Here is a 109604-nt window from a genome sequence, read left to right on the forward strand (position 1 = left end):
CCGCTTCGGCAACAACCTGCCGCCGGCCTTCCGCCAGGCCTTGGCGCAACTGGGATGAGTCAGATGGAAAAACCGCCCGTCGATCCACAAAACCCGTGGCTGGAGCTGCGTCGTCTGACCCCGGCACGCATTGCCCTCGGCCGCACCGGCACCAGCCTGCCCACCAGCGCGCAACTGGATTTCCAGTACGCCCACGCGCAAGCAAGGGACGCCGTGCATTTGCCGTTCGATCACGCCGGGCTCAGCGCCCAACTGACCGAGCGCCAGCGTGACAATCTGCTGCTGCACAGCGCGGCGGCAGATCGCAACAGCTACCTGCAACGCCCGGACCTGGGGCGCAAGTTGAGCGATCAATCGGCGCAGGTCCTGCACGAATACGCCCAGGCGCATCCGGGCAGCGTGGATCTGGTGATTGTGGTGGCGGATGGTCTCTCGGCGCTGGCGGTGCATCGGCATACCCTGCCATTTCTCACCCGCCTGGAAGAACAAATGAGCGCCGACGAATGGTCAATAGCACCTGTAGTGCTGGTGGAACAGGGTCGAGTGGCGATTGGCGATGAAATCGGCCAGTTGCTGGGCGCCAAAATGGTCGTGATGCTGATTGGAGAGCGTCCGGGCCTCAGTTCGCCGGACAGCCTGGGTTTATATTTCACCTACAATCCAAAGGTCGGCCTCACGGATGCGTACCGCAATTGCATCTCCAATGTGCGGCTGGAAGGGCTCAGCTACGGCATGGCGGCGCATCGCTTGCTGTACCTGATGCGCGAAGCCTGTCGGCGACAGCTGTCGGGCGTCAATCTGAAGGACGAAGCGCAGATCCAGACGCTGGAATCGGAAGCCGGTGCAGACATGAAGAGTAATTTCCTACTCGATCCGCCCCCAGCCTGAACCGTTTCCGCATTGCCTTTCTGCGCGGGTTTGAGGCAGGATCGATGCACGGCCGCCCGGGTTTCCCATCGCCGTCAGAGCACGTGAAGACAGCCACTTGAAGGACGAGACCTACCATGCGGATTATCCAAGCGACCCTCGAACACCTGGATTTGCTGACCCCGTTGTTCGTTAAGTACCGCGAGTTCTACGGCTCCCTGCCCTATCCGGACTCGTCCCGGGCCTTTCTCGAAAAGCGCCTGCGACGCAAGGAGTCGGTGATCTACCTGGCCCTGGCCGATGACGACGACAAGAAGCTCATGGGCTTCTGCCAGCTCTACCCGAGCTTTTCCTCCCTGTCGCTCAAGCGCGTGTGGATCCTCAACGACATCTACGTCGCCGAAGACGCCCGCCGCCAGCTGGTGGCCGACAACCTGATCCGCACCGCGAAGAAAATGGCCAAGGAAACCCAGGCCGTGCGCATGCGCGTCTCCACCAGTGCCGACAACGAAGTGGCGCAGAAAACCTACGAATCCATCGGGTTCAAGGAAGACACCGAGTTCAAGAACTACGTGCTGCCAATTAGCGACGAGCTCTGATCGCGGGGTGTCCTGCGGGGAGGGAGCAGACTCCCTCCCCAAAATGAATGCCAACCCGACATTTATTCACACCGACATCCCCCGCTACAAAACCAACGCGCTTTTCACCTCTCAGACCGTATAATCCCGAGCTTTCCGGCTTGTAAGAAAAACTACACCCGCTTGTAGGCTTACACGAAGTCATCCGCACAGGCCTGCCGAGTCAGGCCGTCACCACAGGTGCCTCCATGGATTTCAACCCGCTCGACCTTGTCCTGCATCTCGACGTTTACCTCGACCTGCTGGTGAATAATTACGGGCCATGGATCTACGCCATCCTGTTTCTGGTGATCTTCTGCGAGACCGGTCTGGTGGTGATGCCATTCCTGCCGGGTGATTCCCTGCTGTTCATCGCCGGCGCAGTGGCTGCAGGCGGCGGCATGGACCCGGTCTTGCTGGGCGGCCTGCTGATGCTCGCGGCGATCCTCGGCGACAGCACCAACTACGTGATTGGACGAACGGCGGGCGAGAAGCTGTTCAGCAATCCGAACTCGAAGATCTTCCGCCGCGATTACCTGCAACAGACCCACGACTTCTACGACAAGCACGGCGGCAAAACCGTGACCCTGGCGCGCTTCCTGCCGATCATCCGCACCTTTGCACCGTTCGTCGCCGGTGTCGCCAAGATGCCTTACCCGCGCTTCTTCGGTTTCAGCGTGTTCGGCACCGTGCTGTGGGTCGGCGGTCTGGTAACGCTGGGTTACTTCTTCGGCAACGTGCCGTTCATCAAGAAGAACCTGTCGCTGCTGGTGGTCGGCATCATTCTGCTGTCGCTGATTCCGATGATCATCGGCGTGGTTCGCAGCCGCTTCGGTGGCACCAAAGCCCAATCGCACTAAGCCGATGTGGTCGCTGAGCGCCTGGCGACGCCGGCGCATTCTGGCGAAGCACCCGATTGCCGACGATATGTGGCAGCGGGTGCGTCATCACCTGAGTTTTCTCGATGGCATCAGTGCCGCCGAAGACCAGTGGCTTCGCGAAGCCTGCGTGCTGTTCCTCGAAGACAAACACCTGACCGCCCTGCCTGGCGTCGAGCTGCATCAGGAGCAACGCCTGCTGCTCGCCGCCCAGGCGCAATTGCCGCTTTTGCATCTGGGCGATCTGAACTGGTATCAGGGTTTTCACGAAATCGTCCTCTACCCCGACGACTTCCTCAGCCCCCAGCGCCATCGTGATGCCAGCGGCGTCGAACATGAGTGGGACGGCGAACACAGCGGCGAAGCCTGGCAGCAAGGGCCGATAATTCTCGCCTGGCCCGGCGTGATGGCCAGTGGTGGCTGGGAAGGCTACAACCTGGTGATCCACGAACTGGCGCACAAACTCGACATGCTCAACGGCGACGCCAACGGCCTGCCACCTTTGCACGCCGACATGCGGGTCAGCGACTGGGCCGAGGTAATGCAAGCGGCGTACGACAACCTCAATCGCCAGCTCGACCTCCATCCCGACGCCGAAACCGCCATCGACCCCTACGCCGCCGAGAACCCGGCCGAGTTCTTCGCGGTCACCAGCGAGTACTTCTTCAGCGCTCCGGATCTGCTGCACGACGCTTATCCACAGGTGTATGCGCAGTTGCAGCTATTTTACCGCCAGGACCCGTTGGCGCGCCTGAAGCAACTTCAGGCCACCGACCCGGTCTATCAGGCTCACGAGTAAAGGTCTGCACGACTTCCGGTACGTGGCGTCCACGGCAGAATATGCCTATAATCGCCGCCACTTTTTGGTCAATCCGGCCAAGTGTTTTGGTCTACTAACGGGGGCAACGCCCAATGAGCTACAGCAAGATTCCGGCTGGCAAAGACCTGCCGAACGACATCTACGTCGCGATCGAGATCCCGGCCAACCACGCGCCGATCAAATACGAAATCGACAAAGACAGCGATTGCCTGTTCGTTGACCGTTTCATGGCCACCCCGATGTTCTACCCGGCCAACTACGGTTACATCCCGAACACCCTGGCTGACGACGGTGATCCCCTGGACGTGCTGGTAGTGACCCCTTACCCGGTTGCTCCAGGTTCGGTGATCCGCGCGCGTCCGGTCGGCATCCTGAACATGACCGACGACGGCGGCGGCGATGCCAAAGTCATCGCAGTCCCTCACGACAAGCTGTCCCAGCTGTACGTGGACGTGAAGGAATACACCGACCTGCCAGCGCTGCTGATCCAGCAGATCGAGCACTTCTTCGCGAACTACAAAGATCTCGAAAAAGGCAAATGGGTGAAAATCGAAGGTTGGGACGGCGCTGACGCTGCCCGCGCCGCGATCACCAAGTCGGTTGCCGCCTACAAAGGCTAAGCCTCACGACCTGCGACACGCTTGAAGAAAACCCCGGTTGATCCGGGGTTTTTTGTGCCTGCTCGCCAGGTTCTTAAACAGCTTGTTTATAGCGACCTACAGAAAAGTTTTAGTGCGTGTAATTTCCCACAAGCACGTCTTACATCCCGTCGCAAAATTTGCCCCGATTTTGAACGCAAGGTTTATTCAAACCGCTCTAGGCCGGCCGTAGACTCGTGTTTATGAGAAAGAACACTAGCGGTCCAAGATTCAAGGCACTCCTGGAAGCTGCGAACATCACCACCACGGGATTCGCAAAGTTCTGGGGCACGGAAGCCCAAAACGTTCATAACTGGTACACCCGGGGCGTACCCGCGTACCGCATGGAAGAGGTCGCGCGCCTGCTGTCCGTCAACAGCCAATGGCTGAAGACCGGCGAAGGCCCGAAAGACGCCCCGCACCTGCACACGGACTCGGGCGACATCCTCGATGCCCATGCCATTCGCGGCGTGTACACGGTGCTCGAAACCAACGACATCGAACTGCCGCTCTACAAGGAAACCCCGACCGCCCCCGGCTCCGGCAAGACCCACGTCATCAAGGACCCGGAACAAACCATCCGCCTGCCCCGCAGCCACCTCGAAGCCCTGGAAATCCGTCATGCCGACGCCATCTGCACCCACATGATCGGCAACAGCATGGCCGAGAAAATCGAAGACGGCTCCACCCTCGCCATCGACCGCGGCCTCACCCAGGTGGTGGACGGCGAAATCTACGCCATCGAACACGACGGCATGCTGCGCATCAAATACCTGCACCGCATGCCGGGCAACGCCCTGCGCCTGCGCAGCCACAACAGCGCGGAATACCCGGACGAGATCTTCCGCGCGGCGCAGATCGAGGAGCAGAGGATTCATGTGCTGGGGTGGGTGTTCTGGTGGTCGACGCTGGGCAAGCGGCGGCCGGTGGTGCCGTTTCTCTGATCCTCCACCACTCCTGGCTCCAGTACAGAACGCTGTGGGAGCAGGCTTGGTCCGGGCGGGGATCTGACGAAGGGGCCCGGATACCCGGTACAAATCTCTGCTTCCTGCCGCAGAAATCGCTCTATTCCGCACTTGAGGCTGGGAATCCCCAACAAAACTCAGTATCCTGCGCCCCACATTCGCGCATCGACCCGCCAAGCGGCCCAGATGACGCCTGACGCGGCAGACCACTGTCTGACCAAGTCCCACAGCCGGACGCAAGATCCGGATGTAAGTTTTGAAGGCTGGCGCGGTTTACCAAAAATAAACCAAGCCAGTCCCCGAGAAGCCGGCCACAAGCCGGCTTTTTAATGCCTGAAAGAAAACCAAACCTACCGTCCAGAAATCTTCCTTGTTACCGTAGCGGCAAAACTCGTCACGGTGTTCCAACATGGACTCCTCCAAAATCCGAAATGATGACGGTCAGAAGCCGCACTTCTCTGATCCGGATCAGTTACTGCTCGAAGCAGAGTTACGTTGCAAGGAGGATGTGGCGCTTATCGCCGCAGTCAACGAACGTCTTGTCACCCCTCAGCGAGTCAAGATAAGTCTGGATGACTTGTAACGTCGAATCCCGTCGAGCCGTAGTTTCGGGAGATTTGATCCCTCAATCGGGCAATAGGCTGCTGCCCAACTCAATTGTGCAACAGCCCGTTGCACAATCCCCTCACGGATAGCTGAACGACTTCACCAACGTCAACTCCCCCACCGCCCGCATCGGCACGATGAAAGTCTCCATCTTCTCGTTAGGCGTCCCCTCCTCCGTAATCACCGTCACCTGCGCCGTAGTCAGCGGCTGCACCGCTTCTTCCCCACCCTCATCATCCCCGCGATAGCCACCGCCAAAATAATTCACATACACCAGATACTGCCCCTTGATCGGTGCAGGCATGGCGAAGATTTCCGGGCCGTAACCGGTGGTTACGTCCACATCCAAAGCCGCGCCGTTGGGAGCGACGCGGTCGCCGTACCAGATGTGTGCGCCGTCAGGTGTGATCAGGTGCAGATCGAGATCGGTGCCATCACTGTCCCACGCCAGCAATACCCGCAGCTTGGCCGGGGTGGCGCCGCCGCTGGTGTTGAGAAACTGTGTGCGATGCCGTTGCTGGCCGTCCGGGCTGCGGACTTCGACGCTGTTGCTGCCGTTGGGAAACGAGAATGGGCGGTCGAAGCGGCCGCTGTCGTCGATTTTCAGCGGCATGCTGACACCGTTGACGATCAGGCGGCCGGGCTCTTTGTTTTTCGGTGTGGCTTTGATTTCGCCGCTGATGCGGGCGGTGTTGGCCTGGCCGAGCGGGGTGTTCACCGAGGAGGCCGGGTAGTTGACGGTCTGACGGAAGCTCTCGCCCTCGCCTTCGGGTGCGCCGCTGCGCCAGCCGCCGACCGGGGTGTCGAGTTTTACGCCGTCCGCGGCGATCACCGGCGATACAGCGGCAAAGACGCAGAGCAACAGCAAGACCTGTGGATAACGGAGTGTCATGGTCTATTCCAGCAAAAGGTGACGGGCGAGCCCTTCGATATAGGTTTCATCCTGGCCGTTGGGGTGTGCTTCAAAGGCCAGGTGCAGGTATTCGTGAGTCAGGTCGAGGCGGTCCTGCAAGGACAGCACGCCGCGCACGTAGATGCGCTGGCGTTCGCGATCGACGAAGGGGCGGCCGAAGGCGAGTTTGCAGACGGCGAAAGTGCTGACTTCGTTGTAGCCGGTTTCGCTTTCCAGCCTAGGACGCCAGCCGCGCCGCTGTTTTTGTAGCCAGTCCTGCGCGGCTGGCAGTGCTTCGCAGGACGCCACCGGGTTGTCCCAGCGACTGAGGCTCGCGCGCGGATAGGCGTGCAGCAAAATAGCGTCGTAACGCTGGCCGGCATTGGCTTGCTCGACGGCTTGCTGCCAGGCCAGTTTGTCCGGGCCGGGTTGGTCGGAGTGATAGGTGACGGTGCTGCCGGCCAATACCAGGTCCGCCGTCCACGCGGCGATGTTGCGGGATTCGGCGGAAGCAGGACGTGGAGCGACGCGCTGACGTGTGCTGCTGTCGTCGATGCTCAAACATTCGCCATTGCGCGTGGCGTTTTGCAGCAGATACGTGCGGATCGCCACGGCCAATGCTTTGGCGGCTTCGGGGGGTTCGGGCCTGGCTTCACGCTCCAGCACACGGGCGACATACTCTTCGCGATCCAGCCGGGCGACCAGTTTGTCGTTGAGCAGAAACAGTTCGCCGTCGCTGTGGATATCCAGCGCATTGCCGTTGGCGAATTCGACGCGGTAATCACCCTGCAACGGGCCCGCAGTCACCGCCCGATCACCGGCCAGAACCCGGGTAACGGGATAACGCGAAAACAGACCGACCTCAACACATCGCCCCGCGTCCGCCGGCCAGGAAGCAGGCAACACCGTCGCCAACGCAGCACCGTAATGCCGCAAAACCATCTGACTGGTGCCACGACCACCGGCCCAGATCGGCGAACCATCCGCCGTCCACCCAGCGAATCCGCCTTGGCGTGATTGAGGGTCCTGATCGCCGAGCCAGCTCCAGGTTTTCACCCGCAAGCGCCCGCCGAGTTCACCGACGACATTGCCGTCCGCCGCGTTCAACACTACATCGAGCAGCACGCGGCGCATCTGATCCTGAGCCGGCAACAAAGCCAAAACGCCCAGTAACTCCGCGACAGGAACCCTCGTGGCCGGTTGCACGGAAGACAACTTCAGCAACCACGACGGCGCCTGTCGCGCCTGCCAATAGGTTTTCCAATCGCCAGCGGTTATACCCAACCGCGCCGGCTCGAAATACAGCCCGCAGGACTTCACCAGCGCCTGATCACGCTCAATCTTCCCGCCCGCAGTACAGCAATAAACCTCTTCCTTCGACTGCCCGCGACATTCATACGCCGGTTCCCGCGCACCGGTATCCACCAGCCACGCGTAAACGAACACCTTCCACAAACTGCCCAGCGGCGTATCCAGCGAAGAAGGCAACGGCTCGCGAGCGGTCAGTTGCGTGGTGTTCAGCGACAGCAACTCGCCCTTGTACGCCACGCGCAACAGTTCATCCTGCGCCGTCGCCAGCGCAGGAATCACACACATCAGCAGCCAGACCAGCGGCCGGGTCATGTCAGTTGACCGTGACCTGACCGAGGGCGGCTTTCGCCTCCCGGGCCTGATGTTGCGGCGCGTAGACCTGAGTGAAACGCACCGGCGGCAGGTTGAACTGGCCCTTCTGCGAGAAGCGCACCAGATGCCGCAGACGCAATTCACCGCTCAGCGCATCCACCGGCACCGCGTAGGCCAGTTGGCCCGGTTCGAAACGTGCCTTCTCCAATGCGGTCGGCTCGGTGCCGTCCTTGCCCTGCAACTTGATGCCCCACGTGGTGCGCTCGACATCCGCGCCCGGCGGCAGCGGCACTTCGAGCATGCCGTAGCGCAGCGGTTTTGGTGCCTTGCTGGTGAGGATCACTTCGTCCAGATACAGGCTGTCGCTGGACAACGGTTTGCTGCCGACCGGCTCCAGTTTGAAGGTGAACGCTTCATCACCCGGCACCAGACGCGACAGGCGACGAGTGATGGTCACCGCCATCGGATCAATTGCCGGTTGCTGGGTCTGGAAGCTCAGCGCCGCACGCAACGGACGCTCCTGAGTGCCCGACACCGACAACACGCTCGGCACCGGCGCAGCACCCTGCCACGTCCAGTACATCTCGCCGGTCGCGCCGTAGTTTTTCTTCCAGCCATCGCCCGGTGCCAGCGCGATGGTCGGCGAGGCCTGAGCGATGCTGCGTTGCAGCCAGGTCAGCGCCAGCGCACGTTCGAGCGTCGATTGCTGCGGCAACAGACGTTGCAGCAACGCCGTCGCACGAGCCTGATCGAACGGTTGCAACGACAGGTTCAGCGCTTCGGCAAACGGTTGAGAGCTGACGGCCAAACGCTGTTGCGCAGCGCCCAACTGACGATTGAACGCGTCCGGCAAAGCGACTTTCGACTGCGTGGCCAGCGATGCGGTCAACACCCGCGCCGCCGCCAGACCGAGCGCCGAATCCGGATCGCTCATCACCAGGCTGTCTTCGCCATCGTCCATCAGGGTTTCGGCATTGCCTTCCCCGGCCTTGGCCAGATCCTCCATCAAACCGCTGAGCAACGTGTTGACCGGCAGATGCATCTGCTTGGCGAACGACAGGATCAGCGCCCGTTGCAGCAATGGCGTGTTCGGTGCCTGCTTGGCGTAGACCTCCAGCACCCGCTGCCAGTGCTCCGGCGGCAGGGTCAGATCCAGCACCTGACTGGCGTTCCAGTCGGCGTAATAGGCGTAAGCGGTGAGGAACGCATCCGGCTCGCCGTCGAAGCCCCACCAGGTGAAGCTCGCCGACGGCCCGGCCATTTGCACCAGACGCAGACGGCTGTTCTGCATGATCAGGCGCAAGCGGTCGCGGATCTGCGGGCTCGACGCCAGCGACGGATAGGCGATGCTCAGGGGCAGCAAGCGACTGGCGGTCTGCTCGACGCCTCCGTACGGATAGCTGAGCAGATCGTCGAGGGCCGAACGGAACAGCGCTTGCGGGCTGTCATCCAGACGCAGGCGAATGTCGGTGGCGTCTGCCGGCAGGCTCAGCGGCGTGTCGCCGCTGGCCACGTCGAGGCTCTGGGTCTGCGTCACTTGCCAGCCTTCACCGGTCGCGGTCAGGCGCACAGCCAGGGCGTCGGCGGTTTTGCCGTCCTGCACCAGCTCGGCCGTCCACTCGCCGGTGGCCAAGGCGAACGCTGGCAGCGGCAGGTAGTTGATGCCGTTGTTGAGGGTCACCGGCAAACGCTGTTCGGCGCCGGCGTAGTGCGTCACCAGTTCAGCCTTGACCGGTTTCTCGGCCTGGCTGAAGGCGAATACGCCGAGTTGCGGCTGATCGCCCTTGCGGAATTTGCTCGGCCCGCTCCACTTCAGGTACAGCGGTTTTTCCGAGCGCACGAACTGCTTCTTCTGCCCGACCCGACCGTCATCGGCAATCGCCCGCGCGGTGATGCGCCAGCGGGTCAGCGAGTCCGGCATCTTGAAGGTGAAACGGGTCTTGCCCTCGGCATCGGTCAGCAACTCTGGCTGCCACGCGGCGGTGTCGACGTCTTCGCGGCGCGGCCGCTCCAGCACTTTCACCCCGCGTTCGCTGCGGTTGGCCTTGCCCGGTGCACCGGGGCTGCCCGGTAACGCCACGTCGTAGCTGATGAACGACAGGCTGGCGCTGGTGCGCACGTTGTTGCGGCGCGGGTGGTAGAAGAACTGGTCGATGGTCGGCGCGACTTCCGGTTGCAGCGCGTAGACCATTTCATCCACGACGCTGACCGTCAGGTGCGCCGGCACCGCTTTGCCGGCGAACTGTGTGGTCAGATCGACCGTCACGGTATCGCCCGGTTGATAGGTGTCTTTGTCGGTCTTGATCGCCACGTCGATCTGCGGCGCGACAACCTTGATCCCGGCGTTCTGGAAGCTGTACTGACCGCCCTTGGTGTAGAGCACCGAGAATGTCAGGTTCGGCGCGAAATTGTCCTTCACCGGGATGCGTGCGCGGTATTGGGTGTCGCTGAGTTTTTCCAGTTTCAGCCAGTCGCCGCCCTTGGCCAGCAGCGCAGTGGCTTCGACCTTGTCGCGCTCCAGCGACAGCAGTGCATCGCTGACTGGTTCGGGGAAAGTGATCAGCGCCAGCGCTTCGTCGCCGGCCTTGTACTCGGGTTTGTCGAGGACGATTTCCACGGTGCCCGGCACTGCCTTGACGCCGTCGCCAGTGACCGAATGACCGGTCGCACCAAGCACTCGGCCGTGCTGATCTTTCAGCGACAGGTTGTAGGTGCCCGGACGCTCGAAGGCCACGCTGAAGCCTTTGTCCTTCGCCGCCAGTTTGCCTTCGCCGGTGGTCTGGTCTTCGAGTCGAACCCAACTGTAGCTGCTCGGCACAACGGCCTGCGCCTGTTGGCTGCCGCCCTCGTTGGCGTAGCTGAACGCGACCTTGTCACCGACCGCGCTGAAGCGCTGCGGCGCGCTCAGACGGAAGCTGGCAGCGCCCCGGTCGATGAGAATTTCCTTGGTGGTCTTGACCCGATACGCAGCGCCATCACTGGCAAACACGGTGAGCATGTAGCGGCTCGGCTTGTCGGCGGCCGGCAGGTCGAGGGTCGCGTTGCCCTTGCTGTCGGTGGTCAGTTCGGTGCTGGTCAGTTCCACAGGGAATTGCCCGAGGTATTGCAGTTCGTTGTCGACCATCGACAGTTGCTGGGCGCGCAGACTCAGGGTCAGTCTGGCGTTGGCCACTGGTTTGCCGTCCGGGTACAGCAGCACCAGGCTGCCCTTCACCGGTTCGCCGGTGCGGTAATCCTGCTTGGCCGGGTTCAGCGAGATTTCGAAGTGTGGCTTGATGTACTCCGCCACACGGAACGCGCTGCTGTAAGCCTGATCCTTGTAATTGAAACGCAGCTCATAACCACCGGCCACCGCGTTGTCCGGCAACTGGAAACGGCCCTGGGTGCCGGCCTTCGAATCGAGCTTCAGATCAAGTCGCTGCAGCTCGGTACCGGTCGCATCAAGCACGCTGACATTGACGTCCGCCGCGCCCGGCAATACCGAATCTCGCGCGTTCTTGAATTCGCGGCCGACGATTTTCAGCGACACCCAATCACCCGGACGATACAGCGGCCGGTCGGTGAAGGCGTAGAGTTTGGTGTCGTAGATTTCGCTGTCGTAATAGAAGTTTTCCGAGACGAATACGCCGCCCTCTTCGTCTTCGCCAATGACGAACGAACGCTCCGGGCTGACGTGTTTCAGGCGCAGCAGACCATCGGTATCGGTGGCGCCACTGCTCATCACGCCGAGGCCGTCGGTCCACAGCACATTGACCTTCGGCACCGAGCTGCCTTCGTGTTTGCGCGCAGCCCACACCAGCAATTCATCACCGGCAATCTTGCTCACCGCCACGGTGTTGGAAACGAAAACCATGGTGGTCGCGCGGTACTTGCCGATCAGCGCTTCGACCAAATACAGGCCCGGCTTCAGGTTGCCCAACGGGATGTAGACGTTACCCGGCGCGACGCTGACAAACTCGCTGGAAGACCCGGCCAGATTGACCCCGGCCGGCGGCTGAATCGGCTTGGCTTGCCACAGCGGATAACGGAACTGACTGACCACCGGCAGGCCTGGAATCAGGGCGAATTGCGGCTGCGCGTCGTAAGGCGTCGGCGCGGCGATGGCGTTGCCCATCTTCAGTTCCGGCACTTCCTCGGTGACTTGCTGGCGCGACTCATAGGAGAACGCACGCTGCATCACCCGACGGGATTTGCGGTACCAGTTGTCCCACAGGTACGCGAGGGTGTTCGACAGGCCTTCGCCCTTGAACTGGCCGTCACTGACCACGCGGTGCAGGTTCTTCTGGCGCTTGAGGAAGTCCAGCGGCTTGTCGATCTTGTACACGCGAATGTCGGCGCCGCCGTACGGTTCCATGCGGAAACGACGGTAGTCACGGCCCGGTGCTTCGAGGCGAACCACCGCCTGTTCGTCGCTTGCAAAACTGCTGTCGGCCAGCAGGAAAAAGCTTTCACCGGACACCGGCGTGTAGCCGCTTGGCTCCACGGTGTCTTCGGCATTCACGGCCGAAAATGGCAGGGCTAACAGCAACAGAAAAGGCAGTAAACGCAGCATGCGGGCACCGGTCATTGGGAGAGAAAGTTCAGTCGATAGACGCCGATGAAGTTGGGGTTGGCTGCGTCGGGTATCCATCGGGTGTCCTTCCATGTCATGAGTTGCTGCAGGCTTGCCGAACGCATGCCGTTGTCAGTGGGGGTGGTCGTGCCGGTGTGATAGGCGATGTAGCGGCCCATCCAGATCATCAGGTGCTGGTCGTCGCCCTGATCGAAAAACATCAGATCGCCGGGCCGTGCCTGAGACACGTCGCGTCCGATCAGATGGCTGTTGAACTGAATCAGTTTGATCGCGTTGACGTACGGCCCGACCTTGCCGCCGCCCTGCTGCCACTGCTGGGCGAGCTTGCGCTGATCGGCGCTCAGGTCCAGCTCCGGCGGCAGGTAGCGATTGGACACGCCATTGCTGCGCAGCCATTTATCGTCGTGGACTTTCAGCGCTTCGTTGGCGGCGAAACGCACCAGCCCGGCGCAGTCCTGCTGGTACCAGCGCGGGCTCGGGCCTTTGCTCAACTGTTCCTGAGCGATGCGCACGAACCAGGCGCGAAAGACCTGGGACTGCTGCGGATCGAGGGCCGGCGCCTCAACGGCTCGGGCGCCGGCGCTGAGCAACAGCGCCAGCAAGCCAAGGCTGCGAATCAGTCCAGTCACAGCGCTTTCCACTCCAGCGGCAGCCATTGCCAGTGACCGTCGGGCTCGCTGCCTTCGGGCAGGGTCAGGGCGTATTTGCCCATGCCGCCGAGGGTGCGCAGTTTCGGGATCAGGTAGGTTTGCGCGGCGTTGTAGAACACCGGTTCCATGTCCTGCGGCAGGCTGTCGAGGGTTTCCTGCTGGATCAATTGCGCCATCGAATCCGGGCCGAAGTAGACCGGCATCAGCACGTCTTTCGGCAGTACGTCGGCCATCGGCGGGAAGCGTTTGTCGAGGGTACCGAGAGCCTTGTCGACCAGTTTGTCGTCGAGGGAAAACAACAGCGTCGAACCGTGGCGCGCCAGGCTGACTTTCATGAAGGCACGACCGGTGATCGCGTCCGGATCTTCTGCATCCTTGGCCGCGTACGGGCCGAAGTTGGAGCTGACCTGACGCTGCCAGAGATGGCTCTGGCCTTCCTGTTTCTCGACCACCGGGAACGCGTGCTCGTCGACCTTGCCTTCGTAGGCGCCGACCATCGAATCGAACAGCGTGCCGATATCCGCGTCGAGTTTGCCGTTGTCTTCGTCGTTCAGACTGGCCACCAGCAGTGGCGTGTACAGCCGCGAATCGGCGTACCAGCAAAGGCCCGCCGCGCCGGCCACGTGTTCGGTGAGTTTCTGCGCCACGGCTTCTTCGGCGCCGAGTTTCACCAGCAACGGTTTCTGCGGCTCGGCGGCCACCGGCAGGGTCACGCAGGCACTGGCGCCCAGCGGCATGGCTTGCCAGACCGGTTTGAAATCGAAGTCCGGTTGGTTCTCCAGCTCGTCCATGGCGAGATAGCTGTGCCAGCCCTTGTCGTCCATGTCGAAGCGCAGGCCGGCGAAATTCGGAATGAAACGCTGATAACCCATGGCCAGGACGCTGGAATTGACCGACAGACGCTGTTTGGTTTCAGGTGTTTTGGCCGTGAGCCCGAACGCTTCGGGGAACAGTTTTTCACCGTTGAGCAGCGCCGCCAGCGCTTGCGGCGAGACGTGACCGGACTCTTCGGAAGCGCCACTTTCCGGGTCGTAGAATTTGGTCGGGTTGGACAGCACTACCAGTTTGTCGCCACGGGAGGCGAACAACAGGGATTTACCGGCGTTGTAGGTCAGTTGATAGAGCGGCACTTCATCGCCGCTGACTTTCAGGGTGCTGAACACGCTCAGTTGCGAATCATCCAGCGCGACTTTCGCCAGCGGCTCCAGCACTTTGGCCAGCCCGCCGCGATCCATCACCAACAGAAAATCCTTCAGCCGACCATCGGCGCCACGCCACAACGCCACGTCTGCCGGTTGATCGAAAAGCTGTTCGATCAGGCTGTCCTGCAGCTTCAGGTCATGCTCGTAGATGATCCGCCGCAGACTGCCGATCAACCCGAGGCGATCGGCGTGGGTTTCGTAATAGAAGACGAAATCCTCGGTCAGCGTGGCCTTGAGGAACGGCACCGTCAGCAGGTCCTTGGGCAACTGGCTCAGGGAGCGGGTTTCGAGCAGCGCGTCCGGGCGGCTCAGGCCGAGCTTGTCGCTGGCCAGTTCCGCCGGCGGCGCCTTCGGCTTGTGCATCAGCCAGCCGAGCCCGCCCGCCACGCCGGCCACCAGGCACAGCCCGACCGCCAGCAACGGCCAGCGCCGGGAAGGTTTGGCGGCGGGCGCATCGGTAGCCGGGGTCGCAGTGTTATCGCTCATCTTCTCGCTCATGTTCCCAAAGCTCGGCAGTTCATCCGTGGTGCGGGATGCTTAATAGTTGAAAGTCTTGACCAGCAGCAGATCACCGATGGCCCGCAGGGGCACGATGAACGTTTCGCGTTTTTCGTCGACGGTGTTTTCGTTGAGCACCAGCGTGATTTGCGAGGTGATGACCTCGTTCTGGTTGCTGGTCTCCTCGAAGTTATAGCCGCCGTTACCGAAGTTGCCCCAATAGTTGACGTAAACCAGATAGGTGCCGTGCAGCGGCGCGGTCATGGTGAACATTTCCGGGCCGGGGCCATCGACGCCATCCGGATCAAGACCACCGCCGTTGCTCATCGCCGGACGCGCCCAGAAGGCGTGCTGGCCGTCAGGCGTAATGACGTGCAGGTCGAGTTCGGCTTCAGGGTCGTCCCAACCGAGCACCACGCGGATCCGCGCCGGCGTGCGCAAATTGTTGGCTTCGTAGAATTGAACGCGCTTGAGCGACTGGCCGTCGGCGCTGATCACTTCGACGCTGTTGGAACCGGCGCCAAACGCATACGGCCGGGCGAAACGCCCATCGTCGTCGGTGTACAGATTCAGAGGATTGCCATTCACCGCCAGGCTGTGCGGCGGACGCAAATGCCCGATCGCCTTGAGCTGGCCCTGGATCATCGTGCGATTGCGCTGGATGCCGCGATCAATGGGCGGCGTGGGATAGGCGACCTGCGGGTTTTCCGTGCGATCGAGCAGCCCGTGATAGCGCCAGCCACCCACCGGCTCCGACAACTCCGCGCTCGGCGCCGCCAGCAGCGCGGGCGCGCAGGCCAACCCGATCAGCAGCAAAAGAAATGAACGCATGTGATGCCTCCTGCCATGCCTGACGAAACCTTGCACCCGATCCTCGGTACTTCACAGCGCTGAAAACTGCGTTTCGTCTGAAAGACCCGTGACTGTCGGGTCGTAGAAGGCGCGAAGGTTAGCGATTCGGCAGTTTTTTAACAATCGGATACATGTGGATTTGCGGTGGGAATCACGGCGTCCAGTGGACGATGAGCCGAATAGGCGTCATATTCGGCTCACAAAATGAGCCGAATACCGTTTCTATTCGGCTCACGCACTCAGGAACGGCATTTCATGGCAACTCACTGGATCTGGCAGCAGCCCGATTGGCCCGACTTCAACTGGCAGGCAGCGCGTCTCACTGCGCTGTTGCGCGAATGCGTTCAGGCGCAGGGACAATTGATGGGCATGGCGGGATCAGTGGGCAATTCACTGAGCGCTCAGACTGAGCTGGACGCGTTGCTGCAGAACATCGTGACCTCCTCGGCCATCGAGGGTGAGCAGTTGAATGTCGGATCCGTGCGATCTTCACTGGCTCGGCGCCTGGGGCTGGAATCACCGGATGGCGACAAAGTCAGCAAGCGCAGCGAGGGGCTCGCGCAACTGATGCTCGATGCTACTCAACGTTTTGCCGAACCGCTGACGCTGGAACGATTGCTGGAATGGCACTCATGGCTGTTTCCAGAACAGGAAAGTGGTTTCCTTTCGCGAGCAATCAATGTCGGCGCTCTACGCGGCGATGAGCCAATGCAGGTGGTTTCCGGGCGAATCGACCGCCCGACCGTGCATTTCGAGGCGCCACCGCGACAAGGGCTTGAGCGACAACTCGACAGTTTTCTCAAATGGTTTGACGCCAGTCAGCATCAGGCAGGCCTCGATCCTTTACTGCGAGCCGGTATCGCGCACTTCTGGTTCGTCACTTTGCACCCGTTCGATGACGGCAACGGCCGTCTTACCCGCACGCTCACCGATCTGGCACTGGCTCAGGGCGAAGCGCAGGCGATTCGTTTTTATGCGATGTCCGCCAGCATTCTCGATGATCGTGCGGGCTATTACCGGATTCTCGAATCCAGCCAGAAAGACACAATGGACATCACCGACTGGCTCGCATGGTTCCTGCAAACCTTGCTGCGCAGCCTGCAACAGGCCATTGCGCGGATTGAAGGCGTTCTGGGCAAGTCACGCTTCTGGCAAACGCATCGGGAATCCGAGCTGTCGGTGGAGCAGATCAAAGTGCTCAACCGCCTGCTCGACGGTGGTGAACGCGGTTTCGAGCACCGTATCAGTGCGGCGCAGTATCAGGCCGTGGCAAAAGTCTCCAAGGCGACGGCGACCCGACATCTGGCGGATCTGATGGAAAAGGGATGTCTCGAACGCTTGCCCGGCGGTGGGCGCAGCACGCGCTATCAGATCAGTTTTCCAGGCAAATCCGCGGGCTAATCCAGGCGCCGCTCATTTGCCCATACCCCCCCTATCTGCTAGTGTCGCGCCGGTTTAACGTCAACCGGAATTAGCCGCCATGGCCCGCAAAAAAGCTGCACTGGATTTCGAACAGTCCCTCGCCGACCTGCAAACGCTGGTGGAGCGTCTGGAGAACGGTGAATTGTCGCTGGAAGACTCGCTGACCGCTTTCGAGCAGGGCATCGGCCTGACCCGTGACTGCCAGGCGGCGCTGGCCCAGGCCGAGCAGAAGGTTCAGGTATTGCTGGAGCGCGATGGCGAACTCGCCGAGGAACCCTTCGACGCGGATCAGCCAGAATGATTGCAGCGTATTCGGCCACCAGCCAGGCGCGCGTTAACGCGGCACTGGAAACCCTGTTCAACGCCCCGCTGCCAGAACTGGCGCGCCTCTATGAAGCCATGCGCTACAGCGTGATGAACGGCGGCAAACGCGTGCGTCCGCTGCTGGCCTACGCGGCATGCGAAGCCCTCGGCGGCAAGGCCGAACAGGCCAACGGCGCGGCGTGTGCGGTTGAGCTGATCCATGCGTATTCGCTGGTGCACGACGATTTGCCGGCGATGGACGACGACGATCTGCGTCGCGGCCAGCCAACCACCCACAAGAAATTCGACGAAGCCTGCGCAATCCTCGCCGGTGACGGCTTGCAGAGCCTGGCGTTCAGCGCCCTGCTCGACCCGCGTCTGAGCGACCTGAGCGCGGGTATCCGCCTGCAACAGGTCACGGCGCTGGCGCACGCAGCAGGCCCGGCCGGCATGGTCGGCGGTCAGGCCATCGACCTTGGCTCGGTCGGTCTGAAGCTCGATCAGAAAGCCCTCGAACAGATGCACCGGCACAAGACCGGCGCACTGATCGAAGTCAGCGTCAAGCTCGGCGCCCTTGCCAGCGGCCGTGCCGAGAAAGATGAACTCAAGGCCCTGCAGACTTATGCACAGGCCATCGGCCTGGCATTCCAGGTGCAGGACGACATCCTCGACGTCGAAAGCGATACCGAAACCCTCGGCAAACGCCAGGGCGCCGACATCGCCCGCGACAAGCCGACCTACCCGGCCCTGCTCGGTCTGGACGCGGCCAAGGCTTACGCGCTGGAACTGCGCGATCAGGCCCTGCACGCGCTGCGACCGTTTGACGCGGCTGCCGAGCCGTTGCGCGATCTGGCCCGGTATATCGTCGACCGGCGCAACTGAAGGCTTATCTGCCAAAAAAGACCAACGCGTGGGCAGGGGGCGATGCATCAGGTAAACTGCCGCATCTTTTATACCTATAACGATTCGCCTGATGCCCACGACGTTTCATGAGATTCCCCGCAAGCGCCCGACCACGCCCCTGCTCGACCGCGCTAACACGCCGGACGGCCTGCGCCGGTTAGGCGAAGCCGAGCTGGAAACCCTGGCTGATGAGTTGCGCCTGGAATTGCTCTACACGGTCGGCCAGACCGGTGGGCATTTCGGTGCCGGGCTGGGCGTCATCGAGCTGACTATCGCGTTGCATTACGTTTTCGACACCCCGGACGACCGGCTGGTGTGGGACGTCGGTCATCAGGCCTATCCGCACAAGATCCTCACCGGTCGGCGCGAGCGCATGGAATCTTTGCGCCAGAAGGACGGCATCGCGGCCTTCCCGCGCCGCTCCGAGAGCGAGTACGACACGTTCGGCGTGGGTCATTCCAGCACCTCGATCAGCGCCGCGCTGGGCATGGCCATCGCCGCCCGCCTGCAGAACAGCGATCGCAAGGCGATTGCCGTGATCGGTGACGGCGCACTGACCGCCGGCATGGCGTTCGAGGCACTGAACCACGCGCCGGAAGTCGACGCCAACATGCTGGTGATCCTCAACGACAACGACATGTCGATCTCGCGCAACGTCGGCGGGCTGTCGAACTATCTGGCGAAGATCCTTTCCAGCCGCACCTACGCGAGCATGCGTGAAGGCAGCAAAAAAGTGCTGTCGCGCCTGCCTGGCGCCTGGGAAATCGCCCGCCGCACTGAAGAATATGCCAAAGGCATGCTGGTCCCCGGCACCCTGTTCGAGGAGCTGGGCTGGAACTACATCGGCCCGATCGATGGCCACGACCTGCCGACCCTGATCGCCACGCTGCGCAACATGCGCGATCTGAAAGGCCCGCAGTTCCTGCACATCGTCACCAAGAAAGGCAAAGGCTTCGCCCCGGCGGAAGTCGACCCGATCGGTTACCACGCCATCACCAAGCTCGAACCGCTGGGCGCCCCGGCCGCTGCGCCGAAGAAGGCTGGCGGGCCGAAGTATTCCGGTGTGTTCGGTGAATGGCTGTGCGACATGGCCGCTGCCGACCCGCGCCTGGTGGGTATCACCCCGGCGATGAAGGAAGGCTCGGATCTGGTGGCGTTCAGCGAGCGTTTCCCGCTGCGCTACTTCGACGTGGCAATTGCCGAGCAACACGCCGTGACCCTCGCGGCCGGCATGGCCTGCGAAGGCGCAAAACCGGTGGTGGCGATCTACTCAACGTTCCTGCAACGCGGTTACGACCAGTTGGTGCATGACGTCGCGGTACAGAACCTCGACGTGCTGTTCGCCATCGACCGCGCCGGTCTGGTGGGCGAAGACGGCCCGACCCACGCCGGCAGCTTCGACCTGTCGTTCCTGCGCTGCATTCCGGGCATGGTGATCATGACCCCGAGCGATGAAAACGAACTGCGCAAGATGCTCACCACCGGTCACCTGTACAACGGCCCGGCGGCGGTGCGTTACCCACGCGGTACCGGCCCGAACGCGATCATCGAGAAAGTTCTCGAACCGATCGAGATCGGCAAGGGTGTGGTCCGTCGTCAGGGCAGCAAGGTCGCCCTGCTGGTGTTCGGCGTGCAAATGGCCGAAGCCCTGAAAGTCGCCGAGACGCTGGACGCGACCGTGGTCGACATGCGTTTCGTCAAACCGATGGACGAAGCGCTGGTGCGCGAGATCGCCAACAGCCACGACCTGCTGGTGACCATCGAAGAGAACGCAATCATGGGCGGCGCCGGTGGCGCGGTCAGCGAATTCCTCGCCCGCGAGAACATCCTCAAGTCGGTGCTGCACCTGGGCTTGCCGGATGTTTACGTCGAGCACGCCAAACCGGCGCAGATGCTGGCCGAGTGCGGGCTGGATGAGGCCGGGATCGAAGCGGCGGTGCGTGAGCGCCTGGAACTGCTGAACAAGTAAGCACACCGTCCCTGTGGGAGCGGGCTTGCCCGCGATGGCTTCGGCACATCCAACATCAATGTTGACTGTGCCGACCTCATCGCGGGCAAGCCCGCTCCCACAGTGCTTTGTGTTGCCAGAAATTTTGTGTACACCCGAAAGACCTACGGACTGCCGATGAACCTCTCGCGCCTCGCCCTGCCCCTCCTGCTGCTGCCCTCCGCCAATTCCCTTGCCGACAATTTCGAACGCGATCAGGCCCTGAAACTGCCGGACATGCTGATCAGCGCCAACCGCCAGGTCGAAGCACGCAACGACAGCAGCGCCGCCAACACCGTGTTCACCCGCGAAGACATCGAACGCCTGCAACCGCGCAGCGTCACCGATCTGCTGCAACGGGTGCCGGGTGTGCAAGTGGCGCAAACCGGCGGACGCGGGAGTCTTCCGGGGATCTACATTCGCGGCACGCAATCGGCGCAGAGCCTGGTGTTGGTCGACGGTCAGCGCATCGGCAACTCGACGTCCGGCGACAGCAATCTGCAACACCTCAACATCGAGCAGATCGAGCGCGTGGAAGTGCTGCGCGGTTCGCGTTCGGTGATTTATGGCAGCGATGCGATTGGCGGGGTGATCCAGATCTTCACCCGGCGCGGTGGCGATCAGGGCTTGCAGCCTCGGATGCATGTCGGATTCGGCAGCAATCAGACCTGGGAACGCAGCGTCGGCCTATCCGGCGGTGACGAGAAAACCCGTTTCAACCTCGGCGCCAGCCTCGATGAAACCGCCGGCCTCGACCGCACCCACGAGTCGTATCCCAGCGACAGCGATCATGACGCCTACCGCAACAAATCCATCAGTCTGAGCCTCAGCCATGCGCTGAGCGATGACATCGAAGTCGGCGCCAATCTGCTGGATAACCGTGGCAAAAGCGAGTTCGACAACCCGTTCGGGCGCTTTGACCCGGTGACCTTCGACTCCCTCCAGCAGCAACCGTACAGCGATTTCACCGTCAGCAGTTTCAGCAGTTACATCGACGCGCGGATCAACGAGCGCTGGAAGTCGCGCCTGGAACTCGGCCACAGCGAAAATCGCGAGAAGTCCTTCGACAAGCTCAGCGACGAACGCTCGGTGTTCAACACCTACCGGGATTCGGTGACCTGGCAGAACGACCTGACGCTGGATGCGCGCAATAGCCTGATCCTTGGCGGCGACTGGTACGAGGACCGGATCAACAGCAGCACCGCGTTCGACGAAGACAGCCGCTGGAACCGCGCTGCGTTTATCCAGCATCGTTATCAGGCCGACAGCTTCTCCACCGAACTGGGCCTGCGTCGCGATGACAACCAGCAATTTGGCGGCCAGAACAGTTGGAGCGGCACGCTGACGTTGCCGGTCAACCCGGACAACGATCTGCTGCTCAGCTACAGCGAAGGCTTCCGCGCGCCGACCTTCAACGATCTGTATTACCCGGATTTCAGCAACCCCGACCTGAAACCGGAAACCTCGAAAAGCTACGAGCTGCAATGGCGCAGCCAGTTGAGCGACAGCACTCGCCTCGAAGCCTCGCTGTACCGGACCGATCTGGAAGACGCGATCATCTTCGGCAGCAACTCACGCCCGGAAAACGTCGCCTCGGCGCGGATCAACGGCTTCGAAGCAGCGCTGAAGCAGGAGCTGTTCGGCTGGCAGAGCAACCTCGGCGTAGCGATCATCGATCCCCGCGACCGCGACACCGGCCACACCCTGGCACGTCGTGCACGTCGCACCTTGAGCTGGGATCTGGACCGACAGTTCGATCGCCTTGGCCTCGGCGCCAGTTGGCAGGCCGTCAGCAGCAGTTACGACGATCTGAACAATCAGCAACCATTGGGTGGTTATGCACTGCTCGGACTGCGCAGCAGCTGGGCGCTGAACCGTGAGATCAAGCTGGATTTCAAGGTCGATAACCTGCTGGACAAGGGTTACAGCCGAGCGCTGTACAGCCACGACGGCAGTCAGTATGGCTATCGCGAAGAAGGTCGGACGTTCATGTTCGGGGTGACCTGGACGCCGCAGCTCTGATCCAGAACTTCCGCTGATCTGACGGACCTCATCGCGAGCAAGCTCGCTCCCACAGGTTCAGCGTGATCCCTGTGGGAGCGAGCTTGCTCGCGAAATAGACGCCGAGGTCTCAGCGGTCGGGCGCAATCAGCTGGCAGAGCTTGGCAGTCGCCTCGATCATCTGCCCGCTCGGGCGCTCCAGGCCTTTATCGGTGACCAGCAGCAATTGCCCGTGCTTGACCGCTGCCACCTGCGGCCACGCGCTCCACGCATCCAGTTGCGGCTGATCGCCGGCCAGAATCACTTCGGGATCACGCTGTAAAACCGCTTCGATGCTCACCTGCGGCGCCGGCAGCCTCAGGTCGGCAAACACATTGCGCGCGCCGCACACCTCAAGCGCATCGCTGATGATCTGCCCGCCACCGACGGTGTACAGCGGCTTGTCCCAGACCTGATAGAACACCCGCAGCGGCGTTTCCCGCCGGTAACGCTGGCGTAGCTTATCTAGGTTTTGTCGCAACTCGCTGGCCCGTTCGATTCCACGCTCAGGACGACCAAGCTGTGCCGCGATGGCTTCAATCTGCGCGGTCAGCTGTTCGAGGCTGTGGGGCTCGGCAACGAAAGTCAGGATGTTCAAGCGCTTGAGCTGGTCGCGCTGGGCCGGGCCGACACTGCCGGGCCATAACAGCAACAAATCGGGTTTGAGGCTCAGCAGCCGTTCCATGTCGAGCTGGCCGTAGCGGCCCACCGAAGGCACATCCTTGATCGCGGATGGCCGCTCACCGGCATCCAGCACACCGACCAGCAAATCCGCCGAATCCAGCTCGACAACGATTTCAGACAAAGATGGCGCGAGGCTGACCACCCGCAGGGCGGCCAGCGTTTCACCGCTGACGGCCAGCAGCAGAACCGCCAGCCAGAAACGACGCATCAAGCGAGTTGACGCGGGATACGGTAGAGGTAGAACAGCACCGCCGTGGACAGTGCCAGCAACATCAGCGGCACCGCTTCAAGGCCGACGAACACCGCCAGCGCGCCAATCCATGCCGGCAGCGCCGCGACCACGAATGCACTGCGAAGGCAGGCCGCCAGGGCGATCCAGGCAGCAGGTTCTTCAGGGGTATCGAGGGCTTTTTGCGTGGCGATCAACGCATGTTTGTAGCGCCCGAAAAACTTCAGGCTGACAAACATCGAGGCCACGCCAGCGATAAACAAAGGCATCGCCAGCACCGGCAGAATCGCCTCGCCCTGGCCGAACACACCGTTGATCACGAACAGCGGCACCAGCGCCAGCGCCAGGTATTTCCACCAGGCGATCGACAGACGGCGCCGCACTTGCCCGCGGGTCACGCCCGGTCTACCTCGCCCTGATGCTCGTTGCCCATCATGTGGTCGAGCTTGCTGGCCTTGGTTGCCAGATAGAGTTTGTTGTGCGGGTTGTGGCCGGTGTGCAGCGGCACGCGCTCGGCGACGACGATGCCCATGTCGGTCAAGGCTTTGACCTTGCGCGGGTTGTTGGTCATCAGGCGCAGGGATTTGACGCCCAGATGTTCGAGCATCGGCAGGCACATGGCGTAGTCACGCTGGTCGGCGGCAAAGCCCAGACGCTCGTTGGCTTCAACGGTATCGGCACCGCCATCCTGCAATTCGTAGGCACGGATCTTGTTCAAAAGACCGATGCCGCGCCCTTCCTGACGCAGGTACAGCAACACGCCACGGCCTTCGCGAGCGATGGCCTTGAGGGCGCCTTCGAGTTGCGAACCGCAGTCGCAACGCTGGCTGAACAAGGCATCGCCGGTCAGGCATTCGGAGTGCATACGGCCGAGTACCGGGGCACCGTCGGCAATCTCACCCAGGCTCAGCACGACGTGCTCGCGGCCGGTGGCTTCATCGAGAAAACCGTGCATGGTGAATTGCGCAAAAGGCGTTGGCAGCTTGGAAGCGGCGACAAAAACGACAGGCACCGGTGTGCTCCTGATCTGAAAAGTCCGAGATTCGCTGGGCGGCATTGTAACAGCAGGTTCCCGCAGGCGCTTAGGCTGAATTATCGAGGATAACTATCAAAAAGTTTGATAACAGGCCCGCCCTTATCGCGCTCATTCGAAGGGATACGGCTGTTTCCAGCGCTCGAAGATCGGCTTCAACTCGCCGCTTTTCACCAGTTGTTCCATGCGCTGGTCGTAGATCGACATCAGTGCGCGGGCTTGCGGGGTGTCGGCGAATCCGAGGTACAGCGGCAATTCAGCCAGATGCGAGTAACGGTACTGCGACGGATCGGCGGCGTTTCTCACCACCGCTTCGATTTCCGTCAGCGCATCGATGTAGTAATCCGCCCGCCCCTGTTTGAGCATCGACAGGATGCCGGTGCGGCGCTCGATCTGGTTGAAGCGTTTGACGTTCGGCAAATAGGTTTCGTAGCGATAGCCGCGCACCCAGGCCAGTCGGTATTTGCCCAGCGTCGCCTGGGTCGGCGATGGATTGCTGGCAAGACCCAGCGCGTAGATGTGGTCGGAATCGAAATTCCATTTCGGGTACAGCACCTGCTCGGCTTCACCGCGGTAGGAGCCGACCAGTGCGTCGGCTTCCTTCAACTGCACCAGCCCCACCGAGCGGGTGTAGGGCACGGTGCGAATATCCAGGGTGACGCCGGCCGGCTCGAAGACTTTGCGCAACACGTCCCAGCCCAGGCCATGGCCGTCGGCGGCGGTGTAGTCTTCCCACTCTTCGCTGGCCAGGTGAATGACCGACGGCGGCGCGTCCTGTGCCTGGGCCATGGCGCCAAGCAAGGTCAAAAACACTATCGCCAACCAGCGTCGAGTCATCCCTGTGTCCCTCATCCACGCCTGGAAATCAGGCGAAAATCCACACCAGTCCCTGCATCGCCAGCCAGGCGAATACGCCGGCCAGCACGTCGTCGAGCATGATGCCGACGCCGCCGTGAACATGCCGGTCGATCCAGCGGATCGGCCACGGCTTGAGAATGTCGAAGAAGCGGAACACCAAAAACCCGGCGAGCAACCAGTACCAGCCTTCCGGCACCAGCCACAGGGTGATCCACATCCCGACCATTTCGTCCCAGACGATGCCTTCGTGGTCGTGTACCCGCAGATCGTCGGCCACTTTGCCGCACAGCCAGAAGCCGAACAGCATGGTGATCCCGAGCATCAGCCAGTAACCCCAGTCGGGCAGCATCTGCCACAACGGAATAAAGGGTAGCGCAACTAACGAGCCCCAGGTGCCCGGGGCCTTGGGCAAGGTGCCCGAGCCGAAGCCGAACGCGAGGAAATGCCAGGGATTGCGCCAGACCGACGGCGGAACGAATTCGGCCGGAACCTGTTTCGGGTGATCTGTCACGGTGACTCCTGAAAATGTTGGTAACCCCGGATTTGCGGGGTGATATCATGCCCGTCGCGATCCAGCAGCACCACGCCCTGCCCCGGCGTCACGCGGCCGATCACATGGACCGGCCAGCCATCGGCGAGCAACGCCGGCAACTCGACGGACGGCAGGGTGAAGGCCAGCACGTAATCATCGCCACCGCTCAACGCCGCACGTTCGGCGCCGCGTTGACCGAGAAACGCCACCAGCGCATCCGACAACGGAACACGCTCGCGTTCGACTTCAAGACGAACCTTCGAAGCCAGTGCAATGTGACCACAGTCGGCGAGCAAGCCATCGGAGATGTCCAGCGCCGAGGTGGCCTTGCCACGCAGGGCCTGACCGAGGGCAAGTTGCGGTTGTGGCGACCAATAATGATCGAGCAGCGGCTGGGCGATATGGGGTTCGGCGTCACGCTGACCCAGCACCAGCGGCAAAGCGCCGGCGGCATTGCCCAGTTCGCCGCCGACACACAGCAGATCGCCCGGCTGCGCGCCGCTGCGGGTCAGCGCTTTGCCGGCCGGGACGCGGCCGAACACGGTGACGGTCAGGCTCAACGGCCCGCGCGTGGTATCGCCGCCGACCAGTGCCACGCCGCAGCCCTGCGCCATTCGGTTCAAACCGCGGGCATAGGCTTGCAGCCAATCGGCGGTCACCGTCGGCAAGGTCAAGGCAAGGGTAAAGGCAACGGGCGTGGCGCCCATGGCAGCGAGGTCGCTGACCGCCACGGCCAGCGAGCGCTGACCGAGCAGAAACGGATCGCAGGGATCGGCGAAATGCACGCCGGCCACCAGCGTATCGGTGGAAACCGCCAGCTGTTCCCCGGAAGGAACCGCCAGCAAGGCGCAGTCGTCGCCGATCCCCAGTGCAACGCCTTCGCCGCCCTGCGCACAAGGCGCGGCGGCGAAGAAATTGCGGATCAGCTCAAACTCGCCCATGGCCGAGAAAAAGTATTCAAGCGCGGATCAGCGCTTGAACGCCTTCACTTCAGCTTCACGCAGGCGCGGAGCCAGCTTGTCGAGCACGCCGTTGACGAACTTGTGGCCGTCGGTCGAACCGAACACCTTGGCCAGTTCGATACCTTCGTTGATCACAACGCGGTACGGCACATCGACGCGCTTGAGCAGTTCCCAGGTGGACAGGCGCAGAACCGCCAGTTCAACCGGGTCCAGCTCTTCGATCGCCAGGTCCAGGCAAGGCGTGAGCGCGTTGTCGATTTCGGTCTTGAACTGCGGAACCCCGTGCAGGATTTCGCGGAAGTAAGCACCGTCGACATCGGTGAAATCGTTATCGACCCGGAACTGCGCTTCGATCTCGTTCAACGACTGCCGAGCCATGTGCCATTGATACAGGGCCTGGGTCGCGAGCTGACGGGCTTCGCGGCGCTTGGCGCTTTTCGATGGTTTGCCGGCATCCGCAGGTTTCGGATCGCGCGGGTTGAAACGATCGCTTTCGTCGCTAATCACTTGGCCTCCAACTGCGCCAGCAGGCTGACCATTTCCAGAGCGGACAGGGCAGCTTCAGCACCTTTGTTGCCGGCCTTGGTGCCGGAACGTTCGATGGCTTGCTCGATGGAATCAACGGTCAGGACGCCGAAAGCGACCGGTACGCCGAACTCCATGGACACCTGGGCCAGGCCCTTGGTGCATTCGCCAGCCACGTATTCGAAGTGCGGAGTGCCGCCACGAATGACCGCGCCCAGGGCGATGATTGCTGCGAACTCGCCTTTCTGGGCGACTTTCTGCGCAACCAGCGGGATTTCGAAGGCGCCAGGTGCGCGGATGATGGTGATGTCGCTTTCGCTCACGCCGTGGCGAACCAGGGCATCAACTGCACCGCTGACCAGGCTTTCAACCACGAAGCTGTTGAAGCGGCCCACTACCAAAGCGTAGCGGCCTTTAGGGGCGATGAAGGTACCTTCGATGGTCTTCAGGGTCATTCGTCAGATCTCTTAAAGAGCCGGGACGCGTCTGTTTCGCGTCCCTCAGTGATTTATTTGCCGCGAATACGGGGCCGGAAACAACCGGTCATTATTCGGAGGGCACGTATTCTACAACTTCCAGATCGAAACCGGATATCGCATTGAACTTCATCGGCGCAGACATCAAGCGCATTTTGCGCACGCCGAGGTCACGCAGGATCTGCGAACCGGCACCGACGATGCTGTAGGTGGTCGGTTTTTTCACCGCCGCCTGATCGCCGGTTTCGCGGATGTGCGCCAGCAACACGTCGCCGTCCAGTGGATGACCGAGCAGCAACACCACACCGCTGCCGGCCTCGGCCACCGCAGCCATGGCGGCGCGCAGGCTCCAGCGACCCGGTTGCTTGACCATCAGCAGGTCGCGCAGCGGGTCCATGTTGTGTACGCGAACCAGGGTCGGTTCTTCGGCGCAAACGGTGCCCAGGGTCAGTGCCATGTGCACGTCGCCTTCCACGGAATCACGATAGGTCACCAGGTTGAATTGGCCCAGTTCGCTGTCCAGTGGCTGCTCGGCAATCCGCTGAACGGTACGTTCGTGGATCATCCGGTAGTGAATCAGGTCGGCGATGGTGCCGATCTTGATGTCGTGTTCAGCCGCGAAGGCTTCCAGTTCGGCGCGACGGGACATGGTGCCGTCGTCGTTCATCACTTCGCAGATCACGCCGCTCGGCTCGAAACCGGCCATGCGCGCCAGGTCGCAGGCGGCTTCAGTGTGACCGGCGCGGGCCAGGGTGCCACCGGCCTGGGCCATCAGCGGGAAGATGTGGCCCGGGCTGACGATGTCTTCGGCTTTCGCGTCCTTCGCAGCGGCCGCTTGCACGGTGCGTGCGCGGTCGGCGGCGGAGATGCCGGTGGTCACGCCTTCGGCGGCTTCGATCGAGACGGTGAACTTGGTGCCGAAGCCGGAGCCGTTACGCGGCGCCATCAGCGGCAGCTTCAGGGTTTCGCAGCGCTCGCGGCTCATCGGCATGCAGATCAGGCCACGGGCGTGCTTGGCCATGAAGTTAATGTGCTCGGCCTTGCAGCATTCGGCGGCCATGATCAGGTCGCCTTCGTTCTCGCGGTCTTCGTCATCCATGAGGATGACCATCTTGCCTTGGCGGATGTCTTCAACCAGTTCTTCGATGCTATTGAGCGCCACAAGGCACCCCCTTCAGTCAGGATTTGAGGTAGCCGTTGGCGGCCAGAAAGCTTTCAGTGATGCCACCGGACGTTGGCTCTGCAGCCTTGTCGCCCAACAGCAGACGCTCCAGATAACGCGCCAGCAAGTCGACTTCCAGGTTCACCCGGCGACCTGGCTTGTACGACGCCATGATGGTTTCGCTCAGGGTGTGCGGGATGATCGTCAGCAGGAATTCGGCGCCATCGACCGCGTTCACGGTCAGGCTGGTGCCGTCGACGGTGATCGAGCCTTTGTGGGCGATGTATTTGGCCAGCTCTTTCGGCGCGCGGATGCGAAATTCCACGGCGCGGGCATTGTCGCTGCGCGAGACCACTTCGCCGACACCGTCGACGTGACCGCTGACCAGATGGCCGCCGAGACGGGTGGTCGGGGTCAGGGCTTTTTCCAGGTTGACCGGGCTGCCGCTTTTCAGGTCATTCATGGCGGTGCAGTCGAGGGTTTCGCGACTGACGTCGGCGGCGAAGCCGTTGCCCGGCAGCTCAACCGCGGTCAGGCACACGCCGTTGACCGCGATGCTGTCGCCGAGTTTGACGTCGCTCAGGTCGAGCTTGCCGGTTTCGACATGCACCCGCACATCACCGCCCTTTGGGGTCAGTGCGCGGATACTGCCGATGGATTCGATGATGCCGGTAAACATGGGGTTCTCCTTGAGAACGAAGCCAGCGCTAACACGATGGCCGGGAATTATACGCTCGCCGATGGGACAGGGATTGCAGTGACTCGCCAGTCATCGCCAACCGCGCGAATTTCAGTGATTTTCAGCTCCGGCGCTTCCTTCATGTAGGTCAGCGGCCAGTCCAGCAGCGGACGCGCCGTGGAGCCGAGGAACTTGCCGGCGATGAAGATCACGAACTCGTCGACCAGACCGAGCTGGGCAAACGCGCCGGCCAGTCGCGGACCGGCCTCGACCAGCACTTCATTGACGCCACGGTTGGCCAGTTCGATCAGCAATTGATGCAGATCGACCTGACCGTCATCACCCGGCACGATCAGACACTCCGGACCGTGAGCGTACTGTTCTTCGATGGCCACGCAGGTGGCGACCAGCGCCGGACCGGCCTTGAAGAACGGTGCATCCAGCGGCACTCGCAGACGTCCGTCGATCAGCACCCGCAGCGGCGGACGGCTCAGGGCCAGTGCGGTTTGTTCGGCATCCAGCCCCAGCTCTTCGGCGCGAACGGTCAGGCGTGCGCCATCGGCCAGCACCGTGTCGGCGCCGGTCAGCACTACGCTGGCCTGGGCGCGCAGGCGCTGTACCGCAGAACGCGCAGCAGGGCCGGTGATCCATTGGCTCTCGCCGCTTTCCATCGCCGTGCGGCCGTCGAGGCTCATGGCCAACTTGACCCGCACGAACGGCAAGCCGTGTTCCATGCGTTTCAGAAAACCTTGATTGAGCTTGCGGGCTTCGGCTTCCAGCACGCCGCTTTCGGTGGCGATGCCGGCATCGCTCAAGCGCTGCAGACCGCGTCCGGCGACTTGTGGATTCGGGTCACGCATTGCCGCGACCACCCGGCCAACACCGGCATTCACCAGCGCATCGGCGCACGGCGGTGTGCGGCCGTGGTGGCTGCAAGGTTCGAGGGTCACGTAAGCCGTGGCGCCCCGGGCCCGTTCACCGGCGGCGCGCAGGGCGTGGACTTCGGCATGGGGTTCGCCGGCGCGCTCATGCCAGCCTTCGCCGACAACCTGCCCGTCGCGCACGATCACGCAGCCGACCCGTGGATTGGGGTGCGTCGTGTAATGCCCCTTGCGTGCCAGCTCCAGGGCCCGGGCCATGAAACGGGCGTCGAGAATGGCCTGCTCGGCGGCGGTGGTCATTCTTTCACCGGTTCGCGGGCGAGGCGGTCGATCTCTTCGCGGAACTCGTTGAGGTCCTGGAAGCGGCGGTACACGGAAGCGAAACGGATGTAGGCGACTTCATCGAGCTTTTGCAGCTCGGCCATCACCAGTTCGCCGACCACGAGGGACTTGACCTCGCGCTCGCCGGTGGCGCGCAGCTTGTGTTTGATATGGACCAGCGAGGATTCGAGGCGCTCGACGCTCACCGGACGTTTCTCCAGGGCGCGTTGCATGCCGGCGCGGAGTTTTTCTTCGTCGAACGGTTGGCGGCTGCCGTCGGTTTTGATCAGGCGCGGCAACACCAGTTCGGCCGTCTCGAACGTCGTGAAACGTTCGCCGCAGGCCAGGCATTCACGCCGGCGGCGCACCTGTTCGCCCTCGGCGACCAGACGCGAGTCGATGACCTTGGTGTCGTTGGCACCGCAGAAGGGACAGTGCATGGTGGCTGGCAACAAAAAAAGGGAGGGCCATGGTAGCGCATCCCGGTGGCAAGACAAGCCATAGGCTTTGCGGTATACAGACTGCCATGATCGTTTGATCCATGGATTTCATTTTGCTGGAGCCGCCAATGTCCCTACGACCGCTCGTTTTGCTCAGTGTTTTCAGCCTGCTGGTGGCCTGTGGCAGCGACGCGCCCAAGCCTCAGCCGCCCACGCCGGGCCCGGCGCCGCAACAGGCGCAGAAAAAAGCCCGGGAAGCCGCCGACCTCGGCCCGCTGCCCGCGTATCAACGGGAACTGAGCGGCACCCTGCAAGGCGTGCCGGCGGGCGCCGAAGTCGAACTGGCGCTGCTGGTGATCGACGAAAAGGATCGCCCGCAACAATTGCTCGCCAGTTCCAGCCTGATCGGCAACAACCAGATTCTGCCGTTCCATTTGCGCTTCAACCCCGACGCTTTCCCGGTGGGCGCGCGGGTTGAATTGCGCGGTCGCGCCAGCCAGTCCGGCCAGTTGATCCTGCACCTGCCGTCGCAGACCATCACTCAGCCGACCACCCAGGCGCTGGGCCAGCTGCAATTTGTCAAAGCCCCATGAATGCACCGTCAGACCTGCAACAGTCGCTGGGCGAACTGCTTGGCGACGCGCGACTGAAAGCCTGTGCGTTGCCGGACACCGATTTACAGCTGTGGCTGATCGATGGCGACAACATGGCCCGCGAATTCAGCCAGGAAGAAACCCAACGAATCCTGCATGAACCGCCGTACTGGAGCTTCTGCTGGGCCAGCGGTCTGGCGGTGGCGCGCTATCTGGCGGAGTTTCCCGAGTGGGTTCGGGGCAAGCGGGTGCTGGATTTCGGCGCCGGCTCCGGGATCGCCGGCATCGCGGCGGTGAAGGCCGGGGCGCTGGAGGTGGTGGCCTGCGACCTCGACCCGCTGGCGATTGCCGCCTGTCGGGCGAATGCCGAACTCAATGATGTGCAGATGAGCTATTCCACGGACTTCTTCGCCGAGGCGGATCGCTTCGATCTGATCCTGGTGGCCGACGTTCTCTATGACCGGGAAAACCTGCCGCTGCTCGACGCTTTCCTGAGCCGTGGCCGCGAAGCGCTGGTGGCGGATTCCCGGGTTCGGGATTTCCGTCATCCGTTGTACCGGCGCATCGAAATGCTTGAAGCCATGACCCTGCCGGATCTGGCCGAGCCCGAAGAGTTTCGCCATGTCAGCCTCTACCATGCGGCCCGCGCCTGACCGTATAGTTGCCCCATTCACGCTTTTACGAGATACCCCATGAGTCAGCAAACGCTGTACATCTTCGACGCCACGACGGCCGACTTCGACCAGTCGGTGATCGAGGCTTCCTTTCAAAAACCGGTGCTGGTGGATTTCTGGGCCGAATGGTGTGCGCCGTGCAAGGCGCTGATGCCGATGCTGCAAGGCATCGCCGAGAGCTATCAGGGCGAGTTGCTGCTGGCCAAGGTCAATTGCGATATCGAGCAGGACATCGTCGCCCGCTTCGGCATCCGCAGCCTGCCGACCGTGGTGCTGTTCAAGGACGGTCAACCGGTGGACGGCTTTGCCGGTGCGCAACCGGAATCCGCCGTGCGCGCCCTGCTCGAACCGCATGTGCAGATGCCGGCGCCGTCCGCTGCCGATCCGTTCGAACAGGCTCAGACACTGTTTGACGAGGGCCGCTATGCCGACGCGGAAGCGACACTGGTTACGCTGTTGGGCGTAGACAATACAAACGCCAAGGCGCTGATCCTCTACGCTCGCTGCCTGACCGAACGCGGTGAGCTGGGCGAAGCGCAAACCGTGCTCGACGCGGTCAAGAGCGACGAGCACAAGGCTGCATTGGCCGGCGCCAAGGCACAGATCAAGTTCCTCGGCCTGGCCCGTGACCTGCCGGACGCCGCAGACCTTAAGAGCCGTCTGGCGCAAAACCCGCAGGACGATGAAGCGGTGTATCAACTGGCGATCCAGCAACTGGCCCGTCAGCAATACGAAGCGGCGCTGGACGCGCTGCTCAAGCTGTTCATCCGCAACCGCAGCTATGGCGAAGGCCTGCCGCACAAGACCTTGCTGCAGGTGTTCGAACTGCTGGGCAACGATCACCCGCTGGTGACCGCTTACCGGCGCAAGGTGTTTGCGGCGCTGTACTAAACCCTTACTCGATCCAGCTGTAGAGCGGCGTATCCCCGCCGCTCGCCACCTTCACATCGGGTGAATGACGCAGGCGCACCAGCAAGCGCTTGCCCGCCGCCGCGCTGCCAGTCAGCCCTTCAAGTTGATCCAGCAAATCCGGCCCACTGAGCTGCCCGGCCTTGCGCAACAGATCCCTGGCGAGCTGCCACAACGCGTCATCCTGATTGACCGGTTTCGCCACAGGCGCCGCTGCTGCTTGCGGCTGGGCGGCCTGAACCTGCACGCCAAACGGCGCCCCGAGCCGCGCCCAGTCGCTTTCATCCAGTTCCAGGGTCAAATCCACCGGCAACTCGCCGACGGTTCCGCGTATCCGCAACATAAGCTTCGCTCCCGCACATTTCTGACCTGCATGCTCCCATGGGACTTGTGTAACGCCAAGCGGGCGGGCAAACTCTGCGCACTTTCGTTATAAGATTACATAACAAACTCTTCACTTTACTTCCCGGAGACCGCCATGCGTCGTCTGCTGCTCGCTTTGCCGTTTGCCCTGTTGCCGCTGGCCATCGCCCATGCTGCCGATGAGCATGATCACGACCATGAGCACGGCAGCCTCGGTGCTCACGAACATGGCGTTGGACGTCTGAACGCCGCCCTCGACGGCCAGACCCTGGAGCTGGAGCTGGAAAGCCCGGCGATGAACCTGGTGGGTTTCGAACACGTCGCCACCAGCGATGCCGACAAGGCCAAGGTTGCAGCCGCTCGTGCGCAGCTCGAAAAACCATTGGCGCTGTTCAGCCTGCCGGCCGCCGCCGGTTGCAAGGTCACCAGCCAGGAACTGGAAAGCCCGCTGTTCGGCGACAAGCCGGATGCCGACGACCACGACGAAGAGGAAGCCGGCAAGGACGGTCACGAGCATCATCACGACCACAGTGAAATCCACGCCCACTACCAGTTCAGCTGTGCGGCGCCGGGCGCCTTGAAAACCCTGGATCTGGCGAACCTGTTCAATACCTTCCCGGCCACCCAGAAAATTCAGGTACAACTGATCAGCCCGAGCGGCCAGCAAGGCACGGAAGTGACGGCCAAGGCCGCCGCCCTGAAGTTCTGACACGAAACGGCGCCATGACCCAAGCACTCATCGAACTGTCCGACCTGGGCTTCAACTGGCCCGGTCACCCGCCGCTGCTGGACATCCCGGCGTTTCGTCTGGAAGCCGGCGAAACCCTGTTCCTCAAGGGCCCCAGCGGCAGCGGCAAGACCACTCTGCTCGGCCTGCTCGGCGGGGTGCAGAAACCCGGTCGCGGCAGCATTCGCCTGCTCGGCCAGGAGCTGACCGAACTGGGTGCCGGCGCCCGTGATCGCTTTCGCGTCGATCACACCGGCTACATTTTCCAGCAGTTCAACCTGCTGCCGTTTCTCTCGGTGCGCGAGAACGTCGAGCTGCCCTGCCACTTTTCGAAGCTGCGTGCAGAACGTGCGAGGCAGCGTCATGGCAGTGTCGATCAGGCCGCCGCCACCCTGCTCGCCCATTTGGGTTTGAAGGACGAAAGCATCCTGAGTCGTCGCGCCGATTCGCTGTCGATCGGTCAGCAACAGCGGGTCGCCGCGGCCCGTGCGTTGATCGGCCAGCCGGAGCTGGTGATCGCCGACGAACCGACCTCGGCACTGGATTACGACGCCCGGGAAAACTTCATTCGCCTGCTGTTCGCCGAGTGCCGCGAAGCCGGGTCGAGCCTGTTGTTCGTCAGCCACGACCAGAGCCTGGCGCCGCTGTTCGACCGTCACCTGTCCCTGGCCGAACTCAATCGCGCCGCCACGTCTGCCGAGGTCTGAGATGTATCTGTTCCGTCTGGCCATGGCCAGCCTCGCCAACCGGCGTTTCACTGCCCTGCTCACTGCTTTCGCCATCGCGCTTTCCGTCTGCCTGCTGCTGGCGGTTGAGCGGGTGCGCACCGAAGCCAAGGCCAGTTTTGCCAGCACCATCAGCGGCACCGACCTGATCGTCGGCGCCCGTTCCGGTTCGGTGAACCTGCTGCTGTATTCGGTGTTCCGCATCGGCAACGCCACCAACAACATCCGTTGGGACAGCTTCGAACACTTCGCCAGCAACCCGAAGGTGAAGTGGGCGATCCCGATGTCCCTCGGCGATTCCCATCGCGGCTACCGGGTGATGGGCACCACCGAAGCCTATTTCGAGCATTACCAGTACGGTCGCCAGCAGCATCTCGAACTGGCCGACGGCCGCGCCTTCGCCACCGATCCGTTCGAAGTGGTGCTCGGTGCCGAAGTGGCCGAGGCGCTGCATTACAAACTCGGCGACAAACTGGTGCTGGCTCACGGCGTGGCGGCGATCAGTCTGGTCAAGCACGACGACAAACCATTCACCGTGGTCGGGATTCTCAAGCGCACCGGCACCCCGGTGGACCGCACGCTGCACATCAGCCTCGGCGGCATGGAGGCGATCCACATCGACTGGCACAACGGTGTGCCGGCCCGTGGCAACGGCCGGATCAGCGCCGACCAGGCACGCAACATGGACCTGACGCCGCAAGCGATCACCGCGTTCATGCTCGGCCTCAACAGCAAGATTTCGACTTTCGCATTGCAACGGGAGATCAACGAATTCCGCGGCGAGCCGATGCTGGCGATCCTGCCGGGCGTGGCCTTGCAGGAGTTGTGGAGCCTGATGAGCACCGCTGAAAAAGCGCTGTTCGTGGTCTCACTGTTCGTGGTGCTGACCGGGTTGATCGGCATGCTCACGGCGATTCTCACCAGCCTCAACGAACGCCGCCGCGAGATGGCGATCCTGCGTTCGGTGGGCGCGCGGCCGTGGCACATCGCGAGCCTGCTGGTGCTGGAAGCGTTTGCTCTGGCGCTGACGGGGGTGATCGCCGGGCTGGCGTTGCTGTACCTCGGCATCGCCGCCGCTCAGGGTTATGTGCAGGCCAATTACGGGCTGTATCTGCCGCTGGCGTGGCCAAGCGAGTATGAATGGACGCTGCTCGGTGGCATTCTGGCTGCCGCGCTGCTGATGGGCAGCGTGCCGGCCTGGCGCGCGTATCGCCAATCCTTGGCCGATGGCCTGTCGATCCGTTTATGAGGATGTTCACCATGCCCCGCGCCGTGCTTGCGCTGCTGTTGCTGGTCGCCCTGCCCGTATGGGCGGCGGCACCAAAAGACCTGACCTGGTCGGAGATGATCCCGCCGGACGCGGCGCCCGAAGTGCCGAACATGACGCCGCTGCATGACCTGTCGAAGATGAGCGATGCGCTGTCGGCCGAATCGGCGCCGGCAGCCAAGCAGGACATGCCCAATGCCCCCGTGGTGCAAAGCCTCGACGGTCAGAACATTCGTCTGCCGGGCTACATCGTGCCGCTGGAAGTCAGCGAAGAAGGTCGCACCACGGACTTCCTGCTGGTGCCGTATTTCGGCGCCTGCATCCATGTGCCGCCACCGCCGTCGAACCAGATCGTGCACGTGAAAAGCGAACTCGGCGTGAAGCTCGACGAGCTGTATCAGCCGTACTGGGTGGAGGGACCGTTGCAGGTCAAGCAGTCCACCAGCGAACTGGCCGATGCCGGGTATCAGATGGAAGCGGACAAGATTTATGTGTACGAGCTGCCGGAGTAAATCTGCTGGTTCTTCATTGCTTGTCAGGGCCCTATCGCTGGCAAGCCAGCTCCCACAGGTTTTGTTGGTGATCACAAAATTTGTTAACGACTCGATCACTGTGGGAGCTGGCTTGCCAGCGATGAGGCCATGAAAGTTCCACAAAAATCCGGGGCATCACTGTTTCATTGAGCTGAGTCAAAAGACCGTATCAGACGGATTCGTACCATAGGACATCAAACATTTTTAACGTCCTTTGGGAGCTTCCATGAACAAGTCCTTGCTCAGCGCCTCGCTGTTTGCCCTCGCGCTCGCAGCCCCGCTCGCCCACGCCCACGAAGCCGGCGACATCATCGTTCGTGCCGGTGCGATCACCGTCAACCCGAAGGCCGACAGCTCCAGCGTCAAGGTCGATCAGGGTCCGCTGAGCGGCACCAACCTGGGCGGCAAGGCGACCATGAGCAGCGACACCCAACTGGGTCTGAACTTCGCCTATATGCTGACCAACAACATCGGTATCGAGCTGCTGGCCGCCTCGCCGTTCGAGCATGACGTGAAGATCAAGGGCACTGCCCTGCCAGCGGCCAACGGCAAGCTCGGCACCCTGAAACACCTGCCGCCGACCCTGAGCGTCGTCTACTACCCGCTGGACGCCAAGTCGGCCTTCCAGCCGTACATCGGCGGCGGCATCAACTACACCTGGATCTACGACGAGCACGTCGGCAGCGAAGCCCAGTCCAACGGCTTCAGCAACTTCAAGGCGAAAAATTCCTGGGGCCTGGCCTGGCAGGTTGGCGCCGACTACATGCTGACCGACAACATCATGCTCAACGCCCAGGTGCGCTACATCGACATCGACACCCGCGCCACCGTCGAGAACAACGCCGTGGCTCCGGGCACTCGCGCAAAAGTGAATGTCGATGTCGATCCATTTGTGTACATGGTCGGTCTGGGCTACAAGTTCTAAGCGAGCAATCAAAGAACGTTCACGTGGTGGTGAATGAGGCTTGGTGGCGGGCAGACTCAGAACTGACGGCGATGTTACGCCATCGACCGGGGAGCAAGCTCCCTCGCTACAGGAAACAGGTTTGAAACCCGAATTCCGGCCGTGAAAAAGGCGCCTGTCAAAAGGCGCCTTTTTCATGTCTGCAAGAAGCTCAGCGCCCCAGCAAACGGGCCAGGCCGACGTTCATCGGGGTTGGCGTCGGGCACTTGAACCGCTCAAGCAACCGGCGGTTGTTTGCCCGCGAATGGCGGATGTCACCGGAGCGCGCCGGGCCATAGCTGACGGGCGGCAACTCGCCGACCACCGCTTCGAGCGCGGCCAGCATCTGCTTGAGATTGGTCGCCTGATTCCAGCCGACGTTCACCGCTCCGGCGTCCACTTGCGGCTTCTCGATCGCCTGCACCAGCACGTCGACCAGGTCTTCGACGTACATGAAATCCCGGGTCTGCTCGCCATCGCCGAACACGGTGATCGGCAGGCCTTTCTGCGCGCGTTCGCTGAAGATGCTGATCACCCCGGAGTACGGCGAGGACGGATCCTGACGCGGGCCGAAGATGTTGAAGAAACGGAATATCGCCGGTTCCAGACCGTGCTGGCGGCGGTAGAAATCGAAGTACTGCTCGCCGGCCAGTTTGTCCGACGCATAAGGCGTCAACGGCGCCTTGGGCGTGTCTTCGTCAATCGACTCGCCTTCGCCATTGTTGCCGTAGACGGCTGCGCTGGAGGCGTACAGCACACGTTTGACGCCAGCCTCGCGCATCGCTTCGCAGACGTTCAGCGTGCCGATGAAATTGCTTTGGTGAGTTTTCACCGGATCGTCCACCGACGCCTGCACCGAAGCCACGGCGGCCAAGTGCGCGACCGCGCTGCAACCCTGCATCGCTTGCGCGACCAGAGCGGCGTCGGCCACATCGCCGACGATCAGTTCGACCTTGGGATTGTCCAGCGGCAGATTGCTGCGCTTGCCGGTCGACAGATCATCGAGGATCCGCACCGAATGGCCGTTGGCGAGCAACGCGTCAGTCAGGTGCGAGCCGATGAAACCGGCGCCGCCGGTAATGAGAACAGGGCCTTCAGCCATGACGATAAAACCTATCCAGTAAGCCCGGGAGCGCGGCACGCCAGGCGCGCGGCTTGATCCCGAAGGTGTGCAGAATTTTCTTGCAGGCGAGCACCGCGTGTTGCGGTTCTTCGGCGGCATCCGGCCGCGCGGCGTGGGCCTGGGCGGTCGGCGCTTCGATGGCCAGCGGGTGCAGGCCGCGCGCTTCGGTGAGAATCGCCTGGCCCAGCGCCAGCGGCGTGGTCGCCTCGTGGCCGGCGTAGTGGTAAGTGCCCCACAGCGGCGCGGCGCAATCGAGTTGTTTGAGCACCGAGATGATCACCCGCGCCGCATCGTCGACCGGGGTCGGATTGCCACGGCGGTCATCGGCCAGCAGCAATTCTTCCGGTTGTTCGGCACGGGCCAGGAAGCGCCCGAGGGTGCCTTCCGGGCTGTCGTCGAGCAGCCAGCCAAAGCGCAACAGCACGTGTTGCGGGCAAGTGGCACGTACGCTCTGCTCGATCCGCCACAAGGCCTGACCGCGCAGGCCCAACGGCACTGGCTCGTCCTTTTCGCTGTAGGCGGTGGCGCGGGAACCGTCGAACACCCGATAACTGGACGGCTGCACCAGCACGATGTTGTGGTGCTGGCACAGTTCGGCCAGTCGCTCGATGGCGCGTTCTTGCCCGGCCAGACGGCTTTCGCTGACGGTCTCGGCCTGGAACCAGTCGAAATAGTAGGCAAGATTGATCAATGCATCGGGACGGGTGTCGTCGAGCAATTGGGTCAGGCTCGCGGCATCCCAGCCGTCTTCGGGCGGGCGGGGGGCGAGGAAACCGATGTCTTCCTCTGCACCGAGGCGAATCAGCGCCTGCCCAAGGGCATTTCCGCCGCCCAGTAACATAAGGCGCATTCGCATAGAGTCAGCAGGCCCAGTCTGATTGGAACGATGGCTTTGGCGACGATGCCCGTGGCAGCGTCGTCGATAATTGCCGGAATCGTTGCATTTTGCGGGTTTAGTGCGCAACCGTCACCCGTAAAGTGTAGATGCCAGGGATTTGTGCCACAGGTTCTGTGCTCACTGCGGTCCTGTGGGAGCGGGCTTGCCCGCGATGGGGCCTTGGAAATCACTGAAGATCCCCAGTGGTACTTGCATCTTCAGGCGCCCACCCGCATAACCATAGCCATGAATCTGCCCCTCCCCAAGGACGCGGCCCTGGCAGGCTTCCACCCCGCCGTCAGCGCCTGGTTCAGCAGCACATTCCCGACGGTGACCGCCGCCCAGGCCCGCGCATGGCCGTTGATCCGCCAGCGCCGCTCGACGCTGATCGCCGCGCCCACCGGCTCCGGCAAGACCCTCACCGCGTTCCTCGCGGTGCTCGACGAGCTGGTCCACCGTGGCCTGGAAATCCCGGACGGTCTGCCGGACGAAACCCTGGTGGTCTACGTTTCGCCGCTCAAGGCGCTGTCCAACGACATCCGCATCAACCTGCAGAATCCGCTGGCGGGGATTACCGACCAGTTACGCCAAATGGACCTGCCGGCGCTGGAAATCACCACCGCCGTGCGCACCGGCGACACCCCGCAGAAAGACCGCGCCGCCATGCGCAAGAGCGCACCGCATATTCTGGTGACCACCCCGGAATCGCTCTACGTGCTGCTCGGCTCGGAATCCGGGCGAAAAATGCTCGGCACCACGCGCACGGTGATCGTCGACGAGATCCACGCCATCGCCGCCGGCAAACGCGGCAGTCACCTGGCCTTGAGCCTCGAACGCTTGCAGGCGCTGTGTCCTGAACCACTGACCCGCATCGGTCTGTCGGCCACGCAGAAACCGATCGATGCGGTCGCGCGGTTTCTGGTCGGCCATGAGCGCCCGTGCGAAATCATCGACATCGGCCACGCGCGCCCACGGGATCTGGGCATCGAAGTGCCGCCGGTGCCGTTGTCGGCAGTGATGGCCAATGACGTATGGGAACTGGTCTACGACCGCCTCGCCACACTGGCCCGGGAACACCGCACCACGCTGATTTTCGTCAACACTCGACGTCTGGCCGAACGCCTGAGTCGCCACCTGAGCGAACGCCTCGGCAAACACGCGGTGGCCGCGCACCACGGCAGTCTGGCCAAGGAGTTTCGCCTCGACGCCGAGCAGCGGCTCAAACGTGGCGAGCTGCAAGTGCTGATCGCCACCGCGTCACTGGAACTGGGGATCGACATCGGCGAAGTCGACCTTGTCTGTCAGATAGCATCACCGCGTTCGATTGCCGGTTTTCTGCAACGGGTCGGTCGTTCCGGACACCAGGTCGGCGGCACGCCCAAGGGGCGCCTGTTCGCCACCTCCCGCGACGACCTGATCGAATGCGCCGCCCTGCTCGACTGCGTGCGCCGGGGTGAACTCGATATGCTGCACATCCCCCAAGCGCCGCTGGATGTGCTGGCGCAGCAGATCATCGCCGAGGTCAGTTGCCAGGAATGGGCCGAAGACGATTTGCTCGCGCTGTTCCGCCGGGCCGAGCCCTACGCCCGCCTCGACGAAACACATTATCAGGCGCTGCTGGGCATGCTCGCAGAAGGCTACAACGGCCGTCAGGGCATCCGCAGCGCTTATCTGCACCGCGACGCCGTGAGCCGGACCCTGCGCGGGCGACGCGGTGCACGGCTGACCGCCGTCACCAGCGGCGGCACCATCCCCGACAACGCCGACTACAGCGTATTGCTCGAACCCCAGGGCCTGAACATCGGCAGCGTCAACGAAGACTTCGCCGTGGAAAGTATCGCCGGCGACGTGTTTCAGCTCGGCAACGCCTCCTACCGCATCCTGCGGGTAGAAACCGGCAAGGTACGGGTCGAGGACGCCCAGGGTCAGCCGCCGACCATCCCGTTCTGGCTCGGCGAAGCACCGGGACGCAGCGATGAGTTGTCTGCGGCCGTGGCGCGCCTGCACGCGCAGCTCGATCAATTGCTCAGCGCCAGCCCCGGCAACTTGCAACCGCCCCTCGACTGGCTGAGCGACACCCTCGGCCTGAACCTGGCCAGCGCCGAACAGCTGGTGGATTACCTGGCCCGCGCCCGCCTCGCCCTCGGCGCCTTGCCGTCGCGGGACACGCTGCTGATGGAGCGGTTTTTCGACGAGTCCGGCGGCACCCAGCTGATCATTCATTCGCCGTTCGGCAGCCGAATCAATCGCGCCTGGGGCCTGGCCCTGCGCAAGCGTTTCTGCCGCACCTTCAACTTCGAATTGCAGGCCGCCGCCAGCGAGGACGCGATCGTGCTGTCGCTGTCCACCAGCCACAGTTTCGAACTCGATGAAGTCTGGCGTTACCTGCACAGCAACAGCGCCGAGCACATCCTGATTCAAGCGGTGCTGGATGCGCCGCTGTTCGGTGTGCGCTGGCGCTGGAATGCCGGCGTGGCACTGGCCTTGCCGCGCTACACCGGCGGGCGCAAGGTCGCGCCGCAATTGCAGCGGATGAAAAGCGAAGACCTGATCGCCAGCGTGTTTCCCGATCAGATCGCCTGCCTGGAAAATCTCGCCGGCGAACGGGAAATTCCCGAGCATCCGCTAGTGGAACAGACCCTCGACGATTGCCTGCACGAGGCGATGGACAGTGAAGGCTGGCTCGAACTCCTGCGGCGCATGGAGCGCGGCGAAGTGCGCCTGATCGCCCGTGACCTGCCGGCGCCCTCGCCGCTGGCGGCGGAAATCCTCAGCGCCCGCCCCTATACCTTTCTCGACGATGCGCCGCTGGAGGAACGTCGCACCCAGGCCGTGCTCAACCGCCGCTGGAGCGACCCGCAATCCACCGATGACCTCGGTGCGCTGGACGCCGATGCGATCAACGCCGTGCGCGAAGAGGCCTGGCCGATGCCGAACAGCGCCGATGAGATGCATGAAGCGCTGATGAGCCTGGCCTGCATCAGCGACGGCGAAGTCGAGGCCAATCCGCAGTGGCGCGATTGGCTGAATGCCTTGGCCGAAACCGGGCGAGCCTGCCGATTGCAGATCGATCCCGAGCACTCACTGTGGCTGGCGCGGGAACGCCTGACCTGTCTGCAAGCGCTTTATCCACAGGCGCAGTCGGCACTGCCCGCGTTACCCGGTTTCGACGAAACATGGGCAGCCGATGACGCACTGATCGAAGTGATCCGCGCGCGGCTCGGCGCATTCGGTCCGCAACCGCTGGTGGCGATTGCCGAACCGCTGGCCCTGATGCCGGCCTCTGTTCATCAAGCCCTCGCTCATCTGGAGCGCGAGGGGTATGTGCTGCGCGGCCAGTTCACGCCGGGGTCGACTGTCGAGGAATGGTGCGAACGCCATCTGCTGGCGCGAATTCATCGCTATACGGTCAAGCGTCTGCGCCGTGAAATCGAGCCGGTGGCGTTGCAGGATTTCATGCGGTTTCTGTTCGACTGGCAGCACTTGTCCCCGTTCACCCGTGGTCAGGGCAGCGGTGTGTTGCCGGCGATTGTCGGTCAGTTCGAAGGCTACCCGGCTGCCGCTTCGGCGTGGGACAGCGACCTCCTTCCCGCGCGGCTCAAGGACTATTCACCGAGCTGGCTGGACGATCTGTGCCGCAGCGGAAAACTCGTGTGGACGCGACTCAGCGCCCGACAAAACATCAGCGGAACGGCATTGCGCAGCACGCCGATCGTGTTGCTGCCGCGCAGTCAGGTCGGCTTATGGAGTGCACTGGCCGAGCAGACGCCGGTCAGTGAACTGTCGCCCAAGACCCGCAAGGTTTTCGACGCACTGAGCCAGCACGGCGCGCTGTTTTTCGATGAGCTGATTCATGAAGCGCACCTGCTGCGCACCGAGCTGGAAATCGCCTTGCAGGAACTGGTCGGCGCCGGACTGGTGAATGCCGACAGCTTCGCCGGATTGCGAGCGCTGATCACCCCGGCGAGCAAGCGCCAGCAACGCAGCAGTCGGCGCGGGCGCGGAGCGTTTGTCGGTGGCATGGACGATGCCGGGCGCTGGGCGTTATTGCGTCGCGGGCCGGTTGAGGAAAACCGTCAAACGCCGTCGCCCGAAACCCTCGAACACGTCGCCATGACCTTGTTGCGCCGCTATGGCGTGGTGTTCTGGCGCCTGCTGGAACGCGAGGCCGATTGGCTGCCGAGTTGGCGCGAACTATTGCGCACATTCCATCGACTGGAAGCACGGGGCGAGATTCGTGGCGGGCGGTTTGTCAGCGGTCTGGCGGGCGAACAATTCGCCCTGCCCGAGGCGATTCCGCTGTTGCGCGAAGTCCGCCGTCGCCCCCATGACGGCAGCCTGATCGCGGTGTGCGGCGTCGACCCGCTGAACCTCGCCGGCACCTTGTTACCCGGGGCGAAAGTGCCGGCGCTGGCGAGCAATCGACTGGTGTATCGCGACGGATTGCCGGCCGCTGCCGAGATTGCCGGCAAGCAACAATTCTGGGTGGAGCTGGATCAGGTTTCCATGGAGCAGGTGCGCAGTAAACTGATCCGGCATTGATGCCGCCAGGCCTGGCCCCATCGCGGGCAAGCCCGCTCCCACAGTAATTGGGCGGTGCCTGCTATTTCGGCATCACACAGAGCCCTGTGGGAGCGGGCTTGGTCCGGGCGGCGATCCGACGAAGAGGCCGGCACATGCACGACAAGAACTTCTATTGAGTCGGCGATTGCTCCGGCAACACCACCGACGAATGCACCGACGCCACCTCTTCTTCCTGGCGCTTGGGCAACAAAACCTGCTGTGGATAAGTCTGCGCGAAATGCACCCACGGGCTGTTATCCACAAGCTTTTTCAGGCGCTGGTTGAACGCACGGCTCACCGCATATTGCCCGCCCGACACCGTGCGAAATTGCGCGGTCAGCACCACGCCGTTCAGGTCCATCCTGTCCACACCAAATACATCCAGCGGCCCTTGCAGGTTGTACTTGAGGAACGGGTCTTCGCGGATCGAATCCCCCGCCTCGCGAATCAGTTCGATGGCCTTGTCGACATCGGTGTCGTAGGTGAACTGCACCGAGAAAAACGCGAACGCAAACTGCCGCGACTGGTTGGTCACAGCCTTGATCTGACCGAACGGCACCGAGTGCACGAAGCCCTTGCCGTCGCGCAGGCGCAGGGTGCGAATGGTCAGGCCTTCGACCGTGCCGGCGTGCCCGGAATCGAGCACCACCCAATCGCCGATCGACAGGGTGTCTTCGATGATGATGAACAACCCGGTGATCACGTCCTGCACCAGTTGCTGCGAGCCGAAACCGATGGCCAGGCCGACCACCCCGGCACCGGCCAGCAGCGGTGCGACGTTGATCCCGAGATTGGCCATGGTGGTGATCGCGCAGATCACCACCAGGATGATTTTGATCGCGTTGCGCAACAGCGGCAGGATGGTTTTCACCCGGGTGCTGGGCTGGCGCGCCGAGCGTTTGCTGACCGGCGGTTTCAGTGCCTCCTGAATCGCCGTGTCGAGCACCACCCACAGCAGCCACGTCACGAGGAAGATCAGGCCGATGCTGCTCAGGGCATTGCTGATCGCCCGACCGACCGTGCTGCTCTGCGCGAAGTCGAGCAGCGACACGCCCCAGATTCGTCCGAGAATGTCGATGAACGCAATCGCGATGACGATCCGCAGCAACGCGTGTAACAGGCTGAGAAAGCGTTCCTTGTAGGCACTGCTGCGCTGGATCGCCTCGGCCCTGCGCGACTTGAACAGGTGTTGCAGCACGGTGCTCAGAAACACCGTGCCGATCAACAGCACCGTGGTGAACAACGCGCAGCGCAGGGCTTTCTGGTTGTCCTCGCCGATGCCGATCAGATTGACCGCCGAGACCAGCACCATCAGCACGATCGGCCAGTACCAGAGCCCGGAGAAAATCCGCAGCGACTCCTGCAGCGACGGCTGTTTCAACCGCTGGGCCAGCGGGCGATTGCGGATCAGATGTGCCACCGGCCGGCGCAGGCGAATCACCAGCAGGCCGAAGATGATCGACGCCAGCAGACCGGTGAACACCGCGATGCTGCTGGTGATATTGCCGCCCAGTTGCCGGGCGATCTGCGGGCTGGTCAGGGCGTCACTCAACGCGGCGAGAAAGCCGATCAGGAACAGCGGTTTCGGGCAGTAGTCGCGGATGATCTGCACGGCGCGGCGCTTGTGGCCGACGTTGAACATCACCACCACGCACAACAGCATCGACGTGGAAAATATCCCGCTGCTCGTGGCGTAGGCAAAACACAGCGCCAGCGCCCGGCCGACCGAGGCCGACAGAAAATGGCTGACGTACAGGGTCAGCGGCAGGCAGATCAGCGCGGGCAGCGTGTAGGGCAACAGGTAACCGAGCAGGTCCTGACTGCGCTGGCGAGTGCGCAGCCAGCGCCCTTCGCGCAGACGTTTGCCCATTACGCTGCCGAGCACCGTCAACACGGCAAACGTGCCCAGCCACACGCCGGAGAGCATCAGGAAATCCCCCGCCACGCTCCAGCCGGAGCGATTCGAAGGTTGATTGACCAGCCTGTCGACTTCATCCGCCGCCCGGTCGGCGCGCAGGCGCCAGGCGTCGACCAGATGCTCGTTCAGATCGAGTTTGTCCTGTACGTCGTCGATGCCGGAACTGATGGCGCCGAGCAGACCGCCCTGCACGATGGGCTCCGGTTTGGCCGGCTCTTCACTGGCCGCCGGAACGCCCGGCAGGCTGGCGGCTTGCACTGCATTGCCGCTGAACAACAGCAATGCCCCCAATAGAATCGCGATCCTGAACCTGGTCAAAACGCAGAGCTCCCTTGGTTGAACCTGTAAGGAACTGATCGGTTTTGGCTTGGCAAGTTCGGTTTTGATCGTTCCCACGCCCACTCCCCCTCACTGATCGTTCCCACGCTCTGCGTGGGAATGCCTCCCTGGACGCTCTGCGTCCGCTCTTTGAGACGCGGAGCGTCTCTGGCTGCATTCCCACGCAGAGCGTGGGAACGATCACCTTACGATCAGCGTAAGGGCTGATATTTGCGTGGCACGCAAATATCAAATGCCCACCCCTGTATTTTTCCACCCCCACCAAACCCCGAAACTGCGTTCCATTCAATCCCCCACCGGAGTGCCGTCATGCCCATTGCCCTGCTCGCGCTGACCCTCAGCGCTTTCGCCATCGGGACGACCGAGTTCGTCATCGTTGGTCTGCTTCCCACCATCGGCGCCGATCTCGGCGTCAGCCTGCCGTCCGCCGGTCTGCTGGTCAGTCTGTATGCCCTGGGCGTAGCCATCGGTGCACCCGTGCTGACCGCCCTCACCGGCAAAGTCCCGCGCAAACTGTTGCTGCTGTCGCTGATGGTGCTGTTCACCCTCGGCAACCTGCTGGCCTGGCTGGCGCCAAGTTATGAATCGCTGGTGCTGGCGCGGATCGTCACGGGTCTGGCCCATGGCGTGTTCTTCTCCATCGGTTCGACCATCGCCACCAGCCTGGTGCCCAAGGAAAAAGCCGCCAGTGCCATTGCGATCATGTTCACCGGCCTGACCGTGGCACTTGTCACTGGCGTGCCGCTGGGCACGTTCATCGGTCAGCATTTCGGCTGGCGTGAAACCTTCCTCGCGGTGTCGGCACTCGGCGTGATCGCGTTCATCGGCAGCCTGCTTTACGTGCCGAACAACATTGCCCACAGCAAACCGGCTTCGCTGTTGCAGCAATTGCAGGTGCTCAAGCAACCGCGTCTGCTGCTGGTGTACGCCATGACGGCCATCGGTTACGGCGGCTCGTTCATCGCCTTCACATTCCTGGCACCGATCCTTCAGGACATCTCCAGCTTCAGCGCCGGCACCGTCAGCCTGGTGTTGCTGGTGTACGGCGTGTCGGTGGCCGTCGGCAACATCTGGGGCGGCAAACTGGCGGACAAACGCGGGCCGATCAGCGCGCTGAAAATCATCTTCGCCCTGCTCGCCGCCGTGTTGTTCGTGCTCACCTTCACCGCTGGCAACCCATGGCTGGCGCTGGCCACCGTGCTGGTCTGGGGCGCAGTCGCCTTCGGCAACGTGCCGGGCTTGCAGGTGTATGTGGTGCGTCAGGCTGAACATCACACACCGCACGCCGTGGACGTCGCATCGGGCCTGAACATTGCCGCGTTCAACCTCGGGATTGCCGGTGGCGCGTGGGGTGGCGGTTTGATCGTCGAGCACATCGGCCTGATTCACACTGCATGGATCGGCGGACTGGTGGTGCTGGTGGCGCTGGCCCTGACGGCATGGAGCGGTCGCCTCGATCGCCTGGGCCCGGTGTACGCCGAACCCGCCGAAGGCTCCGCCCGAATCGTCACCGGGCACTGATCCGGCGCAGCCCGACCGTCCGTAATCCCGTCGAAACTTTCCCGAACCGCCCGCAGTCATCCACAGACAGAGGCCGTACGGGGACTTTCGACGGGAGGGCGGCATGGCAACGATTCATATCGGTATTTCAGGCTGGCGTTACGCCCCGTGGCGCGGGGACTTTTACCCGAAGGGGCTGGCGCAGAAACGCGAATTGCAGTTCGCCTCACGGGCGGTCAACAGCATCGAAATCAACGGATCGTTCTACGCCCTGCAACGGCCCGAACGCTATGCCCAGTGGTATGCCGAAACGCCGGATGACTTCGTGTTCAGCATCAAGGCGCCCCGCTTCATCACCCACATCCGCCGCCTGCGCGATATCGAAAAACCCCTGGCCAATTTCTTCGCCTCCGGGGTACTGGAGCTGAAGGAAAAATTCGGCCCAGTCCTCTGGCAATTCCCGCCCAACTTCACGTTCGACCCCGAGCGTTTCGAAGCCTTTCTCGATCAGTTGCCCCACGACACCCAGGCCGCCGCCGACCTCGCTCGCCAGCACGACTCACACCTGCACGGCCACGCGAGCATGAAGGCCTACGGCAAAAAACCGCTGCGCCATGCCGTGGAAATCCGCAACGACAGTTTCATCGACCCCGACTTCGTGCGCCTGCTCAAACGCTACAACACCGCGCTGGTGATCGCCGACACCGCCGGGAAATGGCCGTACCGCGAAGACCTGACCAGCGATTTCGTCTACCTGCGCCTGCACGGTGCCGAGGAGCTTTACGCCAGTGGCTACACCCGCGCCGCCCTGCAACGCTGGGCCGAACGGATTGACGACTGGCACCATGGCCGACAACCGGGCGACGCCCATTTGATCGCGCCGCGCCTGAAGCCTCGGGCGCGCAAATCCCGCGAGGTATTCTGCTACTTCGACAATGACATCAAGGTCCGCGCGCCTTTCGATGCCCGCAGCCTGTTGCAGCGTTTCGACCTGGATAAAAACCTCGAAACCATGCCCGGTGAGCCGGCCGCCGATGGGGTACTCGCATGAGCATTTCCGAGCCGGTCGGCTTTACCGACGAACAGACCACGGTCATCACCACGGTGCGCCGTTTCACCGTGCTGACGGTCAACACCCACAAGGGCTTCACCGCACTGAATCGGCGTTTCATCCTGCCGGAATTGCGTGAAGCGGTGCGCAGCGTGTCCGCCGACGTGGTGTTTCTTCAGGAAGTCCACGGCACCCACGAGCACCATCCCAAACGTTACGACAACTGGCCGACGATGCCGCAGTACGAGTTTCTCGCCGACAGCCTCTGGCCGCAGTTCGCCTACGGACGCAATGCGGTGTACCCGGACGGCGATCACGGCAATGCAGTGCTGTCGAAATTCCAGATCGTGCGCCATGACAACCTCGACGTTTCGATCAGCGGCCACGAAAACCGCGGCCTGCTGCACTGCGTGCTGCGCCTGCCGGGAGACGACCGTGAAGTGCATGCGATCTGCGTCCATCTGGGCCTGCGCGAAAGCCATCGCAACGATCAACTGGGCCTGCTGCGAGAACGCCTTTGCGGGCTGCCCAGTGACGCGCCGGTGATCGTCGCCGGCGATTTCAACGACTGGCGCCAGCGCGCCGATGCGTTGCTTGAACCCTGTGGCCTGCGTGAAGTGTTTGCAGCGCATCACGGCAAACCGGCGCGCAGCTTTCCCGCGCGCATGCCGCTGCTGCGCCTGGACCGCATCTACGTACGCAACCTCAAGGCCAGTCAGCCAAAAGTGCTGGCGAACCGTCCCTGGTCACACCTTTCCGACCACGCACCGCTATCGGTGGAGATTGAACTATGAGCAGTGCACCGTTGGAGAAATCCGCTGTGGAGCCGGTCAGCATCACCACCCCGCCCGTGCGCGAGCCGGGCACCGTCGATGTCGAATACCGCTGGCAGGGCAACAACCGGCTCGAGCTGCTGGAAAATGGCGAGGAATATTTCCCCCGGGTGTTCGAAGCGATGCGCGCGGCGAAAAGCGAAATCCTGCTGGAGACCTTCATCGTCTTCGAAGACAAGGTCGGCAAGGAATTGCAGGAGATCCTGATCGATGCCGCCCGGCGTGGCGTGCGCACCACCGTCAGCCTCGACGGCTTCGGTTGCGGCGAACTGAGCACCGGTTATCTGACCGCGCTGAGCGATGCCGGCGTGCATTTGCAAATCTTCGATCCGGCCCCCAAACGCCTGGGCATTCGCACCAACTGGTTCCGCCGTTTGCACCGCAAGATCGTGGTGGTCGACGGGCTGATCGCGTTCATCGGCGGGATCAATTTTTCCGGCGATCACCTGGCCGATTTCGGCCCCGAAGCGAAGCAGGATTATTCGGTGGAAGTTCAGGGCCCGGCCGTGGCCGACATCCATCATTTCGCCCTGCTGCAAAGCGGCCGCCCGGGACGCGCAAGGTTCTGGTGGCAACGGCGCCGGCAGCGTCGCGCCGAGATGGCGTTCGATGATCACGACGGTCAGGTGCGCCTGGTGTTCCGCGACAACGACCGGCACAACACCGATATCGAAGACGTTTATTTGCAGGTGCTGCGCCGCGCCCAACGGCGGGTGGTGATCGCCAACGCCTACTTTTTTCCCGGCTATCGCCTGCTGCGCGAAATTCGCAACGCGGCCCGGCGCGGGGTCGAGGTGCGGCTGATTCTGCAGGGGCAGCCGGACATGCTGGTGGCCAAACTCGCCGCGCGCATGACCTACGACTACCTGCTCAAGGCCGGGGTGCAGATTCACGAATATTGCGAGCGGCCACTGCACGGCAAGGTGGCGCTGGTGGACGAGGAATGGAGCACCGTCGGCTCAAGCAATCTCGACCCGTTGAGCCTGTCGCTGAACCTGGAAGCCAACGTGCTGATTCGCGACCGCGACTTCAATCGTCACTTGTTCGAACGCCTCGAAGATCTGAGCCACAACCATTGCAAGGCGATGGACGCCGCGAAGTCGCCGCGCGGGCGGATCTGGCACATGACCGTGGGCTTTCTGGTGTTTCACTTCCTGCGGCATTTCCCGGCGATGGCCGGCTGGCTGCCGGCGCACAAGCCACGGCTCAAACCCTTTACCCATGCCGCCGGGAGCGATCCTTCATGAGCCATTCCGAAGCCCACGCGGCGGTGCATCCGACACCGGCGAGCAAGTCTCGCTGGAGCCGCTGGAAACGACCGCTGACCCTGCTGTTCTTTCTCGCACTGATCGTTTTGCTGACGATGTTCGCCAGTCGTATCGAATGGGCCGAAGTGCTGCAAACCCTCGCCGATTTCAAGGTACGCACGCTGATCATCGCCTCCAGCCTGACCCTGCTGAGCTTTCTGGTATACGCCAGTTTCGACCTGATCGGCCGCACCTACATCCGCCAGGACCTGACCTGGAAACAGATCCTGCCGGTGGGCGTCATCAGCTACGCGTTCAATCTCAACTTGAGCGCGTGGGTCGGCGGGATCGCCATGCGCTATCGCCTGTATTCGCGGCTCGGGGTGAGCAAAAGCAACATCGCCAAGATCCTCGGCCTGAGCCTGGCGACCAACTGGTTCGGCTACATGACCATCGCCGGCGTGGTGTTCAGCAGCGGGCTGGTCACCATGCCGCCAGGCTGGAAAGTCAGCAGCGATGCGTTGCAGGGCATTGGCGTGTTGCTGCTGTTGGTGAGTGTCGGTTATCTGGTCGCCTGCCAGTTTTCCCGGCGTCGCGAGTGGTCGATTCGCGGAGTGGAAATCAACCTGCCGTCGCTGCGTATGGCGATCCTGCAATTGCTGCTCGGGGCGTTGAACTGGTCGCTGATGGCGGCGGTGATTTTCACCTTGCTGCCGAGCAAGCTCGACTACCCGCTGGTGCTCGGGGTGTTGTTGATCAGCGCGATTGCCGGCGTCATCACCCACATTCCCGCCGGGCTCGGCGTGCTGGAAGCGGTGTTCGTGGCGCTGCTGCAACACGAGGCTTCCCGGGGCAGTCTGGTGGCGGGGCTGCTGGCGTATCGGGCGATCTATTTTTTGCTGCCGCTGTTGATCACGGTGGTGATGTATCTGGTGGTGGAAGCCAAAGCCAAGGCGTTGCGGATCGAGAAGAAACCCAAATGATCCTCATCGCCTGACAGCACGACTTCGCGAGCAAGCTCGCTCCCACAGGAGTACGCATTCCATTGGTGGGAGCGAGCTTGCTCGCGAAAGCGCCGGCAAGGCCGAAGCAGACTCATGTCGACTGAATGATGCTCAACCGCTCACCCACCACCATCTCGGTGATCCAGTCGACCAGGATCGAGGTGTAGGCCTGCTGCGAGGTCGGGTCGCTCAGGGCGTGGTCGGCGCCGTCGATGATGCGGTGGGTCAGCGAATGGGTCTGTTGGCATGCGGCGCGGTAACTCATGATGGTCGCGTGGGGCACGTAGTCATCGGTTTCCGATTGCACCAGCAGCACGTCACCGGTGAATTGCGAGCAGGCGTGCAAGGCGCGGTTGCTGTCGGCGCGCACCAGAGTGCCGCGATAATCGCGCAGGTCGGCCTTGTCCAGATCGCGTTTGGGCGTGTGCCATTGTTCGTCGCGGTACAGCGCCGGCACCCGCAACGCCAGCCAGCGCACCGGGCGCAGCGAGGTCAGGATCGAGGCGAGATAACCGCCATAGCTGGTGCCCACCACCGCAATGGCCGAGGTGTCCAGCGCCGGATGGGCGAGCAGCCGGTCGTAGGCCGCCAGCAAGTCACGCAGGTTGTCTTCGCGGGTGACCCGGCTCAGCGGTATGCCGGTGCCGCCGGTGTGCCCGCGCAGGTCAAACGTCAGGCACACGCAACCCAGGCCGGCGATACCTTTGGCCCGCTCCAGATCCCGCTCCTGACTGCCGCCCCAGCCGTGCACGAACAACACGCCGGGGACTTTCGATTTGGGGCTGAGGAACGTCCCGCTCATCTGTTCATCATCAATGTCGATTTGAATGCTTTCACTTCTAGCCGTCATAGGATTTGACCGTTACGTATTTGAGGAGAAAGTCGCTGTTCTCGGCCGGCCCGCGATACACCTCGATGGCATCCGCCGGCAGGGACTTATCGGTATAGGTTTCCACCGACGACACGCGGATCGCGCGCATCGAAGGATCGTTGACGAAGCTTTGCAACGCCGCGACTTCCGCGCTGCTGGCGCCGCCCATGCGCCAGGACTGTTCGAGCACGCCACTGCGGGATCGGCCTTCGCTGTCCAGGCCCTGGGCGATGTCGTAATTGCGCCGCGAGGCATAGAAGCGCGGATAGGCTTCGTCCGCCGCCCGGTCGAACACCTGCGCCTGCTGGATCGCCAGACGCACGTCGTCGGGCAGATCCAGCGCCAGCAGATCCTCGTAACCGCCCTGCACCACCAGCAGGTTCGAGCCGCCGTAGACGTCTTCGCCGTGGGCGTCCTTGGTCAAGTATTGATCACCGCAGTAACTCAGCACCCGATCGCCGATGAACGACTGGCCGACGCTGTGGGTAACCACCTGACTCAAGTCCTGCTCCAGCACCACGCCATCGCTGAACAGTTCTCCGGCCTCGGGTCGGGCGAGAATTTCGTCGAATGCATCGAGGCTCTTGATCACTTCCTGCCCACGCCCGGCACAGGCGTGAATCGGCTTGATCCGGATCGGTCCGCTGTACAACAGATGTTCGGCGGCGGGCCTGGCATCTTCCAGCGCGAAGACGCTGAGCCCGTCCAGCACCACGGTGCGCACTCGTTCGGAAAACAGCGGCGACCAGCCTTGCGGCGCATGAGCCTGATGGCTGCGCAAACCGTGGCTGATGGCTTTGGTGCAGATGAAATCGTGCTCGACGAAACCGCCCCACAGATCGGCCGGGCCGCTCACACCCAGTTCGCGGGCCGCCGCGCCGACGAGGGTCTGGGTCGGCAGCAGGTAAATATCCCGGCCGCGATGTTTTTCGGCGTCGTAACTGCCGCCGAACTTGAGGCCGAGGATCTGCGCCAGCCATCGCGCGAGGGCTTTGTTGGTCTGCACTTCATGTTGTGGCGCGCCGGGTCGAACCGAGTGGGCGACGACCACTTTCCTACGGGATGTCGCGGTCATGCGTCCCCCTTCCAGCGGCGAGATGAATGTAGGTCAGAGGGTGCAGAGATCAGGCCAAACGGTGGTGGATAGAAAAAGTGCTTGGCATCAGTAGATTAAGGGATAGGTGATGGCATCACGCCCGTCGCGTTTTGCACGACGGGCTTCAATTGGACGGCATATTGCACGATGGCTCAAGGCGCTGCTTTCGCCGCTGCTTTGGCTTCTGCTGCTTTGGCCGCCGCCGCTTTGGCTGCAGCCGCCGCTTTGACGACCGCTGGGTCTTCGATGGAATAGCCAATGGTCTGAACCCGGTTGGAAGTTCCCGAGCCAAATACCGCAACCATCTCATAATCACCCGCCGTTCTGGCTCCGCTACCTACGGTGAAGCACGTGTTGTTCGGCGTCGACTTGCCATCATTTTTCTTGATCTCAGACTCACCCAGCACTTGCGGAGCACCGGCTGCTCTCTTACGGTAAAACTGTGCATTGATTGAAGTAACTGTCGCCGGATGATTCAGGCAGTATTCGGCGGCTGTCAGACTGGGAGCAAATTCGCCCCTTTCATTCACCGGAGAGACAAACGACAGGACCTGCTGGCTTTGCAACTCCTTCGCCCTCGCCGCTTTCAGCGCATCTTCGGCCAATTGATAATCCGACGTTCTGAGCCCGTTCAGAGCACCTTTCTTGCTTAGATTCTGGATGGCTTCCTCCGCCGTTCCCAGCAGCCGGCGCTTTTCCCAAAGCGAGGCATCACCCCCCTTGACCACCGTGAAGCTCAGCCAGGTCTTGTCGGTGAATACATTGCTCCCTGCTGACGTATCGACCACTTTTTGATTGAGATGTCTGATTTTACTCAGGTCGATCGGGCTCAACGCCTTGCCGTCCGGGGTGTCCGTCAGTCCGCGACGCAAGGCGACCGGAATCAGCAGCGCCGCATCACCCAGCCAGGCTACCGGATTGGCGGTGGTCCCCCCATGGGTCAGATAACCGAAGCAATTGCCCAGAGAACAGCGCTCCTGATTGATCAATACATAGTTGCCGGGTGACAGTGCGATATAGCTGCCTTGCTGACCAATTTGCCCGGTATCTCCCACCAGATCGAAGTCGATCTGCATCACCACATCGTCCTTGTTAAGACTCAACAGACTTTTGGCGACTTCTTTGGCGAACTTTATTTCTGCGGCAGTAACCGGATTCTCAAGAGACAGGGTCTGGCTGGCAGAGGTGATGAAATCCAGGAACGCCGCCGAGTTTTCATTCTCCCCCTGATCGTATTCAAGAATGGTCAGACGGACGTTGATGTGGTCAGAGTCGAGTTTTTTCGGACCGTACAGAAGCTTACTGAGAAACGGCGTCCCCGATTGGTCGGCCACGCCCAGATAGGGGCCAAGGACCTTGCTCACAGTGTCGTCCTTGGTGCCAGCATTCACCTCTGTGAACTCGGCCACGATCACTACCTCATTGACCCCGTCAAAATCACGCAGGTATTTGAAATAGCCGTCAGTCAGATAAATGGCAAAAACATCATCCTGCCCGAGCGCCCCACTGGCAGCCTTTCTGATCGCGGGATCACGTGCAGTTGTATCGTAAATACTGGTCAGTTCCCGCGACTCGCCATTACCCGAATTCGCTCCACCCTTTTCACGATACAGGTGCGCCGTTCCTGTCGGCACAGCGCACCCGGTCATGAGGGCCATAAATGCAGCAAACAACGCTGCCGATCTGAAAGCCTTGGCAAAGGTGATGACCGGCATGATTTCGTCCTTGATCGCGTCTGGGGGAATTGACGATATAGTCAATTTGCCACTATCAGCGTAGTCAGACACTACCAGTCGTCAACCGGGTCGGGAATCAAGCCGACACAGATCAAACCGCTGCGGTGTTTGCTATTGCCCTGGCTTCGCTTAGTACCCGCTTGACCTTTTGTTCATTGGAGCCGAATCCCCAAGCTGATCCCGTTTTTTCATACGGCAAGTCAGGGCATCGGCGTATCAATCTTGCCAACCATGTCGGCGTTTGCGCGTAATCAATCCGGTTGGAAAACAGTTTGCTGATCAATAACGTCAGCAACTTGGGATCGGTTTCATGTTCGATCAACAGTTCTATGATCTGTGCGCGTAATTGCTGACCCGCATGGCTTGGCGTGCGTCGGTCATCTCCGGTGCTGGCGTACACCATTGTGGAACGCGCTTGAGAGTCGCTCGACGTCAGGATTTTCTTTACCAGTTCAATCAGTCCCGGCCACTCACAAGATGCACAAGCGGCTTCATACACAAAACTTTCAACCACATTAGCTGCCCCTGCAGCATCCTGTGGCATTTGCTCAAGCACTTGCATTAACAAGGGCTGCAGGATGATGAACCGGGACACATCCAAAAAGTTGTCATGCGCTATCGAAACCTCAAAGCCGCTCAGCGCTTCAATCATCACTTCGTCCGACAGAATGCGGGTGACGACTCGCTGGGCGAGCGATGCGAAATCTTCTTTGAAAAACGCCAGACATACACCGACATCCGCGCTGTGTAAATCGGGCGACTCGATCAACTCCCATGCGGCATCCTGATCGCCACCTCGGGCCAGAGCATGCAGGCAGATATGGCGCAGAGTCGTGTCCTGATCATGTTTAATGATCATTCGCATGGCTTCGATTACGGCGCTGACGGGTTCGCCCTCAGCGGTTTCCATACCTCTCGCCAGTGAAATGAGCGCCGACAAACCAAATACGCGCGATTCGAGAATCGTTGGTATCAGGACGGCCACCTGATCCGGGAAATCGCGAGCCAACAGCCTCAGCATCTGACGGGTATATTCGCTGTCGTTCACTGCCAGCGCTTGCAAGGCCGACCACATCCGTTTTTTCGCCGACAGGTAAAACAACGCCCTTGCCACATCACCCATTACGGATTCAGAGGTGTCCTGCAGCGCGTGGGTCAAACCGAATCGTTCAATCAGAAATGCCCAGCTGTTGCCTTGAGATGCCTCAAGTACCTGCAACATGGCTTGACGCCAGGGCGTCACGCTGAAACCTGGTTGCAATCGGTGTCCCAGCCAGTGTTTTTCCCGCCAGTCGTAACCAGACTCGCCTTTGGCCAGTTCCCAGAGCAGCCTGATGCGCTGCTCCTCCGACCATCGATCGGAGGTCAGCAGTTTCAGCAACGACTCGTTCGGTTCAAATATCAGAAAGATATTTCGCTCCTGGCAATTTCGTCCCATCGTGGCTGCCAATGGCTCCAGTGAAGTCCAGTCAGCCAGTGCTTCGAACACCGAGCACGCAAGACTGCGAGCAATGTCCATCGGGCCCTCCTGCACACTCTGGATCAGCCGCTGTAACTGCACGACTGCCTGATCGGCATCACTCACTGCCAGATCGGTCAATGCGGAACGCAATGCCCCCATCTTCAGCGGAAAGGCGTTGAGACAAGGCAGATCACTAATCGTCTGCGCCACATCCAGGCAGCGGCCGTGAAGTCGTTCGGACACTTCGTCAGGCTCAACGCGAAGCTGCCCCTGGGCTTCGATAATGAAGTTGCCACGCCTGAGCGCTTCATAGGCCGACAGATTGAATCCAGGCATGCCGGACAAGCCACTAAAGGCCAACAAACCCTGCTCAGAACGGGCAAGGGCTTTGGACACACATTCAATGAACTCTGCCAATTGCTCACTGAGAATTTCGTGGTCGGAAATCACCTGACGTTTTCGGTGTTCGATGAATTGATCGACGATCTGTCCTGGCCTGAGTGCAAATCCCGCTTCGGCCTGAATTTGAGCACTGAACCACATCATGCTCGGATGTCGATAACGAGCCAATGATGGATCTCCCAGACGCGCTGCTGCCAATCCGGCTTCATCGTCTGTGAAATCGTCGAGCTGAATAAGGGGAGCGCCATAGTGCGGCGTAAATACAAGTGAGGAGAACTCCAGATTTGCGTGGAGTCGCCCTATCGTCTCCGGCCGGCCGGTCAGAACCAGTTTCAACTGTGTTTTCGTCATTTGAGCCAGAGTCAGGTCCATCCACTGATTCAAATGACGAGAGAATGCCGGAGCCCGATCAAGGCCATCGATCAGCACCAACAGCGGAGTGTGCTGCAGCCAGTAGGAAATCTCCGAAGAGCTCAGTGAGTACCCTCCATCCACGCCGATGTGTTCACTGATCAAACGACAAAGACTGGCAACGAGGCCGGCATCATTGTCATGGAGACTTTCTGCTGCGACCAACAAGACAGGGCGACCCTGCGGGGTGGCAGCAATATTGGCGCACCAACTGGTCTTGCCTTTTCCCGAGCCGCCACTGAGTACCATCAGGGAATTCGGTGAACCGATGAACTTCAACAGGTAGCCGTCCAGCACCCGTCGGGTCACATAGCGTTCAGGATCAATCCTCCCATTGCTCAGCAGCTGACCGATCCGTGCTTGCGTCATGGCCTTGACCACATCTTGAAGCTGGACCTGCAAGCCCTCAAGGCTCAAGCGACGTGAAGAAACCTCGATCCCTTCTCGCCTCAAAATGTCCCACAACCCTGCCAGATCCACAGAGCTTCTGAGTGTCGCGACTTTGAGGCAACTCGCATTTAGCGTCGTCCACGCCTGTCGGGCCTCTTCAGGCTTGAGCAAAACCTGATGCAGCCGTTCTATCGCATAATTTTCGTCCTGCCCGTCCATCGTCTCCAGAATGGTGACATGAGCGCAGCTCAAGAAATCGCGAAACTTTTTCTCAACCTGCCGGGCACTTTTTTTCAAGCTCAGAGATTCAACCTCGAATCGCTCCTTGAGCCGGTCAAATGCAGCCTTTTTGGCATCGCTGGTCAGTAACACGTCAAGCGATGTGTCTTTTGCCAAGTCATGACAACTTCGCAACAGGCTCCTGACCGTCACGCGCACCGTACTCGAGGCGCTCATATCGGTGACAATCACCAGCCTGTCAGTTTTGCAGGAGAAACCGCTATTCCAGAACTGTCGCACCAACTGGGCCAGCGCCTTGTTGAACTCTGCCCCGAGCACCAGACCATGCTTGATCTGAATGTAAACCGTACCATGTGGAAGTAACTGCAACACCAGATCATCGACGTGCGTCGAGCTCTCGCAAGCCAATGACTTGATGTTGTGCACAACACTCAATTTCCAGGGCAGAGAGATACTCTTTCCAAGCAAAAGCTGCACCGCACACCAGGCTCCGACAGAACCTGCATAGACTGCTCCGCCGGTACTTGCTGCTCCACCTGCGGAACCTCGAGCATTGGTGCCGCCTTTTGTATTGCTCATGAACATCCTTTTAGTCATTGCCTGAAAGCGAAATCTGCCGCGGGCCAAAGTCTGGAGGTCGACTCAGCTTAAGATCGCCCCAATGATGGCGACATGCTACCAAACCGCGACCGATAATCACTCGGCGCCAGCCCGGTGATTTTCTTGAAAGTCGCGCGAAATGCTCCCGGATCCTGATAACCCACTGTCCACGCAATGTGGTCGATGGTGCCGTTGGTGAACTCCAGCATTTCCCGGGCCTTGCCGACTCGCAGGTGCTGGCAGTATTCGGTGGGTTTCAGACCGGTCGCCGCACGGAAACGGCGCAGGAAAGTGCGCTCTTCGAGGCCCGCGCGTTCGGCCATCGCCGTCAGCGAGACATCGGTCGCGCCATTGCCTTGCAGCCAGTGCTGAACCTTGAGAATCGCCCCGTCGCCGTGATTGAGGATCGGGGCGAAATTGCTTCCGCAGGCACTGGCGCTATCGCTGTGTTCCACCACCAGGAATCGCGCGGTCGCGCTGGCGATGCTCGGCCCAAGCAGCCGATCGACCAGCCGCAATCCCAGTTCCGACCAGGCCATCAGACCGGCCGTGGTGATCAGGTCGCCGTCATCGACAATCGGTGTGTCGGCCTTGAGCTTGATCTTCGGATAACACTCGGAGAAGGCTTTGGCCGAAGTCCAGTGAGTGGTAGCGCTGCGACCATCGAGCAACCCGCTCTCCGCCAACAGCCACGAGCCGACACAGACCCCGCCGAGCGTCGCGCCCCGGGCGTGTTGCTCACGCAGCCAGGGCACCAGCCCGGCCGGCATCTGCGCCGCAGAAAAACCAGCGATGGACGGTGGAATCAACACCGCCAGCAAACCGTTGTCAGCAACTGGATGACTGTCATAGACCCGCACCGGTGGCCGTTCTCCATCGACCTGCCAATGGCTGATCCGCAGCAGAGGCAATTGTGTTGCCTGATGTTCGGCCGCAATCCGGTTGGCCACTCCGAACAGGTCGGTGAGGCCATGCACCGCCGCCATTTGCGCACCGGGATACATCAGCACGCCGAGTTCCGCGACGGTCCTTTCAGCACCCATTGTCAGTTTTCCCCTGTGTATTGTCGGTGCGGCCAATCCTCGAAAACGTGGCCAGCGCCAATACTGAACCCACACCAACCCACACTTCGAGGACACACCCATGGCCAAGCAAGCGCTCATCGTAGTCGATATCCAGAACGACTACTTCCCCCAAGGCAAGTGGCCGCTGGTCGGCGCCGACGCCGCCGCGGACAAAGCCGTTCGGCTGATCGCGGCCTTCCGCGAGGCCGGCGATTCGGTGGTGCACATCCGCCACGAATTCACCTCGCCCGAGGCACCGTTTTTCACCCCTGGCTCCGAAGGCGCGAAACTGCATCCGAAAGTGCTAAACCGCGCCGACGAGCCGGTGGTGCTCAAGCACTTCGTCAACTCGTTCCGCGAAACCGAGCTGCAATCGATCCTCGATGAACAGGGCATCAAGGAACTGGTGGTGGTCGGCAGCATGAGCCACATGTGCGTCGACGGCATCACCCGTGCGGCGGCCGATCTGGGTTACACCGTCACGGTGATCCACGATGCCTGCGCCACCCGCGATCTGGAATTCAACGGCCTGACCGTTCCGGCCGCCCACGTGCATGCGGCATTCATGTCAGCGCTGGGATTTGCCTACGCCAGCGTGGTGTCCACCGACGAGTTCCTTGCCGCCGGCCGCTGAGTACTGCTCGGACACATCTGGAAAAACCTGCGCCCGCCTCGTTGCGGGCGTCTTTTTGCGTGTCACAAAAATCTCACGCGTGAGCCATTGATGGCACTTTGAATTGGATGTAGTGTGGCTCACGCGTGAGATGTTCATAACGGAGTCATCGCCATGAAAAGCCGCTCCCCCGCCACTAAGTCAGAGAGCCCAAAGGGAGTGCGCTCGACACCGTCCGCGAAAAAACCGTCGAGCTTTTACATGAAGCAGATGCGCGCGGGCCTGGCTGCCGCCGGTTATGTGAAACACGAAACTTGGGTGCTTCCGGAAAACCGAAGCTTGCTCAAGCAAATGGAGCAACAGCTACGCCAACCGATTCTGGCTGGCTCTTTCATGTCGGAGAATTACATGAGCGCAGGCAACAACTGGAACATCGATAGCCTCTACAACGCCTTTAAAGCGCTGGACGAGGTGGCTTCGCAAGAGATCACGCTGTCTCTGATCCAGAGCTCCGAACCCAGCCTCAAGCTGGAAATGAACGAATTCGGCGGTCTGCCGATTCACATCGCCCTCGCCGGTCAGCAGATCATCGTCGACACCGTGCTGGTGGACATCGATTCGATCACCGACGTGCGCGCCTTCAACGACGCCGTACTGCGTAGCCGGGAAATGTTCCCGCTGTCGTCGATCGGCATCGAGACCATGCCCAACGGCCAGACCGTCTACAACATGTTCGGTGCACTGAGTGCCGACTCGAGCCTGACCAACGTGGTCACCGAGGTGAAAACCCTGGTCGACAACGTGCAGCGCGCCAGCGAAGCCTTCGAACACTTCTTCAAGTAATCAACAGGGAAAACCCAATGACTCAGTCCATCTGGAGCAAGTTGTTCACCGCGCTGCGCGGCGGCGCCAACGAAGTCGGCGAAGCGATCGCTGACCAGCAGGCCCTGCGCATCCTCGATCAGGAAATCCGTGACGCCGACAGCGCGCTGTCCAACGCCCGTCGCGAACTGGTCACCATCATGGCCAAGCACAAACTCTCCGCCGACCGCGTGAGCGAGTACGAAGCCAAGATCAGGGACCTGGAAGCCAAGGCTGTTTCCGCCCTGAACGCCGGCCGTGAAGACCTGGCGCTGGAAGTGGCCGAAGCGATCTCGACTCTGACCAACGACCTGGACGTCGAGAAGAAGCAGAGCGACGAGTTCGGCACCTACGCCGACAACATGCGCAAGGACATCAACAAGGCCGAAGCGCGGATCAAGAGCCTGCGCCAGCAAGTGGACATGGCCAAGGCCCGTGAAAGCGTGCAGAAAGCTCAGGTCAGTGCTTCGATCGCCAGCGGTGGCGCCAACGGCAAGCTGGAAACCGCCGTCGGCACCTTGAACCGTCTGCAAGCCAAGCAGCAGCAACGCGCTGCCGAGCTGAGTGCTGCCGACGAGCTGGCCGATGCTTCGACCGGCAACGATCTGGACCGCAAGCTGCGTGAAGCCGGCATCACGCCGAACGAAGGCAGCGCCAACGCCATCCTCGAGCGTCTGAAGCAGAAGTCCGCCCAGTAACGGCGGCGAGAAAAAAGAAGGGCACCGGGTGCCCTTCTTTTTTGCCTGCTCGTTCGCCACGAGGCCGGTACACTAGCGGCGTTTTGCCAACGAATATCTCCACCCGCTTCAAGGAATGTACCCATGGGATGGTTCAAAGATTTGCTCGGCACCAGCAAGTGGCAGCCGGCCGCGCCGACCTCCGAGTCTGCCGGCGGCCCGCTCGGACTGGCGCAAGGCAAGGCGATCCGCTTCGACACGACCCTCGGCCTGTTGCTCGACGGCAGCACCTCGGTGCGGGTTCCCGATGCCCAGGCCATCTGGAGCGCCGGCTGGATCGACCTCGGTCAGTCGAACAAACTGCATCGCTACTACCTGAACAACGAAGACTTCTGGGTACAAATCCATGTCACGGGCGACGACCAGATCGAGTCGGTGACGCTGTTCAACTACCTCAGCTATGTAACGGTCAACAGTAACGCCGAATTGCAGCGCCTGGCCGGCCCGAACAGCCTGATCGGCCTGCCGACCTACCGCCACGAAGGTGTCGAATACACCCGAGAGTGGGGCACCGAACGCGGCCAGACCGAACTGGTGCCGCTCACCGAACAGGTGATCAACCCGGACGAGTCCTACACCATCAACCATCACTCGATGCTCTACGCCCGGGACACCGGCCTGACTGATCGCCGCGAACTCTTGCTGTTCTCCGTCGAGCAGGACGAAGAAGGCACCGTCAGCCTGAGCACCTCGCTGGGCATCTCGCTGTACACCACCGATTTGAGCACCATTTAAAAGGAAGTTTTCCATGCTGGAAGCGTTGTCCATTTCCCTGAACAAAACCGCGCTGGTCGGTTTCGTCGCCTACCTGATCGGCGCCGTGCTGCTGTTCATGCTGTTTCAGTTCGTCTACACCCGCGTCACGCCGCACAAGGAGTTCGAGCTGATCCGTTCCGGCAATACTGCCGCCGCGATCGCTCTGTCCGGCGCGATCATCGGCTTCGCGATTCCGGCCAGCAACGTGATCGCCCATTCGATCAACGTTCTCGACTTCGTCCTCTGGGCAGTGATCGCAGCCGTGGTGCAATTGCTGGCCTTCCTGGGGACCGGGCTGGTGCTCAAGGGCACGTCCCAGCGCATCGCCAACGGTGAAGTCGCCGCGGGCATTTATGTTGCGGCGGTGGCGATCAGCGTCGGCATGCTCAACGCCGCGTGCATGACCCCGTCCTACTGATCGGCAGGAAGCCTGAGATGAAACGAAGCAAGTACGTTCAATTGTCGCTGGCCGCTTCGGTGGCCCTGGCGATTTCCGGTGAAGTGGCCGCCCAGGAACAGCAACGCAACTTCCAGAGCGTCGAACAATGCGTCGACGCCGAAGTGGCGCCGGATGTGTGTTCGAACGCCTACGTCGCGGCCCTGGCCGAACACCGGCGGATCTCCCCGGCCTACGACGACAAGGCTGCCTGCGACGCGGACTTTGCCGCCGACTGGTGTCAGAAAAATTCCGCCGGCCGTTTCGTGCCAAAACTCGGTGGCTTCAAGGTGCCGCAGGACGGTGAGCCGGCTCAAAACCTCGATGCGATCGCCAATGCCCAGATGCCGGCCGGCGATGCCGCAGCCGTACAGAGCAATCAGACCAGCACTTCGCACTCGTCCAGCGGTGCAGGCAGCGGCTGGCTCACCGGATGGCTGATCGGCAATGCCATGAGCAACAACCGCGCGAGCGACTCGCGGCCGGTTTATCGTGAGCGCAATACGCGCCAGACCTACGACACCTCGACACTGAACCGTCGGATCGAATCCGCGCCGAGCCGCAGCCAGCCGGACTACGACAGCGACTACCGCAAACCGGTCAACGTGGCTTCGTCCACCTCCCGTGGCGGGTTCGGCAGCCAGTCCAGCGCACGCAGTGGTTGGGGCGGCTGGGGCCGTTCGAGCAGCTGACCATGAAGAAGATCCACTGCGCCGAGCGCCACGACTGGAAACAGACTGCCGAAAGCCTCGGCTTTCTGTTTCACACCATCGACGACGAGCCGTACTGGGACGAGCGCGCCTACTACCAGTTCACGCTGGCGCAGATCGAAAACGATCTGGAGGATCCGACCACCGAGCTGCACGAGATGTGCATGGATCTGGTCGACCGCGTCGTGCACAGCGAAGAACTGCTGGATCGCCTGAGCATTCCGGCGCCGTACTACGACATGATCCGAACGTCCTGGCTGGAAGGTCATCCGCATCTGTACGGACGCATGGACTTCTCCTACAGCGGCAACGGCCCGGCGAAGCTGCTCGAACTCAACTACGACACGCCCACCAGTCTTTACGAAGCGTCGGCGTTCCAGTGGGGCTGGCTGGAACAATGCATCGAGCGCGGGATGCTGCCGCGCCATGCCGACCAGTTCAACAGCATCGACACCCGCCTGCATGAAGCCTTTGCGCAACTGAAACTGAAGCGACCGTTTTACTTCGCCTCGATGAAAGACTCGGTCGAAGACAAGGGCACCACGGATTATCTGCGGCTGATCGCAGAGAAGGTCGGCATCGAATCCCGGCACATCGACATCGAAGACATCGGCCTGAACGCTGACGGGCGTTTCGTGGATCTTGAGGATCGCTGGATCCCGCACCTGTTCAAGCTGCACGCCTGGGAGTTCATCTTCCACGAACCGTTCGGAGCGGCGATTGCCGAATGCGACACCCAGTTTTTCGAACCGGCATGGAAATCCATCCTCTCCAATAAGGGCGCCCTGCCCCTGCTATGGGCGTTTCATAAGGGCCACCCCAATCTGCTGGCCGCGCACCTCGACCCGAATCCGGGCCGCGCCGTGCCCAAGGGTTGGGTACGCAAACCGTACTTCTCCCGAGAAGGCGCCAACATCGAGTTGCAGACTGCCGAAGGCCTGATCGTCAAAGAGGATGGGCCCTACACCGACGCGCCCTTCATCCTGCAGGAGTTTGCACCGTTGCCGAAGTTCGACGACAGCTACACGCTGATCGGTTCCTGGGTGATCGGCGATCAGGCAGCGGGGATTGGTGTGCGGGAAGACAATAGCTTGATTACCAAGGATTCGAGCCGGTTTTTGCCGCATTTGATTCTTGACTGAAAAACCTGCGCACATGAAAAAGGCCCGTCGTGTTCAGCGACGGGCCTTTTTTGTTTAGCGCGGATTCAGCAGCGAATCAGAACGGAATATCGTCATCGAAGCTGTCGAAATCTGGAGCCGGTTGCGGTGCGGCTTGCTGTGGAGCCGGGGCCGAACGCTGCTGAGGAGCCGACTGCTGCGGACGCGGAGCCTGCTGGCGTGGCGCCTGCTGCTGGTAGTTATTGCCACCGCCTTGTTGGTCGCCCTGTTGCGGACGGCCGCCCAGCAGTTGCATGGTGCCTTGCATGTCGACCACGATTTCGGTGGTGTAACGCTTGATACCGTCTTTTTCCCACTCACGGGTCTGCAGCTTGCCTTCGATGTACACCTGCGAACCCTTGCGCAGGTATTCGCCGGCAATTTCGGCAACCTTGCCGAACATCGATACACGGTGCCACTCGGTCTTCTCGACCTTCTGACCGGTCTGCTTGTCGGTCCACTGCTCGCTGGTCGCCAGACTCAGGTTGGTCACGGCGTTACCGTTGGGCAGGTAGCGTACTTCGGGATCCTGGCCGCAAGTACCGACCAGAATGACTTTGTTAACCCCACGGGCCATAACGTTCTCCTAGGCTTCGCACGCAGTCTGCGCCGGGTTGTTCACCAGGCGTTCGAGAGTGGTGCGATCCATTAATTCGGTGTCCAGTTTGATGTAGATCGCCGCTTCATCAGCGACTATCACTGCATCAGTTACCCCTACGAGGGCCTTGAGACGCTCGACCAGACCCGCTTCGCGGATCGCTTCGGGCGACAGCGGCAGGCGCAGGCTCGTCACGTAGGGAGGTTCGCGCATGGTAACAGCAAAGGCCAGCCAAAGTGCAGCCAGCCCGGCACATCCGAGGAACACAACCGACAGACCGCCATGCTGGAACATCCAGCCGCCGAGAATCCCGCCGAGTGCCGAACCGAGGAACTGACTGGTGGAGTACACGCCCATGGCCGTGCCTTTGCCACCTGCCGGTGAAACCTTGCTGATCAGCGACGGCAGCGAAGCTTCCAGCAGATTGAACGCGGTGAAGAACACCACCGTGCCGATCACCAGGGCCCGCAGGCTGTCGCCGAACTGCCAGAAGAATAGCTCAGTCAGCATCAGCGTCATGACGGCACCGAGCAAAACTCGTTTCATTTTGCGTCGTTTCTCACCGTAGATGATGAACGGGATCATGGCGAAGAACGAGATCAGCAAGGCGGTGAGATAGACCCACCAGTGCTGTTCCTTGGGCAGACCGGCCTTTTCCACCAGCGCCAGAGGCAGTGCAACGAAGCTCGACATCAACATCGCATGTAACACAAAAATGCCCAGGTCCAGTCGCAACAGATCCGGGTGTTTGAGCGTGGGCATCAACGCCTGGCGCGCCACGCCGGACTCGCGATGACTCAGCGGCCCGGTGGATTTCGGCACCATGAACATCACGATCACGATCCCTACCAGCGCCATGCCACCGGTGGCGAGAAACAGGCCGGACAAGCCGAATGCACGGGTCAGCAGCGGGCCGACCACCATGGCCACGGCGAACGACAGGCCGATGGTCATGCCGATCATGGCCATGGCCTTGGTGCGGTGCTGTTCGCGGGTCAGGTCGGAGAGCAACGCCATGACCGCCGCAGAAATAGCGCCGGCGCCCTGCAGGATCCGCCCGGCAATCACGCCCCAGATCGAATCGGCCTGGGCCGCCAGCACGCTGCCGAGGGCGAAGACGATCAGCCCCAGGTAAATCACCGGACGGCGGCCGATGCGGTCGGAAATGATCCCGAACGGAATCTGGAAAATCGCCTGGGTCAGGCCGTAAGCGCCGATCGCCAGCCCGATCAGGGCCGGGGTCGCTCCCGCCAGATCCATGCCGTAGGTCGCCAGTACCGGCAACACCATGAACATGCCAAGCATACGGAAGGCGAACACCAGGGCCAGACCGCTCGCCGCGCGGGTCTCGCTGCCACTCATGCGTTCGCTGTGGGGATCGTGCATGGAAAAACCTCGTGTGAACCGGCGGCGATTCTACCAGTCCCATCGAGAGACGGGGTATATCGCGACGCTTTGACGCGTACAGATGAAACTCTCTTCATGTAAGGCAAAAAACCCTTCACTTGATAGTGTGCATCCATCCAGTATTTGGCCGTATACTCCTGTGTTTTCGACGCCCGCCGAGCGAGGCCATTTTGGACAAGATCCTGATTCGTGGGGCCCGCACCCACAACCTGAAGAACATCGACCTGACCCTGCCACGGGACAAACTGATCGTCATCACCGGCCTGTCCGGATCCGGCAAGTCGTCCCTGGCTTTCGACACGCTGTACGCCGAAGGTCAGCGCCGCTATGTCGAATCCCTGTCGGCCTACGCCCGGCAGTTCCTGTCGATGATGGAGAAACCCGACGTCGACACCATCGAAGGCCTGTCGCCGGCGATCTCCATCGAACAGAAGTCGACCTCGCACAACCCGCGCTCCACGGTCGGCACCATCACCGAAATCTACGACTACCTGCGTTTGCTCTATGCCCGCGTCGGTACGCCGCGCTGCCCGGATCACGACATTCCACTGGAAGCCCAGACCGTCAGCCAGATGGTCGACTTGGTGTTGGCCCAGCCGGAAGGCAGCAAGCTGATGCTGCTGGCGCCGGTGATCCGCGAGCGCAAGGGTGAGCACCTGTCGGTGTTCGAAGAACTGCGTGCCCAGGGCTTCGTCCGGGCCCGGGTCAACGGCCGGCTCTGCGAGCTGGATGAACTGCCGAAACTGGATAAACAGAAGAAGCACACGATTGAAGTGGTGGTCGACCGCTTCAAGGTTCGCGCGGACCTCCAGCAGCGTCTGGCGGAATCCTTCGAGACCGCACTGAAGCTGGCCGACGGTATCGCGCTAGTGGCGCCGATGGACGACGAGCCAGGCGAAGAGATGATCTTCTCCGCGCGCTTCGCCTGCCCGATCTGCGGCCATGCGATCAGCGAGCTGGAACCCAAGCTGTTCTCCTTCAACAACCCGGCCGGCGCCTGCCCGACCTGCGATGGTCTGGGAGTGAAGCAGTTCTTCGACATCAAGCGACTGGTCAACGGTGAACTCACGCTGGCCGAGGGCGCGATCCGTGGCTGGGACCGGCGTAACGTCTATTACTTCCAGATGCTCGGCTCGCTGGCCGCGCATTACGGCTTCAGCCTGGAGCAGCCGTTCAACGAGCTGCCGGCCGATCAACAGAAATACATCCTGCACGGCAGCGGATCGCAGAACGTCGATTTCAAGTACCTCAACGACCGGGGCGACATCGTCAAGCGCTCGCACCCGTTCGAAGGCATCGTGCCGAACCTCGAGCGTCGCTACCGCGAAACCGAATCGGCGAGCGTGCGCGAAGAACTGGCGAAGTTCCTCAGCACCCAATCGTGCCCGGATTGCCGTGGCACCCGTCTGCGTCGGGAAGCGCGGCATGTATGGGTTGGCGAGAAAACCCTGCCGGCGGTGACCAACCTGCCGATCGGCGACGCCTGCGATTACTTCGGCGCGCTGAAGATGACCGGTCGCCGTGGCGAAATCGCCGACAAGATTCTCAAGGAAATCCGCGAGCGCCTGCAGTTTCTGGTCAACGTGGGACTGGATTACCTGTCGCTGGATCGCAGTGCCGATACGCTGTCCGGTGGCGAGGCACAGCGGATTCGTCTGGCCAGCCAGATTGGCGCGGGGCTGGTCGGCGTTCTGTACATTCTCGATGAACCGTCCATTGGTCTACACCAGCGCGACAACGATCGCCTGCTCGGCACCCTCAAGCACCTGCGCGACATCGGCAACACGGTGATTGTGGTCGAGCACGACGAAGACGCGATCCGGCTGGCCGACTACGTAGTGGATATCGGCCCGGGCGCCGGTGTTCATGGCGGGCAGATCGTTGCCGAAGGCACGCCGGACGAAGTCATGGCGCACCCGGATTCGCTGACCGGCAAATACCTGTCGGGCCGGGTCAAGATCGAAGTGCCGGCCAAGCGCACGCCACGCAACAAGAAGCAGGTGCTCTCGCTCAAGGGCGCACGTGGCAACAACCTGCGCAACGTCGACCTGGAAATCCCGATCGGCCTGCTGACCTGCGTGACCGGCGTCTCCGGTTCCGGCAAATCGACGCTGATCAACAACACGCTGTTCCCGCTGAGCGCCACGGCCCTCAACGGCGCGACCACCCTGGAAGCGGCAGCCCACGACAGCATCAAGGGCCTGGAACATCTGGACAAGGTCGTCGACATCGACCAGAGTCCGATCGGCCGCACGCCGCGCTCCAACCCGGCGACCTATACCGGACTGTTCACGCCGATCCGCGAACTGTTCGCCGGCGTGCCCGAGTCCCGCTCCCGTGGTTACGGCCCGGGGCGTTTCTCGTTCAACGTCAAGGGCGGTCGCTGCGAAGCCTGCCAGGGCGACGGTCTGATCAAGGTGGAAATGCACTTCCTGCCGGACATCTACGTCCCGTGCGACGTGTGCAAGAGCAAGCGCTACAACCGCGAAACCCTGGAAATCAAATACAAGGGCAAGAATATCCACGAAACTCTCGAGATGACCATCGAGGAAGCGCGGGAGTTCTTCGACGCAGTGCCGGCGCTGGCGCGCAAGCTGCAAACGCTGATGGATGTGGGCCTGTCGTACATCAAGCTCGGGCAATCGGCCACGACGCTTTCCGGCGGTGAAGCCCAGCGGGTCAAGTTATCCCGCGAACTGTCCAAGCGCGATACCGGCAAGACCCTGTACATCCTCGATGAGCCGACCACGGGTCTGCACTTCGCGGATATCCAGCAACTGCTCGACGTACTGCATCGCCTGCGCGACCACGGCAACACCGTGGTAGTGATCGAACACAACCTCGACGTGATCAAGACGGCCGACTGGCTGGTGGATCTAGGCCCCGAAGGTGGTTCAAAAGGTGGACAGATCATTGCCACCGGTACGCCGGAGGAAGTGGCCGAGATGAAACAGTCTCACACCGGGCATTACCTCAAGCCGCTGTTGATCCGTGATCGGGCCTGATCGCCGGGCATGAAAAAGCCCCTGTCACTTCACCAGTGACAGGGGCTTTTTTTTGTATCGGCTGCAATCAGGACGCGTGGGACTGCAGGTAGTTCTGGATACCGATGAGCTTGATCAGGCCCAGCTGCTTTTCAAGCCAGTAAGTGTGATCTTCTTCGGTGTCGTTGAGTTGAACTCGCAGGATCTCGCGGCTGACATAGTCGTTGTGCTGTTCGCACAGCTCGATGCCTTTACACAACGCAGCGCGTACTTTGTACTCAAGGCGCAGGTCTGCTTCGAGCATCTCCGGCACTGTGGTGCCGACGTCCAGGTCATCCGGCCGCATGCGCGGAGTACCTTCGAGCATCAGAATCCGGCGCATGAGCGCGTCGGCATGACCGGCCTCTTCTTCCATCTCGTGGTTGATTCGTTCGTAGAGCTTGGTGAATCCCCAGTCCTCATACATCCGCGAGTGAACGAAATATTGGTCACGCGCGGCCAGTTCGCCGGTCAGCAACGTGTTGAGGTAATCGATAACGTCTGGGTGGCCTTGCATCGCCCTACATCTCCCTGCTTGAAAGTCTGTAGTTTGAACCAACCTGACTGGAAGGTCACTCACTTCGCGCAATAAAAGCGAAGATATTCTGAGAAAAGCAGGCTAAATAACGCAAAAACCGCCCAAATGAGGGCGGTTCTGCTTCTTGTTTAGACTTCGTTAAGCTGTACGTTGAGCAGCTTTGCGATTGCGTCTCCGTACGCCGGATCAGCCTTGTAGAAATGCTGCAACTGACGGTCGACCACATCACTGGAAACACCCGCCATCGCGCCGGCGATATTGCTGACCAGCAACGCTTTCTGCTCGTCGCTCATCAAGCGGAACAGCGCACCGGCGTGGCTGTAGTAATCAGTGTCTTCACGGTGATCGTAGCGATCGGCCGCGCCGTTCAGAGCCAGTGCAGGCTCGGCATAGTGCGGCGCTTGTTTCGGCGACTCTACGTAGCTGTTCGGCTCGTAGTTCGGCGCGGCTCCACCGTTACTGCCGAATGCCATCGAACCGTCACGCTGGTAAGTATTCACCGGGCTGCGCGGGGCGTTCACCGGCAGTTGCTGGTGGTTGGTGCCTACACGGTAGCGGTGGGCATCGGCATAGGCGAATACACGACCTTGCAGCATGCGATCCGGCGACAGACCCACTCCAGGCACCATGTTGCTTGGGCCGAATGCGGCTTGCTCGACTTCGGCAAAATAGTTGAGCGGATTACGGTTCAGCTCCAGCTCACCCACTTCGATCAGTGGAAACTCCTTCTGCGACCAGGTCTTGGTCACGTCGAACGGGTTCTCGTAGTGCGCTGAGGCCTGAGCCTCGGTCATGATCTGGATACACACGCTCCATTTCGGGAAGTCACCACGCTCGATGGCTTCGAACAGATCGCGCTGAGCGTAATCGGGATCTGTGCCCGCCAGACGTGCCGCGTCTGCCGGCGCGAGGTTCTTGATCCCTTGCTTGGTCTTGTAGTGCCACTTCACCCAGTGACGCTCGCCTTGAGCGCTGATCAGGCTGTAGGTGTGGCTGCCGAAACCGTGCATGTGGCGATAGCCGTCCGGAATGCCGCGATCGGAGAACAGGATCGTGACCTGGTGCAGCGCTTCAGGCGAATGCGACCAGAAGTCCCACATCATCTGCGCGCTTTTCAGGTTGCTCTGCGGCAGGCGCTTCTGGGTGTGGATAAAGTCAGGGAATTTCAGCGGATCACGGATGAAAAACACAGGCGTGTTGTTGCCAACGATGTCCCAGTTGCCTTCTTCGGTGTAGAACTTGAGAGCAAAGCCACGCGGGTCGCGTTCAGTATCGGCCGAGCCACGCTCGCCACCTACCGTTGAAAAACGCAGAAAGGTCGGGGTTTGCTTGCCGACGGCAGAGAACAGTTTGGCGCTGGTGTACTGCGTAATGTCACGGGTAACGGTGAACGTCCCGTAGGCGCCCGAACCCTTGGCATGTACTCGGCGCTCAGGAATGTTTTCACGGTTGAAGTGAGCGAGCTTCTCGATCAAGTGGAAATCGTCGAGCAGCAACGGACCGCGAGGGCCGGCGGAGCGAGAGTTCTGGTTATCGGCGACAGGTGCGCCACTGGCGGTCGTAAGCGTCTTGTTCTGGCTCATGCGATCTTCTTCCTTTATCGGTCTGGAACTGCCGGCTAATCGGCTTGCTGGGAAGTATTGACCATCAATATGACAGCTACAAATTCATTAACTTGCAGACATCAATAGAAAATAACTAATGATCAAACCAAGCACATAGTGCAGACACAAACAGGAATGACACTTGTACGAAGCGCGCTTTTCTTTGAGGCACAAAAAACCGGGCACTAGGCCCGGTTCCTTGTTTCAGACTGATGTCTTACTCAGCGGATACAGCTTCACCGCCGACAGCACGATCAACCAGTTCGACGTACGCCATAGGCGCGTTGTCGCCAGCGCGGAAACCGCACTTGAGGATGCGCAGGTAGCCACCCTCACGGGTAGCGTAACGCTTGCCCAGGTCGTTGAAGAGCTTACCAACGATAGCTTTCGAACGAGTACGGTCGAAAGCCAGACGACGGTTAGCAACGCTGTCTGTCTTGGCCAGAGTGATCAGCGGCTCGGCAACGCGGCGCAGTTCTTTGGCTTTTGGCAGAGTAGTTTTGATCAGCTCGTGCTCGAACAGCGACACCGCCATGTTTTGGAACATGGCCTTGCGGTGCGAGCTGGTGCGGCTCAGGTGACGCCCACTTTTACGATGACGCATGGTTCATTCCTTACCAAACACTACGTTCGGTGATTACGACGATCAGGCAGTCGCCTTGTCGTCCTTCTTAAGACTTGCAGGCGGCCAGTTGTCGAGGCGCATGCCGAGGGACAGACCGCGGGAGGCCAGAACGTCCTTGATTTCGGTCAAGGATTTCTTGCCCAGGTTCGGAGTCTTCAACAGCTCTACTTCGGTACGCTGAATCAGGTCGCCGATGTAGTAGATGTTTTCCGCCTTAAGGCAGTTAGCCGAACGTACAGTCAGTTCCAGATCGTCAACCGGGCGAAGCAGGATCGGATCGATCTCGTCTTCCTGCTCGACAACCACTGGCTCACTGTCACCCTTGAGGTCGACGAACGCAGCCAACTGCTGTTGCAGGATGGTTGCAGCACGACGTATAGCCTCTTCAGGATCCAGGGTACCGTTGGTTTCCAGATCAATAACCAGCTTGTCCAGGTTGGTGCGCTGCTCGACACGGGCGTTTTCCACCACGTATGCGATACGGCGAACCGGGCTGAACGAAGAGTCAAGCTGCAAGCGACCGATGCTGCGGCTTTCATCTTCATCGCTCTGACGCGAGTCGGCTGGTTCATAACCACGACCACGAGCTACGGTGAGCTTCATGTTCAGGGCGCCGTTAGACGCCAGGTTAGCGATTACGTGATCGGGATTAACGATCTCGACATCATGATCCAGCTGAATATCGGCAGCGGTAACCACCCCCGAACCCTTCTTCGACAAGGTCAGCGTAACTTCGTCACGACCGTGCAGCTTGATGGCCAGACCTTTAAGGTTCAACAGGATTTCAATTACGTCTTCCTGTACACCTTCGATGGCGCTGTACTCGTGGAGCACACCGTCAATCTCGGCCTCGACTACTGCGCAGCCGGGCATTGAGGACAACAGGATGCGGCGCAGCGCGTTGCCCAGGGTGTGGCCAAAACCACGCTCGAGAGGCTCGAGAGTGATCTTGGCGCGGGTTGGACTGACAACCTGCACATCAATGTGGCGGGGTGTCAGGAACTCATTTACCGAAATCTGCATGGATGCACCTATTTTCTAGCCCTTACTTACTTGGAGTAGAGCTCGACAATCAGGCTTTCGTTGATGTCGGCGGACAGATCACTGCGAGCAGGAACGTTCTTGAAAACGCCCGACTTCTTCTCAGCATCTACCTCTACCCATTCTACGCGACCACGTTGGGCGCACAGCTCGAGAGCTTGGACAATGCGAAGTTGGTTCTTTGCCTTCTCGCGAACAGCAACCACGTCACCAGCACGAACCTGGTAGGACGGAACGTTTACGGTCTGACCGTTAACGCTGATCGACTTGTGCGATACCAGCTGACGGGATTCGGCACGAGTCGAACCGAAGCCCATACGGTATACAACGTTGTCCAGACGGCATTCGAGCAGTTGCAGCAGGTTTTCACCGGTTGCACCTTTCTTGCCAGCAGCTTGTTTGTAGTAGCCGCTGAACTGACGCTCGAGAACGCCGTAGATACGACGGACCTTCTGCTTTTCACGCAGTTGGGTGCCGTAGTCGGACTGGCGACCGCGGCGTTGGCCGTGGATACCAGGTGCTGCTTCAATGTTGCACTTCGATTCGATCGCGCGCACGCCGCTCTTCAGGAAGAGATCGGTGCCTTCGCGACGAGCGAGTTTGCATTTTGGACCAATGTAACGAGCCATTCTTTACAATCTCCTGGATTACACGCGGCGCTTCTTCGGCGGACGGCACCCGTTGTGCGGGATTGGCGTCACGTCGGTGATGCTGGCGATCTTGTAGCCACAGCCGTTCAAAGCGCGGACTGCGGATTCACGACCTGGACCTGGACCCTTGACGTTCACGTCGAGGTTTTTCAGGCCGTATTCCAGCGCAGCTTGACCAGCACGCTCAGCAGCTACTTGAGCAGCGAACGGGGTGGACTTGCGGGAACCGCGGAAACCCGAACCACCGGAGGTAGCCCAGGAAAGAGCGTTACCTTGACGGTCGGTGATGGTCACGATGGTGTTGTTAAAAGAGGCATGGATGTGGGCGATGCCATCAACCACTGTCTTTTTAACTTTTTTACGAGGACGAGCAGCAGGTTTTGCCATGATTAAATTCCTGTCGATTCGCTGGGGCGATTACTTGCGGATCGGCTTACGCGGACCTTTACGGGTACGCGCGTTGGTCTTGGTACGCTGACCGCGTACTGGCAGACCACGACGATGACGCAGACCGCGATAGCAACCGAGGTCCATCAAGCGCTTGATTTTCATGTTGATTTCGCGACGCAGGTCACCTTCAGTGGTGAACTTCGCCACTTCGCCACGCAGCTGTTCAATCTGCTCGTCGCTCAGATCCTTGATCTTTGCGGCTGGGTTTACCCCAGTCTCTGCACAGATCTTCTGTGCAGTAGTGCGACCGACACCATAGATGTAGGTCAGCGAGATAACAGTATGCTTGTTATCTGGAATGTTAACGCCTGCAATACGGGCCATTCAGTGGGACTCCAATTGACAGCTACCTACGCCCCGGAAGCCAAGAAATAGGGCGCGAGATAATATCGCTGTAATAACAAATAATCAACCCGGTAGCGCACTAGCTACCGGGCTTGAAGCACAATCACACTCAGCCTTGGCGCTGTTTGTGACGCGGTTCCGCGCTGCAAATTACTCGAACAACACCTTCGCGGCGAATAATCTTGCAGTTACGGCACAGCTTTTTCACCGATGCACGAACTTTCATCACCAACTCCTCGAACCTTATGGGTACTCAGCGCAACATGCCGCTGCCGTAACCCTTCAGGTTGGCTTTCTTCATCAGGGATTCGTACTGGTGCGAAACGAGGTGCGATTGTACTTGGGACATGAAGTCCATCACAACCACGACCACGATCAGCAACGAGGTCCCGCCAAGGTAGAACGGAACGTTTGCTGCAACCACCAGGAACTGGGGCAACAAGCACACGGCCGTCATGTAAAGAGCACCGAACATGGTCAAGCGAGTCAAAACGCCATCAATATAGCGCGCGGACTGCTCACCTGGACGGATGCCCGGAATAAAGGCACCGGACTTCTTCAGGTTTTCCGCTACGTCTTTCGGATTGAACATCAACGCCGTATAGAAGAAGCAGAAGAAAATAATCCCTGCACTAAACAGCAGAATATTCAACGGCTGACCAGGAGCGATCGACTGCGAGATGTCCTGCAACCAGCCCATACCTTCAGACTGACCGAACCAGGCACCCAACGAAGCCGGGAACAGCAAAATGCTGCTCGCGAAAATAGCCGGAATAACACCGGCCATGTTCACCTTCAGCGGCAAGTGGCTTGTCTGCGCAGCAAAAACCTTGCGGCCCTGCTGACGCTTGGCGTAGTGAACAGCGATACGACGCTGACCACGCTCAATGAACACCACGAAACCGATAATCGCTACTGCCAGCAAACCGATGGCAACCAAGGCAAAGATGTTGATATCGCCCTGACGCGCAGACTCGAAAGACTGCCCGATTGCTCTCGGAAGACCGGCGACGATACCCGAAAAAATCAACATCGAGATACCGTTGCCTACACCACGCTCAGTAATCTGCTCACCCAGCCACATCATGAACATCGCGCCAGCCACAAACGTGGAAACCGCGACGAAATGGAAGCCAAAGTCACCAGTGAACGCAACGCCCTGCCCCGCCAGACCAATGGACATGCCAATGGCCTGAACGAGAGCGAGGACGACGGTGCCGTAGCGGGTGTACTGGCTGATCTTGCGACGGCCAGCTTCACCTTCCTTCTTCAACTGCTCCAGCTGCGGGCTGACGGCGGTCATCAGCTGCATGATGATCGATGCCGAAATGTACGGCATGATCCCCAGTGCAAAGATGCTCATCCGCTCCAGCGCGCCGCCGGAAAACATGTTGAACAAGCTAAGAATGGTCCCCTCATTCTGTCGAAACAGGTCTGCGAGTCGGTCCGGGTTGATACCTGGAACCGGGATGTGTGCGCCTATTCGGTAGACGATAATCGCCAGGAACAGAAAACGCAGACGAGCCCAAAGTTCAGACATACCGCCTTTGCCGAGCGCAGAGAGAGCACCTTGCTTAGCCATTTATTCCTCGAACTTGCCGCCAGCTGCTTCGATAGCCGCACGCGCACCTTTGGTGGCGCCGATTCCCTTGCCGATAGTGACAGCGCGAGTCACTTCACCGGACAGCATGATTTTCACACGCTGTACGTTGACGTTGATCACGTTGGCATCTTTCAGGGACTGCACGGTGACGATGTCGCCTTCCACTTTAGCCAGCTCGGACAGACGCACTTCTGCGCGATCCATGGCCTTCAGGGAAACGAAACCGAACTTCGGCAGGCGACGATGCAGCGGCTGTTGACCGCCTTCAAAGCCTGGAGCAATGGTGCCACCGGAGCGGGAAGTCTGACCTTTGTGACCACGGCCACCAGTCTTACCCAAACCACTACCGATACCACGGCCCGGACGATGCTTTTCGCGACGGGAACCCGGCGCTGGACTCAGATCATTGAGTTTCATCGATTAACCCTCGACACGCAGCATGTAGTAAGCCTTGTTGATCATCCCGCGATTCTCGGGAGTATCCTGGACTTCTACAGTGTGACCGATGCGACGCAGACCCAGACCCTTAACGCACAGTTTGTGGTTAGGGATGCGGCCGGTCATGCTTTTGATCAGCGTAACTTTAACGGTAGCCATGATTACTTGATCCCCTCAACAGGCAGGCCACGCTTGGCAGCGATGGACTCAGGAGACTGCATAGCCTTCAGACCCTTGAAAGTGGCGTGAACCACGTTTACAGGGTTAGTCGAGCCGTAGCACTTGGCCAGAACGTTCTGAACGCCAGCAACTTCGAGGACAGCACGCATAGCGCCGCCAGCGATGATACCGGTACCTTCAGAAGCAGGCTGCATGTACACCTTCGAAGCGCCGTGGGCGGACTTCATTGCGTACTGCAGAGTGGTGCCGTTCAGATCAACCTGGATCATGTTGCGGCGAGCAGCTTCCATTGCCTTCTGGATCGCAGCAGGCACTTCACGCGACTTGCCACGGCCGAAGCCAACACGCCCTTTACCATCACCAACCACGGTCAACGCGGTGAAAGTGAAGATACGGCCGCCTTTAACGGTTTTGGCTACGCGGTTAACTTGAACCAGCTTCTCGATGTAGCCTTCGTCGCGCTTTTGGTCGTTATTTGACATAACTTAGAACTCCAGCCCAGCTTCACGAGCAGCATCAGCCAGCGCTTTAACGCGGCCGTGGTACTTGAAGCCAGAGCGGTCGAAAGCCACCTGCGAGACGCCAGCGGCCTTAGCACGCGTAGCGACCAGCTGGCCAACCTTAGTGGCCGCGTCGATGTTGCCAGTGGCGCCATCACGCAGTTCTTTATCCAAAGTCGAGGCGCTTGCCAGGACTTTGTTGCCGTCGGCCGAAATGACCTGGGCGTAGATGTGCTGCGAAGAGCGGAACACGCAGAGACGCACGACTTCGAGTTCGTGCATTTTCAGGCGTGCTTTGCGAGCGCGACGCAGTCGAGTAACTTTTTTGTCGGTCATTTGCTATGCCCTACTTCTTCTTGGCTTCTTTACGACGGACGACTTCGTCCGCGTAGCGCACACCTTTGCCTTTGTACGGCTCTGGTGGACGGAAGTCGCGGATCTCGGCGGCCACTTGACCTACCAGCTGCTTATCGATGCCCTTGATCAGGATATCGGTCTGGCTAGGAGTCTCAGCGGTGATGCCTTCCGGCAGTTCGTAATCCACTGGGTGCGAGAAGCCAAGAGCCAGGTTCAGCACCTGACCTTTTGCTTGCGCTTTGTAACCAACACCGACCAGCTGGAGCTTGCGCTCGAAGCCTTGGCTTACGCCCTGGACCATGTTGTTTACCAACGCACGAGTGGTACCGGCCATTGCGCGAGTCTGTTGATCGCCATTGCGAGCAGCAAAACGCAGCTCACCGGCTTCTTCAACGACCTCAACGGACGAATGGACGTTCAGTTCAAGAGTACCCTTGGCACCCTTCACCGAAAGCTGTTGGCCTGCGAATTTTACTTCGACACCGGCTGGCAGCTTAACGGGGTTCTTAGCGACGCGAGACATGCTTATCCCCCTTAGAACACAGTGCAAAGAACTTCGCCGCCGACACCGGCAGCGCGCGCAGCACGATCAGTCATCACACCTTTGTTGGTGGAGACGATAGACACACCGAGACCGCCACGTACTTTTGGCAGTTCTTCGACGGACTTGTACTGACGCAGGCCTGGACGGCTAACGCGCTTCACTTCCTCGATGACCGGACGGCCTTCGAAGTATTTCAGCTCGATGGACAGCAGTGGTTTGGTTTCGCTGCTGATCTGATAACCCGCGATGTAACCTTCGTCCTTCAGGACTTTTGCTACAGCCACCTTCAACGTGGAAGACGGCATGCTTACGACGGACTTTTCAGCCATCTGGGCATTACGGATTCGAGTTAGCATGTCCGCTAACGGGTCCTGCATACTCATGGGCTAGACGCTCCTAATACAGAAAAATTAGCCTTGCGGCTACTACTTGTCGCCGAGAAATTCCGGGCGTAAAAAACACGGGCTCAGGCGAGCCGGTCATTCTAGACACACCCCAGAAATGAATCAAGCCCCAAAAGGGGCTTGATTCAAGTTCAAGGCCACCGATGGTCAGGTTCTTGCGACCCCGACCATCAAGGCTTTGACAGCAATTACCAGCTGGCTTTAACCAGACCTGGAACGTCACCACGCATTGCCGCTTCACGCAGTTTGTTACGGCCCAGGCCGAACTTGCGGTAAACGCCGTGCGGACGACCGGTCAGGCGGCAACGGTTACGCATGCGCGAAGCGCTTGCGTCACGCGGCTGCTTCTGCAGAGCTACGGTAGCTTCCCAACGCGCTTCTGGACTTGCGTTCAGATCGACGATGATAGCTTTCAGCGCTGCACGCTTGACGGCGTACTTGGCAACGGTGAGCTGACGCTTCAGCTCACGGTTTTTCATGCTCTTCTTGGCCATTTTCCTACTCCAATCAGTTGCGGAACGGGAATTTGAAAGCACGCAGCAGAGCGCGGCCTTCATCATCGTTCTTGGCAGTGGTGGTCAGGGTAATGTCCAGACCGCGGAGAGCATCGATCTTGTCGTAGTCGATTTCCGGGAAGATGATCTGCTCTTTCACGCCCATGCTGTAGTTGCCACGACCATCGAAGGACTTGGCATTCAGGCCGCGGAAGTCGCGAACCCGAGGCAGGGAGATCGACAGCAGACGATCCAGGAACTCGTACATACGCTCACGGCGCAGGGTCACTTTGACGCCGATCGGCCAACCTTCACGGACTTTAAAGCCAGCGATGGATTTGCGAGCGTAGGTCACAACGACTTTCTGGCCGGTGATCTTTTCCAGGTCAGCAACAGCGTGCTCGATGACTTTTTTGTCGCCGATCGCTTCGCCCAGACCCATGTTCAGGGTGATTTTGGTAACGCGCGGAACTTCCATCACGTTCGAAAGCTTAAGTTCTTCCTTAAGTTTCGGAGCGATTTCCTTCCGGTAAATCTCTTTTAGTCGTGCCATGGTCTTCTACCTAGCAGTGTTCAAGCATCAACCGCTTTTTGGGTCGACTTGAAGACACGAATTTTCTTACCGTCTTCTACTTTGAAACCAACGCGGTCAGCCTTGTTGGTTTCGCCGTTGAAGATGGCGACGTTGGAAGCGTGCAATGGCGCTTCTTTCTCGACGATACCGCCCTGTACGCCCGACATCGGGTTAGGCTTGGTATGACGCTTGACCAGGTTCAGACCACCAACAACCAGACGGTTGTCAGCAAGAACCTTCAGCACCTTACCGCGCTTACCTTTGTCTTTGCCGGCGATCACGATGATCTCGTCGTCACGACGAATCTTTTGCATGTCGGATCTCCTTACAGCACTTCTGGGGCGAGCGAGACGATCTTCATGAACTTCTCAGTACGAAGTTCACGGGTCACTGGCCCAAAGATACGGGTGCCGATCGGCTCTTGCTTGTTGTTCAGAAGAACAGCAGCGTTGCCATCAAAGCGGATAATGGAGCCATCAGCACGACGTACGCCGTGACGAGTGCGGACTACAACTGCAGTCATCACTTGGCCTTTTTTCACCTTACCGCGAGGAATTGCTTCCTTCACGGTAACTTTGATGATGTCACCGATACCAGCGTAACGACGATGGGAGCCACCCAGCACCTTGATGCACATAACGCGGCGAGCGCCGCTGTTATCGGCCACATCGAGCATGGATTGAGTCTGAATCATATAATTTCTCCGACCCCTAGCCCTTAGACTTCCACAGCGCGTTCGAGAACATCAACCAGCGCCCAAGACTTGGTCTTGGCCATCGGACGAGTTTCACGAATAGTGACTTTGTCGCCGATGTGGCACTGATTGGTTTCGTCGTGCGCGTGCAGCTTAGTCGAACGCTTAACGTATTTACCGTAGATCGGGTGCTTAACGCGACGCTCGATCAGAACGGTGATGGTTTTGTCCATCTTGTCGCTGACAACACGGCCAGTCAGCGTACGGACAGTTTTTTCGGCTTCAGCCATGATCACTTACCTGCCTGCTGGTTGAGCACAGTCTTCACGCGAGCGATGTCACGCTTAACTTGCGAGAGCAGATGAGACTGCCCCAACTGGCCAGTTGCTTTCTGCATGCGCAGATTGAACTGGTCGCGCAGCAAGCCGAGCAGTTGCTCGTTCAGCTGCTGTGCGGATTTTTCACGAAGTTCATTCGCTTTCATCACATCACCGTCCGTTTAACAAAGGAGGTGGCGAGCGGCAGCTTTGCAGCAGCCAGGGCGAAAGCCTCACGCGCCAGCTCTTCAGAAACACCCTCGATTTCATACAGGACTTTGCCTGGCTGAATCTGGGCAACCCAGTACTCCACGTTACCCTTACCTTTACCCATACGAACCTCGAGAGGCTTCTTGGAGATCGGCTTGTCCGGGAATACACGGATCCAGATCTTGCCGCCACGTTTTACGTGACGGGTCAGAGCACGACGCGCTGACTCGATCTGACGAGCGGTGAGACGACCACGAGCTACAGACTTCAGCGCGAACTCGCCGAAGCTGACTTTGCTACCGCGCAGTGCCAGACCACGGTTGTGGCCGGTCATCTGCTTGCGGAACTTCGTACGCTTAGGTTGCAACATTTGGCGTACCCCTTACTTAGCAGCTTTTTTACGAGGCGCTGGTGCTTGTGGTTTCAGCTCTTCTTGGCGACCACCAATTACTTCGCCTTTGAAGATCCAAACCTTTACACCGATCACACCGTAAGTGGTGTGAGCTTCGTAGTTGGCATAGTCGATGTCGGCACGCAGGGTGTGCAGTGGCACACGACCTTCGCGATACCATTCAGTACGTGCGATTTCAGCACCGCCGAGACGACCGCTCACTTGGATTTTGATGCCTTTGGCACCAATGCGCATGGCGTTCTGTACAGCGCGCTTCATGGCGCGACGGAACATTACACGACGCTCCAGCTGCTGAGCTACGCTCTGCGCAACCAGCATACCGTCGAGCTCCGGCTTGCGGATCTCTTCGATATTGATGTGCACAGGCACACCCATTTGCTTGGTCAGGTCCTGACGCAGTTTCTCAACATCTTCACCTTTCTTCCCGATAACGATACCTGGACGAGCGGTGTGGATGGTGATGCGTGCAGTTTGGGCCGGACGATGGATATCGATACGGCTTACGGACGCGCTTTTTAGTTTGTCTTGGAGGTATTCACGCACCTTCAGATCAGCGAACAAGTAGTCCGCATAAGTCCGACCGTCTGCGTACCAGACGGAGGTGTGCTCCTTGACGATTCCCAGGCGAATGCCAATGGGATGTACTTTCTGACCCATCTCTTCGACTCCGTTACTTGTCAGCAACCTTGACAGTGATATGGCAAGACCGCTTGACGATGCGATCAGCACGGCCTTTGGCACGTGGCATGATGCGCTTCAGCGAACGCCCTTCGTTGACGAAAACGGTGCTGACCTTCAGGTCATCAACGTCTGCGCCTTCGTTATGCTCGGCGTTGGCTACGGCCGACTCCAGCACTTTTTTCATGATCTCGGCGGCTTTCTTACTGCTGAAAGCCAACAGGTTGAGCGCTTCGCCCACCTTCTTCCCGCGGATCTGGTCGGCGACCAAGCGGGCTTTCTGGGCGGAGATTCGAGCGCCCGACAACTTAGCGGCTACTTCCATTTCCTTACCCCTTAACGCTTGGCTTTCTTGTCTGCCACGTGCCCGCGATAGTTGCGGGTACCGGCGAACTCGCCCAGTTTGTGGCCGACCATGTCTTCGTTAACGAGAACTGGGACGTGCTGACGACCGTTGTGTACTGCGATGGTCAGACCGACCATTTGTGGCAGGATCATCGAACGACGCGACCAAGTCTTAATTGGTTTGCGATCGTTCTTTTCCGCCGCCACTTCGATCTTCTTCAGTAGGTGAAGATCAATAAAAGGACCTTTTTTCAGAGAACGTGGCACTGTCGTATCCCTCTATTTACTTGCGACGACGGACGATCATTTTGTCGGTACGCTTATTACCACGAGTCTTCGCGCCCTTAGTCGGGAAGCCCCATGGCGATACCGGATGACGACCACCAGAGGTACGACCTTCACCACCACCATGTGGGTGGTCAACCGGGTTCATGGCAACACCACGAACGGTTGGGCGAACGCCACGCCAGCGCTTGGCACCAGCTTTACCCAGCGAACGCAGGCTGTGCTCGGAGTTCGAGACTTCGCCCAGGGTCGCACGGCATTCAGCCAGTACTTTACGCATTTCACCGGAACGCAGACGCAGGGTCACGTAAACGCCTTCACGAGCGATCAGCTGAGCCGAAGCACCAGCGGAACGAGCGATTTGCGCGCCTTTACCTGGCTTCAGTTCGATGCCGTGTACGGTGCTACCAACTGGAATGTTGCGCAGCTGCAGAGCGTTGCCCGGCTTGATCGGCGCCAAAGCACCTGCGATCAGCTGGTCGCCAGCGCTCACGCCTTTAGGGGCGATGATGTAGCGACGCTCGCCATCTGCGTACAGCAGCAGAGCGATGTGAGCAGTACGGTTTGGATCGTATTCGATACGCTCGACAGTGGCAGCGATGCCATCTTTGTCGTTACGACGGAAGTCGACCAGACGATAATGCTGCTTATGACCACCACCGATGTGACGAGTGGTAATACGGCCATTGTTGTTACGACCACCAGACTTCGACTTCTTCTCGAGCAGCGGTGCGTGAGGAGCGCCTTTATGCAGCTCCTGGTTGACCACCTTGACCACAAAACGGCGGCCAGGGGAAGTCGGTTTGCATTTAACGATTGCCATGATGCACCCCTTCCTTACTCAGCACTGCTGCTGAAATCGAGATCTTGGCCTGGCTGAAGGGAGATAACTGCCTTCTTCCAGTCATTACGCTTGCCCAGACCGCGAGCGGTGCGCTTGCTCTTACCCAGAACATTCAGGGTAGTAACACGCTCAACTTTCACGCTGAACAGGCTTTCGACGGCCTTCTTGATTTCCAGCTTGGTTGCGTCAGTAGCAACCTTGAAAACGAACTGGCCTTTCTTGTCTGCCAGAACCGTAGCCTTCTCGGAAACGTGCGGGCCAAGCAGAACTTTAAATACGCGTTCCTGGTTCATCCCAGCAGCTCCTCGAATTTCTTCACGGCCGACACGGTGATCAACACCTTGTCGTATGCGATCAGACTAACTGGATCGGAACCTTGCACGTCACGTACATCAACGTGTGGCAGGTTACGAGCAGCCAGGTACAGGTTCTGATCAACAGCGTCCGACACGATCAGAACGTCGGTCAGGCTCATGTTGTTCAGTTTGCCCAGCAGGTCTTTGGTTTTCGGAGTTTCAACTGCGAAATCCTGAACCACGACCAGACGATCAGTACGCACCAGCTCAGCAAGGATGGAGCGCATTGCTGCGCGGTACATCTTCTTGTTCAGCTTCTGGGAGTGATCCTGTGGACGAGCTGCGAAGGTGGTGCCGCCGCCGCGCCAGATTGGGCTGCGGATAGTACCGGCACGAGCACGGCCAGTACCTTTCTGACGCCATGGGCGCTTGCCGCCACCACGAACGTCGGAACGGGTCTTCTGCTGCTTGCTACCTTGACGGCCGCCAGCCATGTAGGCCACGACTGCTTGGTGAACCAGCGTCTCGTTGAACTCGCCGCCAAATGTCAGTTCGGAAACTTCGATCGCTTGAGCGTCATTTACATTTAATTGCATGTCAGCTTCCCCTTAACCGCGAGCCTTGGCTGCCGGACGTACAACCAGGTTGCCGCCAGTAGCGCCAGGTACAGCGCCCTTGACCAACAACAGATTGCGTTCAGCGTCCACGCGCACTACTTCCAGGGACTGCACGGTCACGCGCTCAGCGCCCATATGACCGGACATTTTTTTGCCCTTGAATACACGACCAGGAGTCTGGCACTGGCCGATAGAGCCTGGGACGCGGTGGGATACGGAGTTACCGTGGGTGTTATCTTGCCCGCGGAAGTTCCAACGCTTGATCGTACCCTGGAAGCCTTTACCTTTGGACTGACCGGTCACATCAACCAGTTGACCAGCAGCGAAGATTTCAGCGTTGATCAGATCGCCGGCCTGGTACTCGCCTTCTTCAAGACGGAATTCCATTACGGTACGACCAGCGGCAACGTTCGCCTTGGCGAAGTGGCCAGCTTGAGCAGCTGTAACACGGGAAGCACGACGCTCGCCGACAGTGACTTGCACTGCACGATAGCCATCGGTTTCTTCAGTTTTGAACTGGGTGACGCGATTCGGCTCGATCTCAATGACCGTGACCGGAATGGAGACACCTTCTTCGGTGAAAATACGGGTCATACCCGCTTTACGACCGACTACACCAATAGTCATGTTGTAAACCTCATGAGTGTACGGGGCTTTCACCCGCTATGGCCGCCCATTTCAGAGCGTTACACGACCAAGACCGAGTCTTAGCCGAGGCTGATCTGCACTTCCACACCGGCCGCAAGATCAAGCTTCATAAGTGCATCAACGGTTTTATCCGTTGGCTGGACGATGTCCAGAACGCGCTTATGAGTGCGGATCTCGTACTGGTCACGCGCGTCTTTGTTGACGTGCGGGGAAACCAGAACGGTGAACCGCTCTTTACGGGTAGGCAGTGGAATTGGACCACGCACTTGAGCACCAGTACGTTTCGCGGTTTCCACGATTTCCTGGGTTGATTGGTCGATCAGGCGATGGTCAAAAGCCTTCAACCTGATACGGATTTGCTGATTTTGCATTGGATTTCAGACTCCGGCTGCTATTCCCACCGGGCGCAATACGCCCGTTAAAAGGAGGCGCAATTCTATAGACGCCCCAGATAGGTGTCAACCCAATAAAAAAGCCCCCGCTAAGCGGGGGCTTTTTCAACTCATCAAAGCTGACTCAATAAAGAGATCACTCGATGATTTTAGCTACGACGCCAGCACCAACGGTACGGCCGCCTTCACGGATTGCGAAACGCAGACCGTCTTCCATCGCGATGGTTTTGATCAGGGTAACAGTCATCTGAATGTTGTCACCTGGCATTACCATTTCAACGCCTTCTGGCAGCTCGCAGTTACCAGTCACGTCAGTAGTACGGAAGTAGAACTGTGGACGGTAGCCTTTGAAGAACGGAGTGTGACGGCCGCCTTCTTCCTTGCTCAGAACGTAAACTTCTGCGGTGAACTTGGTGTGCGGCTTAACCGAACCCGGCTTAACCAGAACCTGACCACGCTCAACGTCGTCACGCTTGGTGCCACGAAGCAGAACGCCGCAGTTCTCGCCAGCACGACCTTCGTCCAGCAGCTTGCGGAACATCTCAACACCGGTGCAGGTGGTGGTGGTGGTGTCACGCAGACCAACGATTTCCAGGGCGTCTTGAACGCGAACGATACCGCGCTCGATACGACCAGTTACAACAGTACCGCGACCCGAGATCGAGAACACGTCTTCGATTGGCATCAGGAATGGCTTGTCGATAGCACGCTCTGGCTCTGGGATGTAGCTGTCCAGAGTTTCCACCAGCTTCTTAACAGCAGTGGTGCCCATTTCGTTGTCGTCTTTGCCTTCCAGCGCCATACGAGCCGAACCGATGATGATCGGAGTGTCGTCGCCTGGGAAGTCGTAGGTGGACAGCAGGTCGCGAACTTCCATCTCAACCAGTTCCAACAGCTCAGCGTCGTCTACCAGGTCAGCCTTGTTCAGGAAAACCACGATGTACGGAACGCCTACCTGACGGGACAGCAGGATGTGCTCACGGGTTTGTGGCATCGGACCATCAGCGGCCGAGCAAACCAGGATCGCGCCGTCCATCTGCGCAGCACCAGTGATCATGTTCTTCACGTAGTCAGCGTGACCTGGGCAGTCAACGTGAGCGTAGTGACGAATGTTCGAGTTGTACTCAACGTGCGCGGTGTTGATGGTGATACCGCGAGCTTTTTCTTCTGGAGCGCTGTCGATCTTGTCGAATTCAACTACGGCCGAACCGAAAACTTCGGAGCAGACGCGAGTCAGAGCAGCGGTCAGAGTGGTTTTACCGTGGTCAACGTGGCCGATGGTGCCAACGTTTACGTGCGGTAGGGAACGATCAAATTTTTCTTTAGCCACGACAATTAACTCCTAGCCTAAAGGGGCTGAATCAGCCTTGTTTTTTGGTAACGGATTCGACGATGTGCGACGGAGCCGTATCGTATTTTTTGAATTCCATAGAGTAGCTTGCGCGACCCTGGGACATGGAACGAACGTCGGTCGCATAACCGAACATCTCACCCAGTGGAACTTCGGCACGGATAACCTTGCCGGACACTGTGTCTTCCATACCCTGGATCATGCCGCGACGACGGTTAAGGTCGCCCATCACATCACCCATATAGTCTTCAGGCGTAACAACCTCTACCGCCATGATCGGCTCGAGCAACTCACCACCGCCCTTCTGGGCCAGTTGCTTGGTCGCCATGGAAGCAGCCACTTTAAACGCCATCTCGTTGGAGTCGACGTCGTGGTAAGAACCATCGAACACGGTAGCCTTCAGGCCGATCAGCGGATAGCCGGCAACAACGCCGTTCTTCATCTGCTCTTCGATACCCTTCTGGATAGCCGGGATGTATTCCTTAGGAACCACACCACCCACTACTTCGTTCAGGAATTGCAGACCTTCCTGACCTTCGTCAGCAGGAGCAAAGCGAATCCAGCAATGACCGAACTGGCCACGACCGCCGGACTGACGAACGAACTTGCCTTCGATTTCGCAGTTCTTCGTGATGCGCTCACGGTACGAAACCTGTGGCTTGCCGATGTTGGCTTCGACGTTGAACTCACGGCGCATCCGGTCAACCAGGATGTCCAGGTGCAGCTCGCCCATGCCGGAGATGATCGTTTGACCAGTCTCTTCATCAGTTTTAACGCGGAAAGACGGGTCTTCCTGAGCAAGTTTGCCCAGAGCGATACCCATTTTTTCCTGGTCATCCTTGGTCTTAGGCTCTACGGCAACCGAAATAACCGGCTCCGGGAAGTCCATGCGAACCAGGATGATTGGCTTGTCAGCGTTGCAGAGGGTTTCACCAGTGGTGACGTCCTTCATGCCGATCAGGGCCGCGATGTCGCCAGCGCGTACTTCCTTGATCTCTTCACGGGCGTTTGCGTGCATTTGCACCATACGACCCACGCGCTCTTTCTTGCCTTTAACCGAGTTGATCACGCCGTCGCCGGAGTTCAACACGCCCGAGTAAACGCGGACGAAGGTCAAGGTACCCACGAATGGGTCGGTAGCGATCTTGAACGCCAAGGCCGCGAACGGCTCGTCGTCACTTGCATGACGCTCCATCTCTTCTTCCTCGTTATCAGGGTTGGAACCCTTGATAGCAGGAATGTCGGTCGGAGCAGGCAGGAAGTCGATAACGGCGTCGAGAACCAGGGGAACGCCCTTGTTCTTGAACGAAGAACCGCAAACAGCCAGAACGATTTCGCCGGCGATAGTACGTGCACGCAAAGCAGCCTTGATCTCAGCGATCGACAGCTCTTCACCTTCCAGGTACTTGTTCATCAGGTCTTCGCTGGCTTCGGCGGCGGCTTCAACCATGTTGTTGCGCCACTCTTCAGCCAACTCGAGCATGTCCGCAGGGATTTCCTTGCGAACTGGAACCATGCCCTTGTCAGAGTCGTTCCAGTAGACAGCTTGCATGTTGATCAGGTCGATCTGGCCCTGGAAGTTGTCTTCCGAACCGATAGCCAGCTGGATCGGCACCGGAGTGTGACCCAGACGCTGTTTGATCTGACCGATCACGCGCAGGAAGTTGGCACCAGCACGGTCCATCTTGTTTACGTAAACAAGACGTGGAACGCCGTATTTGTTGGCCTGACGCCATACGGTTTCCGACTGAGGCTCAACACCCGAAGTACCGCAGAACACAACGACAGCGCCGTCGAGTACGCGCAGGGAACGTTCTACTTCAATGGTGAAGTCTACGTGGCCCGGGGTATCGATTACGTTGAAGCGATGCTCGTGCGGGTACTGCTTCTCGGAACCTTTCCAGAAGGCGGTAATGGCAGCAGAAGTAATGGTAATACCACGCTCCTGCTCCTGAACCATCCAGTCTGTGGTCGCGGCGCCGTCATGCACCTCGCCCATTTTGTGACTTTTGCCAGTGTAAAAAAGGACGCGCTCGGTGGTGGTGGTTTTACCAGCATCCACGTGAGCGACGATACCGATGTTACGGTAGCGACTAATCGGAGTAGTACGAGCCATAAAGCCCTCGCAAAATTAGTGAAGCTAAAATTAGAAGCGGTAGTGCGAGAAAGCTTTGTTAGCTTCGGCCATACGGTGCACGTCTTCACGCTTCTTAACAGCAGCACCTTTACCTTCAGCAGCATCCAGCAGCTCGCCAGCCAAGCGCAGAGCCATAGACTTCTCGCCGCGCTTGCGGGCGAAGTCTACCAACCAGCGCATTGCCAGAGCGTTACGACGGGACGGACGAACCTCGACCGGAACCTGGTAAGTAGCACCACCAACGCGGCGCGACTTCACTTCGACCAGCGGAGCGATGGCGTCGAGTGCTTTTTCGAAGAGTTCCAGGGGATCGGTGCCGGTCTTGCGAGCCGCAACGGTTTCCAGGGCACCATAAACGATACGCTCGGCAACGGCTTTCTTGCCGCTTTCCATAACGTGGTTCATGAATTTGGCGAGGATTTGGCTTCCGTATTTCGGATCGTCCAGAATCTCACGCTTTGCTGCTACGCGACGTCTTGGCATTGATAAGCCCTCAAACGGTCTTCAGGTTAGCTCGGGACAGATCCAGTGGATGCGCGCCCGACCTTACTCTTATCGACTCAATAAAATGAAAATCTGCAAAACGGCCGATTACTTCGGACGCTTGGTACCGTACTTCGAACGACCCTGGTTACGACCTTTAACGCCGGAAGTATCCAAGGAGCCGCGAACGGTGTGGTAACGAACACCTGGCAAGTCTTTTACACGACCGCCGCGGATCAGTACCACGCTGTGCTCTTGCAGGTTGTGGCCTTCACCACCGATGTACGAGGAAACCTCGAAACCGTTGGTCAGACGCACACGGCATACTTTACGCAGTGCCGAGTTAGGTTTTTTCGGCGTAGTGGTGTACACACGGGTGCACACGCCACGACGTTGCGGGCAGTTCTGCAGCGCAGGCACGTCGGATTTCTCGACGATACGCTTACGCGGCTGACGTACCAGCTGGTTGATAGTTGCCATCTACTAGCTCCACTGTTGTCTTGCGACGCTATTGTCTTGCAAGAAAAGCAAAATGGCAGGAACGAATTCCCGCCAAATTTAGGGGATCAAGAGTCTAAAGAGGATCTTGCCCCCAGTCAAGGCAAGGCCCCGACCTCCCCGCTCGTCGAACCTCGACAAATTGTCTCGATTCGATGAACGGCTTGATCAGGGCCTCAGCTCATTTTTCGCAGAACTCAGTTACCGCTCGAGTTCAGCGCTTCGGTCAGTGCAGCTTCCACTTCACTGGCGCTTACGCGCAACGGCTTGTCTGCATCACGACGACGCTTGCGCTCGCTGTGATAAGCCAGACCGGTACCGGCCGGGATCAGACGACCCACGACCACGTTTTCTTTCAGGCCGCGCAGGTAATCGCGCTTGCCGGTTACGGCCGCTTCGGTCAGTACGCGGGTGGTTTCCTGGAAGGAAGCCGCCGAGATGAACGATTCGGTCGACAACGACGCCTTGGTGATACCCAGCAGAACGCGGGTGAACTTGGAGACAAACTTGTCTTCCGCGTTCAAACGCTCGTTCTCTACCAGAACGTGAGTCAGTTCCATCTGGTCGCCCTTGATGAAGCTGGAATCGCCGGACTCGGAGATCTCAACTTTACGCAGCATCTGACGCAGGATGGTCTCGATGTGCTTGTCGTTGATCTTCACGCCTTGCAGACGGTAAACGTCCTGGATCTCGTTGACGATGTACTTGGCCAGCGCGCTCACACCCAGCAGACGCAGGATGTCGTGCGGATCGCTCGGACCGTCGGAGATAACTTCGCCGCGGTTTACCTGTTCGCCTTCGAACACGTTCAGGTGACGCCACTTCGGAATCAGCTCTTCGTACGGATCGCTACCGTCGTTCGGGGTAATGACCAGACGGCGCTTGCCTTTGGTCTCTTTACCGAACGCGATGGTGCCGCTGACTTCAGCCAAAATCGACGCCTCTTTCGGACGACGGGCTTCGAACAGGTCGGCAACACGCGGCAGACCACCGGTGATGTCACGGGTTTTCGAAGTTTCTTGCGGGATACGAGCGATAACATCACCGATCGCAATCTTCGCACCGTCCGCAACACCGACCAGGGCGTTGGCTGGCAGGAAGTACTGAGCGATAACGTCAGTGCCTGGCAGCAACAGATCCTTGCCGTTGTCATCAACCATCTTCACCGCAGGACGGATGTCCTTGCCGGCAGCCGGACGGTCTTTGGCATCGAGTACTTCAATGTTGGTCATACCGGTCAATTCGTCAGTCTGACGCTTGATCGTGATGCCTTCTTCCATGCCTACGTAGGTCACGGTACCTTTCATTTCGGTAACGATCGGGTGAGTGTGCGGATCCCACTTGGCCACGATAGCGCCGGCGTCGACCTTGTCACCCTCTTTAACCGAAATCACGGCACCGTACGGCAGCTTGTAACGCTCGCGCTCACGACCGAAGTCATCAGCGATTGCCAGCTCACCGGAACGGGACACAGCAACCAGGTTGCCATCCACGCGCTCAACGTGTTTCAGGTTGTGCAGACGGACGGTACCGCCATTCTTCACCTGAACGCTGTCGGCTGCGGAAGTACGGCTTGCCGCACCACCGATGTGGAACGTACGCATCGTCAGCTGGGTACCCGGCTCACCGATGGACTGGGCAGCGATAACGCCGACCGCTTCACCGATGTTCACCTGGTGACCACGAGCCAGGTCACGGCCGTAGCACTTGGCGCAAATGCCATAGCGGGTTTCGCAACTGATCGGCGAACGCACGATCACTTCGTCGATGCTGTTCAGCTCGATGAACTCGACCCACTTCTCGTCTACCAGGGTGCCAGCAGGAACGATGACGTCCTCGGTACCCGGCTTGAATACGTCACGGGCAATGACACGACCCAATACGCGCTCACCCAACGGCTCTACAACGTCACCGCCTTCAATGTGCGGAGTCATCAGCAGACCGTGTTCGGTGCCGCAATCGATCTCGGTCACAACCAGATCCTGCGCTACGTCTACCAGACGACGAGTCAGGTAACCGGAGTTCGCAGTTTTCAACGCGGTATCCGCCAGACCTTTACGAGCACCGTGAGTCGAGATGAAGTACTGGAGTACGCTCAGACCTTCACGGAAGTTCGCAGTAATCGGCGTTTCAATGATGGAACCGTCCGGCTTGGCCATCAGACCACGCATACCGGCCAGCTGACGAATCTGTGCTGCGGAACCCCGCGCACCCGAGTCGGCCATCATGTACATCGAGTTGAAAGATTCTTGCTCGACTTCGTCGCCGTGACGGTCGATGACTTTCTCTTTCGAGAGGTTGGCCATCATCGCCTTGGAGACTTCGTCGTTCGCTTTCGACCAAAGGTCGATCACTTTGTTGTACTTCTCGCCCTGGGTTACCAGGCCGGACGCGTACTGACTCTCGATCTCTTTCACTTCGTCGGTGGCGGCACCGATGATGCGGGCTTTTTCATCCGGAATAACGAAGTCGTTAACACCGATGGAAACGCCGGAAATGGTCGAGTAGGCAAAACCGGTGTACATCAACTGGTCAGCGAAGATCACGGTCTCTTTCAGACCAACCACGCGGTAGCACTGGTTGATCAGCTTGGAGATCGCCTTTTTCTTCATCGGCAGGTTGACGACGTCGAACGACAGACCTTTTGGCACAACCTGGAACAGCAGCGCACGACCGACAGTGGTGTCGACGATACGGGTGTTGTTCACGCTGTTGCCGTCACGATCGTTCACGGTTTCGTTGATACGAACCTTGATCTTGGCGTGCAGTGCGGCTTCGCCGGCACGGAACACACGGTCAACTTCCTGCAGATCCGCGAACACACGACCTTCGCCCTTGGCGTTGATCGCTTCACGAGTCATGTAGTACAGACCCAATACAACGTCCTGCGACGGAACGATGATTGGCTCACCGTTGGCTGGCGACAGAATGTTGTTGGTCGACATCATCAACGCACGCGCTTCGAGCTGGGCTTCCAGCGTCAGCGGTACGTGCACGGCCATTTGGTCGCCGTCGAAGTCGGCGTTGTACGCGGCGCAGACCAGAGGGTGCAGCTGGATAGCCTTACCTTCGATCAGTACCGGTTCAAACGCCTGGATACCCAGACGGTGAAGGGTCGGTGCACGGTTGAGAAGAACCGGGTGTTCGCGAATCACTTCAGCGAGAACGTCCCAAACCTCTGGCAGCTCGCGCTCGACCATTTTCTTGGCGGCTTTGATGGTGGTCGCCAGACCACGCATTTCCAGCTTGCCGAAAATGAACGGCTTGAACAGCTCGAGAGCCATCTTCTTCGGCAGACCGCACTGGTGCAGACGCAGGGTCGGGCCTACGGTAATTACCGAACGACCGGAGTAGTCAACACGCTTACCGAGCAAGTTCTGACGGAAACGACCTTGCTTACCCTTGATCATGTCAGCCAGGGATTTCAGAGGACGCTTGTTGGAGCCTGTGATAGCGCGGCCACGACGACCGTTGTCGAGCAGTGCATCGACAGCTTCCTGCAACATACGCTTTTCGTTGCGCACGATGATGTCCGGAGCGGACAGATCGAGCAGGCGCTTCAAACGGTTGTTACGGTTGATCACTCGACGATACAGATCGTTGAGGTCGGAAGTCGCGAAACGACCGCCATCCAGCGGGACCAGTGGACGCAGATCCGGCGGCAGAACCGGCAGAACGGTCAGCACCATCCACTCTGGCAGGTTGCCGGAACCCTGGAAGGCTTCCATCAACTTCAGACGCTTGGACAGCTTCTTGATCTTGGTTTCGGAGTTGGTTTGCGGAATCTCTTCACGCAGACGGCCAATCTCGTGCTCCAGGTCGATAGCGTGCAACAGCTCGCGGACAGCTTCGGCACCCATACGGGCGTCGAAATCGTCACCGAATTCTTCCAGCGCTTCGAAGTACTGCTCGTCGTTCAGCAGCTGACCCTTTTCAAGGGTGGTCATGCCCGGGTCGATAACGACATAGCTCTCGAAGTAGAGAACGCGTTCGATATCACGCAGGGTCATGTCCATCAGCAGGCCGATACGGGACGGCAGCGATTTCAGGAACCAGATGTGGGCAACCGGCGAAGCCAGTTCGATGTGCGCCATGCGCTCACGACGAACCTTGGCCAGCGCAACTTCAACGCCGCACTTCTCGCAGATCACACCACGGTGCTTCAAGCGCTTGTACTTACCGCACAGGCACTCGTAATCCTTTACCGGGCCAAAGATCTTGGCGCAGAACAGACCGTCACGCTCGGGTTTGAACGTACGGTAGTTGATGGTTTCCGGCTTTTTAACTTCACCGAACGACCACGAGCGGATCATCTCAGGCGAGGCCAATCCGATACGGATGGCGTCGAACTCTTCGACTTGACCCTGGTTTTTCAGCAAATTCAGTAGGTCTTTCAAGGCCTTTCCTCCTGGCGGAGCAGAGAGCGGGCAATCCTGCCCCGCTCTCGATCGCGTCACGTGTTATTCGGTTTCCAGATCGATATCGATGCCGAGGGAACGAATTTCCTTGATCAACACGTTGAAGGACTCGGGCATGCCCGGCTCCATACGGTGATCGCCGTCCACGATGTTTTTGTACATCTTGGTCCGGCCGTTCACATCGTCCGACTTCACTGTGAGCATCTCTTGCAGAGTGTAAGCAGCACCGTATGCTTCCAGTGCCCAGACCTCCATCTCCCCGAAACGCTGACCACCGAACTGCGCCTTACCACCCAGCGGCTGCTGGGTAACCAGGCTGTACGAACCGGTAGAACGCGCGTGCATCTTGTCGTCTACCAAGTGGTTCAGCTTCAGCATGTACATGTAGCCAACGGTTACTGGACGCTCGAACTTGTTGCCGGTACGGCCGTCGGTCAGCTGCATCTGGCCGCTTTCTGGCAGGTCTGCCAGTTTCAGCATCGCCTTGATTTCGCTTTCCTTGGCACCGTCGAACACTGGAGTGGCCATTGGAACACCGCCACGCAGGTTCTTCGCCAGATCCAGGATCTCCTGATCGGAGAAGCTGTCCAGATCTTCGTTACGACCGCCGATCTGGTTGTAGATCTCGTCCAGGAAGGTACGCAGTTCAGCGACTTTACGCTGCTCTTCGACCATCCGGTTGATCTTCTCGCCCAGACCTTTGGCCGCGAGGCCCAGGTGGGTTTCAAGGATCTGACCAACGTTCATACGCGAAGGTACGCCCAGCGGGTTGAGGACCACGTCGACCGGGGTGCCATTGGCATCGTGCGGCATGTCTTCAACCGGCATGATCACGGAGACCACACCCTTGTTACCGTGACGACCGGCCATCTTGTCGCCCGGCTGGATGCGACGACGGATTGCCAGGTAAACCTTGACGATCTTCAGCACGCCTGGAGCCAGGTCATCGCCCTGCTGCAGCTTGCGCTTCTTGTCTTCGAACTTGTCGTCCAGCAGACGGCGACGATCAACGATGTAGGCCTGAGCCTTCTCGAGCTGCTCGTTCAGAGCATCTTCAGCCATGCGCAGTTTGAACCACTGACCATGCTCAAGACCGTCGAGTACTTCGTCGGTGATGTCCTGACCTTTCTTCAGGCCCGCGCCGCCCTCAGCCTTGTGGCCTACCAGAGCGGAACGCAGACGTTCGAAGGTCGCGCCTTCAACGATGCGGAACTCTTCGTTCAGATCCTTGCGGATCTCGTCCAGCTGGGACTTCTCGATCGACAGTGCACGAGCATCACGCTCAACGCCGTCACGGGTGAAGACCTGTACGTCGATGACAGTACCTTTGGTGCCGGTAGGCACGCGCAGGGAGGTGTCTTTAACGTCGCTGGCTTTTTCACCGAAGATCGCACGCAGCAGTTTTTCTTCCGGAGTCAGTTGAGTCTCGCCTTTCGGAGTGACCTTACCTACCAGGATGTCGCCTGCGCCAACTTCAGCACCTACGTAAACGATACCGGCTTCGTCCAGCTTGTTCAGTGCAGCTTCACCCACGTTCGGGATGTCCGCAGTGATTTCCTCTGGGCCAAGCTTGGTGTCACGAGCCACACAGGTCAGTTCCTGAATGTGGATCGTGGTGAAGCGGTCTTCCTGAACCACACGCTCGGACAGGCAGATGGAGTCTTCGAAGTTGAAGCCGTTCCATGCCATGAACGCGATGCGCATGTTCTGACCCAGAGCCAGTTCACCCATGTCGGTGGACGGGCCGTCGGCCATGATGTCGCTACGCTGAACGCGATCACCCTTGCTCACCAGCGGACGCTGGTTGATGCAGGTGTTCTGGTTCGAGCGGGTGTATTTGGTCAGGTTGTAGATGTCGACACCAGCTTCGCCGGTTTCAACTTCGTCATCAGCAACACGAACCACGATACGGCTGGCATCAACGGAGTCGATCACGCCGCCACGACGAGCCACGACGCAAACGCCGGAGTCGCGAGCCACGTTACGCTCCATGCCGGTACCGACCAGCGGCTTGTCAGCGCGCAGGGTTGGTACAGCTTGACGCTGCATGTTCGAACCCATCAACGCACGGTTGGCGTCGTCGTGCTCGAGGAACGGAATCAGCGACGCTGCAACCGAAACTACCTGCTTCGGCGAAACGTCCATCAAGGTGACTTCTTCAGGCGCCTTGACGGTGAATTCGTTCAGGTGACGTACAGCTACCAGTTCGTCGATCAGGACTTTCTGGTCGTTCATGGTCGCCGAAGCCTGCGCGATCACGTGATCGGCTTCTTCAATAGCGGACAGGAACACGATCTCGTCGGTAACCACACCCTCTTTCACCACGCGGTACGGGCTCTCAAGGAAGCCGTACTGGTTGGTGCGAGCGTAAGCAGCCAGGGAGTTGATCAGACCGATGTTCGGACCTTCCGGCGTTTCAATCGGGCAGACACGACCGTAGTGAGTCGGGTGTACGTCACGAACTTCGAAGCCCGCGCGCTCACGAGTCAGACCGCCAGGGCCGAGTGCAGAGACACGACGCTTGTGGGTGATCTCGGACAACGGGTTGTTCTGGTCCATGAACTGCGAAAGCTGGCTGGAACCGAAGAACTCTTTCACCGCCGCAGCCACAGGCTTGGCGTTGATCAGGTCTTGCGGCATCAGGCCTTCGCTTTCAGCCATCGACAGACGCTCTTTGACCGCACGCTCAACACGTACCAGGCCAACGCGGAACTGGTTCTCGGCCATTTCGCCTACGCAGCGAACACGACGGTTACCCAGGTGGTCGATGTCATCGACAATGCCTTTACCGTTACGGATGTCGACCAGAGTCTTCAGTACCGCGACGATGTCTTCCTTGCACAGCACGCCCGAACCTTCGATCTCGGTACGACCGATACGACGGTTGAACTTCATCCGGCCGACCGCAGACAGGTCATAGCGCTCAGGGCTGAAGAACAGGTTGTTGAACAGGGTCTCCGCAGCGTCTTTGGTTGGCGGCTCGCCTGGACGCATCATGCGATAGATCTCGACCAGCGCTTCCAATTGGTTGCTGGTGGAGTCGATCTTCAGCGTGTCGGAGACGAACGGACCGCAGTCGATGTCGTTGGTGTACAGAGTTTCGATGCGTACGACGCCGGCCTTGGCGATTTTCGCCAGGACTTCAGTCGACAGCTCGGTGTTGCACTCTGCCAGGATTTCGCCGGTAGCCGGATGCACGATGACCTTGGCGGTAGTGCGACCCAGGACGTAGTCCAGAGGCACGTCCAGCTCTTTGATCCCGGCTTTTTCCAGCTGGTTGATGTGACGAGCAGTGATACGACGACCCTGCTCGACAATTACCTTGCCTTTGTCGTCCTGGATGTCGAGAACAGCAACTTCACCACGCAGGCGCTGAGGCACCAGCTCCAGGCTCAGGCCTTCGCCTTTCACGTGGAATACGTTGGTGGTGTAGAACGCGTCCAGCACTTCTTCGGTGGTATAACCGAGCGCGCGCAACAGTACCGAGGCCGGCAGCTTGCGACGACGGTCGATACGCACGAATACGCAGTCTTTCGGGTCGAACTCGAAGTCCAGCCACGAACCGCGGTAAGGAATGATGCGCGCGGAGTACAGCAGTTTGCCGGAGCTGTGCGTCTTGCCACGGTCGTGGTCGAAGAACACGCCCGGGGAACGGTGCAGCTGGGAAACGATAACACGCTCGGTACCGTTGATTACGAAGGTACCGTTCTCAGTCATCAATGGGATTTCACCCATGTAGACTTCTTGCTCTTTGATGTCCTTGATCGCTTTGTTCGACGATTCTTTGTCGAAAATGATCAGGCGCACTTTTACCCGCAAAGGTACGGCGAAAGTTACACCGCGCAATACGCATTCTTTGACATCAAATGCCGGTTCGCCCAGGCGATAACCGACGTACTCCAGCGCAGCATTGCCGGAGTAGCTGATGATCGGGAAAACGGATTTGAAGGCCGCATGCAGGCCCACGTCGCGGAACTGATCTTTAGTCGCTCCCGCTTGCAAGAATTCACGATACGAATCCAGCTGGATGGCCAGGAGGTAAGGCACATCCATGACGTCCGGCAACTTGCTAAAGTCCTTGCGGATACGTTTTTTCTCAGTATATGAGTAAGCCATCAGCGTTCCCCAGCTTGGTCACCTGCTTGTTTGGCCCCTCCCGACGGGAGCAGCCAGAAAATCGTGCAAACCCCATGGTTTGCGCCACCGCATCGGGTGGTTACAGCTCGTTATCAGCACCGACCCAGTCGGCTGCCAATAACGGAAAAAGGCCGGTGGCAAGAGCCACCAGCCATCAGCCTGTCGCTTGACGCTCGGGCTGGAGGAGCAAAGTCGATACTTATTTCAGCTCGACTTTAGCGCCTGCTTCTTCCAGCTTCTTCTTAGCGTCTTCAGCAGCTTCTTTCGAAACGCCTTCAGCTACTACCTGAGGAGCGCCGTCTACTTTCTCTTTGGCTTCTTTCAGGCCCAGACCAGTCAGTTCACGAACTGCCTTGATCACGTTAACCTTCTTCTCGCCAGCTTCCAGCAGAACAACGTTGAACTCGGTTTGCTCTTCAACAACAGCGGCAGCAGCAGCTGGACCAGCAGCAGCAACAGCAGCAGTCACGCCGAAGGTTTCTTCCATTGCTTTGATCAGCTCAACAACTTCCAGAACGGTTTTCTGGCCGATTGCTTCGATGATTTGTTCGTTAGTCAGAGACATGACTCAATTCCTGATTTGGTGGACAGCCTGTACGGCCGTCGAAATAAACAAAAATACGCGAGAGTGGAAACGCTCAGCCTTAGGCTGCAGCTGCTTCTTTCTGATCGCGAATTGCCGCCAGAGTACGAGCCAGCTTGCTGGTAGCGCCTTGAATCACGCTCATCAGTTTCGCAATAGCTTCGTCGCGAGTTGGCAGGCTTGCCAGCACGTCGATCTCATTCGCTGCGAGGAACTTGCCCTCGAACGAAGCTGCCTTGATCTCGAACTTATCCTGACCCTTGGCAAATTCCTTGAACAGACGAGCAGCAGCGCCCGGGTGTTCGTTGGAGAATGCGATCAAGGTCGGGCCGGTGAACACGTCATTGAGGACACTGTAAGGAGTGTCAGCAACAGCGCGCTTGAGCAGGGTGTTACGTACAACACGTACGTAAACGCCAGCTTCACGAGCCTCTTTACGGAGTCCGGTCATTGCGCCTACTGTTACGCCACGGGCATCAACCACGACAGCGGACAGAGCGACTTTGGCAGCCTCGTTGACTTCAGCGACGATGGCCTTCTTGTCTTCGAGATTAATTGCCACGGGTTTAACTCCTGCTTGTTACCGTTTCATTCGATCGAAACCGAATGTCGTTTTGGTGTCTGATTCGGTAAGGAACCGGGAGCACCATCTGCGTAGGCTTGAGGTTTAAGACTTGCGTCGCCTACGGTCTTGGATAGCCCCCGCCAGGCAGGGACCCCAATCTTTCAATTGGCGCAGTCAACTGCGCCAATTTTTGTCTTACGCGTCCAGCGAGCCCTGGTCGATGACCAGACCTGGGCCCATAGTGGTGCTCAGGGTAACGCGCTTGACGTAGATACCTTTCGAGGAAGCTGGCTTGATACGCTTCAGATCAGCGATCAGGGCTTCAACGTTTTCCTTCAGCTTGACGGCATCGAAGCCGATCTTGCCAACGGAAGTGTGGATGATGCCGTTTTTGTCGGTGCGATAACGAACCTGACCAGCCTTGGCGTTTTTAACCGCGGTAGCGACGTCTGGGGTAACAGTGCCGACTTTCGGGTTAGGCATCAGACCACGTGGACCGAGGATCTGACCCAGCTGACCTACAACGCGCATGGCATCCGGGGATGCGATCACTACGTCGTAGTTCAGGTCGCCGCCTTTCATTTCGGCAGCCAGGTCATCCATACCTACACGGTCAGCGCCGGCAGCCAGAGCGGCCTCAGCAGCTGGACCCTGGGTGAACACAGCAACGCGAACAGTCTTGCCAGTGCCGTGTGGCAGCACAGTAGCGCTACGAACGACCTGGTCGGATTTACGCGGGTCTACGCCCAGGTTTACAGCTACGTCGAACGACTCGCTGAACTTGACAGTCGACAGCTCGGCCAGCAGCGCAGCGGCGTCTACAATGTTGTAGGCCTTGCCTGCTTCGATTTTGCCGGCGATAGCCTTTTGACGCTTGGTCAGCTTAGCCATTACACACCCTCCACGTTAAGGCCCATGCTACGAGCAGAACCGGCGATAGTACGCACGGCTGCATCCATATCAGCTGCAGTCAGATCCGCGTTTTTGGTTTTCGCGATTTCTTCCAGCTGAGCACGGGTAACAGTGCCAACCTTAACGGTGTTCGGACGAGCGGAACCGCTGGTCAGACCGGCCGCCTTCTTCAGCAGAACCGAAGCAGGGGTGGATTTGGTTTCGAAAGTGAAGCTACGGTCGCTGTAGACAGTGATGATCACTGGAGTCGGCAGACCAGCTTCCAGACCCTGAGTACGGGCGTTGAAAGCTTTGCAGAATTCCATGATGTTCACGCCGTGCTGACCCAGAGCAGGACCAACAGGTGGGCTTGGGTTAGCCTGAGCGGCCTTCACTTGCAGCTTGATGTAAGCGGTAATCTTCTTGGCCATGAGGCACTCCAATTACGGGTTCGAACGCCTCGAAAGGCTCCCCGGTTACTTGCGCGTTTATCCCAGTGACGACAAAACCCCACAGCCTAGGGCTGCGGGGTTGGGATGCTTGCTCAGCTAGACCTTTTCGACCTGACTGAACTCCAACTCTACCGGAGTAGAGCGTCCGAAAATGAGCACCGCCACTTGGATCCGGCTCTTTTCGTAGTTAACTTCTTCAACAACACCGTTAAAATCTGCAAACGGACCGTCATTGACTCGAACAGTTTCGCCTGGCTCGAACAACGTCTTCGGCTTCGGCTTGTCGCTACCGTCGGCAACGCGACGCAGAATCGCCTCAGCTTCTTTATCGGTGATTGGCGCTGGCTTATCAGCAGTACCGCCGATAAAACCCATCACCCGAGGAGTATCCTTGACCAAGTGCCAAGTACCCTCGTTCATATCCATCTGAACCAGCACATAACCTGGGAAGAACTTGCGCTCGCTTTTGCGTTTCTGGCCATTACGCATTTCAACCACTTCTTCAGTGGGAACCAGAATTTCGCCGAAGCCATCTTCCATGCCAGCCAGCTTTACGCGCTCGATCAACGAACGCATGACATGCTTCTCGTAACCCGAGTAAGCATGCACAACGTACCAACGCTTAGCCACGGGACACCCTTAGCCGACAATCAAGGAAACAAGCCAGCCGAGCAGGGAATCAAGCCCCCACAACAGCAACGCCATAACCAGGACAACAGCCACTACAATCAGCGTGGTCTGCGTGGTTTCTTGGCGAGTTGGCCATACGACTTTACGAATCTCGGTGCGAGCTTCCTTAACCAGTACAAAGAAAGACTTGCCCTTGGCAGTCTGCAGGCCTACAAAGGCAGCTACAGCAGCAATGACAAGCAATGCGAGTACACGGTACAGGATCGGCGAAGCAGCGTAATACTGATTACCGACAACGCCAACAATTACCAAAGCGACTACGACGAGCCACTTGAGCAAATCGAAGCGAGAGCCTTGAGCTTCAGCTTTAGGAGTCATCTATGAAGATCCTGTGAAAAGAAAGCCAGACACACCAAGTGAATCTGGCAGGTCAGGAGGGAATCGAACCCCCAACCTACGGTTTTGGAGACCGTCGCTCTGCCAATTGAGCTACTGACCTAAAACAAAATCAGGCCGACCATTATGCCGGCCTGAAAAAGACATTACAACTGTTTACTCGATGATCTTGGCTACGACGCCAGCACCAACGGTACGGCCGCCTTCACGGATTGCGAAACGCAGACCGTCTTCCATCGCGATGGTTTTGATCAGGGTAACAGTCATCTGAATGTTGTCACCTGGCATTACCATTTCAACGCCTTCTGGCAGCTCGCAGTTACCAGTCACGTCAGTAGTACGGAAGTAGAACTGTGGACGGTAGCCTTTGAAGAACGGAGTGTGACGACCGCCTTCTTCCTTGCTCAGAACGTAAACTTCTGCGGTGAACTTAGTGTGCGGCTTAACCGAACCCGGCTTAACCAGAACCTGACCACGCTCAACGTCGTCACGCTTGGTGCCACGAAGCAGAACGCCGCAGTTCTCGCCAGCACGACCTTCGTCCAGCAGCTTGCGGAACATCTCAACACCGGTGCAGGTGGTGGTGGTGGTGTCACGCAGACCAACGATTTCCAGGGCGTCTTGAACGCGAACGATACCGCGCTCGATACGACCAGTTACAACAGTACCGCGACCCGAGATCGAGAACACGTCTTCGATTGGCATCAGGAATGGCTTGTCGATAGCACGCTCTGGCTCTGGGATGTAGCTGTCCAGAGTTTCCACCAGCTTCTTAACAGCAGTGGTGCCCATTTCGTTGTCGTCTTTGCCTTCCAGCGCCATACGAGCCGAACCGATGATGATCGGAGTGTCGTCGCCTGGGAAGTCGTAGGTGGACAGCAGGTCGCGAACTTCCATCTCAACCAGTTCCAACAGCTCAGCGTCGTCTACCAGGTCAGCCTTGTTCAGGAAAACCACGATGTACGGAACGCCTACCTGACGGGACAGCAGGATGTGCTCACGGGTTTGTGGCATCGGACCATCAGCGGCCGAGCAAACCAGGATCGCGCCGTCCATCTGCGCAGCACCAGTGATCATGTTCTTCACGTAGTCAGCGTGACCTGGGCAGTCAACGTGAGCGTAGTGACGAATGTTCGAGTTGTACTCAACGTGCGCGGTGTTGATGGTGATACCGCGAGCTTTTTCTTCTGGAGCGCTGTCGATCTTGTCGAATTCAACTACGGCCGAACCGAAAACTTCGGAGCAGACGCGAGTCAGAGCAGCGGTCAGCGTGGTTTTACCGTGGTCAACGTGACCAATGGTCCCAACGTTGACGTGCGGCAGGGAACGATCAAATTTTTCCTTAGCCATCGATATCACCCCTAACAGAAGAAAATGAGCAAACAACACAAGCCATTAAAACAAAGGCAGATATTTTCATATCTGCCTTGTTATATGGAGCTCTTGAGCGGATTTGAACCGCTGACCTCACCCTTACCAAGGGTGTGCTCTACCAACTGAGCTACAAGAGCGTAACACTTTGCACAACCTGCAAACTTGGAGCGGGTAGCGGGAATCGAACCCGCATCATCAGCTTGGAAGGCTGAGGTTCTACCACTAAACTATACCCGCGGAGCCTGCAGCTCACGCTAAAATCTGGTGGAGGGAGAAGGATTCGAACCTTCGAAGTCGTAGACGTCAGATTTACAGTCTGATCCCTTTGGCCGCTCGGGAACCCCTCCTAATCAGGCCGGCATTCTATACTATGCCAAACCCCTGTCAAGCATTTTCTCATTTAAAAACCTGAGGTTACATGCATCGACATCACTCTACCGCACCAACCTTTTCAGGTCTTCGCTGTGGAGCGGGCGCCATTCTATGCAAACTATTCAGCAGGTGCAACCCCCTCGCATAGCATTATTTTATGTTTTAACTCATTGAATTCCTTGGAAAGGTTTTGAAGCTGAGCGTCCCCCAGCAAACGCTGGGCGTCGGGCGCAATCTGAAACCAATATAAGCCGTCGGAAGAGCCATTCGAAAAAGGAAGTACTTTCGCCCCGAGCTCAGTCAAACGCTGCTCCAAGGCCTGGGCAGACTCAGGGCGACTCAAACCACCTATATATAGGCACTGCCCATCAGACTTTCCCCCAGTCCTTTTTTCACGGAGGGCATTACCACCAGACTCGCTCAACAGGCGAATATCCTGTTGCGAGCCACGGTAAAGACTGAGCGGCGTGACATCCTTTGCACGTAGCGGGGCCTCTTGCTGATGCCAGACGTAATAAAACACATTGAGTACCAGAAGCAGAAGAAACAACCAACGCATACAAACCTCAGGACAAAGGACACGCCATAGCTAGGCCCACGAACACCAAATCGGAAACGACCCGCGCCTCAGGTGCGATATCCGAGACCAGCTCAGCATCACCGCCTGTAATGAATACACTGTAATCATCACCCCAGTAGGAACGCGCCATCCCCAACTGCGTCAAGACGAATCCTCTGAGCATCAACGAACAGCCACGCTCTACAGCCTCAGCCGTATTGCGCCCCGGAGCCTGACTCATCAACGCCCGCTCCGCCGCGAGATCTCCATAGCGGATTTTTCGTGTATGGGTACGCAGCTGATTACGCATTAGCGGCATGCCAGGACAAATGAAGCCTCCTAAGTGCTCACCGTCCGCCGAGATGAAATCGGCGGTCACTGCCGTTCCGAAATCAAGAACCAGACAAGCCCCTTTAGCGATGTGAAACCCACCTAGCATTGCCAGCCAGCGATCGAGACCAAGCCGCTCGTAGTCGTCGTATCCATTTCTGACCCCTGACATCTCGCGCGCAGGCGTCGCACAGATGACGGAAATGCCGAACTCACGATTAAGCAAACCAATCAGCAAACCGGTCTCCTCTTCAGTTCTTACACTGACAAGGCGACATTTACCGAGAGTCAATTTTTCAAGTGACCGAAGACTGTCGACCAATGCCAAATCGGAGTCGACTACACCTTCCGCAACCGGGGCACCCCGCTCAGAGCTCAGCACCCGCCACTTGATAAAACTGTTTCCACAATCAAGCTCAAGAATCATCACGCAACCTCAAGCTGAGCTCACCACCACTAAAGACTTTTTCCATACCATCTACCTTCAGCCGGAGCGCACCTTGATTATCGATCCCCAACACCACTCCATCCACCTGATTGACACCAGCAGTGAGAGAGACGGGCTGCCCTTGCCACAAATGGTTTGCCTCCCACTCCGCCTGAAGCACGGAGAAACCGCCGGATTGGTGACGCTGCAAATAGAGCTGTAGCTGTTTACTCAGTTCAACCGCCAGAGCATTGCGCTCACTAGGTTTTCCCGACTCCAGCCGCATAGATGTCCATTGCTGATCAACTTCGTCTGTAGCTTGCATGTTCACATTAATGCCCACGCCCAAAACCACATGACAAACATCTGCCGGATCTCCGACGAGCTCCAGCAAGATGCCCGCAATTTTTTTTCGCCCGACCAAAACATCATTGGGCCATTTCAGCCCCACACCTGCCACCCCAAGAGCGCGCAGGGTCTGCATGACCGCGAGACCCACAACGAGACTTAGCCCTTCAAGCTGACGCATTCCTCCATCAATACGCAACACGAGGCTGTAATAGAGGTTTTCGGCAAACGGACTTACCCATTTACGCCCCCTACGCCCGCGCCCGGAACTCTGCCGCTCGGCCAGTACTAGAAAGGGCGCCACCCGACCTCGATCTACCGCACGCAACGATTCAGCATTAGTTGAGTCGATGGAATCGAAAACGCTGACAGACCAGCCAGCAAGACTTTCCTCTATCTTGAGCGAATCGAGCAATGTCAGCGGCGAGGCCAATTGATAGCCTCGCCCTCGAACTTTATGTATGGACAACCCAAGCTCAGCCTCCAGATGCTGAAGCTGTTTCCACACCGCACTTCGACTAATGCCCAGGGCAACACCCAGAGCCTGACCGGAATGGAATCGACCATCCTTCAGAAGGTTCAACAACGTCAGCATGCAGGTCTCGCCTCAGAATGAGGCCCGAATAATAGCCATGCACCGGGCCGCTGCATAGAATTCAAACAATCCATTTTCCTGCGGGCAAAACAAAACCCCAACTGCTTTCGCAATTGGGGTTTCGGAATTTAATCTTGACGATGACCTACTCTCACATGGGGAAACCCCACACTACCATCGGCGATGCATCGTTTCACTTCTGAGTTCGGGATGGGATCAGGTGGTTCCAACGCTCTATGGTCGTCAAGAAATTCGGGTACTGACTCGTGACCAGATGGCCTCGCTTCAGCAAATTGGGTATGGGATAGTTTTCGGTGTTTTGTGAGCGTCGAACTTTCGGTTCATTGCGTCTTCACACACCGCAATCTGGTCTCTTTCGAGTCTACAGATTGCTTGGGTGTTATATGGTCAAGCCTCACGGGCAATTAGTATTGGTTAGCTCAACGCCTCACAGCGCTTACACACCCAACCTATCAACGTCGTAGTCTTCGACGGCCCTTCAGGGAACTCAAGGTTCCAGTGAGATCTCATCTTGAGGCAAGTTTCCCGCTTAGATGCTTTCAGCGGTTATCTTTCCCGAACATAGCTACCCGGCAATGCCACTGGCGTGACAACCGGAACACCAGAGGTTCGTCCACTCCGGTCCTCTCGTACTAGGAGCAGCCCCTCTCAAATCTCAAACGTCCACGGCAGATAGGGACCGAACTGTCTCACGACGTTCTAAACCCAGCTCGCGTACCACTTTAAATGGCGAACAGCCATACCCTTGGGACCGGCTTCAGCCCCAGGATGTGATGAGCCGACATCGAGGTGCCAAACACCGCCGTCGATATGAACTCTTGGGCGGTATCAGCCTGTTATCCCCGGAGTACCTTTTATCCGTTGAGCGATGGCCCTTCCATACAGAACCACCGGATCACTAAGACCTACTTTCGTACCTGCTCGACGTGTCTGTCTCGCAGTCAAGCGCGCTTTTGCCTTTATACTCTACGACCGATTTCCGACCGGTCTGAGCGCACCTTCGTACTCCTCCGTTACTCTTTAGGAGGAGACCGCCCCAGTCAAACTACCCACCATACACTGTCCTCGATCCGGATAACGGACCTGAGTTAGAACCTCAAAGTTGCCAGGGTGGTATTTCAAGGATGGCTCCACGCGAACTGGCGTCCACGCTTCAAAGCCTCCCACCTATCCTACACAAGCAAATTCAAAGTCCAGTGCAAAGCTATAGTAAAGGTTCACGGGGTCTTTCCGTCTAGCCGCGGATACACTGCATCTTCACAGCGATTTCAATTTCACTGAGTCTCGGGTGGAGACAGCGCCGCCATCGTTACGCCATTCGTGCAGGTCGGAACTTACCCGACAAGGAATTTCGCTACCTTAGGACCGTTATAGTTACGGCCGCCGTTTACCGGGGCTTCGATCAAGAGCTTCGCGTTAGCTAACCCCATCAATTAACCTTCCGGCACCGGGCAGGCGTCACACCCTATACGTCCACTTTCGTGTTTGCAGAGTGCTGTGTTTTTAATAAACAGTCGCAGCGGCCTGGTATCTTCGACCGGCGTGGGCTTACGCAGCAAGTGCTTCACCCTCACCGGCGCACCTTCTCCCGAAGTTACGGTGCCATTTTGCCTAGTTCCTTCACCCGAGTTCTCTCAAGCGCCTTGGTATTCTCTACCCAACCACCTGTGTCGGTTTGGGGTACGGTTCCTGGTTATCTGAAGCTTAGAAGCTTTTCTTGGAAGCATGGCATCAACCACTTCGTCGCCTAAAGGCAACTCGTCATCAGCTCTCGGCCTTGAAACCCCGGATTTACCTAAGATTTCAGCCTACCACCTTAAACTTGGACAACCAACGCCAAGCTGGCCTAGCCTTCTCCGTCCCTCCATCGCAATAACCAGAAGTACAGGAATATTAACCTGTTTTCCATCGACTACGCTTTTCAGCCTCGCCTTAGGGACCGACTAACCCTGCGTCGATTAACGTTGCGCAGGAAACCTTGGTCTTTCGGCGTGGGTGTTTTTCACACCCATTGTCGTTACTCATGTCAGCATTCGCACTTCTGATACCTCCAGCAAGCTTCTCAACTCACC

Annotated in this window: 111 protein-coding genes, 4 tRNA genes and 2 rRNA genes (2 of these 117 cut by a window edge); 35 read left to right on the top strand and 82 right to left on the bottom strand. The window is 59.4% G+C overall.

The annotated features are described in order from the left end of the window. The 7 genes from IHQ43_RS25690 to IHQ43_RS25720 all read left to right on the top strand — a co-directional run. A protein-coding gene (locus IHQ43_RS25690) for an ethanolamine ammonia-lyase subunit EutB (RefSeq protein ID WP_192562535.1) crosses the window boundary here: on the top strand, window positions 1-58 show its final stretch. 1337 nt of this gene lie to the left of the window's left edge; the window shows 58 of its 1395 coding nt (coding positions 1338-1395); its start codon lies beyond the left edge, outside the window; its stop codon occupies window positions 56-58. Beyond that, the gene (eutC, locus tag IHQ43_RS25695; protein ID WP_425220285.1) at window positions 55-888 is read left to right on the top strand and encodes an ethanolamine ammonia-lyase subunit EutC; all 834 of its coding nucleotides are present in this window, start codon (window positions 55-57) and stop codon (window positions 886-888) included. Before IHQ43_RS25690 ends, eutC begins: the two co-directional genes overlap by 4 nt. Window positions 889-1004: 116 nt before the next feature. Beyond that, complete coding sequence (locus IHQ43_RS25700) at window positions 1005-1466, top strand: GNAT family N-acetyltransferase (RefSeq protein ID WP_007958617.1); 462 nt, start codon at window positions 1005-1007, stop codon at window positions 1464-1466. A gap of 227 nt (window positions 1467-1693) precedes the next feature. After that, window positions 1694-2344 carry a DedA family protein gene (locus IHQ43_RS25705; protein WP_192562537.1) on the top strand — a complete coding sequence of 217 codons (651 nt, stop codon included), beginning with the start codon at window positions 1694-1696 and terminating at the stop codon, window positions 2342-2344. Between the two features lie 4 nt (window positions 2345-2348). Then, window positions 2349-3161, top strand: coding sequence for a M90 family metallopeptidase (locus IHQ43_RS25710; protein WP_192562538.1), 813 nt, complete (start codon window positions 2349-2351; stop codon window positions 3159-3161). Window positions 3162-3274: 113 nt separating this feature from the next. Further along, window positions 3275-3802, top strand: coding sequence for an inorganic diphosphatase (gene ppa / locus IHQ43_RS25715; RefSeq protein ID WP_007933577.1), 528 nt, complete (start codon window positions 3275-3277; stop codon window positions 3800-3802). 221 nt (window positions 3803-4023) lie between these two features. Then, a complete protein-coding gene (locus tag IHQ43_RS25720) occupies window positions 4024-4764 on the top strand; it encodes a S24 family peptidase (protein ID WP_192562539.1) in 741 nt (246 codons plus the stop codon). A gap of 294 nt (window positions 4765-5058) precedes the next feature. Here the strand turns inward: IHQ43_RS25720 and IHQ43_RS25725 are convergent, their stop codons facing one another. After that, window positions 5059-5196, bottom strand: a complete 138-nt coding sequence (locus tag IHQ43_RS25725) for a hypothetical protein (protein WP_192562540.1) — start codon at window positions 5194-5196, stop codon at window positions 5059-5061. Here IHQ43_RS25725 and IHQ43_RS25730 point away from each other — a divergent pair. Continuing rightward, a complete protein-coding gene (locus IHQ43_RS25730) occupies window positions 5195-5368 on the top strand; it encodes a hypothetical protein (protein ID WP_192562541.1) in 174 nt (57 codons plus the stop codon). The genes IHQ43_RS25725 and IHQ43_RS25730 overlap by 2 nt on opposite strands. Window positions 5369-5470: 102 nt before the next feature. On the opposite strand, the gene IHQ43_RS25735 is transcribed toward IHQ43_RS25730, so the two are convergent. Genes IHQ43_RS25735 through IHQ43_RS25760 form a run of 6 tightly spaced genes read right to left on the bottom strand, consistent with a single transcriptional unit; the run spans window position 5471 to window position 15660 of the window. After that, on the bottom strand, window positions 5471-6283 hold the full coding sequence (locus IHQ43_RS25735) for a YfaP family protein (RefSeq protein ID WP_192562542.1): 813 nt from the start codon (window positions 6281-6283) through the stop codon (window positions 5471-5473). A 3-nt stretch (window positions 6284-6286) separates the two neighbouring features. Next, window positions 6287-7906 carry a DUF2300 domain-containing protein gene (locus tag IHQ43_RS25740; RefSeq protein ID WP_192562543.1) on the bottom strand — a complete coding sequence of 540 codons (1620 nt, stop codon included), beginning with the start codon at window positions 7904-7906 and terminating at the stop codon, window positions 6287-6289. A gap of 1 nt (window position 7907) precedes the next feature. Further along, entirely contained in the window at window positions 7908-12473 is a 4566-nt protein-coding gene (locus IHQ43_RS25745; RefSeq protein WP_192562544.1) for an alpha-2-macroglobulin family protein, read from the bottom strand. Beyond that, window positions 12470-13135, bottom strand: a complete 666-nt coding sequence (locus IHQ43_RS25750; protein WP_064382202.1) for a DUF1175 domain-containing protein — start codon at window positions 13133-13135, stop codon at window positions 12470-12472. The genes IHQ43_RS25745 and IHQ43_RS25750 overlap by 4 nt, the downstream gene beginning before the upstream one ends. Beyond that, window positions 13105-14817: a DUF2138 domain-containing protein gene (locus IHQ43_RS25755; protein ID WP_192562545.1), complete on the bottom strand. Its 1713-nt coding sequence runs from the start codon at window positions 14815-14817 to the stop codon at window positions 13105-13107. The genes IHQ43_RS25750 and IHQ43_RS25755 overlap by 31 nt, the downstream gene beginning before the upstream one ends. A gap of 51 nt (window positions 14818-14868) precedes the next feature. Next, window positions 14869-15660, bottom strand: a complete 792-nt coding sequence (locus IHQ43_RS25760; RefSeq protein WP_192562546.1) for a YfaP family protein — start codon at window positions 15658-15660, stop codon at window positions 14869-14871. A gap of 276 nt (window positions 15661-15936) precedes the next feature. On the opposite strand from IHQ43_RS25760, the gene IHQ43_RS25765 reads away from it, so the two are divergent. The 5 genes from IHQ43_RS25765 (at window position 15937) to IHQ43_RS25785 (ending at window position 22318) form a co-directional block, all read left to right on the top strand. Beyond that, the gene (locus tag IHQ43_RS25765) at window positions 15937-17082 is read left to right on the top strand and encodes a Fic family protein (protein ID WP_192562547.1); all 1146 of its coding nucleotides are present in this window, start codon (window positions 15937-15939) and stop codon (window positions 17080-17082) included. A gap of 79 nt (window positions 17083-17161) precedes the next feature. After that, window positions 17162-17404, top strand: a complete 243-nt coding sequence (locus IHQ43_RS25770; RefSeq protein ID WP_007894317.1) for an exodeoxyribonuclease VII small subunit — start codon at window positions 17162-17164, stop codon at window positions 17402-17404. Then, window positions 17401-18288 (top strand): (2E,6E)-farnesyl diphosphate synthase, encoded by an 888-nt coding sequence (gene ispA / locus IHQ43_RS25775; RefSeq protein ID WP_192562548.1) that lies wholly within the window; start codon window positions 17401-17403, stop codon window positions 18286-18288. Before IHQ43_RS25770 ends, ispA begins: the two co-directional genes overlap by 4 nt. 91 nt (window positions 18289-18379) lie before the next feature. Next, window positions 18380-20278: a 1-deoxy-D-xylulose-5-phosphate synthase gene (dxs, locus tag IHQ43_RS25780; protein WP_192562549.1), complete on the top strand. Its 1899-nt coding sequence runs from the start codon at window positions 18380-18382 to the stop codon at window positions 20276-20278. A 156-nt stretch (window positions 20279-20434) separates the two neighbouring features. After that, a complete protein-coding gene (locus tag IHQ43_RS25785; protein ID WP_192565065.1) occupies window positions 20435-22318 on the top strand; it encodes a TonB-dependent receptor domain-containing protein in 1884 nt (627 codons plus the stop codon). 109 nt (window positions 22319-22427) lie between these two features. Here IHQ43_RS25785 and IHQ43_RS25790 read toward each other — a convergent pair whose 3' ends face one another. The 12 genes from IHQ43_RS25790 to nrdR all read right to left on the bottom strand — a co-directional run bounded on the left by IHQ43_RS25790 (window position 22428) and on the right by nrdR (window position 31118). After that, entirely contained in the window at window positions 22428-23228 is an 801-nt protein-coding gene (locus tag IHQ43_RS25790) for a cobalamin-binding protein (RefSeq protein WP_192562550.1), read from the bottom strand. Next, window positions 23228-23647 carry an MFS transporter gene (locus tag IHQ43_RS25795; RefSeq protein WP_192562551.1) on the bottom strand — a complete coding sequence of 140 codons (420 nt, stop codon included), beginning with the start codon at window positions 23645-23647 and terminating at the stop codon, window positions 23228-23230. Before IHQ43_RS25795 ends, IHQ43_RS25790 begins: the two co-directional genes overlap by 1 nt. Then, the gene (gene ribA / locus IHQ43_RS25800) at window positions 23644-24261 is read right to left on the bottom strand and encodes a GTP cyclohydrolase II (protein ID WP_192562552.1); all 618 of its coding nucleotides are present in this window, start codon (window positions 24259-24261) and stop codon (window positions 23644-23646) included. Before ribA ends, IHQ43_RS25795 begins: the two co-directional genes overlap by 4 nt. Window positions 24262-24393: 132 nt before the next feature. After that, complete coding sequence (locus tag IHQ43_RS25805; RefSeq protein WP_192562553.1) at window positions 24394-25119, bottom strand: substrate-binding periplasmic protein; 726 nt, start codon at window positions 25117-25119, stop codon at window positions 24394-24396. A 28-nt stretch (window positions 25120-25147) separates the two neighbouring features. Next, complete coding sequence (locus IHQ43_RS25810; RefSeq protein WP_007910933.1) at window positions 25148-25651, bottom strand: phosphatidylglycerophosphatase A family protein; 504 nt, start codon at window positions 25649-25651, stop codon at window positions 25148-25150. Further along, on the bottom strand, window positions 25648-26613 hold the full coding sequence (thiL, locus tag IHQ43_RS25815; RefSeq protein WP_192562554.1) for a thiamine-phosphate kinase: 966 nt from the start codon (window positions 26611-26613) through the stop codon (window positions 25648-25650). The genes IHQ43_RS25810 and thiL overlap by 4 nt, the downstream gene beginning before the upstream one ends. A 27-nt stretch (window positions 26614-26640) precedes the next feature. Beyond that, a complete protein-coding gene (gene nusB / locus IHQ43_RS25820) occupies window positions 26641-27141 on the bottom strand; it encodes a transcription antitermination factor NusB (protein ID WP_007955566.1) in 501 nt (166 codons plus the stop codon). Further along, the gene (ribH, locus tag IHQ43_RS25825; protein WP_003228649.1) at window positions 27138-27614 is read right to left on the bottom strand and encodes a 6,7-dimethyl-8-ribityllumazine synthase; all 477 of its coding nucleotides are present in this window, start codon (window positions 27612-27614) and stop codon (window positions 27138-27140) included. The genes nusB and ribH overlap by 4 nt, the downstream gene beginning before the upstream one ends. Window positions 27615-27705: 91 nt before the next feature. After that, window positions 27706-28797, bottom strand: coding sequence for a bifunctional 3,4-dihydroxy-2-butanone-4-phosphate synthase/GTP cyclohydrolase II (ribBA, locus tag IHQ43_RS25830; RefSeq protein ID WP_007955569.1), 1092 nt, complete (start codon window positions 28795-28797; stop codon window positions 27706-27708). Window positions 28798-28813: 16 nt separating this feature from the next. Next, on the bottom strand, window positions 28814-29476 hold the full coding sequence (locus IHQ43_RS25835) for a riboflavin synthase (RefSeq protein ID WP_007955571.1): 663 nt from the start codon (window positions 29474-29476) through the stop codon (window positions 28814-28816). Window positions 29477-29523: 47 nt separating this feature from the next. After that, on the bottom strand, window positions 29524-30657 hold the full coding sequence (ribD, locus tag IHQ43_RS25840; protein WP_192562555.1) for a bifunctional diaminohydroxyphosphoribosylaminopyrimidine deaminase/5-amino-6-(5-phosphoribosylamino)uracil reductase RibD: 1134 nt from the start codon (window positions 30655-30657) through the stop codon (window positions 29524-29526). Then, window positions 30654-31118, bottom strand: coding sequence for a transcriptional regulator NrdR (gene nrdR / locus IHQ43_RS25845; RefSeq protein WP_003228656.1), 465 nt, complete (start codon window positions 31116-31118; stop codon window positions 30654-30656). Before nrdR ends, ribD begins: the two co-directional genes overlap by 4 nt. Before the next feature lie 128 nt (window positions 31119-31246). Between nrdR and IHQ43_RS25850 the strand changes: the two genes are divergently transcribed. Genes IHQ43_RS25850 through trxA form a run of 3 tightly spaced genes read left to right on the top strand, consistent with a single transcriptional unit; the run spans window position 31247 to window position 33276 of the window. Continuing rightward, window positions 31247-31711, top strand: coding sequence for a YbaY family lipoprotein (locus IHQ43_RS25850; RefSeq protein WP_115080007.1), 465 nt, complete (start codon window positions 31247-31249; stop codon window positions 31709-31711). Continuing rightward, a complete protein-coding gene (locus IHQ43_RS25855; RefSeq protein ID WP_085688014.1) occupies window positions 31708-32364 on the top strand; it encodes a class I SAM-dependent methyltransferase in 657 nt (218 codons plus the stop codon). Before IHQ43_RS25850 ends, IHQ43_RS25855 begins: the two co-directional genes overlap by 4 nt. Before the next feature lie 39 nt (window positions 32365-32403). Then, window positions 32404-33276: a thioredoxin gene (trxA, locus tag IHQ43_RS25860; protein WP_192562556.1), complete on the top strand. Its 873-nt coding sequence runs from the start codon at window positions 32404-32406 to the stop codon at window positions 33274-33276. A 4-nt stretch (window positions 33277-33280) separates the two neighbouring features. On the opposite strand, the gene IHQ43_RS25865 is transcribed toward trxA, so the two are convergent. Next, entirely contained in the window at window positions 33281-33637 is a 357-nt protein-coding gene (locus tag IHQ43_RS25865) for a hypothetical protein (protein ID WP_192562557.1), read from the bottom strand. Between the two features lie 135 nt (window positions 33638-33772). Between IHQ43_RS25865 and IHQ43_RS25870 the strand changes: the two genes are divergently transcribed. From IHQ43_RS25870 to IHQ43_RS25890, 5 genes are all read left to right on the top strand, one after another. Further along, window positions 33773-34366 (top strand): DUF2796 domain-containing protein, encoded by a 594-nt coding sequence (locus tag IHQ43_RS25870; protein WP_007955585.1) that lies wholly within the window; start codon window positions 33773-33775, stop codon window positions 34364-34366. A gap of 14 nt (window positions 34367-34380) precedes the next feature. Then, window positions 34381-35091, top strand: coding sequence for an ABC transporter ATP-binding protein (locus tag IHQ43_RS25875; protein ID WP_192562558.1), 711 nt, complete (start codon window positions 34381-34383; stop codon window positions 35089-35091). A 1-nt stretch (window position 35092) separates the two neighbouring features. Continuing rightward, a complete protein-coding gene (locus IHQ43_RS25880) occupies window positions 35093-36358 on the top strand; it encodes an ABC transporter permease (RefSeq protein ID WP_074691637.1) in 1266 nt (421 codons plus the stop codon). Between the two features lie 11 nt (window positions 36359-36369). After that, window positions 36370-36888 (top strand): DUF3299 domain-containing protein, encoded by a 519-nt coding sequence (locus tag IHQ43_RS25885; RefSeq protein WP_064384123.1) that lies wholly within the window; start codon window positions 36370-36372, stop codon window positions 36886-36888. 247 nt (window positions 36889-37135) lie between these two features. After that, window positions 37136-37834 (top strand): OmpW/AlkL family protein, encoded by a 699-nt coding sequence (locus IHQ43_RS25890; RefSeq protein WP_085712330.1) that lies wholly within the window; start codon window positions 37136-37138, stop codon window positions 37832-37834. A 190-nt stretch (window positions 37835-38024) separates the two neighbouring features. Here the strand turns inward: IHQ43_RS25890 and IHQ43_RS25895 are convergent, their stop codons facing one another. Together IHQ43_RS25895 and IHQ43_RS25900 are read right to left on the bottom strand one after the other, a co-directional pair. Further along, window positions 38025-38954, bottom strand: a complete 930-nt coding sequence (locus tag IHQ43_RS25895) for an NAD-dependent epimerase/dehydratase family protein (RefSeq protein ID WP_192562559.1) — start codon at window positions 38952-38954, stop codon at window positions 38025-38027. Next, window positions 38947-39831 carry a sugar nucleotide-binding protein gene (locus IHQ43_RS25900; RefSeq protein ID WP_192562560.1) on the bottom strand — a complete coding sequence of 295 codons (885 nt, stop codon included), beginning with the start codon at window positions 39829-39831 and terminating at the stop codon, window positions 38947-38949. The genes IHQ43_RS25895 and IHQ43_RS25900 overlap by 8 nt, the downstream gene beginning before the upstream one ends. A 267-nt stretch (window positions 39832-40098) precedes the next feature. Between IHQ43_RS25900 and IHQ43_RS25905 the strand changes: the two genes are divergently transcribed. Next, window positions 40099-44394 carry a DEAD/DEAH box helicase gene (locus IHQ43_RS25905; RefSeq protein WP_192562561.1) on the top strand — a complete coding sequence of 1432 codons (4296 nt, stop codon included), beginning with the start codon at window positions 40099-40101 and terminating at the stop codon, window positions 44392-44394. A gap of 151 nt (window positions 44395-44545) precedes the next feature. Here IHQ43_RS25905 and IHQ43_RS25910 read toward each other — a convergent pair whose 3' ends face one another. Then, window positions 44546-46651: a mechanosensitive ion channel family protein gene (locus IHQ43_RS25910; RefSeq protein WP_192562562.1), complete on the bottom strand. Its 2106-nt coding sequence runs from the start codon at window positions 46649-46651 to the stop codon at window positions 44546-44548. 330 nt (window positions 46652-46981) lie between these two features. On the opposite strand from IHQ43_RS25910, the gene IHQ43_RS25915 reads away from it, so the two are divergent. The 5 genes from IHQ43_RS25915 (at window position 46982) to IHQ43_RS25935 (ending at window position 52286) form a co-directional block, all read left to right on the top strand. Next, a complete protein-coding gene (locus IHQ43_RS25915; protein WP_192562563.1) occupies window positions 46982-48193 on the top strand; it encodes an MFS transporter in 1212 nt (403 codons plus the stop codon). Between the two features lie 103 nt (window positions 48194-48296). Beyond that, the gene (locus tag IHQ43_RS25920; RefSeq protein WP_192562564.1) at window positions 48297-49223 is read left to right on the top strand and encodes a DUF72 domain-containing protein; all 927 of its coding nucleotides are present in this window, start codon (window positions 48297-48299) and stop codon (window positions 49221-49223) included. Continuing rightward, complete coding sequence (locus IHQ43_RS25925) at window positions 49220-50017, top strand: endonuclease/exonuclease/phosphatase family protein (protein WP_192562565.1); 798 nt, start codon at window positions 49220-49222, stop codon at window positions 50015-50017. The genes IHQ43_RS25920 and IHQ43_RS25925 overlap by 4 nt, the downstream gene beginning before the upstream one ends. Beyond that, window positions 50014-51303 (top strand): cardiolipin synthase ClsB, encoded by a 1290-nt coding sequence (gene clsB, locus IHQ43_RS25930; protein ID WP_192562566.1) that lies wholly within the window; start codon window positions 50014-50016, stop codon window positions 51301-51303. The genes IHQ43_RS25925 and clsB overlap by 4 nt, the downstream gene beginning before the upstream one ends. Beyond that, window positions 51300-52286, top strand: a complete 987-nt coding sequence (locus tag IHQ43_RS25935; RefSeq protein ID WP_192562567.1) for a lysylphosphatidylglycerol synthase domain-containing protein — start codon at window positions 51300-51302, stop codon at window positions 52284-52286. Before clsB ends, IHQ43_RS25935 begins: the two co-directional genes overlap by 4 nt. Before the next feature lie 112 nt (window positions 52287-52398). Here the strand turns inward: IHQ43_RS25935 and IHQ43_RS25940 are convergent, their stop codons facing one another. The 5 genes from IHQ43_RS25940 to IHQ43_RS25960 form a co-directional block, all read right to left on the bottom strand. After that, a complete protein-coding gene (locus IHQ43_RS25940) occupies window positions 52399-53157 on the bottom strand; it encodes an alpha/beta hydrolase family protein (protein WP_192562568.1) in 759 nt (252 codons plus the stop codon). Then, on the bottom strand, window positions 53147-54253 hold the full coding sequence (locus tag IHQ43_RS25945) for a DUF3182 family protein (RefSeq protein WP_192562569.1): 1107 nt from the start codon (window positions 54251-54253) through the stop codon (window positions 53147-53149). The genes IHQ43_RS25940 and IHQ43_RS25945 overlap by 11 nt, the downstream gene beginning before the upstream one ends. Before the next feature lie 173 nt (window positions 54254-54426). Beyond that, a complete protein-coding gene (locus IHQ43_RS25950; RefSeq protein WP_192562570.1) occupies window positions 54427-55989 on the bottom strand; it encodes a hypothetical protein in 1563 nt (520 codons plus the stop codon). Between the two features lie 112 nt (window positions 55990-56101). Beyond that, window positions 56102-59494: a hypothetical protein gene (locus IHQ43_RS25955; RefSeq protein WP_192562571.1), complete on the bottom strand. Its 3393-nt coding sequence runs from the start codon at window positions 59492-59494 to the stop codon at window positions 56102-56104. Between the two features lie 68 nt (window positions 59495-59562). Further along, window positions 59563-60558 (bottom strand): GlxA family transcriptional regulator, encoded by a 996-nt coding sequence (locus tag IHQ43_RS25960; protein ID WP_192562572.1) that lies wholly within the window; start codon window positions 60556-60558, stop codon window positions 59563-59565. A 100-nt stretch (window positions 60559-60658) separates the two neighbouring features. Here IHQ43_RS25960 and IHQ43_RS25965 point away from each other — a divergent pair, with 100 nt between their 5' ends. The 7 genes from IHQ43_RS25965 (at window position 60659) to IHQ43_RS25995 (ending at window position 65834) form a co-directional block, all read left to right on the top strand. Beyond that, window positions 60659-61213, top strand: a complete 555-nt coding sequence (locus IHQ43_RS25965) for a cysteine hydrolase family protein (protein WP_192562573.1) — start codon at window positions 60659-60661, stop codon at window positions 61211-61213. A gap of 153 nt (window positions 61214-61366) precedes the next feature. Further along, a complete protein-coding gene (locus tag IHQ43_RS25970; protein WP_007955624.1) occupies window positions 61367-62035 on the top strand; it encodes a YjfI family protein in 669 nt (222 codons plus the stop codon). A gap of 17 nt (window positions 62036-62052) precedes the next feature. Then, complete coding sequence (locus IHQ43_RS25975; protein ID WP_192562574.1) at window positions 62053-62751, top strand: PspA/IM30 family protein; 699 nt, start codon at window positions 62053-62055, stop codon at window positions 62749-62751. Window positions 62752-62874: 123 nt separating this feature from the next. Further along, window positions 62875-63525 carry a DUF2491 family protein gene (locus IHQ43_RS25980; RefSeq protein WP_192562575.1) on the top strand — a complete coding sequence of 217 codons (651 nt, stop codon included), beginning with the start codon at window positions 62875-62877 and terminating at the stop codon, window positions 63523-63525. Window positions 63526-63538: 13 nt separating this feature from the next. Beyond that, window positions 63539-63964 carry a DUF350 domain-containing protein gene (locus IHQ43_RS25985; protein WP_192562576.1) on the top strand — a complete coding sequence of 142 codons (426 nt, stop codon included), beginning with the start codon at window positions 63539-63541 and terminating at the stop codon, window positions 63962-63964. Window positions 63965-63981: 17 nt separating this feature from the next. Further along, complete coding sequence (locus tag IHQ43_RS25990; RefSeq protein WP_192562577.1) at window positions 63982-64674, top strand: DUF1190 domain-containing protein; 693 nt, start codon at window positions 63982-63984, stop codon at window positions 64672-64674. 2 nt (window positions 64675-64676) lie between these two features. Beyond that, a complete protein-coding gene (locus tag IHQ43_RS25995) occupies window positions 64677-65834 on the top strand; it encodes a glutathionylspermidine synthase family protein (protein WP_192562578.1) in 1158 nt (385 codons plus the stop codon). 76 nt (window positions 65835-65910) lie between these two features. Here the strand turns inward: IHQ43_RS25995 and IHQ43_RS26000 are convergent, their stop codons facing one another. Together IHQ43_RS26000 and IHQ43_RS26005 are read right to left on the bottom strand one after the other, a co-directional pair. Continuing rightward, window positions 65911-66429 (bottom strand): single-stranded DNA-binding protein, encoded by a 519-nt coding sequence (locus tag IHQ43_RS26000; protein ID WP_003228709.1) that lies wholly within the window; start codon window positions 66427-66429, stop codon window positions 65911-65913. A 9-nt stretch (window positions 66430-66438) separates the two neighbouring features. Continuing rightward, the gene (locus IHQ43_RS26005; protein WP_039771979.1) at window positions 66439-67836 is read right to left on the bottom strand and encodes an MFS transporter; all 1398 of its coding nucleotides are present in this window, start codon (window positions 67834-67836) and stop codon (window positions 66439-66441) included. A gap of 191 nt (window positions 67837-68027) precedes the next feature. Here IHQ43_RS26005 and uvrA point away from each other — a divergent pair, with 191 nt between their 5' ends. Beyond that, the gene (gene uvrA / locus IHQ43_RS26010; RefSeq protein WP_192562579.1) at window positions 68028-70862 is read left to right on the top strand and encodes an excinuclease ABC subunit UvrA; all 2835 of its coding nucleotides are present in this window, start codon (window positions 68028-68030) and stop codon (window positions 70860-70862) included. Window positions 70863-70929: 67 nt separating this feature from the next. Here uvrA and bfr read toward each other — a convergent pair whose 3' ends face one another. From bfr to IHQ43_RS26270, 52 genes are all read right to left on the bottom strand, one after another. Continuing rightward, window positions 70930-71397 carry a bacterioferritin gene (gene bfr, locus IHQ43_RS26015; RefSeq protein WP_192562580.1) on the bottom strand — a complete coding sequence of 156 codons (468 nt, stop codon included), beginning with the start codon at window positions 71395-71397 and terminating at the stop codon, window positions 70930-70932. 149 nt (window positions 71398-71546) lie between these two features. Continuing rightward, window positions 71547-73001 (bottom strand): catalase, encoded by a 1455-nt coding sequence (locus IHQ43_RS26020; RefSeq protein ID WP_192562581.1) that lies wholly within the window; start codon window positions 72999-73001, stop codon window positions 71547-71549. 238 nt (window positions 73002-73239) lie between these two features. After that, window positions 73240-73626 carry a 50S ribosomal protein L17 gene (gene rplQ / locus IHQ43_RS26025; RefSeq protein WP_007955635.1) on the bottom strand — a complete coding sequence of 129 codons (387 nt, stop codon included), beginning with the start codon at window positions 73624-73626 and terminating at the stop codon, window positions 73240-73242. Between the two features lie 42 nt (window positions 73627-73668). Continuing rightward, window positions 73669-74670 (bottom strand): DNA-directed RNA polymerase subunit alpha, encoded by a 1002-nt coding sequence (locus tag IHQ43_RS26030; RefSeq protein WP_003186012.1) that lies wholly within the window; start codon window positions 74668-74670, stop codon window positions 73669-73671. Window positions 74671-74696: 26 nt separating this feature from the next. Continuing rightward, on the bottom strand, window positions 74697-75317 hold the full coding sequence (gene rpsD, locus IHQ43_RS26035) for a 30S ribosomal protein S4 (protein WP_192562582.1): 621 nt from the start codon (window positions 75315-75317) through the stop codon (window positions 74697-74699). Window positions 75318-75335: 18 nt separating this feature from the next. Then, window positions 75336-75725, bottom strand: coding sequence for a 30S ribosomal protein S11 (rpsK, locus tag IHQ43_RS26040; protein WP_002555466.1), 390 nt, complete (start codon window positions 75723-75725; stop codon window positions 75336-75338). 30 nt (window positions 75726-75755) lie between these two features. Further along, on the bottom strand, window positions 75756-76112 hold the full coding sequence (rpsM, locus tag IHQ43_RS26045) for a 30S ribosomal protein S13 (RefSeq protein WP_009045849.1): 357 nt from the start codon (window positions 76110-76112) through the stop codon (window positions 75756-75758). 130 nt (window positions 76113-76242) lie between these two features. Further along, entirely contained in the window at window positions 76243-76359 is a 117-nt protein-coding gene (rpmJ, locus tag IHQ43_RS26050) for a 50S ribosomal protein L36 (RefSeq protein ID WP_002555468.1), read from the bottom strand. A 27-nt stretch (window positions 76360-76386) separates the two neighbouring features. Then, entirely contained in the window at window positions 76387-77715 is a 1329-nt protein-coding gene (secY, locus tag IHQ43_RS26055; RefSeq protein WP_003228718.1) for a preprotein translocase subunit SecY, read from the bottom strand. Next, window positions 77716-78153: a 50S ribosomal protein L15 gene (gene rplO / locus IHQ43_RS26060; protein WP_003228720.1), complete on the bottom strand. Its 438-nt coding sequence runs from the start codon at window positions 78151-78153 to the stop codon at window positions 77716-77718. 3 nt (window positions 78154-78156) lie between these two features. After that, a complete protein-coding gene (rpmD, locus tag IHQ43_RS26065; protein WP_003176408.1) occupies window positions 78157-78333 on the bottom strand; it encodes a 50S ribosomal protein L30 in 177 nt (58 codons plus the stop codon). 2 nt (window positions 78334-78335) lie between these two features. Further along, window positions 78336-78836, bottom strand: coding sequence for a 30S ribosomal protein S5 (rpsE, locus tag IHQ43_RS26070; RefSeq protein WP_192562583.1), 501 nt, complete (start codon window positions 78834-78836; stop codon window positions 78336-78338). Between the two features lie 3 nt (window positions 78837-78839). Beyond that, window positions 78840-79190, bottom strand: a complete 351-nt coding sequence (gene rplR / locus IHQ43_RS26075; protein ID WP_003186037.1) for a 50S ribosomal protein L18 — start codon at window positions 79188-79190, stop codon at window positions 78840-78842. Window positions 79191-79200: 10 nt separating this feature from the next. Further along, window positions 79201-79734, bottom strand: a complete 534-nt coding sequence (rplF, locus tag IHQ43_RS26080) for a 50S ribosomal protein L6 (protein WP_011336170.1) — start codon at window positions 79732-79734, stop codon at window positions 79201-79203. Between the two features lie 11 nt (window positions 79735-79745). Then, the gene (gene rpsH / locus IHQ43_RS26085; RefSeq protein WP_011336171.1) at window positions 79746-80138 is read right to left on the bottom strand and encodes a 30S ribosomal protein S8; all 393 of its coding nucleotides are present in this window, start codon (window positions 80136-80138) and stop codon (window positions 79746-79748) included. Window positions 80139-80347: 209 nt separating this feature from the next. After that, window positions 80348-80653, bottom strand: a complete 306-nt coding sequence (gene rpsN, locus IHQ43_RS26090) for a 30S ribosomal protein S14 (RefSeq protein ID WP_007955639.1) — start codon at window positions 80651-80653, stop codon at window positions 80348-80350. Window positions 80654-80666: 13 nt separating this feature from the next. Beyond that, window positions 80667-81206, bottom strand: a complete 540-nt coding sequence (rplE, locus tag IHQ43_RS26095; RefSeq protein WP_003210069.1) for a 50S ribosomal protein L5 — start codon at window positions 81204-81206, stop codon at window positions 80667-80669. A gap of 20 nt (window positions 81207-81226) precedes the next feature. Continuing rightward, a complete protein-coding gene (rplX, locus tag IHQ43_RS26100) occupies window positions 81227-81541 on the bottom strand; it encodes a 50S ribosomal protein L24 (RefSeq protein WP_003186046.1) in 315 nt (104 codons plus the stop codon). A gap of 11 nt (window positions 81542-81552) precedes the next feature. After that, window positions 81553-81921, bottom strand: coding sequence for a 50S ribosomal protein L14 (rplN, locus tag IHQ43_RS26105; protein WP_002555479.1), 369 nt, complete (start codon window positions 81919-81921; stop codon window positions 81553-81555). A gap of 23 nt (window positions 81922-81944) precedes the next feature. Then, on the bottom strand, window positions 81945-82211 hold the full coding sequence (gene rpsQ, locus IHQ43_RS26110; RefSeq protein ID WP_003194644.1) for a 30S ribosomal protein S17: 267 nt from the start codon (window positions 82209-82211) through the stop codon (window positions 81945-81947). Between the two features lie 2 nt (window positions 82212-82213). Continuing rightward, the gene (gene rpmC / locus IHQ43_RS26115) at window positions 82214-82405 is read right to left on the bottom strand and encodes a 50S ribosomal protein L29 (RefSeq protein ID WP_002555481.1); all 192 of its coding nucleotides are present in this window, start codon (window positions 82403-82405) and stop codon (window positions 82214-82216) included. Further along, a complete protein-coding gene (gene rplP, locus IHQ43_RS26120) occupies window positions 82405-82818 on the bottom strand; it encodes a 50S ribosomal protein L16 (protein WP_003228729.1) in 414 nt (137 codons plus the stop codon). The genes rpmC and rplP overlap by 1 nt, the downstream gene beginning before the upstream one ends. A gap of 12 nt (window positions 82819-82830) precedes the next feature. Beyond that, window positions 82831-83517 (bottom strand): 30S ribosomal protein S3, encoded by a 687-nt coding sequence (gene rpsC, locus IHQ43_RS26125; RefSeq protein ID WP_003176422.1) that lies wholly within the window; start codon window positions 83515-83517, stop codon window positions 82831-82833. A gap of 13 nt (window positions 83518-83530) precedes the next feature. Further along, a complete protein-coding gene (rplV, locus tag IHQ43_RS26130) occupies window positions 83531-83863 on the bottom strand; it encodes a 50S ribosomal protein L22 (protein WP_003103908.1) in 333 nt (110 codons plus the stop codon). 11 nt (window positions 83864-83874) lie between these two features. After that, window positions 83875-84150 carry a 30S ribosomal protein S19 gene (rpsS, locus tag IHQ43_RS26135; RefSeq protein WP_011336172.1) on the bottom strand — a complete coding sequence of 92 codons (276 nt, stop codon included), beginning with the start codon at window positions 84148-84150 and terminating at the stop codon, window positions 83875-83877. A gap of 16 nt (window positions 84151-84166) precedes the next feature. After that, on the bottom strand, window positions 84167-84991 hold the full coding sequence (rplB, locus tag IHQ43_RS26140) for a 50S ribosomal protein L2 (RefSeq protein ID WP_003186055.1): 825 nt from the start codon (window positions 84989-84991) through the stop codon (window positions 84167-84169). A gap of 14 nt (window positions 84992-85005) precedes the next feature. Then, window positions 85006-85305 carry a 50S ribosomal protein L23 gene (gene rplW, locus IHQ43_RS26145; RefSeq protein ID WP_002555488.1) on the bottom strand — a complete coding sequence of 100 codons (300 nt, stop codon included), beginning with the start codon at window positions 85303-85305 and terminating at the stop codon, window positions 85006-85008. Continuing rightward, a complete protein-coding gene (rplD, locus tag IHQ43_RS26150; protein WP_003228735.1) occupies window positions 85302-85904 on the bottom strand; it encodes a 50S ribosomal protein L4 in 603 nt (200 codons plus the stop codon). Before rplD ends, rplW begins: the two co-directional genes overlap by 4 nt. Before the next feature lie 12 nt (window positions 85905-85916). Then, a complete protein-coding gene (gene rplC, locus IHQ43_RS26155) occupies window positions 85917-86552 on the bottom strand; it encodes a 50S ribosomal protein L3 (RefSeq protein ID WP_007955641.1) in 636 nt (211 codons plus the stop codon). An 80-nt stretch (window positions 86553-86632) separates the two neighbouring features. Then, window positions 86633-86944 (bottom strand): 30S ribosomal protein S10, encoded by a 312-nt coding sequence (gene rpsJ, locus IHQ43_RS26160; protein WP_003186070.1) that lies wholly within the window; start codon window positions 86942-86944, stop codon window positions 86633-86635. A 157-nt stretch (window positions 86945-87101) separates the two neighbouring features. Further along, window positions 87102-88295 carry an elongation factor Tu gene (tuf, locus tag IHQ43_RS26165; RefSeq protein WP_010220303.1) on the bottom strand — a complete coding sequence of 398 codons (1194 nt, stop codon included), beginning with the start codon at window positions 88293-88295 and terminating at the stop codon, window positions 87102-87104. Between the two features lie 31 nt (window positions 88296-88326). Continuing rightward, complete coding sequence (fusA, locus tag IHQ43_RS26170; RefSeq protein WP_192562584.1) at window positions 88327-90432, bottom strand: elongation factor G; 2106 nt, start codon at window positions 90430-90432, stop codon at window positions 88327-88329. 30 nt (window positions 90433-90462) lie between these two features. Further along, entirely contained in the window at window positions 90463-90936 is a 474-nt protein-coding gene (gene rpsG / locus IHQ43_RS26175) for a 30S ribosomal protein S7 (protein ID WP_007957592.1), read from the bottom strand. Between the two features lie 108 nt (window positions 90937-91044). After that, window positions 91045-91416, bottom strand: a complete 372-nt coding sequence (rpsL, locus tag IHQ43_RS26180; RefSeq protein WP_003186084.1) for a 30S ribosomal protein S12 — start codon at window positions 91414-91416, stop codon at window positions 91045-91047. A 215-nt stretch (window positions 91417-91631) separates the two neighbouring features. After that, the gene (gene rpoC / locus IHQ43_RS26185) at window positions 91632-95831 is read right to left on the bottom strand and encodes a DNA-directed RNA polymerase subunit beta' (protein ID WP_007957594.1); all 4200 of its coding nucleotides are present in this window, start codon (window positions 95829-95831) and stop codon (window positions 91632-91634) included. Between the two features lie 63 nt (window positions 95832-95894). Next, on the bottom strand, window positions 95895-99968 hold the full coding sequence (gene rpoB, locus IHQ43_RS26190) for a DNA-directed RNA polymerase subunit beta (RefSeq protein WP_192562585.1): 4074 nt from the start codon (window positions 99966-99968) through the stop codon (window positions 95895-95897). Between the two features lie 220 nt (window positions 99969-100188). Continuing rightward, the gene (gene rplL, locus IHQ43_RS26195) at window positions 100189-100554 is read right to left on the bottom strand and encodes a 50S ribosomal protein L7/L12 (RefSeq protein ID WP_033703494.1); all 366 of its coding nucleotides are present in this window, start codon (window positions 100552-100554) and stop codon (window positions 100189-100191) included. 79 nt (window positions 100555-100633) lie between these two features. Then, window positions 100634-101134 (bottom strand): 50S ribosomal protein L10, encoded by a 501-nt coding sequence (rplJ, locus tag IHQ43_RS26200; RefSeq protein ID WP_007957597.1) that lies wholly within the window; start codon window positions 101132-101134, stop codon window positions 100634-100636. A 198-nt stretch (window positions 101135-101332) separates the two neighbouring features. Next, complete coding sequence (rplA, locus tag IHQ43_RS26205; RefSeq protein WP_192562586.1) at window positions 101333-102028, bottom strand: 50S ribosomal protein L1; 696 nt, start codon at window positions 102026-102028, stop codon at window positions 101333-101335. Then, the gene (gene rplK, locus IHQ43_RS26210) at window positions 102028-102459 is read right to left on the bottom strand and encodes a 50S ribosomal protein L11 (protein ID WP_003228756.1); all 432 of its coding nucleotides are present in this window, start codon (window positions 102457-102459) and stop codon (window positions 102028-102030) included. Before rplK ends, rplA begins: the two co-directional genes overlap by 1 nt. A gap of 117 nt (window positions 102460-102576) precedes the next feature. After that, complete coding sequence (gene nusG / locus IHQ43_RS26215) at window positions 102577-103110, bottom strand: transcription termination/antitermination protein NusG (RefSeq protein WP_007957598.1); 534 nt, start codon at window positions 103108-103110, stop codon at window positions 102577-102579. Window positions 103111-103119: 9 nt separating this feature from the next. Next, entirely contained in the window at window positions 103120-103488 is a 369-nt protein-coding gene (gene secE / locus IHQ43_RS26220; RefSeq protein ID WP_007957600.1) for a preprotein translocase subunit SecE, read from the bottom strand. 45 nt (window positions 103489-103533) lie between these two features. Further along, window positions 103534-103609, bottom strand: a tRNA-Trp gene (locus tag IHQ43_RS26225). Window positions 103610-103662: 53 nt separating this feature from the next. Then, window positions 103663-104856: an elongation factor Tu gene (gene tuf, locus IHQ43_RS26230; protein WP_010220303.1), complete on the bottom strand. Its 1194-nt coding sequence runs from the start codon at window positions 104854-104856 to the stop codon at window positions 103663-103665. Between the two features lie 85 nt (window positions 104857-104941). Continuing rightward, window positions 104942-105017 (bottom strand) — tRNA-Thr (locus IHQ43_RS26235). A gap of 26 nt (window positions 105018-105043) precedes the next feature. Then, window positions 105044-105117: transfer RNA gene (locus tag IHQ43_RS26240), tRNA-Gly, on the bottom strand. Window positions 105118-105142: 25 nt separating this feature from the next. Continuing rightward, window positions 105143-105227: transfer RNA gene (locus tag IHQ43_RS26245), tRNA-Tyr, on the bottom strand. 143 nt (window positions 105228-105370) lie between these two features. Continuing rightward, a complete protein-coding gene (locus IHQ43_RS26250) occupies window positions 105371-105811 on the bottom strand; it encodes a hypothetical protein (protein ID WP_192562587.1) in 441 nt (146 codons plus the stop codon). A gap of 7 nt (window positions 105812-105818) precedes the next feature. After that, complete coding sequence (locus IHQ43_RS26255; protein ID WP_192562588.1) at window positions 105819-106568, bottom strand: pantothenate kinase; 750 nt, start codon at window positions 106566-106568, stop codon at window positions 105819-105821. After that, window positions 106558-107511, bottom strand: coding sequence for a bifunctional biotin--[acetyl-CoA-carboxylase] ligase/biotin operon repressor BirA (birA, locus tag IHQ43_RS26260; protein WP_192562589.1), 954 nt, complete (start codon window positions 107509-107511; stop codon window positions 106558-106560). The genes IHQ43_RS26255 and birA overlap by 11 nt, the downstream gene beginning before the upstream one ends. A gap of 132 nt (window positions 107512-107643) precedes the next feature. Further along, window positions 107644-107759: ribosomal RNA gene (rrf, locus tag IHQ43_RS26265) — 5S ribosomal RNA — on the bottom strand. 156 nt (window positions 107760-107915) lie between these two features. Then, window positions 107916-109604: ribosomal RNA gene (locus IHQ43_RS26270) — 23S ribosomal RNA — on the bottom strand (it continues 1202 nt past the right edge of the window).

The sequence above is a fragment of the Pseudomonas gozinkensis genome (assembly GCF_014863585.1).
Classification (GTDB): Bacteria; Pseudomonadota; Gammaproteobacteria; order Pseudomonadales; family Pseudomonadaceae; genus Aquipseudomonas; species Aquipseudomonas gozinkensis.

Excerpts from the sequence above, each read along its gene's own strand:
- IHQ43_RS25975 (WP_192562574.1), top strand. The coding sequence starts at position 62,053 with ATGACTCAGTCCATCTGGAGCAAGTTGTTCACCGCGCTGCGCGGCGGC.
- trxA (WP_192562556.1), top strand. The coding sequence starts at position 32,404 with ATGAGTCAGCAAACGCTGTACATCTTCGACGCCACGACGGCCGACTTC.
- rplD (WP_003228735.1), bottom strand. The coding sequence starts at position 85,904 with ATGCAATTAAATGTAAATGACGCTCAAGCGATCGAAGTTTCCGAACTG.
- IHQ43_RS25835 (WP_007955571.1), bottom strand. The coding sequence starts at position 29,476 with ATGTTTACCGGCATCATCGAATCCATCGGCAGTATCCGCGCACTGACC.
- rplE (WP_003210069.1), bottom strand. The coding sequence starts at position 81,206 with ATGGCACGACTAAAAGAGATTTACCGGAAGGAAATCGCTCCGAAACTT.
- IHQ43_RS25895 (WP_192562559.1), bottom strand. The coding sequence starts at position 38,954 with ATGGCTGAAGGCCCTGTTCTCATTACCGGCGGCGCCGGTTTCATCGGC.
- ispA (WP_192562548.1), top strand. The coding sequence starts at position 17,401 with ATGATTGCAGCGTATTCGGCCACCAGCCAGGCGCGCGTTAACGCGGCA.
- fusA (WP_192562584.1), bottom strand. The coding sequence starts at position 90,432 with ATGGCTCGTACTACTCCGATTAGTCGCTACCGTAACATCGGTATCGTC.
- rpsK (WP_002555466.1), bottom strand. The coding sequence starts at position 75,725 with ATGGCAAAACCTGCTGCTCGTCCTCGTAAAAAAGTTAAAAAGACAGTG.
- rplA (WP_192562586.1), bottom strand. The coding sequence starts at position 102,028 with ATGGCTAAGCTGACCAAGCGTCAAAAGGCTATCGCCGGCAAAATCGAA.
- IHQ43_RS25805 (WP_192562553.1), bottom strand. The coding sequence starts at position 25,119 with ATGACTCGACGCTGGTTGGCGATAGTGTTTTTGACCTTGCTTGGCGCC.
- IHQ43_RS25730 (WP_192562541.1), top strand. The coding sequence starts at position 5,195 with ATGGACTCCTCCAAAATCCGAAATGATGACGGTCAGAAGCCGCACTTC.
- IHQ43_RS25870 (WP_007955585.1), top strand. The coding sequence starts at position 33,773 with ATGCGTCGTCTGCTGCTCGCTTTGCCGTTTGCCCTGTTGCCGCTGGCC.
- IHQ43_RS25750 (WP_064382202.1), bottom strand. The coding sequence starts at position 13,135 with ATGGCTGCCGCTGGAGTGGAAAGCGCTGTGACTGGACTGATTCGCAGC.
- IHQ43_RS25955 (WP_192562571.1), bottom strand. The coding sequence starts at position 59,494 with ATGAGCAATACAAAAGGCGGCACCAATGCTCGAGGTTCCGCAGGTGGA.
- dxs (WP_192562549.1), top strand. The coding sequence starts at position 18,380 with ATGCCCACGACGTTTCATGAGATTCCCCGCAAGCGCCCGACCACGCCC.
- IHQ43_RS25940 (WP_192562568.1), bottom strand. The coding sequence starts at position 53,157 with ATGACGGCTAGAAGTGAAAGCATTCAAATCGACATTGATGATGAACAG.
- IHQ43_RS25900 (WP_192562560.1), bottom strand. The coding sequence starts at position 39,831 with ATGCGAATGCGCCTTATGTTACTGGGCGGCGGAAATGCCCTTGGGCAG.
- bfr (WP_192562580.1), bottom strand. The coding sequence starts at position 71,397 with ATGCAAGGCCACCCAGACGTTATCGATTACCTCAACACGTTGCTGACC.
- IHQ43_RS25885 (WP_064384123.1), top strand. The coding sequence starts at position 36,370 with ATGCCCCGCGCCGTGCTTGCGCTGCTGTTGCTGGTCGCCCTGCCCGTA.
- IHQ43_RS26030 (WP_003186012.1), bottom strand. The coding sequence starts at position 74,670 with ATGCAGATTTCGGTAAATGAGTTCCTGACACCCCGCCACATTGATGTG.
- rpsL (WP_003186084.1), bottom strand. The coding sequence starts at position 91,416 with ATGGCAACTATCAACCAGCTGGTACGTCAGCCGCGTAAGCGTATCGTC.
- rplF (WP_011336170.1), bottom strand. The coding sequence starts at position 79,734 with ATGTCTCGCGTCGCTAAGAACCCCGTTAAGCTGCCAGCCGGTGTCGAA.
- IHQ43_RS25770 (WP_007894317.1), top strand. The coding sequence starts at position 17,162 with ATGGCCCGCAAAAAAGCTGCACTGGATTTCGAACAGTCCCTCGCCGAC.
- IHQ43_RS25875 (WP_192562558.1), top strand. The coding sequence starts at position 34,381 with ATGACCCAAGCACTCATCGAACTGTCCGACCTGGGCTTCAACTGGCCC.
- rpsD (WP_192562582.1), bottom strand. The coding sequence starts at position 75,317 with ATGGCTCGTTACATTGGTCCAAAATGCAAACTCGCTCGTCGCGAAGGC.
- IHQ43_RS25985 (WP_192562576.1), top strand. The coding sequence starts at position 63,539 with ATGCTGGAAGCGTTGTCCATTTCCCTGAACAAAACCGCGCTGGTCGGT.
- rpmD (WP_003176408.1), bottom strand. The coding sequence starts at position 78,333 with ATGGCTACCGTTAAAGTTACGCTGATCAAAAGCATGACCGGCCGCATC.
- IHQ43_RS25850 (WP_115080007.1), top strand. The coding sequence starts at position 31,247 with ATGTCCCTACGACCGCTCGTTTTGCTCAGTGTTTTCAGCCTGCTGGTG.
- rpsG (WP_007957592.1), bottom strand. The coding sequence starts at position 90,936 with ATGCCAAGACGTCGCGTAGCAGCAAAGCGTGAGATTCTGGACGATCCG.
- rplW (WP_002555488.1), bottom strand. The coding sequence starts at position 85,305 with ATGAACCAGGAACGCGTATTTAAAGTTCTGCTTGGCCCGCACGTTTCC.
- secE (WP_007957600.1), bottom strand. The coding sequence starts at position 103,488 with ATGACTCCTAAAGCTGAAGCTCAAGGCTCTCGCTTCGATTTGCTCAAG.
- tuf (WP_010220303.1), bottom strand. The coding sequence starts at position 104,856 with ATGGCTAAGGAAAAATTTGATCGTTCCCTGCCGCACGTCAACGTTGGG.
- IHQ43_RS25710 (WP_192562538.1), top strand. The coding sequence starts at position 2,349 with ATGTGGTCGCTGAGCGCCTGGCGACGCCGGCGCATTCTGGCGAAGCAC.
- rpsC (WP_003176422.1), bottom strand. The coding sequence starts at position 83,517 with ATGGGTCAGAAAGTACATCCCATTGGCATTCGCCTGGGAATCGTCAAG.
- rpsN (WP_007955639.1), bottom strand. The coding sequence starts at position 80,653 with ATGGCCAAGAAGAGCATGAAAAACCGTGAGCTGAAGCGTCAGCTCACC.
- rpsE (WP_192562583.1), bottom strand. The coding sequence starts at position 78,836 with ATGTCAAATAACGACCAAAAGCGCGACGAAGGCTACATCGAGAAGCTG.
- IHQ43_RS26020 (WP_192562581.1), bottom strand. The coding sequence starts at position 73,001 with ATGAGCCAGAACAAGACGCTTACGACCGCCAGTGGCGCACCTGTCGCC.
- IHQ43_RS25995 (WP_192562578.1), top strand. The coding sequence starts at position 64,677 with ATGAAGAAGATCCACTGCGCCGAGCGCCACGACTGGAAACAGACTGCC.
- IHQ43_RS25745 (WP_192562544.1), bottom strand. The coding sequence starts at position 12,473 with ATGACCGGTGCCCGCATGCTGCGTTTACTGCCTTTTCTGTTGCTGTTA.
- rpsQ (WP_003194644.1), bottom strand. The coding sequence starts at position 82,211 with ATGGCTGAAGCCGAAAAAACTGTCCGTACGCTGACTGGCCGTGTTGTC.
- IHQ43_RS25705 (WP_192562537.1), top strand. The coding sequence starts at position 1,694 with ATGGATTTCAACCCGCTCGACCTTGTCCTGCATCTCGACGTTTACCTC.
- rplK (WP_003228756.1), bottom strand. The coding sequence starts at position 102,459 with ATGGCCAAGAAGATTACCGCTTACATCAAGCTGCAAGTGAAGGCCGCT.
- rplR (WP_003186037.1), bottom strand. The coding sequence starts at position 79,190 with ATGACCGACAAAAAAGTTACTCGACTGCGTCGCGCTCGCAAAGCACGC.
- IHQ43_RS25720 (WP_192562539.1), top strand. The coding sequence starts at position 4,024 with ATGAGAAAGAACACTAGCGGTCCAAGATTCAAGGCACTCCTGGAAGCT.
- thiL (WP_192562554.1), bottom strand. The coding sequence starts at position 26,613 with ATGGGCGAGTTTGAGCTGATCCGCAATTTCTTCGCCGCCGCGCCTTGT.
- IHQ43_RS25970 (WP_007955624.1), top strand. The coding sequence starts at position 61,367 with ATGAAAAGCCGCTCCCCCGCCACTAAGTCAGAGAGCCCAAAGGGAGTG.
- IHQ43_RS25880 (WP_074691637.1), top strand. The coding sequence starts at position 35,093 with ATGTATCTGTTCCGTCTGGCCATGGCCAGCCTCGCCAACCGGCGTTTC.
- IHQ43_RS25855 (WP_085688014.1), top strand. The coding sequence starts at position 31,708 with ATGAATGCACCGTCAGACCTGCAACAGTCGCTGGGCGAACTGCTTGGC.
- rplO (WP_003228720.1), bottom strand. The coding sequence starts at position 78,153 with ATGAAACTCAATGATCTGAGTCCAGCGCCGGGTTCCCGTCGCGAAAAG.
- rpoB (WP_192562585.1), bottom strand. The coding sequence starts at position 99,968 with ATGGCTTACTCATATACTGAGAAAAAACGTATCCGCAAGGACTTTAGC.
- IHQ43_RS25725 (WP_192562540.1), bottom strand. The coding sequence starts at position 5,196 with ATGTTGGAACACCGTGACGAGTTTTGCCGCTACGGTAACAAGGAAGAT.
- ribD (WP_192562555.1), bottom strand. The coding sequence starts at position 30,657 with ATGACCACCGCCGCCGAGCAGGCCATTCTCGACGCCCGTTTCATGGCC.
- IHQ43_RS25925 (WP_192562565.1), top strand. The coding sequence starts at position 49,220 with ATGAGCATTTCCGAGCCGGTCGGCTTTACCGACGAACAGACCACGGTC.
- eutC (WP_425220285.1), top strand. The coding sequence starts at position 55 with ATGAGTCAGATGGAAAAACCGCCCGTCGATCCACAAAACCCGTGGCTG.
- IHQ43_RS25740 (WP_192562543.1), bottom strand. The coding sequence starts at position 7,906 with ATGACCCGGCCGCTGGTCTGGCTGCTGATGTGTGTGATTCCTGCGCTG.
- rplN (WP_002555479.1), bottom strand. The coding sequence starts at position 81,921 with ATGATTCAGACTCAATCCATGCTCGATGTGGCCGATAACAGCGGCGCT.
- rpmJ (WP_002555468.1), bottom strand. The coding sequence starts at position 76,359 with ATGAAAGTTCGTGCATCGGTGAAAAAGCTGTGCCGTAACTGCAAGATT.
- IHQ43_RS25735 (WP_192562542.1), bottom strand. The coding sequence starts at position 6,283 with ATGACACTCCGTTATCCACAGGTCTTGCTGTTGCTCTGCGTCTTTGCC.
- rplC (WP_007955641.1), bottom strand. The coding sequence starts at position 86,552 with ATGACTATTGGTGTAGTCGGTCGTAAAGCGGGTATGACCCGTATTTTC.
- secY (WP_003228718.1), bottom strand. The coding sequence starts at position 77,715 with ATGGCTAAGCAAGGTGCTCTCTCTGCGCTCGGCAAAGGCGGTATGTCT.
- nrdR (WP_003228656.1), bottom strand. The coding sequence starts at position 31,118 with ATGCACTGTCCCTTCTGCGGTGCCAACGACACCAAGGTCATCGACTCG.
- IHQ43_RS25755 (WP_192562545.1), bottom strand. The coding sequence starts at position 14,817 with ATGAGCGATAACACTGCGACCCCGGCTACCGATGCGCCCGCCGCCAAA.
- rpsM (WP_009045849.1), bottom strand. The coding sequence starts at position 76,112 with ATGGCCCGTATTGCAGGCGTTAACATTCCAGATAACAAGCATACTGTT.
- IHQ43_RS26005 (WP_039771979.1), bottom strand. The coding sequence starts at position 67,836 with ATGCACGATCCCCACAGCGAACGCATGAGTGGCAGCGAGACCCGCGCG.
- IHQ43_RS26250 (WP_192562587.1), bottom strand. The coding sequence starts at position 105,811 with ATGCGTTGGTTGTTTCTTCTGCTTCTGGTACTCAATGTGTTTTATTAC.
- IHQ43_RS25890 (WP_085712330.1), top strand. The coding sequence starts at position 37,136 with ATGAACAAGTCCTTGCTCAGCGCCTCGCTGTTTGCCCTCGCGCTCGCA.
- IHQ43_RS25765 (WP_192562547.1), top strand. The coding sequence starts at position 15,937 with ATGGCAACTCACTGGATCTGGCAGCAGCCCGATTGGCCCGACTTCAAC.
- IHQ43_RS25945 (WP_192562569.1), bottom strand. The coding sequence starts at position 54,253 with ATGACCGCGACATCCCGTAGGAAAGTGGTCGTCGCCCACTCGGTTCGA.
- IHQ43_RS25700 (WP_007958617.1), top strand. The coding sequence starts at position 1,005 with ATGCGGATTATCCAAGCGACCCTCGAACACCTGGATTTGCTGACCCCG.
- IHQ43_RS25905 (WP_192562561.1), top strand. The coding sequence starts at position 40,099 with ATGAATCTGCCCCTCCCCAAGGACGCGGCCCTGGCAGGCTTCCACCCC.
- rplL (WP_033703494.1), bottom strand. The coding sequence starts at position 100,554 with ATGTCTCTGACTAACGAACAAATCATCGAAGCAATCGGCCAGAAAACC.
- IHQ43_RS25790 (WP_192562550.1), bottom strand. The coding sequence starts at position 23,228 with ATGCGTCGTTTCTGGCTGGCGGTTCTGCTGCTGGCCGTCAGCGGTGAA.
- IHQ43_RS25965 (WP_192562573.1), top strand. The coding sequence starts at position 60,659 with ATGGCCAAGCAAGCGCTCATCGTAGTCGATATCCAGAACGACTACTTC.
- IHQ43_RS25960 (WP_192562572.1), bottom strand. The coding sequence starts at position 60,558 with ATGGGTGCTGAAAGGACCGTCGCGGAACTCGGCGTGCTGATGTATCCC.
- ppa (WP_007933577.1), top strand. The coding sequence starts at position 3,275 with ATGAGCTACAGCAAGATTCCGGCTGGCAAAGACCTGCCGAACGACATC.
- IHQ43_RS25980 (WP_192562575.1), top strand. The coding sequence starts at position 62,875 with ATGGGATGGTTCAAAGATTTGCTCGGCACCAGCAAGTGGCAGCCGGCC.
- rplX (WP_003186046.1), bottom strand. The coding sequence starts at position 81,541 with ATGCAAAAGATTCGTCGTGACGACGAGATCATCGTGATCGCCGGCAAA.
- rplV (WP_003103908.1), bottom strand. The coding sequence starts at position 83,863 with ATGGAAGTAGCCGCTAAGTTGTCGGGCGCTCGAATCTCCGCCCAGAAA.
- IHQ43_RS25760 (WP_192562546.1), bottom strand. The coding sequence starts at position 15,660 with ATGCGTTCATTTCTTTTGCTGCTGATCGGGTTGGCCTGCGCGCCCGCG.
- IHQ43_RS25785 (WP_192565065.1), top strand. The coding sequence starts at position 20,435 with ATGAACCTCTCGCGCCTCGCCCTGCCCCTCCTGCTGCTGCCCTCCGCC.
- IHQ43_RS25915 (WP_192562563.1), top strand. The coding sequence starts at position 46,982 with ATGCCCATTGCCCTGCTCGCGCTGACCCTCAGCGCTTTCGCCATCGGG.
- rpsJ (WP_003186070.1), bottom strand. The coding sequence starts at position 86,944 with ATGCAAAATCAGCAAATCCGTATCAGGTTGAAGGCTTTTGACCATCGC.
- IHQ43_RS26000 (WP_003228709.1), bottom strand. The coding sequence starts at position 66,429 with ATGGCCCGTGGGGTTAACAAAGTCATTCTGGTCGGTACTTGCGGCCAG.
- IHQ43_RS25935 (WP_192562567.1), top strand. The coding sequence starts at position 51,300 with ATGAGCCATTCCGAAGCCCACGCGGCGGTGCATCCGACACCGGCGAGC.
- IHQ43_RS25865 (WP_192562557.1), bottom strand. The coding sequence starts at position 33,637 with ATGTTGCGGATACGCGGAACCGTCGGCGAGTTGCCGGTGGATTTGACC.
- IHQ43_RS26255 (WP_192562588.1), bottom strand. The coding sequence starts at position 106,568 with ATGATTCTTGAGCTTGATTGTGGAAACAGTTTTATCAAGTGGCGGGTG.
- IHQ43_RS25920 (WP_192562564.1), top strand. The coding sequence starts at position 48,297 with ATGGCAACGATTCATATCGGTATTTCAGGCTGGCGTTACGCCCCGTGG.
- rplQ (WP_007955635.1), bottom strand. The coding sequence starts at position 73,626 with ATGCGTCATCGTAAAAGTGGGCGTCACCTGAGCCGCACCAGCTCGCAC.
- ribH (WP_003228649.1), bottom strand. The coding sequence starts at position 27,614 with ATGACCCTGAAGACCATCGAAGGTACCTTCATCGCCCCTAAAGGCCGC.
- birA (WP_192562589.1), bottom strand. The coding sequence starts at position 107,511 with ATGCTGACGTTGTTGAACCTTCTGAAGGATGGTCGATTCCATTCCGGT.
- IHQ43_RS25950 (WP_192562570.1), bottom strand. The coding sequence starts at position 55,989 with ATGCCGGTCATCACCTTTGCCAAGGCTTTCAGATCGGCAGCGTTGTTT.
- rplP (WP_003228729.1), bottom strand. The coding sequence starts at position 82,818 with ATGTTGCAACCTAAGCGTACGAAGTTCCGCAAGCAGATGACCGGCCAC.
- clsB (WP_192562566.1), top strand. The coding sequence starts at position 50,014 with ATGAGCAGTGCACCGTTGGAGAAATCCGCTGTGGAGCCGGTCAGCATC.
- rpmC (WP_002555481.1), bottom strand. The coding sequence starts at position 82,405 with ATGAAAGCGAATGAACTTCGTGAAAAATCCGCACAGCAGCTGAACGAG.
- rpsH (WP_011336171.1), bottom strand. The coding sequence starts at position 80,138 with ATGAGTATGCAGGACCCGTTAGCGGACATGCTAACTCGAATCCGTAAT.
- rplB (WP_003186055.1), bottom strand. The coding sequence starts at position 84,991 with ATGGCAATCGTTAAATGCAAACCGACTTCCCCTGGCCGCCGTTTTGTG.
- IHQ43_RS25990 (WP_192562577.1), top strand. The coding sequence starts at position 63,982 with ATGAAACGAAGCAAGTACGTTCAATTGTCGCTGGCCGCTTCGGTGGCC.